Here is a 113,551-nt window from a genome sequence, read left to right on the forward strand (position 1 = left end):
CTCGGTGCTTTCCGGCTTCTTCGGTTTCCCGTTTCGGCCTTCCTGCGTTTCCGACTCTATCAGATCCTTTCGGGCCTGATTCCCAGTCAGCGGGGTTTGTCTTCGCGGCTGTTGGGCCGTTCCGACGCTCAAACTCTAGCGGATTTCCCCGGCGGCTCATAATCGAGCCATTCGAAATGAATTTCGGCATGCCGAAATTCGTCCCGGCTGGGAGATCGTGCTGAGTAGAGGTGCCGCTTCGAGCGGCGGGAGTGGCTGTCGCAGAACCGTTCCGGCCCCGTGACAACTCGGAGAACACTACGGATACGGCGGGGGCGTGTCAACCCCCACCCGGTGGACCCCTGGTGCTCCCTGGGGGGCGCCGCCTCAGTCCAGGTCGGTGAGCCGGCCGCCCGCGTCCGGCTGGGTGTGCTCGACCCTGCGGAGGAGGCGGATCAGCATGTCGCCGAGGCCGGCGCGCTCCTCGACCGTGAGGTCCTGGAGGAGCTCCTCCTCGAAGCCCGTCGCCATGCGCATCGCCTCGAGCCACTTCGAGCGGCCCTCGTCCGTCAGCTCCACGATCACCCGGACGCGGTTGCTCTCGTCGCGGTCGCGGGTCACGAGCCCCTCGCCCGCCATGCGGTCGATGCGGTGGGTCATGGCGGCCGGGGTCAGGCCGAGGCGCTTGGCCAGCTCGCCCGGTCCGAGGCGGTAGGGGGCGCCGGCGAGCACGAGGGTCTTGAGGACCTCCCACTCCGCGTTGCTGATGCCGAGATCGGCCACCTGGCGGCCGTACGCCACGTTCATACGGCGGTTCAGCCTGCCGAGCGCGGAGACGACCTTCTCGACCTGGGGGTCCAGGTCGCGGTACTCGCGCTGGTAGGCCGCGATCTGCTCGTCGAGGGTCGGCTCCTGCAGGGGCTGCGGGCCGGACTGCTCGGGTGTGTCGGACATGCGGGGAGTATCCCACGCTCCCCGTTGGCGTTGAAGTCCTTCCATGTGTATTGTTAAGGATCTAATTTTAGTGTTGAAGTCTTGAGGGTTCAGACCTACACCTCTGAACCCCTGATCGAGGTGGGTGAACGGTGACCAAGGCGATGGGTGCAGCGATGCGGCGGATCCAGGCGGGCAGCGCGCTGAGCGCGTTCGGACTGGGCTTCACCGTCCCGTACCTCTATGTGTACGTCGCGCAGGTGCGGGATCTGGGCGCGACCACGGCGGGCGTCGTGCTCGCCGTCTTCGCCATGGCCGCACTCGTCGTCCTGCCCTTCAGCGGACGCGCCATCGACCGGCGGGGCCCCCTCCCCGTCCTTCTCGTCGCCGCCGTCCTCGCGTCGCTCGGCGCCCTGGGCATGGGGCTTTCGAGCAGCGTGCCCGCCGCGGTCGCCTCGGCCGCGCTGCTCGGTGCCGGTACGGCCGTGATGCAGCCGGCGCTCGCCACGATGATCGTCTGGTGCTCCGACCCGACCACCCGGACCCGGTCCTTCGCGATGCAGTTCTTCCTGCAGAACCTCGGGCTCGGTGTCGGCGGTCTGATCGGCGGCCAGCTGGTCGACCCGAGCCGGCCGGGCAGCTTCCTTCTTCTCTTCTCGATCGAAGCGGCGATGTTCCTCGTGCTCGGCGGCATCGTGATGACCGTCAAGATGCCCGGCTCGCCCGCCCTGCAGGACACCCGTCCTGCCGACGCGCGGAAGGGCGGCATCCGGGCGCTGCTCGGGCACAAGGCCATGGTGCAGCTGTGCGTCCTGGGCTTCGTCCTCTTCTTCGCCTGCTACGGACAGTTCGAGTCGGGTCTCGCGGCGTACGGCACCGAGGCCGCCGGGATCGAGCCGTCGACGCTCGGTATGGCGCTGGCCGCCAACACGGCCGTCATCGTCATCGCCCAGTTCGTGGTGCTGAGGTTCGTCGAGCGCCGGCGCCGCAGCCGCGTGATCGCGGCCGTCGGTCTGATCTGGGCCGTGGCGTGGGTGATCGCCGGGTACGCGGGGCTCGGGAACGGCAGCCAGGCGATGGCGACCGCCGCGTTCATCTCCACGTACGCGCTCTTCGGGCTCGGCGAGGCGATGCTCTCGCCGACCGTGGCGCCGCTGGTGGCGGACCTCGCGCCCGAGTCGATGGTCGGTCAGTACAACTCGGCGTTCGCGCTGGTCAAGCAGCTCGCGCTGGCCGTCGGCCCGGCCGTGGGCGGGCCCATGGGCGCCGCGCTGCACGGGCCGTACATCGTGACCTTCGTGCTCTTCTCCCTCGGCATCACCTACCTGGCCCTGCGGCTCGGCAGGCAGCTCACGCCGGTGCAGGACCAGCCGTCCCTCGCCACCAGGACCTCGCGGGTCGTCGCTCGGCACCAGCCGGAGAAGGCGAGCGTCCCCGCCTAGGCTCCGCCTAGTCGGGCAGGGCGAACTCGCACCAGACCGCCTTGCCGCCTCCCGGCGTGCGGCGGCTGCCCCAGGACGAGGCGATCGTCGCGATGATCGAGATCCCGCGACCCGCCTCGTCCTCCGTCTCCGCCCTGCGGCGGCGCGGCAGATGGTCGTCGCCGTCCGTGACCTCGATGATCAGTCGCCGGTCGGTGCGGCGCAGTCGAAGGCGCATGGGCGGGGTGCCGTGCTTCAGGGAGTTCGCCACCAGTTCGCTGGTGGCGAGGACGCCGAGGTCGCGCAGCTCGACCGGGAAGCGCCAGCTGGCGAGGACTCCCGAGGCGAAGGCACGCGCGCGTGGAGCCGCCTCGACCCCGCCGAGCAGCTCCAGGGCCGCGTTGTGGAAGAGCTCCGCGTCCGCTCCCTTGCGGGAGGGGTGCTGGACCACGAGGACGGCGACGTCGTCGTCGTGCTCGGCGGTGACGCCGAGCGAGCGCAGCAGCCGGTCGCAGACGACCTGCGGGGTGCCGAGGGCGCCGGACAGCGCGCGCTCCAGGGCGGCGACGCCCTCGTCGATGTCCTCGCGGCGCCGCTCGACCAGACCGTCGGTGTACAGGACGGCGGTGGAGCCCGGGGGCAGGGCGATCGCGCCGGAGGTGTGCAGCCAGCCGCCGGTGCCCAGCGGGGGTCCGGTGGGGTCCTCGGCGCGGCGAACCGATCCGTCCTCGTCCCTGACGAGGATCGGGAGGTGGCCGGCGGAGGCGTAGACGAGCTTGCCCTCGTTGGGGTCGTGGACCGCGTAGACGCAGGTGGCGATCTGGCTCGCGTCGATCTCGGCGGCGAGGCCGTCGAGCAGCTGGAGCACCTCGTGCGGAGGCAGGTCGAGCCGGGCGTAGGCCCGGACGGCCGTGCGGAGCTGGCCCATGACGGCGGCGGCGCGCACGCCTCGGCCCATCACGTCACCGATGACGAGCGCCGTGCGTCCGGCGCCCAGGGTGATGACGTCGTACCAGTCGCCGCCGACGGCCGCGTCGGTGCCGCCGGGCTGGTAGGTGGCGGCGATCCGCAGGTCGTCGGGCTGCTCCAGCTCCTGCGGGAGCAGGGAGCGCTGGAGGGTGACGGCGGTCTCGCGGTGCCGGCGCTCGCTGGCGCGCAGCCGCTCGGCGGCCTCGGCGTGGTCGGTCACGTCGGCGGCGTGGACGAGGACGCCGCCGCCCTCGAAGCGCGGGGAGTCCACCGGAAGGCAGGTGACCGTGTACGAGCCGCCGTCCTGGGTCTTGCGGGACTTGACCGTCCGGGGCTTTCCGCTGCGCAGGACCTGGTCCATGAGCGGCAGCAGGCCGAGGTCCTCGGCCTCGGGGCAGGCCTCGGCGACCGTGGCCCCGGCGGGGCGGGGGCCGAAGGCGGCGGCGTAGGCGTCGTTGACGTACGCGATGCGGTGCTCGGGGCCGTGCGCGAGCGCGACCAGGCCGGGGAGGCGGCCGATCATCTCCCGTACGGAGAAGTCCTCAAGGATGGGGACGTCGTCGGGGAGGGGCTCAGGCTGCTGCTCGTACTCACCGCGGGCCGCGGGCACGGAGCCTTCGGTCCCCCGCGCCGCCGTGCGGCGCTGCGTGCCGGGGAGTCGGGCGCTCCAACGGGTGAAGTTCACGGATCTGTATGCCTCGATGGTTTGTTGGCCGTGCTGAGTCACTCTGTGCAGGTGTGAGCCCACCTATGGTCACACGTCCAGTGTGACCGACCGCACTGACATCGGTGTCAGCCCGGCTCGGGCCCGTTCTTGGGGCCGTTCTTGGGGGGCGGGGGTGCGGCGGCGAGTTCGAACTCGGCGCGCGGGTGTTCGAGCGAGCCGAGCGAGACGATCTCCCGCTTGAACAGGCCGGAGAGGGTCCATTCGGCCAGCACGCGGGCCTTTCTGTTGAAGGTCGGGACGCGGCTGAGGTGGTAGGCGCGGTGCATGAACCAGGCGGGGTAGCCCTTGAGTTTGCGTCCGTAGACGTGGGCCACGCCCTTGTGGAGGCCGAGGGAGGCGACCGAGCCCGCGTACTTGTGGGCGTACTCCTTGAGCGGCTGTCCGCGCAGGGAGGCGGCGACGTTCTCGGCGAGCACCTTGGTCTGGCGTACGGCGTGCTGCGCGTTCGGCGCGCACTCCTTGCCCGGCTCGTCCGCCGTGATGTCGGGGACGGCCGCGGCGTCTCCTGCCGCCCAGGCGTGTTCGACGCCCTCGACGGTCAGACGGGCGGTGCACTTGAGCCGGCCGCGTCCGTCGAGCGGCAGGTCGGTGGCGGCGAGGACCGGCGCGGGCTTCACGCCGGCGGTCCAGACGACCGTACGGGTCGGAAAGCGGCTGCCGTCGCTGAGGACGGCGACCCGGTCCTCGCAGGACTCGAGCCGGGTCTCCAGACGTACGTCGATGTTGCGGCCGCGCAGCTCGCGGATCGCGTACTTGCCCATCTTCTCGCCGACCTCGGGCAGGATCCGGCCCGCGGCCTCGACGAGGACCCACTTCAGGTCCTCCGGCTTGATGTTGTGGTAGTACCGCGCCGTGTAGCGGGCCATGTCCTCAAGCTCGGCGAGCGCCTCCACGCCCGCGTAGCCGCCGCCGACGAAGACGAAGGTGAGGGCGGCGTCGCGCAGGCCGGGGTCGCGCGTCGAGGAGGCGATGTCCATCTGCTCGATGACGTGGTTGCGCAGGCCGATGGCCTCCTCGACGGTCTTGAAGCCGATGCCGAAGTCGGCGAGGCCGGGGACCGGGAGGGTGCGGGAGATCGAGCCGGGCGCGATGATCAGCTCGTCGTAGGTGAGCTGGTCGTTCCCCGTGCCCTCCTCCTCGGTGGCGAGGGTGGAGAGCGTCGCGGTCCGCTTGGCGTGGTCGACGGCGTGGACCTCGCCGATGACGATCCGGCACTTGTCGAGGACGCGGCGGAGCGGGACGACGACATGGCGCGGGGAGATCGAACCGGCGGCGGCCTCGGGCAGGAACGGCTGGTACGTCATGTACGGCTCGGGCGTGACCACCACGATCTCGACGGAACCGCTTCTGAGCTCGGCCTTGAGCTGCCGCTGCAGGCGCAGCGCGGTGTACATCCCGACGTAGCCACCGCCGACAACGAGAATGCGCGCAGGTTCGGTCACTGTCCCATGACGCAACGCCGTCCGGGGTTTGTCCACAGCCTCGACAAATTGTGTGACCGGAGGTGCGCGGGGGCGCGGGGTGGCGCGCACCGGGGGTACAGGGGGAAGTGCGCAGGTCAGAGTGGGCGTGGGGGGTGGCGCGTGAGAGCGGAATCGGGAGAGTTCAGGCCCTTGCTCCGATCGGGGGGCGCACCGTACGGAACTCCCCCTTCTGAATTGACCTCGTCTCAACTATGTTCGTACCTCGTCGGGGTATCGGCTCGCGGCGCGCAGACCAGAGCGCCGCACAAGTGGGTCGACCCCGTGTCAGGGCGGGGAGTCTCCGGGGGGAGACATCATGAGCGGGGGAACGCTTATGCACATGCAGGATTCGCGGTGGCAGGCCGTCGTCGGCACGACGGACGGCTCGTTCGACGGACGTAGTGCAGGTGTGAGCACGGGTACGGGTACGGGCACAGGTATGGCTGCGGGCACGGGTGCGGTTTCGGGCCCGGGTGCCGGCGGGATGTCCGCCGCGGGCATCGGGTCGACGGCGATCGGCCGGTCGGCGCCGCTGCGCGTGGACGCCCAGCGCAATCTGGAGCACGTGCTGCGCGCGGCGCGCGAGGTGTTCGGCGAACTCGGCTACGGAGCGCCGATGGAGGACGTGGCCCGGCGTGCCCGGGTCGGCGTCGGCACGGTGTACCGCCGCTTCCCGAGCAAGGACGTGCTGGTCCGACGCATAGCCGAGGAGGAGACCTCCCGGCTGACCGAGCAGGCCCGCACCGCCCTCGGGCAGGAGGACGAGCCGTGGTCGGCGCTCTCCCGGTTCCTGCGGACCTCGGTGGCCTCGGGTGCGGGGCGTCTGCTTCCGCCGCAGATACTGCGGGTGGGCGTGGACACGGACGAGCTGCTGCTGCCGGCGCAGACCTCCGAGGACGAGGCCCGGGTGCCGCACCAGCGGGGCTTCGCGGACCAGTCCGAGGCGCGGGTCGTCGCGTCGCGCGCGGTGTCGGGGGCCGAGCAGGACCACGCCGGTGCGGCGGAGCTCTTGGAGGTCGTCGGACGCCTGGTGGACCGGGCCCGTGAGGCGGGCGAGCTGCGGACGGACGTGACTGTGGCCGATGTCCTGCTCGTCATAGCCACGGCGGCGCCCGCGCTGCCGGACGCGGCCCAGCAGGCGGCGGCTTCGGCCCGGCTCCTGGACATCCTTCTCGAGGGCCTCCGCTCGCGATAGCGGGATGAGCGGCGCCGGTTCGGGTTGTTCGGTTCCACTGGTCCGGGCGGACCGTCGAGCATCGCACGAACGGGTGAGCGGTTACGCCCGGATACAGGAAGTCGCCCCGGACGAGTGGTAAGTGGACGCGGAGGTTCAGCGGGTCGGCGCTCTGTGGCACTCTTGGCCGGTGTTCGGGTCTGAGCGTGCATACGGGGGCTTCCGCGATGAGCGGTGACGGTCGGGACGAGCCGCTGGACAACGGCGGTGGCACGGAGACCGGGGGCCCTCCCCCACGGCAGGTGCCGAGCCAGGGTGGCCCCGGAGGATCCTCGGGCGGCCCCAAGAGCCAGGCTTCGGGCGCTGCTTCGGGTTCGGGCGGTTCCGTGGGTGGGACGCCGGGGGAGCCCGGTGAGCCGGTGGTGCCGCAGCAGCGCGAGGGCAAGGCCGCGCGGTCGGCCGCCGACGAAGGGGACGAGCCCGACACCGTCCTGCCGCCTCCGGTCGAACTGCCGCCCTCCGACGCCGACCTCGTCCAGCTGATGCGGGGCGGTGACGACAGCGCGTACGAAGAGCTGTTCCGCCGCCACTCCGACGCCGTCCGCCGCTACGCCAGGACCTGCTGCCGGGACGCGCACACCGCCGACGACCTGACGGCGGAGGTGTTCGCCCGCACGCTCCAGGCGGTGCGGGGCGGGGCGGGCCCCGAGCAGGCGGTACGGGCCTATCTGCTGACCACGGTCCGACGGGTCGCCGCGAACTGGACGCGTACGCAGAAGCGCGAGCACCTGGTCGAGGACTTCGCCGTGTTCGCGGCGCAGGCCGCCCGCTCCTCCGAGGTCTCCGACCAGGACACCCTGGACCTCGGCGCCGACGTCCTGGCCATGCACGAGGCCGAACAGTCCCTGGCCATGCAGGCGTTCCGGTCGCTGCCCGAGCGGTGGCAGGCCGTGCTCTGGCACACCACCGTCGAGGAGGAGTCGCCCAGCGAGGTCGCGCCGCTGTTCGGGCTGACCGCCAACGCCACCGCCGTGCTCGCCAGCAGGGCCCGCGAGGGCCTCAAGCAGGCCTACCTCCAGGCGCACGTGAGCCAGTCCCTGACAGCGGGCGGCGACTGCGCCCGCTACGCCGACCGGCTCGGCGCCTACGCGCGCGGCGGCCTGCGGATGCGGGCCGAGCGCGGGCTGCGCAAGCACCTGGAGGAGTGCGCCAAGTGCCGGCTCGCCGCGGGTGAGCTGGAGCATGTGAACGCCGGGATCCCCGCGCTGCTGCCGGTCGCCGTCATCGGCTGGTTCGCCGCCGGGTTCTCGCTCAAGGCCGCGGGTGTCGTGGCAGGCGGGGTCGCGGGCGCCGCGGGCGCCGGTGCGGCCGCCGCCGCGACGGGCGCAGGCTCGTCGAGTACCACCGGAGCCTCCTCCGCCGCGGCGGCCGAAGGGCTCGGCGCGCCCGCGAAGGCGGGCATCGCCGCGGCCGTGGCAGTCGCCGCGACCGCCGGTCTGGTCTGGGCGTTCGCCGGGGACCCCCAGCCGGTCGCGAAGCCCGAACCCACGCCGCCGGCCGTCGCCCCCGTCGTACCGTCCGAACCGGCGCCGGCGCCGAAGCCGACCCCCAAGCCCACGCCGCCGCCGGCCCCGCCGGTCGTCGAGGAGCCCGAGCCGACTCCGACGCCCACCCCGACGCCCACGCCCACGCCGTCGGCGAAGCCGAGCCCCGAGCCCACGCCGCCGCCGAAGCCGAGCCCCACGCCCACCCCGCCGAAGCCGACGCCCACCCCCACGCCGCCGCCCGCCCCACCGGCCGTCTACCAGGTCAACCAGCTGGACTACGGCGTCTTCGGCGACGGTACGAAGCCGGAGGTACGGCTCGGCGAGAGCAGCTGGATGTGGCAGCGCGACGGTCTGTCGATCGGCGGCACGCGGTACGGCCACGGGGTGAGCGTGCACGCGCCGTCCTCGCTCCTGATCGACCTCAACCGGCAGTGCACCAGCTACGACGCGCTCGTCGGCGTCGACGACCTGACCGCGCCGCTCGGCATCGGAGGCGTCCGCTTCTCCGTCTACGGGGACGGCGAGCGGCTCTGGCGCTCGCCGGTCGTCCAGGCGGGCGACCCCGCGATCCCGGTCCACGTCGGGATCGCGGGACGCGGGACGATCCGCCTGGTGGTCGAGGAGACCTCGCCGTGGGGCCGCGTCGCGGTGGCGGACTGGGGACAGTCCCGGATCAGCTGCAGCTGACCGGCACCTGAGATGCGGGGTTCAGGCGGGCGCGTGTGCTGACACGTACGCGTCCACCCGGTCGATCACCTCGTCGATGGTCAGCCCTGTGCCCGCGGCGTACGCGCGGGCGGTGGCGGCCTCGCCGAGTTCCGTGCGGGCCCGGGTCATCAGGGTCTCCGCCTCACGGAGTTCGGGAACCGAGCGGGGGATCGCGCCACGCCAGGTGTCGACGGCGGAGAGGACCTGGACAGCGAGGGAGAACGCGACCGGGGGCGCGCCGCTCAGGCTGAGCGTGGTCGCCACGCACTCCCCCAGCTGGGCCGTGATGAAGTCGGCGCACGCGGCCTCCTTGGTGAGGCGCAGCGCCTCGACCGCCTCGGCGACGGCCGCGGCGCCCCCGCCCTCCTCCGCGTGCAGGCGCGCGGAGAGCCCGGCCACGGCGGCGGTGAAGTGCGGCGGCGGAGTTCCGGTGAGGACCAGGCGGTTCGCGGCGTCCATGTGCTCGCGGGCGGACCGTACGTCGCCACGGTAGAGGGCGAGCACGGCCCTCATGAACCGTACGAACGCCTCCGTGTCGTCGACGTGGTGGAGCGCGGCCTCCGCCTCGGCCTCCGCCAGGCCCTTCTCGGCGGCGTCCACGTCACCGGAGCGGTAGGAGAGTTCGGCGAGCCGGGCGATCAGGAACGGGGGCTCGGCGTGGGCGCCGACCTCGCGCGCGAGGGCGAGAGCCTCCTCGTACGCCTCCGCCGCCTCCGTGTACCGGCCCCGCATCATGTGCGCCTCGCCCGCCGCGCTCGACACCTGCGCCCGCATCCAGCGGTCGCCGACCCGGCGGGAGAGGACGAGCAGTTCGGCCAGGTCCTCGTCCACGCCGTCCAGCTCGCCGGGCATGTCGATGACCAGGTGCGTACGGAACATCAGGCTGACGCCGATCTCCCACTCGCCGCCGTACCGGCGGCAGGTCTCGACGGCGGTGTCGAGCATCTCGCGGATGACGGTGTAGTCCTCCGTGAGGTACGCGGTGAACGGCCACAGGAGCCCGGGGAAGCGGGCCGACTCGGGCCCGGGCCGCTCGCTGAAGGCGCGGCGCACGCGTGCCACCAGCGCGCTTCCCTCGGGGTCGGCGCGGAGGTCGGCGGCCGTGCGGTTCTCCACGACGAGGAAGAAGGACAGCATGCGCAGCCGCATGCGGGGCCAGTGGCGGGGGTCCTCGGGATCGTCCGGGTCCTCGCCGAGGCGGAGCGCGCGCTCGGTCCAGGCCAGGCCCTCGACGCGGTAGTTGCGGAGCCACCAGAACCAGCCCATGGCCAGGACGAGGCGGTGGGCGGCGGCCTCGTCGGGGGCCGTGACGGTCGTGCGGTGGAGGGCCGCGCGGATGTTGTCGAGGTCGGTCTCGATCCGCCGGATCCAGGGGAGCTGCTCGCCCGAGCGGAGGAGGGGTTCGGCGCGCTCGGCGAGGGCCGTGAAGTGCGCGGTGTGGGCGGCAGATGCGGCGGCGAGGACGTCGGGGCGCTCGGCGGCGCGTTCGACGGCGTACTCGTGGATGGTCTCCAGGAGCCGGTAGCGCATCTCGCCCTCGTCGGTGGGGGTGGCGACGACGAGGGACTTGTCGACGAGCGCGCCGAGCGGGTCGGCGGCGTTCGGCACGAGGGCCTCGGCGGCGGCCAGGTCCCAGCCGCCCGCGAAGACGGAGAGCCTGCGGAGCAGGGTGCGTTCGTCGGCGTCGAGGAGGTCCCACGACCAGTCGACGACGGCGCGGAGGGTCTGCTGGCGGGGCAGGACGGTCCGGCTGCCGGAGGTGAGGAGACGGAAGCGGTCGTCGAGCCGGTCGGCGATCTGGCGGGGGGTGAGCAGGCGCAGCCGGGCGGCGGCCAGTTCGATGGCGAGGGGGAGGCCGTCGAGGCGGCGGCAGATCTCGTCGACGGCCTCGCCGTCTCGGTCGGGATTGGTGTCGGGGTTGGGGTTGGGGTCGGTTGCGGGATCGGCCAGGGCGAAGTCGGGGCGTACGGCGCGGGCGCGTTCGGCGAAGAGGCGGTGGGCCGGGTCGGGCGGCAGGGGCTCGACGGGGCGGACCGTTTCTCCCGGGACGCCGAGGGGCTCGCGGCTGGTGGCGAGGACGCGCAGCCGGGGGCAGCGGGTGAGGAGGGTCTCGGCGAGGGCGGCGGCCGCGTCGATGACGTGCTCGCAGTTGTCGAGGACGAGGAGGAGGGAGCGGGGCGCGAGGTGCTCGACGAGCCGGTGGGTGGGGTCGTCCTGGGGGGTCTGGCCCTCGCGGGTGATCAGGTTGGTCTCGCGGAGCCGGAGCGCGGAGAGCACGGCGCCGGGTACGGCGGCGGGGTCGTCGAGCGGCGCGAGCTCGACGATCCAGGCGCCGTCGGGGGGTGCGGGGGTGGTCGGGGGCGTGTCGGGGGCGGTCGGGCCGGAGTGCCTCTGCGCGGCAGCGGTCGGGGCGGCAGCGGTCGGGGCGGCAGCGGTCGGCGCGCGTGCCGCGAGGGCGGCTTCCTCGGCCAGGCGGGTCTTGCCGGAGCCGCCGGGGCCCGTGAGCGTGACGAGGCGGGAGTGGGTGAGGTCGGCGCGGAGGGCGGCGAGTTCGGGTTCGCGGCCGACGAAGGAGGTGAGGCGGGGCCGGATGTTCCCGGTCTCGCGGGACTGCGGGGGCGGTGTCGGCCGGAGGAGTTCGCGGTGGAGCGCGGTGAGTTCGGCGCCCGGGTCGGTGCCGAGCCCCTCGGCGAGCGCGCGGCGGGCGTCCTCGTACGCGGCGAGGGCGTCGGCCTGCCGGCCCTCGGCCCGTAGGGCGCGGACGAGTTGGGCGCGGAAGCCTTCGTCGTACGGGTACGCGTCGGTGAGTTCGGACAGCTCCGGTACGAGTCCCTCGACGGCGCCGCGCCTGAGGTCGGCCTCGACGCGCTGCCGTCGGGCGGCGAGCCGCTGCGCCTCGGGTCGCACGCGCGCGTGGTCGGGCAGATCGGCGAGCGCCGGGCCGCGGAAGAGGGCGAGGGCGGTACGGAGGAGGCCGGCCGCGCTCGCGGGGTCGTCGGCGTCGAGGAGGGCGCGGGCGTCGCGGACGTGGCGCTCGAAGACGTACAGGTCGATGTCGTCGGGCCCCGCGACGAGGCGGTAGCCGGGGCCGGGCGTGGACTCGACGGCCTCCCGCCCGACGACCCGGCGCAACCGCCCGACGAGGGCCTGGAGGGCGGCGGGGGCGTCCTGCGGGGGCACGTCGCCGTACACGTCCTCGACGAGCTCGGAGACGGTCCCGACCCGCCCACCGCGCAGCGCGAGCGCGGCGAGCAGCGCCCTGAGCCGGGCACCGCCCAGGGGAAGGGGCGTTCCGTCGGGGTCGAGCGCGAGGGTGGAACCGAGGATCAGATACCGCACGCGGGCCATTGTCGCCGGGGGAGGCGCGGGGCGCCTCGGGGTTTACCCGGGCGCGGCGCGAGGCGGCACCCGAACCGGCCGATCGCAGCCGTCCCCGCCCTCACGCCGGCAGCGACCTCCGTGTCGCCGGGATCAGTGGGGCCACCACCGCCGTGCGTTGTCGGGGGGCCGCCGTGCCCGTCCAGCAGGTGCCTCGGCGGGCCAGGAGGCGGCGGAGCCAGAGTTCGGTGGAGACGAGGTCGGCGAGGCCGTCCAGGGGGATCGGGTCGCCGTCGGCCGCCGCGTGGAGGGCCTTGCGGACCACGCGGGCCTCGATCAGGCCCGCGTCGGCGAGGAGCGGGGCGTCGAAGAGGGACAGGAGGTGGGGGAGCGCGGCGCGCAGGCCCGCGCGGACGGCGGCGGCCGGGACCGCGGGGTTCGGCGCGCCCCAGCCCGGTGGCAGGTCGTGCACGCCCGCGCCCGCGAGGACCGTGCGCAGGACGGACGCCCGGGCGCCCGGCTGGACCCGGAGCGATTCGGGGAGGTCGCGGCAGGCCCGTACCACCTGGTTGTCCAGGAACGGCGCGTGCAGCCGCTGGCCGCGGATCTCGGCCGCCTGTTCCAGGACCCGATGGTCGGCCGCCGCGCGGGCGAGGGCCGCACGCGCGCGTGCCTCCCCGGGCCGCTGCACCGACGTCGGCAGCGTCGCCGCCCGGGTCAGGCGAACCGATACTTCAGCCAGCGCCTCCCCCGTCAGCCAGCGCGCCGCCGGTCCCGGGCGCGACCAGGTCAGGGCGGAGAGCGACGCCTCCACCGGGCCGTAGGCCCCCGGGCCAGGACGGTTCGCGTCGAGGAGCAGCGTCGCCGCCGCCTCCAGACCCGACCGGTACGGGGTACGGGCGAGCCGGCGCGCCGCCCGGTAGACCGTCAGCGGGACGAGCAGCGAACCCGCCGACGTCCCGGCGGCCCTGGCGAGCGCCGTCATCGGACGGACGAGGGATCTGCGCCGGCGGTCCATCAGCAGGTCGGCGAGGCGCGCCGGGTGCGCGTCGAGGACCTGACGGGCCCCCAGGCCCGTGAAGTGGTCCGCGCTGCCGCCGGCGAGCCGCCGCCGGTGCCGGTCGGCGACGACCAGCGAAGGGCCGGGCTCGTCCGTCAGCGGCCCCTCCAGGTCCGCGTACGGCAGCGCCTCCTCGCCCGCCGCCACGACCACGTGGTGCAGCCGCGGGTTCGCCGCGATCGCCCGGGCCCGCTCCAGCTCCTCCTCCCGGTCCGGACCTCCGCCGGTCGCCAGGTCGTTGAAGGTGACGGCAAGGAGCCGCTCCCCCGCGCCCGTTCCGTGGCCGAGGATCGTCCCGGGCACTCCCGGAAGGCCTGCCGCGAGGAGCGCGAGCGTGCCGGACGCGCTGCCGCCGGACAGGTCGGAACCGATGCCGGGCGCAGGGCCGCCGCCCCGGGCCGCCCTTCGCTCGGCGGGCCCCATGCCGGGCACGGGGCCCGGGTCGGGAAGGGGCGCCTCCGGCGCGTGCCGGGGCGCGGTGAGCCGGGCCCGTACGGCCTCGACCAGCGCGTCCCGTACGCCTTCCACCGCCCGCCGCGGCTCGACCTCGGCCGCCGCGACGGCGAGCGAGGCCACCGCTTCGTACCCGGCGATCTCGCGCGAGCCCTCTCGCAGAATCAGCGCGTGCCCGGGCGGGATCCGCTTCACCCCTTCGTACGGTGTCGAGTCGCGCAGCGCCTCCGGGGTCTCGGGACAGGCGAGCAGCGCGGCCAGGTGGCCGATGTCGAGCTGGGCCTCGATGAGGTCCGCGAGGGGCAGGGCGGCCGTCGCGTACGCCGTGCCTCCCTGCCACGGGGCGTGGAACACCGGCCGTGCCCCCGCCAGGTCGCCGGTCACGGTGACGCGGCGGCCGACCCGTACGACCGCCGTGTAGCTGCCCGCCCAGGCGGTGAGATGGCGCAGCGCGCCCCCGCGCGCGGTGAGCAGCCCGACCCTCAGCTCCTCGTCGCTCGCGGCGCAACACCCCAGGACGGCAAGGCGGGTGTGCGCGTCGATGCTGATCACGCGGACCTCGTCGGGGCGCCAGTCGCCGACCGCCCACAGCGGATCGGGGTCGCCCCACAGCAGTTGCGCGCCCACCGGCTGCACCGTGCGCGCCTCGGTCGCCGGGTCCCCCACGACGCCGGCCGTGTCGGTGAAGCCGGCGGTCCCGGCCATCCCGGCCATCCCGGCAGCCCCGGCAGCCCCAGCAGCACCGGCGCTACCGGCCGTAACCTTCGGGCCGAAGCTCGCGGCGACACTGCTCCAGCCCACCAGCCATCGCATCGGCGCCTCCACGTCGGTTCGGTGGAGGAACATGCTGCCACGACAACAGCGCACGGAGGGGGCTCCGGGGTCGCGCGCGCGAATGCGAATGCGCCCCTGGCATGGGCCAGTTGTCAGCGGTTCAACAACCGTCGTCATTCGGCCAATCTCATTGGCGCGGACCCGGCGCCTCGGGCCACAGGCGGTCCGTCGGCACTCCGTCGGCGGCCCGTCGACCGTCCGTCGGCAGTCCGGGAGGCGCTCTTCGCCTCCCGGAGCCGTCCGCCGCCCGCGGGGAATGGGGCGGCGGTATCCCCCAGCCCACCGGTCCACAGCCGAGTGGGCCGACCCACGCAGGACTCATGGAAGCGCTCCCCCGCCGACCGGGCGAGAGCGCACGGCCGGGCGCACGGCCACACGACCGGGGCACGCGCCTCGACGCGCCCCTCGGGCACTCCGGAGGCGCCCCGCAGGTGCCCCGCCGAACCTCCCGCGGGCGCCGGACGGCGCCGGACCCGCCGACGCCGCTACGCCATCTGTCGGCCATCCGTCTGTTCCCACAACAATCCCGCCATACGGAACTCCGCCCCTTAACGGTCGGGATGCGGCGAACTACGCTGTGTTTACGAATGCCGCACGCCTATGCCCGGCGTCGTGGCGGCCGTCTGTGTTGTCGAGGGGTGGCGTCATGTCCAGGGAGCAACGCGGGCCGAACGAAAAGCTCGGCACGGTTCTCGCCCTCGCGGGAATCAGCAACGCCGGTCTCGCCCGGCGCGTCAACGACCTCGGCGCGCAGCGCGGTCTGACGCTTCGTTACGACAAGACGTCGGTGGCCCGGTGGGTGTCGAAGGGCATGGTGCCCCAGGGCGCGGCCCCGCACCTGATCGCGGCCGCGATCGGCCAGAAGCTCGGCCGGCCCGTGCCGCTGCACGAGATCGGGCTCGCGGACGCCGACCCGGCGCCCGAGGTGGGGCTCGCCTTCCCGCGCGACGTGGGCGAGGCGGTCCGCTCGGCCACCGAGCTCTACCGGCTCGACCTCGCCGGCCGCCGGGCCGGAGGCGGCGGGATCTGGCAGTCGCTGGCCGGTTCCTTCGCGGTCAGCGCGTACGCGACCCCCGCCTCCCGCTGGCTGATAACGCCCGCCGACTCCTCCGTGGAGCGCCTGGTGGAGGGGTTCGAAGCACCGGCGGCCGCCGACGGACCCGAGACCGGCCCCCACGCGCGCGTGGGGCACAGCGACGTCGCCAAGCTCCGGGAGGCCGCGGAGGACGCGCGCCGCTGGGACTCCAAGTACGGCGGCGGCGACTGGCGTTCCTCGATGGTCCCGGAGTGCTTACGCGTCGACGCCGCACCGCTGCTCCTCGGCTCGTACTCGGACGAGGTCGGCCGCGCGCTCTTCGGCGCGACCGCCGAGCTGACCCGGCTGGCCGGCTGGATGGCCTTCGACACCGGCCAGCAGGAGGCCGCCCAGCGCTACTACATCCAGGCGCTGCGGCTCTCCCGCGCCGCCGCCGACGTGCCGCTCGGCGGCTACGTCCTCGCCTCCATGTCGCTCCAGGCCACCTACCGGGGCTTCGCCGACGAGGGCGTGGACCTCGCCCAGGCCGCCCTGGAGCGCAACCGGGGACTCGCCACCGCCCGCACCATGTCCTTCTTCCGGCTCGTCGAGGCCCGCGCCCACGCGAAGGCCAACGACGGCACGGCCGCGGCGGCCGCGCTCAAGGCGGCCGAGGGGTGGCTGGAGCGCTCGCGGGAGGGCGACGCCGACCCTTCGTGGCTGGGCTTCTACTCGTACGACCGGTTCTGCGCGGACGCCGCCGAGTGCTACCGGGACCTGAAGGCGCCCCGCCAGGTGCGCCGCTTCACCGAGCAGGCGCTGTCCCGGCCGACGGAGGAGTACGTCCGCTCGCACGGCCTGCGGCTCGTGGTGTCGGCGGTCGCGGAGCTGGAGTCGGGCAATCTGGACGCGGCGTGCGCGGCCGGCACGCGCGCGGTGGAGGTGGCGGGCCGGATCTCCTCCGCCCGCACCACCGAGTACGTACGGGACCTCCTGCACCGGCTCGAACCGTACGGGGACGAGCCGAGGGTCATGGAGCTGCGGGAGCGGGCCAGGCCGCTCCTGATGGCCCCGGCATGAGCGCGGCATGACCCTGGGATGAGCTCGACGTGACACGTGTCCCAGGGGGTTTAGCCGCTCTGTCAGTGGGCCAGTGCACTATCGGGGTGGGAGGTGGTGCAGGTGTCCACGCACGACGTCGACTGCGACGTGCTCGTGATCGGCGGCGGAATCGTCGGTCTGTCGACGGCGTACGCCCTGACGCGCGCCGTTCCCGGCACCCGCGTCACCGTCCTGGAGAAGGAGCACGGCCCGGCCCGCCACCAGACCGGGCGGAACAGCGGGGTGATCCACAGCGGGATCTACTACCGTCCTGGCTCCCTGAAGGCACGGTTCGCGGTCGCGGGCGCGGCCGAGATGGTCAAGTTCTGCGCCGAGTACGGACTGCCCCACGAGGTCACCGGCAAACTGATCGTCGCCACCGGACGCGACGAGCTGCCCCGGCTCCACGCGCTCGTGCAGCGCGGCCGGGAGAACGGCATCCCGGTGCGGGAGCTGGGGCCCGCGCAGATCGCCGAGTACGAACCGAACGTGCGGGGCCTCGCCGCGATCCACGTCGGCACGACGGGGATCTGCGACTACGGAGCGGTGGCGGCGCAGCTCGCCGAGGCCTCCGGGGCGCGCATCCTGTACGGCTCCGAGGTCACCGCCGTCGACCGGCGGCCCTGGGGCGTCGCCGTCCGCACGGCGGCCGGGACGGTGGTGCGGGGGCGGGTCCTGGTGAACTGCGCGGGGCTGCAGTGCGACCGGGTGGCGCGGCTCGCGGGCGACGAGCCCGGCATGCGGATCGTGCCCTTCCGTGGCGAGTACTACGAGCTGGCGGACCCCTCCCTGATCCGGGGCCTGGTCTATCCGGTCCCTGACCCGGCCTTCCCGTTCCTGGGCGTCCATCTGACCCGGGGCGTCGACGGCGGCGTCCACGTCGGACCGAACGCGGTGCCGGCGCTCGCGCGGGAGGGGTACGACTGGTCGGTCGTCCGGCCCGGCGACCTGGTGGGGACGCTGGCGTGGCCGGGGTCCTGGCAGATCGCCCGGGAGCACTGGCGGTACGGAGCGGGGGAGCTGCGCCGCTCGCTGTCGAAGCGGGCCTTCACGGCGGCGGTGCGGCGCCTGCTGCCGTCCGTGGAGGAAACGGATCTGCGCCGGGCTCCGGCGGGGGTCCGGGCGCAGGCGGTGCTGCGGGACGGGACGCTGGTGGACGACTTCCTGATCCGCGAGGCGCCCCGGACGGTCCACGTCCTGAACGCACCGTCGCCGGCGGCGACGGCGTCGCTGCCGATCGGCCGCGAGGTGGCGTCCCGGGCGCTGGCCCTGCTGTAGCCCAGCGGTCGGGATCGTAGAATTGGGCGCATTGTGTCTGAGTCTCGCGAAGCCGCCACCCACCCCGAGCCCGTCTTCCAGCGGGGCAGCCAGAGGTTTGCCCCCGGTGAGGGGCCGCTGCCCGATCCCGCCGGATCGCACCACGAGCGGCGGATCCGCAGCTTCCAGCCGCGCCGCAGCCGCGTCACCACGGGGCAGGCCGAGGCGATGCTCAAGCGCTGGCCCGACTGGGGCCTCGACATCGACGGCAAGCGGGTCCTGGACCTGAAGGAGATGTTCGGCGGCCTGCCCGTCGTCCTGGAGATCGGCTTCGGCATGGGCGAGGCCACGGCCCAGATGGCCGCCGCCGACCCCGGCACCGGCATCCTCGCCGTGGACGTCCACACCCCCGGCCAGGGCAACCTCCTCGGTCTCGCCGACCGGGGCGGCCTGGAGAACGTCCGGGTCGCCAACGGCGACGCGATCATCCTGCTCCGCGAGATGCTCGGCGCCGACGCCCTCGACGGCTGCCGCGTCTACTTCCCGGACCCCTGGCCGAAGAAGCGCCACCACAAGCGGCGCCTCATCCAGCCCGAGTTCCTCACGCTGCTCGCGACCCGGATGAAGCCGGGCGCCGTCCTGCACTGCGCCACGGACTGGGAGGAGTACGCCGAGCAGATGCTCGAAGTCCTCTCCGCCCACCCCGACTTCGAGAACACCCGGCCCGAGGGCGGCTACGCGCCCCGCCCGGACTTCCGCCCCCTCACCCGCTTCGAGGGGCAGGGCCTGGACAAGGGGCATGTCGTGCACGACCTGCTTTTCCACAGGAAGTAGCTCTGCCGGTTCTGCTTTTCCACAGGAATGGGCAGATGTCGGAGAACTCCGTCGCGGGTGTCAGTCGTCCTCGTTAGGGTCGCTCACGTGTCGAACCACGTTCCCGTCCCCACTCGGGACACCGAGGAGCCGGCCTTCACGGCCGTTCCGGACCGCGCCCAGTGGCGCTACAGGCCTCGTCGCGCCTTCTGGCGCAGCAAGGTGGTCCGGGCCGTCGCCGTGATCACCGTGCTCGCGCTCTGCGCACTGGTGATCCTCGCGATCGTACGGGAGCAGACCGGCACCGAGGGCTTCCTCGTCGGCCTCGGCCTGGCCGTCCTGCCCGTCCCGCTGCTGATGGCCGCCTTCCGCTGGCTGGACCGGGTCGAGCCGGGTCCCTGGAAGAACCTGATCTTCGCCTTCGCCTGGGGGGCCTGCGCGGCGACGCTCGTCGCGATCCTCGCCAACTCCTTCGCGGTCCGCTGGATCGCGACCGCCACGGCCGACCCCGCCTCCGCCGAGTCCTGGGGCGCCACGGTCGTCGCCCCTGTCGTGGAGGAGAGCGCCAAGGCCGCGGCGATCCTGCTGATCTTCCTCTTCCGCAGACGGCACTTCACCGGCCTCGTCGACGGGGTCGTCGTCGCCGGCTTCACCGCCACCGGCTTCGCCTTCACCGAGAACATCCTCTATCTCGGCAACGCCTTCGGCGAGGACCAGGACCTCGGCTCCGGCGGCCTCGGCTCCATGACCGCGGGCACCTTCTTCGTACGGATCGTGATGTCGCCGTTCGCGCATCCGCTCTTCACGGTCTTCACCGGCCTCGGCTTCGCCTTCGCCGCCCTCGCCACCTCCCGGCGGAAGTTCCTGAGACTGCGCCGGACGCTGCTGCCGATCGCCGGGCTGCTCCTCGCCATGCTCATGCACGCCCTGTGGAACGGCTCGGCGACGATCCTCGGGCCACTGGGCTTCATCCTGGTCTACGGCATGTTCATGGTGCCCGCCTTCGGCCTGCTGACCTGGCTCGCGATATGGAGCAGGCAGCGCGAGCTGCGCACGATATCCGGGCAGCTCCCGGCGTACGCGGCGGCCGGCTGGCTCTCGCCCGCCGAACCGCTCGCGCTCTCCTCGATGCGAGCCCGCTCCCTTGCCCGCGACTTCGCCCGCCGTACGTACGGCCCGCCGGCCGCCACCGCCGTCGGCGAGTACGAGGCGTTCGCGACGACCCTCGCCTTCCTGCGCCACCGCGCCCAGCGCGGCGCGCCGGACCCGGACTTCATGGCGCGCGAGCAGGAGCTGCTCCACCACCTCTGGCAGCGCAAGCCCGTCGCCTCGCCCGCCCTCACGTACGCGGCGCGGGCGACGGGGCGGGTGTGGGCGCCGCCGCAGTACCTCGACTACGGCGGCTACAACCCGTACCGGAGCTAAGGGCTCCCTTTAGGGACGGCCCGTCATCCCAGGCTTCGGGGGCCTACGCCTCCGAGGCCTCCGTCAGGAGCGTCAGTTCCGCCGGGGTCAGGCGGAGGTCGGCCACGGCGACGAGCGCCGGGAGCTGGTCGACGGTACGGGCCGAGGCGATCGGGGCGACGACGGTCGCGCGGGAGGCGAGCCAGGCCAGGGCCACAGTGGCGACCTCGGCCTCGTGCGCCTCGGCCACCGTGTCGAGCGCGGCGAGGATCCGCCGGCCCCGCTCGGTCTCGGCGTGCTCGGCGGCGCCCTCGGCGCGGACGCTGTCGACGGTCTTCCCTGCGCGGTACTTGCCCGTGAGGAAGCCGGACGCCAGCGCGAAGTACGGGACGGCGGCGAGCCCGGCCCGCTCGGTGGTGGCCAGGAGCTCACCCTCGTACGTGTCGCGCGAGAGCAGGTTGTAGTGCGGCTGCAGGGCCACGTAGCGGGCGAGGCCCTCGGCCTCGGCGAAGTCCAGGGAGGCCTGGAGCCGTTCGGCCGAGATGTTGGAGGCGGCGACGGCGCGCACCTTGCCGTCCTTCACCAGCTGGTCGAGCGCGGTGACGATCTCCTCGACCGGGACGGTCGGGTCGTCGAAGTGCGTGTAGTACAGGTCGATGTAGTCGGTGCCGAGGCGGCGCAGCGACTCCTCGACGCCGGCCTTGATCGTGGTCGGGGCGAGCCCCTTGTACTGGGGGTGGGCGCCGACCTTCGTGGCGACGACGACCTCGGAGCGGTTGCCCCGGGTGGCCAGCCACTTGCCGATCAACGTCTCGGACTCGCCGCCCTGATTGCCCTCGGCCCAGGCGGAGTACATGTCGGCGGTGTCGACGAAGTTGCCGCCGGCGGCGGTGTAGGCGTCGAGGACGGCGAAGGACTGCTCCTGGTCGGCGGACCAGCCGAAGACGTTGCCGCCCAGCGCGAGGGGGAAGACGTGCAGATCGGAATTGCCCAGCGGGCGAAGAGAGGTCATGGGACGTTACAACGACTGCCCCGGACACGGGTATTCCGGCAGCCCTGACGTCCGGGGGGTGCCGTCAGGGCTGCCGGAGTCGTGAGGCCGAGTACGCGCGGGCCGGCGTCAGACCGTGAGGCCGGGGACGCGCGGGCCGGCGTCGGACCGTGAGGCCGGGGACGCGCCCTGGCGTCAGGCTGTGAGGTCGCGTCCCCGCGTCGGACCGAGAGGCGGGGACGCGTACGCGTCAGACCGAGAGGCCCTTGCTGCCCAGCCAGGCCGCCGGGTCGATGCCCGCGCCGCCCGGGGTGTGGACCTCCAGGTGCAGGTGCGGGCCGGTGACGTTGCCGGTCGCGCCCACGCGCCCGATCGTGTCGCCGGTGCCCACGGACTGGCCGACGCTCGCCGTCATCGAGGACAGGTGGGCGTACCAGACCTCCGTACCGTCCTCCAGCTCCAGGACGATCCGGTAGCCGTACGAGCCGGACCAGCCCGCCGACTTGATCGTGCCGCCGTGCACCGCCTTGACCGGCGTGCCGGTGGGCGCCGCGAAGTCGAGGCCGGTGTGCTGGCCGGAGGACCACATGGAGCCGGACTGGCCGTACGTGGAGGTGATCGTGTACGAGGACGTGGGCAGCGAGTAGCTCGCGGCGAGCTTCGCCAGGCGCTCCGCCTCGGCCTTCGCCGCCGCCTCCTCCTCGGCCTTCTTCTTCGCCGCGGCCGCTTCCTTCTCGGCCTGGTCCGCCTTGGCCGCCGCCTCGACGGCGGCCTTCTCCGCGGCCGCCTTCTCCGCCGCGGCCTTCTCGGCTGCGTCGGCGGAGGCCTGCTGCTGCTCGGCCTGCTGGAGGATGCGGGCGCGCAGCGCCTCGCCGGCGTCGGCCGTCGAGGCGGAGGCGGAGGCGGACTCGGCGCCGGAGGTCTTCTCGACGTCGCCGGCCGGCAGGGCGAGGGTGGCCGTGAGCGGCTGCGGGTTGGTCGTACCGGAGTCCGTACCGTCCGCGCCGTCCTCGTCGGAGATGAACTCGCCGACGCCGGGCAGCTCGGAGGCGTCCGGCAGGTCGAGGTCGGGGAGCGATATCGAGACCGGGGGCTTCTCCTTGGCGGTCGCCATGCCGCCCGCGCCGACGGCCGCGATGACGCCGACACCGAGGACGGTGGAGGAGCGGGCGAAGCCGGAGCGCTGCTTCACGACGCGGTGGCGGCCACCCGAACGGGCCTGCTGGCGCAGGGAGTCCTCGGTGGGGTTCCACTCCCCCCACGTCGCCGCGTCGTCGTCCGTCCCGGCGGCACCACGGGCACCGAACGCGTTGAACCCGTCAGAAAGGCCTTCGGGGGCAGGGCTGTTGGACGCCACGGAGGCGCACTCCTTTCCTTCCTTCTCGCCTACCGGGTTAGCTGACGGGTTCGGAGCAGGAAGGTCTCCTACGAGCGGTTCCGCACGAGTGCGAAGGTGCCCGATTCACCCCAAGTAGTGGTTCCCCGGTTCCCTTTCAGGATTCGGCGCGTGCGCACGGTGCCGTCTCTTACGACGGCTGGGACGACCGCGCTGCGTTATCGAACGTTAATAGACACGAGGGCCGGATTCCAAGCCGTTCCGGTTGATCATTTCCGCGATTGAGCTGGTACAGCCCGATTTGACCTCGCTTCAGTACGGACCCCGAACGACACCCCAGAACTGACGGTGCGTCAATTGTTATCGGAGTGGTACCCCTCCACTACGGATGGTCACGGCACTGTCGGCGGCACTGGTCACGGCACCACGGGCATCGTGCGGCGCCGCTCCGGCTGGCCCGCTGCGGGGCGGCTCACGGCCAGCAGCGCCATGTCGTCGGTGGAACCCCCGCCCGTGAACCGGCGGACGTCGTCGACGAGCGCGTCCAGCAGCTCCTCCGGCCCCGGGAAGATCCTCCCTGCGAGCCGCTCGGCCGGTTCGTAGAAGGCCCCGTCCGCGTCGCGCGCCTCGGAGAGCCCGTCGGTGTAGAGGAGCAGCGTGGCGCCCGGCGGGTACGGGACCTCGTCGGCCCGGTCCGGCCAGGCGGCCAACTCGCCCATGCCGAGCGGCAGCGCCGGTTCGGTCGGCTCCAGGAGCGCCAGGCCCCCGTCCGCGTACAGCAGCAGCGGCTCGGGGTGGCCGCGGTTGACCACCCGTACCCGCCCGTCGCCGCGCGGGATCTCGGCCAGTACGGCGGTGGTGAACCCCTCGAAGGCGTCGAGCCCGTCGCGGCGGGTGCCCTCGCGGGCCAGCGCCCGTTCGAGGCGCTGCGCGACGCCTTCGAGGCTCGCCTCCTGCTCCGCCGCCTCCCGGAAGGCGCCGATCACGACGGCGACCGCCTCGACCGCGTCGAGCCCCTTGCCGCGCACGTCACCGACGACGAGCCGGACCCCGTACGGCGTGTCCTGGACGGCGAACAGGTCGCCGCCGATGAACGCGTCCGCCTGCGCGGCCTCGTACCGGGCCGCGACATGGAGCCCGCCGATCCGCTCGGCGGGCGTCGGCAGCACGGCCTTCTGCGCGGTCTCCGCGATCACCCGCGCCGAGGCGAGCCGCTCACCGCTGCGCCGTACGACCCGGTTGATCAGCAGGGCGAGGACGGAGACGGTGAGGACGGTCAGTGTCTCGGTGAGGGCGGGGACCTCGTCGGTGGTGTGGTTGTACACGTGCAGCCCGATGCTGGCGACGACGGCGGCGATGCCGGTGAGCAGTGTCGTCAGCATGGAGAAGAACGGGGCGGCGATGAGCGGCGCGGCGGAGAACATCGGGGAGGCGGTGTACGCGGCGGGAGTGGACAGGTCGAAGACGACACCGCCGAGGATCACAAGAGGCGGCAGCGCGCGGATGAACCGCCGGGCCTGCTCGGCCCGCCCGCGCGGCGCCCGCGACCCGAGCCCGTTGGCCGACCCGTTCGCCGTCCCGTTGGCCGATCCGTTCGCCCGCCCGTTCACCGACCCGTGCGCCGACCCGTTCGTCCGCCCGTTCTTACGCCGGTCCGTCCGCCCGGTCCTGCGCCGGTCCGGCCGCCCGCTCCTGCGCTCGTTCGCCCGCCCGTTCGCCTCTCCCCGAGCGGCTCCCCGCGGTCCCTGCCCCCGCCCCTGCCCCTTCCCCTGGCCCTGCCCCACCTGTGCTCTCCTGCCCGGTCCGTACACGGCACGGCGACGGACGGTACCGCGCCCTCCCCAGGGTGGCGGGAGCCGCGCCGCGTGGCGACCCCCGCTCGGCCAAGTGGGTTACGCGCGCAGTCGGCCGCCCCGCGCCAGGGCACCCACCGCCGCCGCGCAGCCGAGGCCGACCCCGCACAGCACCAGCCACGGCGTCACCGACCACCCGGTCACATCGAGCAGCACGCCCGTCCCCAGGTTCCCGAGGGTGATCCCGATCCCGCAGACGGTGTTGTAGAGCCCGTAGTGCGTGGCCACCCACCGCCCGCCCGCGAGGGCGACGACGGTGTCCATCTCGTACGGGTAGAGCACCGCGTTCCCGACCGCCAGGGCCGCCGAGCACAGGAGCAGGCCCACGACCCCGGGCACGGCGACCGGGAGCAGGAAGGCGGTGCCCATCAGCACAAGGCCGAGGACCAGACACCGCTCCCGGCTCAGTCTCCGCCCGCACCAGGCCGTGATCCGCAGCTGACCCGCAAGCGCCACGAGCGCGGAGACCACGAACAGCGCGGTCGTCACCGCCGTACTGTCCGCCGCGAGCGGCAGCGCCAGATAGACCTGGAAGGACAGGACGTACGAGCCGGTCATCGCCAGCGAGAAGAGCCAGAAGACGCGGTTGGCGAGGACGGTACGGAACTGCCCCCGGCCCGCCGCCTGTTCCGTCCCCGGTTCCGCAGCTGCTTCCGCCCCCGGTTCCGCGGCCCGTCCCTCCGCCGCCGCTTCCGCCGTCTTCTCCCGTACCGGCAGGTGCCACAGCTGCACCAGCGTCAGTACGGCGAACAGCACCGCCGCCACCGTGCACGTCAGCCGGAACGACACCCCCGTCAGCGCCACCCCCACCAGCGGCCCGAGGAGGATCCCGGCCTGGTAGTACGTGTTGAACAGCGCGAACGCCTCCACGCGCCGCCGCTCCCCCGCCTCCGCCGCGAGGTAGGCACGCACCGCCGGGTTGAACAGCGCCCCCGCCAGACCCGTCGCCACCGAGGCGGCGATCAGCACCGGCAGCGACTGGGCGAACGCGAGCGCCCCGAAGCCCACCGTCCGCAGCGCGCAGCCGGCGACGATCAGCGGCTTGAAGCCGAGCCGGTCGGCGAGCGCCCCACCGATCAGGAACATGCCCTGCTGGGAGAGGTTCCGTACGCCGAGGACGAGCCCGACGGCCCAGGCCGCCATGCCGAGCCCGTCCGAGAGGTGCGCGGCGAGGTAGGGCATCAGCATGTAGAAGCCGAGATTGATGGTCAGCTGGTTGAGGAAGAGCAGCCGTACCGCCGGTTCGAAGGTACGGCTCTGCCGCCAGATCCCGCCCTTGGCGGGGGTCGACACCTCGGTGCTCATCGGACCCGCTCCAGGACCCGGCGGGTCCAGCCGTCGACCGTCGCATCGCCCTCGTACGCCGCCGGCTCCTCGCGCACCGGGCCGTCGAGCAGGCCGTGGGCCGCGCAGAACTCGTCGCTGAAGACCGTGTCGAAGTACCGCTGCGGCCCGTCGGGGAAGACGGCCGCGATCCGCGTTCCGCGCGGCCGGGTACGGGCCAGCCACCCCGCCACCAGCGCGACCGCGCCCACGCTCCAGCCGCCGGTGACGAACTGACGCGACGCCAGCCGCCGGGCGGCCCGGACCGCGTCCGCAGGACCGACCCAGTGGATCTCGTCGAAGGCCGCGTGGTCGACGTTGCCGGGGTGGATGGAGGAGCCGAGCCCGCGCATCAGCCGCTCGCCGGCCGGCAGGCCGAAGACGGTGGAGCGGACGCTGTCCACGCCGACCAGCTCCAGGGCGGGGCTGGACGTGGCCCGCAGCGCGCGGGAGATGCCCGCGGAGTGCCCGCCCGTCCCCACCGCGCAGACCAGGACGTCGACCCGGTCGAGCTGCGCGGAGAGCTCGGCGGCGAGCCCCCCGTACGCCTCGGGGTTGTCGGGGTTCCCGTACTGGTTCGGCCACCACGCTCCGTCGAGGCTCACCAGGAGCTCCGCCACCCGGCCCATGCGCGCCTGCTGCCACCCGCCCTGCGGGCTGGGCTCCGCCACGACGTGGACCTTGGCGCCGTGGGCGACGAGCATCCGCTCGACGATCGGTTCGAGACCGGGGTCCGTGACGACATGGACGGGGTGGCCGTGCAGCACTCCGGCGAGCGCGAGGCCGAGGCCGAGGGTGCCGGAGGTCGACTCGACGATCGGCGCGCCGGGCCGCAGCTCACCGCGGCGGCGGGCCTGTTCGACCATGTGGAGAGCGGCGCGGTCCTTGATGCCGCCGAAGTTGAAACCTTCGAGCTTGGCCCAGTAGCCGTCGTCGACCCACAGCACGGGGGTGTTGCCGACGGTCTGCGCGGCGAAGGACAGCGGGATGCCGGACGCGGGTGTTCCGGTGCCGGGCAGGGAGGTGCCGGGAAGAGGTGTACCGGGCAGAGGTGTGCCGGGCAGCTGGGCGCCGGACAGCAGGTTGTTCATCAGGTGTACGTCCTTGAAGTGGTACGCCGAAAGGGAGCCTGGTCGTGTCGTGTCGTTCGACCCGGCTCAGTTCCGGTTCACTCCGAGGGCGATCAGCAGACGACCCGGCTCGGGCCCGGGTCCCGCCCGGTCGCGGACGCAGCGCGCGTGCGGATCGGCGGGGAAGATCTCTTCGTCGGCGAGCAGCACGGCTCCGTCGACGTCGGGCGCCGCAGGCTGCGGGGCCGTCTGGGTGGGCAGATGGGCGTCGAAGGACCACGACTCCCCGGACCGCTCGCAGCCGTGCGGCAGGGCGGGGGCGGAGATGGTGGCCGTCCGGGTCGCGTCGATCGTGCCGGTCGTGCCGGTCGTGGGGAGCACGTGCCCGTGCGACCCGTGGCAGACGCTCACGAGGAGCGCGAGGAGAGCGAGCAGGACGAGGACGGCGGGCGCCCGCCGTCGTACGTCAGTCACTGTCTCGTCACGCATGGTGCGCGTGACCCTACGGTGCGGCTCCGCGCGACCGCAAAGAGGCGGGCCGGGTTTTGGCCGGCGTTTACTTCGGGCAACGCGCCACGCCGGATCCCTTACGGGTCCCGGCGGAACCCCTACGGACCGCGGCGGATCCCCTACAGGTCCGGCGGGTCCCGGCGGGTACCGCTACAGATTCCGCTCCGCGTAGACGGTGATCGCGTCCCGGACGAGAAGGGCGGTGCCCTCGCCGTACTTGTCGTAGTGGGCGGTGAAGCGCGGGTCGTCGACGTACATCCGGCCGAGGCCGGTCACGTACTGCTTCGTGGGCGTCGTCGTGCTCGACAGCCACTCGACGTGGCGCCGGGCGATCGCCTGGACCTCGTCGCTGTCCGCCGCCAGGCCGTCCCGCGCCGCGTCTCCGAAGGCACGGGCGATGTCGGCCTGCCGGTCCATGAAGTCCTGCTTCTCCTCGGCGCTGAGCGAGCGCCACCAGCGGTCGCCCTTCTCGTACGCGTCGCGGCCCCAGCGCCGGCTGACCTCCTCCTCGTACTGCGTGTGATCGAAGCCGTCGAAGACTTCCTCGGCCATGAGCTCTTCCCCTTTCTCGGTCTTGTGGAGAGTGGTCCGCACCGCCGCGATCTGCCGCCCGATCCGCTCCCGCTCCTGTTCGAGCAGGAGGAGATGGGTGCGCAGCGCGGCGGCCGGGTCCCGCTGGCCTTCGAGGACCTCGGCGATGGCGGGCAGCGAGAGCCCCAGCTCGCGCAGCAGCAGAACGCGCTGCAGCCGCACGAGCGCCGCCTGGTCGTAGTACCGGTAACCGTTGGCGCCGATCCGGCTGGGTTCCAGCAGTCCGAGCTCTCCGTAATGCCGGAGGGTGCGGCTGGTGGTGCCCGCCTTCTTGGCGATCTCTTGGATCGACCACTCCATACCGAGAACGCTAAATCTTGACGTTGCGTAAAGGTCAAGCGGAGAAGACGGGAAGCGGAGCGGGTACGACGAAGGCCCGGATCCAGTGACTGGATCCGGGCCTTCGTTGCTACTGAGTAGCGGGGACAGGATTTGAACCTGCGACCTCTGGGTTATGAGCCCAGCGAGCTACCGAGCTGCTCCACCCCGCGTCGGTGAATATGACCTTACGGCATGGGGAGCCGATCCCCTAATCCGTTTCACGGCAGGGATCTCAGCGGCTGCCTCAGCAGCCACAGTCCTCGGAGTCGACCGGGGCGGTGAGCGGGTCCGCGTCCTTCTTCTCGGGGCCCTCCCACGTCTCGTACGGGAAGCCCTCGCGGACCCAGTACTCGAAGCCGCCGAGCATCTCCTTCACCTGGTAGCCGAGCTGGGCGAGGGCGAGCGCGGCGCGGGTGGCGCCGTTGCAGCCGGGGCCCCAGCAGTACGTGACCACGGGGACGGACTTGTCGAGCAGCTGCTCGGCCTGCTCGGCGATGAGCGCGGTCGGCAGGTGGATCGCGCCGGGGACGTGGCCCTGGTCCCAGGACGCGGTCGAGCGGGAGTCCAGGACCACGAAGCCCGGGTCGCCGTCGGCGGCGATGGCGCTCGCGACGTCGGAGACGTCGGCGTGGAAGGCGAGGCTGGCGGAGAAGTAGGCGGCAGCGGCCTGCGGGGAGGCGGGCGGGGTACGAAGTACGGCGTTGACCTGCGCGGTTGTCGTCATACATGAAAATCTACGGTTGAAGATCACGGCGCTGAAGTGGCAAATCCCGGAGGAGAGACGCCTCCGCCGGGGAATTCCGGGCGTTGGGCGGGGGACGACAGGGGATCTCACGCAGCGGACGCTTCCGGGGGTTCCGGGTGGTGGAGCTGTCACGTTTCAGGCGCGCCCTCCGTCATGGGGACGGACGGCGGAATCGATGAGTTCGATGAGTCCGATGAGTTCGAGGACGTCGATCACTTCGATCACTTCGATGACTTCGACGGGTTCGACGAGGGAGACGCACCGATGGACGACAAAGACCTCCTGGCCTCACGCTTCGAGGCCGACCGCACCCACCTCAAGGCGGTCGCCTACCGGATGCTCGGCTCGCTGAGCGAGGCCGAGGACGCCGTCCAGGAGGCGTGGTTCAAGCTCAGCCGTTCCGACACCAGTGACGTACGGAACCTCAGCGGCTGGCTGACCACCGTCGTGGGTCGTGTCTGCCTGGACATGCTGCGCTCGCGCGCCTCACGCCGCGAGGACCCGCTGGAGTACTACGTTCCCGATCCTCTGGTGCGCGGCGCGGACGGCACGACCGACCCCGAGGAGGAGGCGCTGCTGACCGACTCGGTCGGCCTGGCGCTGCTCGTGGTCCTGGACACGCTGGGCCCGGCCGAGCGGCTCGCCTTCGTCCTGCACGACATGTTCGCGGTGTCCTTCGACGAGATCGCCCCGATCGTGGACCGCACCCCGGCCGCGACGCGCCAGCTCGCCAGCCGGGCCCGCCGTCGCGTCCAGGGGGCGACGCCCGGCCCCGCGCCCGACATCACCCGCCAGCGCGAGGTGGTCGACGCCTTCATGGCGGCCTCGCAGGGCGGTGACTTCGAGGGCCTGCTCGCGGTCCTCGACCCGGACGTGCTCCTGCGGGCGGACGGCGGCAAGGCGCTCGCGGCGGCCTCGAAGCTCGTGCGCGGCGCCGAGGCGGTCATCAGCCAGGCGCTCACCTTCGCCCGCTTCCGCCGCGACTACCGGGAGGTGCTGGTCAACGGCGCGCCGGGCATCGTCTCGTACGTGGACGGCGGCCGGGCGGCCGGCCTCATGGCCTTCACGATCGTCGGCGACCGCATCACGCAGATCGACATCATCGCGGACCCGGAGCGGCTGGCGACGCTGGGGATCTGAGGGGGGTTCGGGGGCGCGGCGGGGCGGCGGGACGGCCCTGCCCGAGCTCGGGCAGGGCCGGGCAGGGCTCGGGCAGGGCTCGGGCAGGGCTCGGGCAGGGCTCGGGCAGGGCTCGGGCGCGGCCGGGACCTCGCGCGGGCCCCGGCCTGCTCTGGGCCCGAGCCCGAGCCCGGTCCGGGTCCGGTCCCGGTGCAGGTCCGGCGCGAGGTGTGACGCCGCGTCAGCACCGGCCGCGTGCCGACGTGACGCCCCCTACACCTCAGCTGCCAGACCCAGCGCGGTCAGCGCGGCCGTACCGGCGGGCGTGTGGTCGCCGCCCGACAGGAGCAGGGTGCGGGCCGACTGGTAGCGGCAGCCCGCCGCGTCGAACGCGGCGGCGGTCGCGAGCAGTCGCGGGGTGTCGCCGTCGAGCAGCGCCTCCGTCCGGTCGAGGTGGGCGGTGGCGACCGGGTTGCCCGCGACCGTCGTACGGGCCGCGGCGAGCCGGGGGCGGGCGTCCGGGTGCCCGGCGAGCGCCGAGGCCTCGGCGCGGAGCGTCACGTACCAGTGCAGCCAGACCCAGGAGACCCACTTCCACACCCGCTCCGGTTCCGGCTCGACCCGCTCCAGGGCCGCGTGCGGGTCGCCCCGGTGCAGCAGGACCAGGGCGTCGAGGACGGCGCCGTAGCCATGGCGGTACTCGTCCCCCGTACCCGCCCGGTCGACGATCGCGAGCCAGTTCGCCCGGGCGTCGTCGTCGCCGCGCAGGCCGTGGACCAGAGCGACCGACGCGGCGGCGGGGCCGAGGGAGAAGGAGCGGCGGCGGCCGCTCTGCTCCCACGCGTCCAGGAACCGCACGCTGCCGGTGAGGACGTCGTCACCGTGGCCGGCGAACGCGTCCGCGACCAGGAGCCAGGACATGGCGTGGTGGCCCACCTCGGCCAGGAGCGGGTGGTGGGCGAGCTGCGCGCCCCACCGCCGTGCGGCCGGGAGGTCGCCGACGCCGAGGGCCGTTCCGGCGGCCATGGCGAGGGCGTCCATCAATTCGTGCGTACGGGCGGGGGTGCCGGCCGGGGTACGGGCGGGAGTACGGGTGCCCTCGTCCAGGATCTCGATGCGGCAGCGGGCGGCGGCGGCCGCGGCGAAGGATTCCCCCGCCCAGCACTGGGCGCCGGAGAGCGCGTCGAGGGCGGCGGACTCCGCGACCGGGTCGCCCGTGCGGCGCGCGAGCCCGACGGCCCGCTCGGCGCGGGCGACCGTCTCCGTCGCCGTGTTGTCGGTGTCTCCCTGGACCGCGCCGAACGCGTCCGCGATCACCGCCGCCTCGGCGAGCGCGACGGCCGCCTCGGCGGCCGGGTCGTCACCGGCCAGCTCCCGCGCCGCCTTGAGCAGGACCGTCACGTCCTCGACGGACGGTACAAGGGTGAACTCGCTGGAGAAGCGGTACGCGACGGTGGCGGCGGCCGCCAGGTCCCGACCGGCCCCGGCGGTGTCCCCGGCCCGGCGGGCGGCCTCCGCGGCGGCGCGGTGAAGGCGCAACATGTCGTCCCCGAGCCTGCGACACCCGGCGACGGCAGCGGCCAGCCGCAGGGCCCCGGCCTCGGTGTCGGCGGGGCGAGCCGGGCCGGCGGGGCGAACCGTGTCCGCGGGGCGAACCGTGTCCGTACCGTCGGGCGCCCCCGCCCCGCCCGCCAGCGCAGCCGCCTCCTCGTACCGTTGCTGGGACTCGCCCAGCAGGTTGCGGGTGAAGGCCGACCCCGCCAGGGCGAGGGCGAGACGGTGGGCGTCCGTGCGGCGGTCCGGGTGGGCGGCGGACCAGGTGAGGGCGGCCCGGAGGTCGTCCGCCACGGCGTCGAACCGGGCACGCCAGTCGGCACATTCACCACCCCGCCCCGCCGAGGCCGCCCGGCCCGCCACGTCCGCCCGGCCCACCAGGTCCGCCCGGCCCATCGAGGCCGCCCGGCCCATCGAGGCCGCCTGGCCCACCAAGGCCGCCCCGTCAGCCAAGTCCGTCCGCTCCGCCGAGTCCGTCCGCTCCGCGAGCTCCGACGCGCGGGCCAGGCACCAGCCCACGTGCCGCGTACGGACGGCGGTCAGCTCGTCGGCGTCGGCGAGGCGCTCCGTCCCGTACTGGCGGATCGTCTCCAGCGCCTGGTATCGCGTACCCGTCTCGGACGGTGTCACCGTGAGCAGGCTCTGCTCGGCGAGCCGGGCGAGCCCGTCGGCGACGGCGGCCGGATCCAGCGGGGCGAACCCGGCCACCTCGGCCGCGGCCTCGGCCGTGAACGGCACGACGAAGACCGACACCCGGCGCAACAGCGCCCGGTCCACCGGCTCCAACAGCTCATGGCTCCAGTCGAGGACCGCCCGCACCGAGCGGTGCCGGTCGGTGGCGCGGGGGCCGCCCGCGAGGATGCGCAGCTGGTCGGAGAGGCCGGCCATGAGGCCGTCGAGGCCGAGCGAGGCGCAGCGGGCCGCCGCCAGTTCGATCGCGAGCGCCATGCCGTCGAGCCGTTCGCAGAGGGCCACGACCCGTTCCCGTACCGCCGGATCCGTCAGCAGCCCCACCACGCGCCCCGCGCCGACAGCCCCCGCCCGGTCGAGGAACAGGGCCACCGCGTCCGAATCGTCGGCGCCGGCACGGGACAACGGCGGTACGGAGAAGGCACGTTCGAAGGGCACCATCAGCCGGGCCCGGCTCGTGACGAGGACCCGCACCCGGGGGCAGGCCGTCAACAGCCGTTCCAGGAAGGGCGCGACCCCGCCGTCCCGTACCTGCTCGCAGTTGTCCAGGACGAGCAGAGCCTGACGGTCCGCCAGGGCGGCGAGCACCGCCTCGTCGATGCCGCCGCAGAGCTGCTCGCCCACCCCGAGGGCCGCGGCGACCGCCGCGCCCACGCGCTCCGGATCGGTGACCGGGACCAGGTCGACGAACCACACGCCGTCGGCGAACTCGTCGGCGACGTCCGCCGCGACCGCGAGCGCGAGCCGCGTCTTGCCCACACCGCCCGGGCCGACGGCGGTCACCTGGCGGTGCGCCTTCACCGCCTCGGCCAGCTCCCCGCGCTCGCGCAGTCGGCCGATGAAGGCGGTCAGCGGGGCCGGAAGCGGGGCGGGGGCGGAGCGGGAGGGCCGGTCGTCGGCGCGGGCGCGTTCGGCCGCGTGCCGGGAGAGCGCGCGCCGGTCAGGCACCTCCAGCTTGCGCAGCATCGAGGAGACGTGGGACTCGACGGTGCGTACGGAGATGAACAGCCGGGCGGCGATCTCCGCGTTGCTGAGGTACTCCCCGAGCAGCGCGAGGACGTCGGCTTCCCGGGCGGATATCAGGGGCTTGGACACCGGCCCATTATCGGTGGCACGTCGGTGGCCGTTCCGTGTTCGGCACGGATGCGTCCGATCCCCGTGCGGGCGGAAGCTGTGACCACGGCGAGCAACGAGCCACCCCGACACCCCACTTCAGGAGCACCCATGTCCGAGAACGCGACCCCGCCCCGCTCCCGCGCCGAGCGCCGCCGCGACACCGAGCACCGGCTCGCCCACGACGTGGACCTCTGGGTGGCGAGCGCCTCGGCGGACGGCGCACCGTACCTGGTGCCGCTCTCCTTCGACTGGGACGGCGAGGACCTGCTCGCCGCCACCCTGGCGGACAGTCCGACCGGCCGGAACCTGACCGCGAACGGGACCGTACGGCTGGCGCTCGGCGGCACCCGCGACGTCACCATGATCGACGGCGATGTCGAGGTCCTCGCGCTCGACGCGCTCCCCCGGAAACGGGGTGACCGCTTCGCCGCCCGCACCGGCTTCGACCCGCGCAGGTCCGACACCGCGTCGGGCAACGCGTCGGACAACGGGTCGGGCAACGGGTCGGGCAACGCGTCGGCGGCTTCCCCCTACCGCTGGTTCCGCATCACCCCACGCCGCGTCCAGGCCTGGCGCGAGGCCGACGAGATCCAGGGCCGCGAGCTGATGCGCGACGGCCACTGGCTGACCGACTGAGCGGCTCTGTGAACCGGCTACCGCAGGAAGGGATTGCGTCCCACGTCCGACGGCACCTGCTCGCGCACCGGGGTGCTGTCCGGGCCGGGTACGCGCATGCCGGGGATCGGGACGTCCCGGACCCGGTGCAGGAGGACCGCCCCGTCCTCGCTCCGTACCTGCTCGTACCCGTGGTCGAGCAGCAGCGCGATCCGCTGCCGCTGTTCGGTGAGGGAGGCGAAGGGGAAGGTCCGGTCGTTCACGCGGAGCAGGACCCAGTCCGCCCCGCGCGGTGTCGCGTCGACGAGGACCACGTGCGTACGGGCCGTCAGGCGCGGGGCCACGGTGTTGTCCGCCTCCACCGTCGCGCCGTCCGGGACGAGCTCCGCGGCCGCGGCGAGCGCGCGCTTGTCCGGGCGGGGCTGCCAGGACCCCGGGTTGAACGGCAGGCCGAGACCGGCGACGAGGGCCGCCGCCGTACTCAGCGTGATCGCGGCGACGGACAGCCGGGCGCCCCACGCCCGCCACACGGGACGCTCCCGGCGGTGCAGGCGCGCGAGGGTCTCCAGGGCGGCGGTCAGCAGGATCGGCCAGAGGAAGGCGTCGTAGTGGTTGACCACCGGCCAGTGGTTCGGGTTGTCGGACAGCATGCGCTCCGCGAGCAGCGGTACGGCGAGCAGCAGCGTCGGTGACCCGACCGGCAGGAACGCGAGCGTCCCCAGGAGCCACGCGAGGATCACGACCTTGACGAACGGCGTGAACGCGACCGCCGGCAGCACCCACGGCTCGGTCAGTACGGTCAGTAGGGCCTCACCGCCGTCCGCCCCGAGCCGGCCGTAGCTCCAGTAGTAGCCGGGCGGGCTGCCCATGGCCGGCAGGAACCAGCCGACCACCAGGGCGACGACCAGCGGTCCGCCCAGGAGGAGGGCGATGCCCACCGCCCGGCCGGTCGCCTGCCGGGTCCGGTGGGCGCGCACGGCGAGGACGAGACCGAACGCCCCGACCACCAGACCCATGTCCTCCTTCACCAGACACAGCGCCGCCGCCCACAGGGCCGCGCCCCCGTAGCGGCGCGCCAGACCCCGCTCCAGCATCAGGAGCGTGAGCGGTACGGCGAAGGCGACCTCGTGGAAGCCGGTGTACGAGGAGTTCAGGAGCGGCCAGCCCGTCGCGTACACGAGCCCGCTCACGTCGGCCGCCCGCCGGGCGACGGCGGGGGCGGCCTCGGCGAAGCAGTGCCGCGCGATCCGGCGGATCACCGGCACGCCCGCCGCGAACAGCACGGCCTGGGCGAGGATCAGCGAGCGCGGATCGTCCCAGACCCAGTAGAGCGGGGCCAGCAGGGCCAGGAGCGGGGTGAAGTGGTCGCCCAGGAGCGTGAAGTCCGGCGGGAACTCATGGTGGACGCTCTTGATCGGCGACCGGGGCGGATCGAAGTGCGCGTACGCCCGCACCGCCTGGTCGAAGATCCCGAGATCGAATCCGGTCACCCGCAGCGCCGTCCAAGACTGCAGCCCCAGCGCGAAGCAGACGAGGAAACAGACGAACACGGTGCCGCCCCCACGCACCCGAGCCGAGCCGAGCACCCGAGCCCAGCCACGCACCCGAGCCGAACCACGCACCCGAGCCCAGCCCCGCACCCGAGCCGAGCCACGTACCCGAGCCGAGCCGGGCGCCCCGGCCTCCGACACTTCCCCGGCCTTGCGCGGCTCCGGAAGGACGTCGGAGGCCTGGAGGTCCGCGACCTGCTCGGGCTCGCGTATCGGTGGGGCGCTCATGCCCCGAAAACTACGTGCCGCCCTGTCCACCTGCCAACGACGAAGCTCTCCCGACCGGTGCAACCGGTTCGCGCGGCACCGCGGCGGAACCCGCGCATGACGGCTCGGCGATACGGCCGGAGGCGACGCAGCGGCCCACACCTGTGAGACACGAGGAAGCACCACATGAGCACGACCGTGCCCGGATCGGCCCAGGATCCGTCTCCCGCTTCCGGCCCGCCGCACCGAAGCCGCCGCCGCAAGGCCCTTGCCGTCGACGTACTCGTCACCGTGGCCGCCGCCCTGGAGTTGCTCACGCTCCACGGCCAACTCGACACCACGGCCGCGTTCGTGTGCCCGCCCGCGCTGTTCGCCCTCATGCTGCGGCGAAGGTTCCCCGTGGTGGTGCTTCTGGCCACCATCCCATCGGCTGACGGGCCGTCCGCTCACGCATCGCTCACGCACGGGCCAGGAAACGACTGAGCGCCCCACCCGGCCGAAACCAGGTGGGGCGCTCAGCGCCAGGTCGGAGGGGGTTCCCCCGCCCGCGAGCGGTAGGCCATGTCGGACTCGAACCGACAACCAACGGATTAAAAGTTCGAATCCGAACGTGATGCCGGGTGATGACCGGTGACGTTCCTTCTCATTCCCGCAGGTCAGCGGGCCCGCTCCCCGCCGCTCCGTGCCGTTCTGTGTCGGCTCATTACGACGCGTCCGTGACCACTCGCGTGACCACGTGACCACCTCCGACACGCAGCGGCGCCGCCCGGTGTGCAACCACCGAACGGCGCCTTGATCCGAACCCCTTCGCATCAAGGAGTCCTGACCCATGACCGACCGTACAACCCTCACCCCGGACCAGACCGCATTCCTTCTGGCCCCCATCCACCCGTCCCGGATCGGCAGGGACGGCAAGGGGTTCGCCCACGTCGAGGCGTGGGACATCCGCCGGACGCTCCTGCGCGTGTTCGGGTTCGGTGGCTTCTCCACCGAACTCCAGGACATGACGCTGGTCCGCGAGACCGAGCACAAGCCGGACAACCCGAACAACAAGTCCAGGTGGACCGTCATCTACCGCGCCACGGTCGTGCTGACCGTCAAGGTCGACGGCCAGGAACTCGCCCGCTACCACGGGGTCGCCATGGGTGACGCCACGAATCAGCCGAGCCTCGCAGACGCACACGACCTGGCCATGAAGACGGCCGACTCACAGGCGTTCAAGCGGGCGGCCGTGAACCTCGGTGACCAGTTCGGCCTGTCGCTGTACGACGACGGGTCAACAGACGCGGTCGTGAACCGCAGCCTGGGCCACCCTGAGCCCCCGGCCGTCACGAAGCGCACCTCCGAGCAGGCGGCGGCCGTGGAGCCCCCTCAGGACAAGCTGGCTGCGCTCGCCCAGGGCGCGGTGGGATCGGCACAGGCCGCCACCGATCTGGAGATGGTGCGGGCCCTCTACCGCGAGGCGTCCGACAAGGGATTGCTCGGGATCACGGTCACCGTTCCCGGCGCCGGTCAAATGCCGTTGGCCCACGTCCTCTCCTTCCACGGCGAGCGCCTGACCCCCAAGGCGGTGGCGTCGTAATGGGGCTCCGCGACCGCGCACGCAGCGCGTTGTACGGCGCCATGACGAACACCGACGGCTCCCCCGCGTCCGCCCGCCGCGCCAGTCAGGCCGCCTCGGTCATCGCTGACACGGCGGCCGATCACAGCACCGTCACCGCCTACGTCGTGGCTGGCCTGGGCGCTGCCGCCGTAGCTGCTGAGGGCGCGCTGACCAACTACGTGTACCCGCCTGGCGACTACGCCACGTTCCGCGACGAGAAGAAGGACGGAAAGCAGTGAAGAGCATCAACTCCTCGCGGGCCCTGGCCATTGCTGCCGGACTCGTCATCATCGCCCTGACGGGCGCCGCGTTCTGGCTGTCCTACGCGCACCTGGCCGAGGTCGCCTTGGCCCACGGCCTGGGCACCGCCCGGGAGCGGGCGTGGGCCTGGCCCGCGACCCTGGACCTGTTCATCGTGGCGGGCGAGCTGCTCATGCTGCGGGCCGCACTGTCCAAGCGCGTGGACGGGTGGGCCATCGGCCTGACCACGGTCGGCTCCGTCGGGTCCATCGTCCTGAACGTGGCCGGTGTGACCGGAACGCGCGATCCGGGCGCCGTGCCGCTCCTGGACTACGTGGTGGCGGCCGTGCCGCCCACGGCCGCTCTGCTGGCGTTCGGCGCCCTCATGCGCCAGGTCCACCAGGCGCTCGCCGGTCGCGACATCGAGCCCGAGGTAACCACCACGACGACCATCGACCGGGCCGACACGGAGCCGCTCCCGCTGGTCACTCACCCGGTCATCGCCCTGCCCGCCGCGTCACTGATGTGGGATGAGTGGGCGACCAGCAAGGTGACCACTGCGGTACCTGCTGAGGCCCACCGCCAGGTGGTCACTGAGGTTGTGACGCGTACCCCGGCTGACCTGCGCCGGGAGGCCCGAAGGCTCCACCGCCAGGTGGTCACCTCGGGCGGGCGCGGGGTGACCATCGAGCGACTTCGGGACGAGTTCGGCATTTCCCGCCGGGAGGCGGCCGACCTTCGCCGCCAGGTGGTCACCGAGGGGGCGTCATGAGCGACATCGAGAAGGCCGCCCGGGATGCCGTGGAAGCCGCACACAACTCCGAACAGCTCGCCCTGATCGCCGCTGTACTCCAGGCGCAGCAACTCACCCAGCACCAGGGGTGCCAGCACCCACCGGCCCCGGTGCAGTCGGGCGGCAACGGCAAGTGGCTCGCGGCCGGTGTCGCCGCCCCGTTCCTCCTCGTCACTCTCGCCATCTCTGTCATGGCGTTCGCCATCTCGGCCGTGGCCCTGACCATCTGCGTTCTCGTTCTCCGTGGCCTGTGGGCCGACTACCAGAAGGGCAAGAAGCCGTGACCAGCGACGACTACCCGAAGCTCACGGCGGGTGAGCACACCCGGATCGCGTACTACGTCGCCCGAATGGCGAAGCGCTGCCTGGCGGGCGAGAACGCCGACCGCAGCGACCTGGAGCGGAAGGTCAACCGGATCATCGACGGCGCCCGTAAGCGCGCCGAGAAGAACGCCAAGTAGCCACTCCCCAGGGGCGGCCGGTACCTGCTGGGTCGGCCGCCCCCGACTGTGCCCCACGCGGGGAGACAGGACGCTGAGATGACCGTCGTAGAGCTGTTCAAGAACCAGCCGGACTCAACCCCCAAGCCCGCGCCCCGTGCCCGCCACAGGCTGCGGATCGTCGTCACGCACGACCGCACCCGCGCCGCCGGGCGCGCCGCTGTCCGCCACACGCTGTACCTGGCCGGGGGAACGCGCATCGTGGCGAAGCGGGCGTGGGACGGGCGCACGGCGGCCCGGTACGAGCGGATGATGCGCGCTGCGGAGGCCGCCGGGAACATCGACCTGGCGGCCGACTGGGAGGCCCGGGGAGCAGCGTTCCGGGCGGCCCGGCACACGCGGCGCATGGACCTTCTCACCGCCCCGCAGCGGGCCGCCAAGGCGGCCGGTGTCGGCGTCCTTGCCGGGGAGGCCGGGCTACTCGTCCTCGGGGGCGTGATGGCCTACTCGACGGGTGACGTGGCCGACGTCCTCGCCCCGACGCTGTTCGTCATGGACGTTCTTCACTGGGCGGTGGTCATCGCGTCCGTCGTGTGGGGGCCGCTGGTCACCGTGGGTCCGTGGCTGGCGCTCGCCGGTCTGTGGGCGGTAGGCCGACGCCAGCACACAGCGCCGCAGTGGGCCCTCCCCGCACGGGAGCGGACCGGCGAGGGCGAGCCGGTCACCCCGTCCATCGTGGTCAAGGCGCTGCGGGACCTCGGGGTCTCGGCCCTGACCAAGGCAATCAAGGAGATGGGCGACGCGGGAGCGTCGATGCTCGGGCCCATCACCCTGGCCGGGTGCGGTGTCGAGGTGGACGTCACGCTCCCCATCGGATCGTCCACCGAGGAAGTCATGAACCGCCGCCGGAAGCTGGCGGAGAACCTGAACCGGCACGAACACGAGGTGTACGTGAGCGTGGCCCCGGCGGCGCGCACGGTGCGCCTATGGATCGCCGATTCGGGCGCCCTGGACGAGCCGATCGGCCCGTCCCCGCTGGTCCTGGACGAGACCCTGACGGGCGACTACAAGAACGGGCGCGCGCCGTGGGGCGTGGACCTGCGCGGGGACGCAGTCCTGGTCAGCCTCTATCAAAAGCACCTCCTGATCACGGGGCTCTCGAACCAGGGCAAGACCGCCTCACTCAGGGCCCTAGCCCTGTGGCTCGCCCTGGACCCCACCGTGGAGTTCCGCATCGGTGACCTGAAGGGCGTAGGTGACTGGGACATGTTCGACGGGGTCGCCGCCGTTCTCGTCCAGGGCCCGACGGACGAGCACGTGGTGGCCGTGACGGAGATGGTCGAGAGCGTCTTCCAGGAGATGCAACGGCGCCTTCTGGCACCGAAGGGCACGGTGTTCCCGCCCCTGGTCGTCATCGTGGACGAGGCGCAGGTGGCGTACGGCTCCGGGGCCATGGGCCTGGACAAGCGGCCGTACGGCGGCAGCAAGGCCACGAGCCGCTACTTCCAGGCCGTGAAGGGCATCCACGACCAGGGCCGTGCGGTGAACGTGACGATCTGGGAGGGCACGCAGGACCCGACGAACGAGAACCTGCCGAAGCGGTCCCGGGAGGGCAACCACATCCGGGCGGCCCTGGTCCTGGGCACCGAGGCGCAGGCGAAGATGGCGCTGGGTGAGTCGCCCGTGGAGGCCGGTGCCGCACCGCACAAGCTGCGCCAAGGCGTGGACAAGGGGCAGTTGGTCCTGGCCGGAGAGGGAGTGAAGCTGGCCCCGGGGCAGGTGTCCGTCAACGTCCGTACGCACTACGTCGACGACGCCCAGGCGGAGGCCATCGCCGACCGGGCGAAGGCCCTGCGGTCCGGCGTCGCCACGGTGGCGCGCCTGGCCGTGGTCGAGGAGAAGGACGCACTGTCCGACATCGCCTCCGTCCTCGGCAACGTGACCCGGATGCGGACGCAGGAGGTTCTCCAGCGCCTGGCTGAGCGGAACCCGGGTGAGTACCGGGAGTGGACGCCGGGGGATCTGGGCGAGGTCCTGGAGGCTGCGGGCGCACCGGCGTACAAGTCCAACGGCGTGATGGTGGTCTCCCGGGAGCGCGTCGAGACGGCCATCGAGATGCGCGTCCCGGCCGGGGAGGAGAGCGCCCTCGGGTGAGGGAGGCGCCAGGGAGGCGGGGAGAACTCCCTGCCCGCCTCCCCGATACCGTCTCCCCCATCTGACCTGGGCATATGACCGCTTAGGGAGTCGGGGGAGGCAACAGCGCGGGCCCCGGAGAATCGCTCTCCGGGGCCCGTATCGTCCGCCCGTCCATGGTCCGCCGTGACCATGGGCGGGCAGTTCAGGTGAGCGGTCGGGGTGCCCGTCCGCAGTCACTCGGCGGCGGCTTCCCGCAGTCCGGTGAGTCCTTGGGGTGGTAGTAGGCGTTCGGCCGGGCACCGCTCACAGAGAACGGCGTCACCGTCTCGTACGGGCCGGTGATCGGCTTGTCGCAGCGGGCGCAGATCCTCGCGCTGTACACCCCCATCACAGCCCCTCGGGATGGCGTCGGCATGCCCGTGGGAACCAGCGGGTGGACCAGTCCCCTATGCGCAGGCGCCGGGGGCCAAGGTCGACCGCGTTGCCCGGGACGAGGGTGACGCCGCACCACACACAGTCCTGGCCGCGTTGCTGCCGCTGGGTCAGGGTTCCGATACGCGGCAGCACCACGGCCGCTGGCTGTTTCGTCTCTGTGGCCATGACCAGCACGGTAGGAACGGCGGCGGGGTCTCGTCCGGCCGGTTGCGCGGGATTGCGCGGGTCCGTCAGGAGGTTGGCGACGGTTGCGACTGTGCTGCAACCGCTCCTCGCGCGCGGGCGATCAACCGGTGCGCCTGCGCCCCGTACGCGGCTGCGTCGTGAAGCTGGTCCCAGACGCGGGTGTACAGGGCGACATCGTCGGCCGAGTCGTATTGCAGCTCCGTGTTGATCGTCTCGACGATGACGCGCTCCTCGTCGAAGATCCAGAAGCCGTGCTTCGGGGTGAGCGCCATCGGTGCACCGAGGGGGACGATGCCGAGTTCCACGGTGCTCATGCCGATCAGGCCCACCAGTCGGTCCAGTTGGCTGGCCATCACCTCACGCGTGCCCACGAGCGCGTAGAGGGCGCCCTCCCACACGAGGACCCGGAAGAGCTTCCCCGCCTCGTACAACACCTCCTGGCGCCGCATCCGGGCCTGCACGGCGGCCTCGGTGTCCCGTGGCGAGTTCATCAACTCTGCGTTCTGGACCAGGAGGTGGCGGGCGTAGTCCGGCGTCTGGAACAGGCCAGGGATCACGGTGGTCTCGTACCCCCGCATCGTGGCCGTGCGCCGGTACTCGACGACGTACCGATCCTGCACCGGGGCGTGGCCAGCGGCGAGTTGGCGGCGCCAGTGGCGTTGCTGGGACTCCAGGCCTCGGAGTCGGGCGAGTAACTCGGGAGCCGCGTCGGGGTGCCCTGCGGCTTCCGCCCACGCCTGGAGATCCTCGGCAGTGGCGGTCTGCCGTCCGTTCTGGAGACGGGACACCTTCGAGCGCTGCCAGCCGAGGCGCTCGGCGAACTCCTTGCCGTTCAGGCCTGCCTCGGCGCGCAGCTCCGTGAGGCGCGCGCCGAGGGCCTCACGGCCGCTCTGAAAGTCCGTGCTCACACGGACGAACGTACCCGCGCCCACACGTCGGCAGAAGGCACAGCCGCCGCCAGGGCTGCGTCACGGGCGCGGCACGCGGCCAGTACCTCGGCGGGGTCCTCCACGACCTCGACGCCGGTCGTGGTGTCGGTGTCGTCGATGTGCATCCGGACCAGGGTGTGGGAGTCGAACAGCCAGAAGTCCCAGCCCGGAAGCCCGAGCCGATCGGCTTCCGCCCGGGTGATGACGCGGATGTCCTCGCCCGCCTCCACGTTCCCGGCGGCGGCGGCCATGAGGAACCGCTGCCCGTCGGTCGGCGGCTCGTCGATGATCCGGACACGAGCGAACCGGGCGCCCTGCTCGGCCTTCCCCCGCACGTTCACGTTCCACGGGTGGTCCGGCTCGGGCTGCGGGTCGGTGCCCCGCATGAACGCGTGGAAGCGGGCGCCGACCGCATCGGTGGCGTAGCCGCGTCGGGTCTCCAGCCGGAACGCGGTGTGCTGGAAGTCGGCGAACAGGTAAGCGATCTCCTCGAAGGGGATCAGGGTGGGCACGGTCACTCCTTGGGGGCGAAGCGGGTCAGCAGCTCACGGGGGATGACGACGGCGGTCTCCTTGACGCCGAGGTCCCGTAGCTGGGCCAGGTGTTCGGCGTCGATCACGTCGCCCTGGACGACGATGTCTCCCGTCTCGACGACCTCGTACAGGGTGGGGCAGTTGCCGTGCTCGCTGGTCGTTCCGATGAAGCGGAGGGTCACGGTGTGCTCCGTTCTCGATGGCGAGCCACCAGCATGCAGCGCCCGGGACGGTGGCGGGCGGGAGTTGCGCGAGATTGCGCCGCGACACCGGGGGCAGTGAGCGTGCGCGCAATCGAAGCTCCGCAGGCGTCCCGTTCGCGTGAGCACCTCGTGACCACCCAGGCAGTGACCTGCGGCTTTGGGGCTGCCAACGGATATCAAATCCGCTGGATTCCGGGCCTCGGTAGGCAAAGGGAAGACCCGCCACCGTCTCGGGTGGCGGGCCGGAGTCCTACTGCCCGGACTGCACCGGGTGATCCCGCTCGTACGCGTCGCGCTGCTCCTCGGCCCTGCGGGCCGCCCGCTCACCGTCGAGCGCCTCCCGTGCCCGCCAGTACGCCTCATGGAACTGGTCGCCCGTGGGCGGGGGCGTGAACGTGGGCATCACAGGCCCTGCACGATCGCGTTGAAGTCGGCCCGGGTGTCTGCGGACTCCAACACCTTCGCCCTTGCCTTGCGGAGTTCCTGACGGTGCTGCTCGAAGAGGGCCTCCTGCGCCCGGACAGCAGCCTGGTACTCCGCCTCGATCCGTGCCCGCTCAGCCCTCCGAGCCGCCTCCTCCGCCCGCTCGGCGGCCTGACGCTCCTGGTCCACAAGTGCCGCCTCGATGGCCGTCTCCTCGGCAGCGAGCCGAGCCGCTGCCTGCGTAGCACTGGGCGGGTCCATCGGCTTGGCCACTGGCGTGTGGCTACGACGCCCGAGGCTGGCGTCGTACACGAACTTGAACTCCACCTCGGGTCGGAGTACGGATGCGGAGACCACCGGGAAGACACCGAACCCGGCATCGTCACGTCGGAGCGCCTTGACGCCGACCTCCCGCCACAGGGTCAGGTCCCCGAGGTGGGACCAGGCCGTTCCGTCCCCCACATCACTGTCCTTGGCGAGACTGAAGGTCAGCCCGTAGCGGGCAGCAAGTGCACGGAAGGACCGAGTAGGCCGGTCCATCCCGGCGGCAAGGCACGCGAGCCGATCGAGGGTCTCGCCCATGGTCCGCGTGGTGAAGCAAGCGGTGCCGTAGCCGGGCACCATCACGTCCACGCAGGCCAAGCAGACCCACGCCGGGGAGAACCGGAACATCGTTCCTACGAGGCGCCGCTGTTCGTCCCCGAGGCGCCCGCAGACCGGGCACGCATCTGGGCCGTCCGTACGCGTGTTGGACGCGAGCCACGCGTCCTGCTCGCGTCGGCGGGCGGTGACCGGCGACCACGGCCCGGCGTCGGTCTGCTGCTGCCGCTCCAGGACGGCCAGCCTGTCCGTGAGGGCCTTCAACTGGTCGGCGGACACCGAAGGCTCCGGAACGGGTACGGAAGCCTCCACGGGCGTGGCGGGGGCCGCCTCGGGGCGGATACGGCGGTTTCGACGAGACATCACAGGGTCTCCTTGGAGGGGGCGGGGCGAGCGGGAGAGGAGGTGAGAGTGGCCCACATCTGGTCAACCTCGGAGGGCTTGGCCGTGGCCAGCCACCCGGGCCGGTGCGCCTCGATCACCTCGGCCCGGGCCAGGAGAAGGTCGAGATTGCCCTGTATCCGCTCGACGAGCACGCTCATGTCCCCGACGGTCCGGGACACGTCGCCGACCGTTTGGGTCAGGTCGTCGATGGCGGGGGTGATGGCAGCCACGGTCTCGGCTGCAACCGCCTTGGCCAGGGGCTTGAAGATGCGCACGTGTCGTCCCTTCGTCAGTGCGTGGGGGTCAGTTGGCGGGGGTGTCGGAACAGAGCGGGCACAGCGGAGGCAACCCGGGGAGCTTGTGGCGCCCGCTCGTGACGTCCACGAACCAGGCCAGCGTGGCCGCCTCGGGGGCCGTGTCGGGGTGTCGGAGGGGAGGGTGGCCTGCCCATCCACGTGGGCACGCCTGGGCGTGGAGTTCGATGGCGAGCGGCTCACCGCCCATGTCCTCGACCTGGGTAACCAGTTCCAGAACCCGGTCGACTTGGGCACCGGTGGGGCGGTCGTCGGAGCGCTGCTCCAGGCGCGCCAGACGGGCGTTCAGGCGGCTTGCCATGACGGCTGCTCCTGTTCGTTGAGACGGGCTTCCAGGGCCGTGAGACGGGTTTCCAGCTCGGCGTGGTCGGCCAGTAGCGGGAGGGCCCGGAGAATCTCCGAGGCGGCCCGGACGCGGACGGCGGCCGACGAGTCCTCCAGCGACTCGTGGAGGGTGCTCACCGCGTCCCGCACGGCGGCGGTGAGGGCCGATACCGCCTCGGCGAGGATCGCCCGGCGGGCTGCCTCCACCTCGGCCTGGAACTCCGGGGCTTCTCGCCAACGGCGGACCCGCCGACCGTCGACACCGATTTCTCGGCCGACTGCCTCGGTGGACAGGCCTCGGGCGAGCAGGGCCACGGCGGTCGCTTTGTCAGGTTGGTCGATAACGGTCGTCATCGGTCTCTCCTCTCGGGGGTGGGTGTGGTCCTAGCGGTCCTAGGGGCGGTCCTAGCGCTAGGACCAGAGAAACCGCAGGTCAGAGGCGGTGCCGGTCTGGGTGGTCCTAGTGGTCCTAGCGGCGCGCCAATGTTTCTCTCACTGGCGTTAGGGGTGAGGGGTGTCTCCCCCTCCCTCGCGTGAGGGGACTTTCTCGAATCGCTAGGACCGCTAGGACCGCTAGGACCACCTGCGGTTTTGTGCGTTTCACCGCTAGGACCGCGCTAGGACCGCGCTAGGACCACCCATGCCGGGCGGCACCGTTGCCCTACGCATCGTGACCAGCCGGGCACCAGGGGTCCCGCTCTTCTCCGCAGGTGCAGCCAGCAGGGCGGGGCGTGTTCCCGATGGCCACCCCGGAGTAGGCCCACGGCCGGGACCCGTCCGGCAGCCTGTTCCGCGTCCTGCGCAGCGCCGGGACTGCGCTGAACAACTTGGTTCCGAACGTGGCTTCCGTACCGGGATGGTCGCGCCCTGTCTGCGTGCACCAGTCCCGCCATGCGGCGTACAGCGTCTTGATCGCCACCGAGTGCTCGGGGCCCTTGACGCAGCACTCGTCCAGGAAGGCCCGGATGGGCGAGACGGATTCGGCGAGCAGTGCCGCGGCCGTGGCGGACGAGGACGGTTCGACGAACCGTCCCCGCTGCGTCAGGCCGTCGAGTCCTTCCAGTGCCCACGTGAGGATGCTGGGCAGTTCAGCGATCAGGCGCTGTTCCAGGCCCGTGTCCTCCTTACCCAGGAAGGACCGGGTCAGGGTGAGGATGACCAGGCGTGAGGCAACCGCTCCCGAGGCGTCGGCGAAGCTGGGCAGGTCGTTGGACAGGATCATGATCCGGGAGGGCAGACGGCCGGTCCACGGGTCCCGGTACTTCCGGTCCACATCGAGACTGTCTTCACCCGTGATGCTCAGCAGCCGTTCGACAACTTGCTGGGCGCCCGTACGGGGGACACGGGCGTCCCCGATGATCGCCAGGGGCGTCCCGATCAGCGTGGACAGGCCGAAGTTGGTCGCCATGCTGGCCAGGGTCGGGCTGGCCACGTGCCCCTTGCCGATCAGCGCCGTGAGGACGCGCGCGATCGTGCCCTTGCCGGACCGTCGCTCACCGACGAGCAACAGGGCCTTCTGGAGGTCGGTACGCCCGGACAGGACGTACCCGAACCACTGCTGAAGGACTGCGATCGCCTGGTCGTCGTCCGGCCACAGGGACTTGAGGAACTTCAGCCACTCGGTGGGCTCGGGCGCCTGGGCGTTGTAGTCCAGGGGTGACGAGACGAGGTTGAAGAACGCGGGCGTGGAGGCGTGGAGCTCCCGAGTCCGGATGTCCAGGATGCCGTTCCGGCACGCCACGACGTTGCGGTTGCCCGCTCCGCCGAGCCACGCCGGCGCATCCGTGGAGGAGGACAGGTGCGTGACGGCCGCCACCGCTTCCAGAAGGTCCGCCACCTTGCGCCGGTTGGGGGCCCACGGGATCACCTTGGGCTCCCCCTCCTTGTTCACCGTGGTGAAGGTGGCGTGCTCCACCTTCGGGTACAGGTCCGCCTTCATGGCCGCGTCGTCGATCTCCGCCCAGTACGGCCCCTCCCAGCGCATCCACTGCCCCCGCCAGTTCCGCAGGGTCGGGAGCCCGTCGTGGTCCCACGCGGGCAGGAGGGCGCGAGCGACGGCCATCGGGTTGTCCGGGCCGGGAAGCTCTCGGCCTCCCGCCACAGCAGTGGTCGACACCGGGGCGGCGGCCGACCCGTCACCCTCCACGGGGACGGCCTCGGCGGCGAGGTAGCCAGCCGCAAGGTGGTCGTACGCGTCCTTTCCCGCCGCCGCCTCCACCACTTGGTGGGGGATGCTCCGCTTAGCCAGGGATGCCGTGACCTGCCGGGCCCATTCGCGCCCCGGCTCGTCTTTGTCCTGCCATACGGTCACCATCGACGCACCCGTGAGGGAGTCGACGAGCTCGTCTCGCCACTGCTTGGCGCCACCGCTGTTGCAGGTGGCAACGTGCCCTTCCTTGTTCAGCGCGTCGGTGTCCTTCTCCCCCTCCACCACGTGGACGGGGCGGCCCTCCTGCACAGCCTGGAGCACTTCCGGCAACCGGTAGAGCACGTGCCGGATGCCCTTGATCGACCACGTACCGTCTGCGGCTTGCTGGCGGAACTGCTTACCCGGGAGGCGGTGCACGGTGTAGAGCAGCGTGCCGTTCTCGTCGCAGTAGGGGTACTGCCGGGCCAGGGCGCCGTAGTCGACAGAGGCCCAGCCTGGGGCGTCCCGTCGCTCCGCCGCACCCGCCTTCAGGTCGAGAGCGTCCATGACGGCCCGGTAGTCGCAACCGGCGTGGCAGTGAAAGAGCGTCTCGTCCCCGCCGCTCTCTTCCCTGACGGACAGAGAGGCGTTGCGGTCGTCATGGGCGGGGCACTGCCAGTTGTCCCGTCCCGTCTGCCGACACCCCGCCGCCGCAAGCGCGTCGGTGAAGTCGGCGTGGGCGATTCTCACGACGCCTCCCGAACCGACTCGACGGGCCGCAGTTGGTAGCCGGTAAGGCGGTCAGTGACGCAGTTGGTGACCCGAACGCCGTAGTAAGGGGCGCTGCGTCGAGACCCTCCGCCGTGCGTGTGCCTACCACCGCAGAACGGGCAGTCGTCGACGACAAGGCGCCACACATGGTGCTTGGCGCGCTCGGCTCGGCAGTACGCGACTGGCGGCCCGGTCTCGGCGTCTCCCTGTGCTTCCATGGGATGTGGTCCGTTCTTTGCAGGAGCCCCCGGGGGTTCACTGGCCAGTGACCCGGGGCTCCGGTGTTTCTGAGGATGGGCGAGGCCCCTGTCAGGCGTTGGCGCGCCTGGTGGGGGCCGTTCTCATGCGGTGTCAGCGATGCCGAGCAGTGAGAGCAGGTCGGCCCGGGTAACGCGGTACGCGTTGCCGATACGCAGGACCCGGATCGGGTACTCACCGCGCTTGGCCAGGTCATAGCCCTTGGCACGCCCGAGGCTCAGGGCCCGGTTCGCCGTGTCGAGTCCGAAGGAGACGGGGAGGCGGCGAGCATCCTCGGCCGACATGCCCGCACGGCTTGTCTGGGGACGCATGAGGAACTCCTTGTTCCGCAGTGGTCGATTCGTGGGGTCATTTCGACCGTCCACGCACTCACCGTAACGTCCACCCAGCGTGCTTGCAAGGTCGATGCGTCCGGGATACTGTTCCGCTATGGCACAAACTGAGAACTGGAACGCCGTGATCGCTCGCCGCGTCGGTGAGCGCGTCGCGTACTTCCGCAAGCGCGTCGGCGAGAAGGGCATCACCGCCCAGGCTCTCGCCGACCGCTGCGCAGACCTCGGGCACCCGCTGGACCGGACGGTCATCGCCAAGCTTGAGAAGGGCTTGCGACAGTCGGTCACGGTGCCCGATCTGGTCGTCTTGGCCGCCGCGCTCGGAGTATCGCCGACCGCCTTGGCCGTGCCCATCGACCAACAGAAGGACGTGGAGATCCTGCCCGGACAGGAGGTTCCCGCGTATGAGGCGGTGACCTGGTTCGCCGGGGAGCGCTGGCAGGTCTGGGCCTCCAAGGGCATCGGCCCCTCCGAGGACTTCGCCTTGGTCGACATCTACCGAGCCCACGAGCGCCAGGTGGACGAGTGGCGCAGGCAGTCTGAGCAAGTGGCCCGTTGGGTCACTGAGATTGCTCAGGATTCGTCCGCAGAGTCCCGGGTCAAGTGGGCAACCACCATGGTCGACGGCGCCGAGAGGGAGCTACGCCGCGTCCGAGGTGAGCTTGTGCGCCTTGGCGCTCGACTTCCTGATCTGCCGCCAGGACTCCACCACATCGACGAGGACGAGGGGGGTCAGGCGTGAAGGGCTCCACGTACAAGCGCTGCAAGTGCCCCGCCCAGTACGACGGCAAGGGCCGCCGGAAGAACTGCCGCAAGGACCACGGCGCCTGGTACTACGTCGCCGACGTCGGGTTCGGCCCGGACGGCAAGCGCAAGCAGGTCCGCAAGGGTGGGTTCCGGACTTCCGACGATGCCGAGAAGGAGCTGAACAAGCTCCTCAGCCGGGTGAACGAGGGTAGCTACACCCACGACGGAGGTCAGACCGTAGCCGTATGGCTGGGTACGTGGGTGGGGCTGAAGGAGCGCGCTGGCCTACGGCCCTCCACGCTGCGCGCCTACCGCAGCCACATCGACGAGTACCTGGAACCGCAGCTAGGTCGCGTCCGGCTCCAGGATCTGCGCGCCTCGCACGTCGACCAGTTGCTGACCACGCTGGACAACGGGGAACGGAAGGCTGCGACGATCCGGCGCGTCCACGCAACGTTGCGCAGCGCGCTCTCCACCGCCGTGCGACGGCGGCTGATCACTTTCAATGCAGCAAAGGACGTCGACCTGCCTGCGGCCCAGCGCCCGAAGGTGACGCCCTGGGAGCCTGAGGAGCTGGGCCAGTTCCTGGACTCCATCGGCTCCCACCGACTCGGCTCACTGTTCGAGGTGATCGCCGGTACCGGGTTGCGCCGGGGCGAGGCGGTCGGGCTGCGCTGGGACGACGTGGACCTCATGGGCCGCTCCATCGTGGTGCGCCAGCAAGTCGTTCAGGAGTCCGGCCGAAAGAAGAACAAGCTCGCCCCTGCGGAGTGCCCGTACTGCGAGGCCGGTCACCTCGGGATGTCTTTCGGGAAGCCCAAAACGGCATCCGGTGAGAACCGGGTCATTGACTTGGACGAGGTCACCGTGGGCGCGCTCCTCGCCCACGAGCTTCGCCAGCGGGACGAGCGGCAGTCGTGGGGCGAGGCGTACGCGGACCACGGCCTGGTGTTCGCCCGGGAGGACGGGAAGCCGCTGCGCCCGGATGATGTCACCAAGTTGTTCGTCTCCCTGGTCGACGAGGCCGACCTGCGCCGGGTGCGGCTGCACGACCTGCGCCACGGTCAGGCGTCCCTCATGCTGGCGGCCGGGGTCGACATGGCCATCGTGTCCAAGCGATTGGGCCACTCGACGATCACGATCACGTCTGACACCTACTCGCATCTCCTGGGCGGTGTCGGTCGGGACGCTGCGGACCGCGCCTCCGCACTGGTTCCGCGCACCCGTAAGGCCATGCCTGTGACGCCTCCTGACGACGTGTGTGACCACTCGGTGACCACCCCGGCTACGGATTCCGCCGCCGACCACGCCCCGAAAACCGAAGAACCCTCGTCGACGCAGGTCAACGAGGGTTCCGAGGGTGACGCTGTTGGTAGGCCATGTCGGACTCGAACCGACAACCAACGGATTAAAAGTCCGCTGCTCTGCCAATTGAGCTAATGGCCCTTGGCACAACACCCCCGAGCATAGCCGTATCGCTCCCAGGAACCGATCGGGTATCCGACACGGCCCCGTCCCCCGGGGCCCGTGGGCCCCGGGGGCGGGGTGGGTCAGTACAGGGCCTTGAAGCCGTTCCAGCCGCCCGAGCCGATCATGACGCGGCCGGCGTACCCGCCGTTGCCCAGGTTGGTGTAGCGCCAGAGCTTGCCCGTGGTGTCGCGGGCCAGCAGCTCGGCGCGGCCGTCGCCCGTGATGTCTCCGACACTGACGAGGGAGTTGTAGACGCCCCAGCCGCCGCCGACCTTCACACGGGGCGTCAGCCCACCGTTCGCCGTGCCGTAGTAGCGCCACAGCACACCCGCCGCGTCCAGGCCGAGCAGATCGCCCCGCCCGTCACCGTTCAGGTCACCGGCGCCCACGATCTTCTTGTAGAGCTTCCAGTTCGTACCGATCTTCACCCGGGTGCCCAGACGGGCGTCCTCCGTACCCGGGTAGAAGTACAGGTCGCCGGTCGACGCCTGGCGCGCGATCAGATCCTTCCAACCGTCGCCGTTCACATCGCCCGACGACGTCACCACGTCGTACTGGCCCCAGCCCCTGCCGACCAGCGTGTACGCCGAGGAGTCCGAGACGATCGCCCCGCAGCCCGTCCGGTACCCGCGCAGTTCGTCCCCGACCCGCCCGTACACGTCGTTGCAGCCGTCACCGGTCATGTCCCCGACCGGCACCAGAAGCGCGGTGGTCGGGAGCTTCCCGCCCGTGCCGTTGGTCCGTGCGGCCAGACCGCCCGAGCCATTGCCCCGGTAGAGCGACACGAGGCCCGTCGAGTCCATCACCAGCAGGTCGCCGAAGCCGTCGTTCCCGGCGAGGTCCCGCCACGGCAGCACCCGGCCGCCGGTCACGGAGACCACACCCGAGGCGGACAGGTCGAGGCTCTCGCCGTCGGCCGTGTTGGCGGTCAGCGTCCAGGTGAACGTGCCGTCGGTGACCAGCCGGCCCGCGGCGTCCTTGCCGTCCCAGCCGACCGCGATCCGGCCGCGCGTCTCGCCGCCGTCGTACGTACGGACCACCGCGCCGTTCACCTTCCGGCGCAGCGTCAGCTGCCAGTACGACGCCGGCTTCGACAGCGACCAGGCCGCCTTCCAGCCGTCCGTCGCCCTGGCGCTCGTCGGGGTGCTCGCCGCGGTCGCCGTCAGGTCGGAGGTGCGGACGCCGGTCCAGACCGCGTGGATCCGGTTCTCCGCGTCCTTGTACGCCACGGCCCCGCCGAAGCGGTCCACGGTCCAGGTCTCCCGGCGGGCGCCCTGCACGGGGGCGGAGTCCACGAGCGTGCGCGCCGCGGCGGCCGTGCCCGTGTGGAAGTCGATCAGCCGGAGGTACGAGCCCGGGCCCTGGTCCACGACGAAGCCGTCGCCGAGCAGACCACCGCTGTACGAGCCCCTGGGCAGCGCGATCTTCGTGTTCGTGTCCTGGAGGTCGACGACGCCCTGGGCGGAGAACTGGGCGCAGGCCCAGTACAGCCAGCGGCCCGCCACCTGAAGCTCGGTCGCCCGGCAGGTGGCACCCGTCGCGACCGTACCGAGGTCCTTGCCCGTGGCCAGGTCCGTACGGGACACCTGGCCGACCGTGTCCGTACCGGCGAACAGCGTGTCGCCGCGCAGGGCGGCCGCCGTCTGCGGCTGCCGCCGGACGACGGACGGCGCGCCGGGGGCGGCGTCCAGGTCGACGACGAGGGTCTCCTCGCCCGCGACGAGCTCGCCGGGGATGCTCGGGCGCCCGCCCTGGACGACGGCCCACCGGCCGGAGGCGTCGGCGAGACGGGCGCTGCTCTTGCCGGTGGCGGCCCGGGTGGTCTCCTTGGCGGAGCGCCGTCCGACGACCTCCATGCCGCCGACGGATCCGCGGGCCAGGTGGACCGTGCGGCCGTCACCGGAGTCGAACAGCGGGGTCGTGGTCTCCAGCCGCTCCTCGGACCCGACGGAGACGGGCTCGGACTGGCCGGTGTGCAGCGGACCGACCGGCAGGTTCCGCGCGAAGAAGCCCCGGCCGAGCTGGCCGTCCCGCTCCAGGGTGGAGAGCCGGCCCGCGCCGAGGGCGAGCGACTGCACCGCCGTGGCCAGCGGTTCGACGCGGCGCAGCTTCTCCAGGACCGGCGCGCCACCGCCCTTGCCGGGGACGGCCTTCAGGAGGAACCAGTCGGTGGCTGAGGAGCCGCCGACGACGGCCGCGCCGACCCCGCCGACGATCTGGTTGATCTCCGGCTCGGTCTTCTCCAGGAGCGTCTGCGGGACACCGTCGGGAGACAGCGCGACCAGACGCCGCTTCAGCGAGGCGTCCGTGCCCGAGGCCTCGTCGACGGCGAGCACCCAGTCGCCGACCAGGCCGATACGGGCGGAGCTGAGCCCCTCGGGCAGCGCGAACGTCCGCTCGGCGCCGGTCAGGGCCGAGCGCTCCCTGATGTGCACCTGGCGGTTCCGGTCCACCCACGCGATCCGGTCGGCGCTCAGGGCCACCGGCGCGACGAGGATGCTCGCCCCGACGGAGGTCGGCGCCTCGATGACCGTCATCTGCCCGGTCCGCAGGTCGACGACGCCCAGGTCGGTGGGGTTGTACGCGTCGTCCCCGCGGCCGAAGCGGATCACGGCCGCGGTGTCGTCGCCCGCGACGAGCCGCGCCATGTGCAGGTTGGCGTCCTCGGGGAAGCCGGTGACGGGGATCTTGGTCCCCGTCGCGTCCCCGGCGCGCCGCAGGTAGTAGCCGGTGGTCGTCTGCGACGACTCCTCGGACTCGTACTGCTGGAAGAGCAGGGTGTCGCCGAGCAGACCCCGGTAGCTCGCGTCGCGCGGCAGCGTCAGCGGCTGCTCGGTGCCGGTCGCGAGGTCGCGGAGGTACCGGTTGCCGGCACCGCGCTCGACGTACGCGTACCGCCCGCCGACCCCGGTCTCGGCGAACGCCGGATTGCCGGAGCCGTACCCGAGGGACGTGGTCTCGCCGCTCGCGAAGTCGGTCCAGAAGAGCTCGCCGCCGAAGTGCTCGTCGGCGTCCTCGGTCTCGTGCGCGTAGCCCCCGGCGCTGACCGCCTTGACGGCCGCCTGCCGGGGCACGGTCCGCCAGTTGGGCGTGATGTCGAGCTGGTCGCCGGGCGGTACGGCGGCGGGCACGGCCGCCGGCAGCGCGGTGGCCGTCGGGACGGCGGTGGCCGGCGTCGCGCCGATCACCGAGGCGACGAGCGCGGCGGCCACGACGGCCGTACGCGCGCGGTGATCACGCGCGCGTGAAGAGCGTGCCAACGAGGGTCCCTCCCCGGGAATCCTGAAAGATGAGGAAACAGGGCGGAAGCGGGAACGGATTCACCGTGCGCCGGGCCCCCTGGCCGACGCTCCCCACCCATGTCAACAGCGCCGACAGTAACAGCCGCGACCGACACCCGGCAGCCGGGTTGTCGCCCACCGCCCACCCCATTTCGAACCCGTTCAACGAAGCGGGGCCCGTACGGAGAACAACTCCCGTACGAGCCCCGAACGACACGTCACGCGTCACGCGCGTCACGCGTCACACGCGTCACGCAGCACGCCTCACGACAGCGTCTTGTACATCTGCCAGCCGCCGCCGATCTTCACCCGGCCCGCGAGCGTGCCCGCGCCGGTGCCGTTGTACCGCCACAGCGCACCGGCCGTGTCCCGGGCGACCAGGTCCGCCTTGCCGTCGCCGGTGATGTCACCGACGGCCGCGAGCGCGTTGTAGCCCTGCCAGCCGCCGCCGATCTTCACCCGCGGGCCGAACGCGCCCTTGCCGTTGCCGTTGTACCGCCACAGCTCACCGGACGGCGTGCGCGCAAGCAGGTCGCCGGCCTTGTCGCCGTTCAGGTCGCCGACGCCGACGACCGAGTTGTAGATCTGCCAGCCGCCGCCGAGCTTCACACGGCCCTTGAACTTGCCCGTGCCGTCGTCGGCGTACATCCACAGCTCACCGGCCGGCGTGCGCGCCAGCAGGTCGGTGCGGCCGTCGCCGGTCAGATCGCCGGGCGCGGTCAGGACGTTGTAGATGTTCCAGCCCGAACCGAGCACGGCCTTCGGCCCGCCCGGCGCGAAGGCCTTCCCGCAGCCGCCGTCATGACGCGTCAGGACACCCGCGGAGCTCCGCACGAGCAGGTCGTTGCACCGGTCGCCCGACAGGTCCCCGAACGGAACGACCGTCGACGTCGCCGGCCACCCGCTCGCCGAGGGCCCGGTCCCGAGCCCACCGGTCCCGGTGCCCGTCCGCACGGTCAGCGCCCCGGCCGGGGTCAGCCCGAGCAGGTCGCCCTTGCCGTCACCGCTGTAGTCCCGCCACTTGGGGAGCGGCTTGACCGGGGCGGGCGCGGTGGTGGCGGACCGCATCTGGCTGATGAAGTCGCCGGTGGACTGCTCCCACACGGCGACGGGCCGGTTGGCGGCGTCGACGGTGACCAGACCGATGGCGTAGCCGGTGGTGTTGGTGGAGAGCGGTGTCGGGGCGGCGGACCAGGCACCGTTGACCCGCGAGGAGGTCATCAGCTTCCGGTCCCCGTCGCCCTGGGTCCACACGGCGTGGAAGGTGCCGTCCGGGCCGACCGTCAGGTCGAACTGGTCGTCAGGGACGTAGCCCGTGGAGATCGTCTTCATCGCGGACCAGGTGCCGTTGGCGGCCCGCGTGGTGGTCCGCGCGGTGAAGCCGGTGTCCTCGTCGTAGGCGACCCCGAGCAGGGTGACGTCACCCTCCGGGCCGACGGCGACCTTGCGCCAGGCACCGGTCCGGAACCCGTTGGCTGGCTCCGGGGCTCCCCAGGTCAGGCTGCCGGCCGGACGCTGGGCGATCACCTCGGTATGGGGGCCGTCGGACGCCGGGTCGTCCTGCGTCTGCCAGACCAGCGCGGCGTGGCCGCCCCGGCCGATGGACAGCGTGGGGCCGGTGGGGTACTTCCCGGGGGCCGAGACGGTGACCGGCTTGGTCCACGTGCCGCCGGCCGTCCGGTCGACGACCTTGACCTCACCGGTCTTGGGGCCGCCGTGGACGTAGGCCACGGTCGCCGTGCCCTGCGCCGAGTAGATGAGCTCCGGCTCGGAGGAGAGCCCCGCGTCCGCCGTGGGCTCGTCGAGCCGGGTCGGCTCGGACCAGGCCGCGCCCGGGGCGGTGCGGACAGAGGAGTACACCCCTGCCCTCCCCGCCGAGACGCCCACCCAGACGGCGACGAGCTCGCCCGACGGCGAGCCGGCCAGATGACCGCTGTGCACCCAGCCCGGGTAGGTCATGATGTCCGACGCGGCGGACCACGTCGTGGCCCCGGCCGCGAGGGTGGCCATACGGAACACACCGCCGGGCTTCTCGTCGCCCGGCGCACCGTCGTTCGGGTACTCCATCCAGGCCGCCGTGACGGACCCGTCGGCCGAGACCGTGAGGTCGGCCTGAGCTCGCTGGCTGGGCAGCGCGGACAGGACGTGCGTCGCACCCCAGACGGAGCTGCCCGCCGGGCGCACCGCCACGACGAGGTCGTTCTTGCTGTGGTCCTCGGGAATCCGGTACCAGAGGGCGACGATCGCCCCGTCCTTGGCCGTCTTGAGGTCCACGAGGCTGAGGATGGACGTGCCGTCGGTCAGAGGCACGGACGCCGCCCACGGGTCGAGCGTCGCGGCGGCAGCGGCGGCGGGAGCGGCCGGCGCGGCGGTAGCCGACGCGGCCAGCGGTCCGACGCCGGCGAGAAGGGTCGCGGCGGTGACGGCCGCGATGGAATGGCGTAGAAGAGCGCTACGAGGCACTCGGGTCCTCCCCTGAGGCATGCACGAAAGAAGAGGCATGGGGAAGGCAGCGGTGCTCATGCAGAACAGACGTCGCTTCGCGGCCCCCCGGCCGCACCACCCCCATGCGAATGCGCCGATGCTAACAGCCGCCCACCGGGCGTCGAAAGCAAGTTTCGAACCCGTTCAAAGAAGCAGGGCCCGTACGTCACCGAAGTGTCGTACGGGCCCTGCTCAGAGCTTGCTCAGCGTGTTACGCCAGGTCAGCCGTTGCGCTTCCAGCGCGGCTTCTCGTCGCGGCGGCCGAAGGAGGAGCCGCCCGTCGAGCCGGTGCCGCGGTGGTCGCCGCCACGGTGGTCGTCACGACGGCCGTACGGACGGTCGCTGCCGCCCGAGCGGAAGCCGCCCGAGGGGCGGTCGTCGCGACGGTCGCGGTTGAACGGACGGTCGCTGCCGCGGTGGCCGCCGGTGGGGCGGTCGTCGCGACGGAAGCCACCGCCACGGTTGTCGTCACGGCGGTCGTTGTCGCGGCGGAAGCCGCCCGACGAGCGGTCGTCACGGTTGAAGCCGCCCGAGGGACGGTCGTCGCGGCGGAAGCCACCGCCACGGTTGTCGTCACGACGGTCGCCACCCGAGCGGAAGCCGCCCGACGGACGGTCGTTGTCACGACGGAAGCCACCGCCACGGTTGTCATCGCGGTTGAAGCCGCCCGAGGGACGGTCGTCGCGGCGGAAGCCACCACCACGGTTGTCGTCACGACGGTCGCCACCCGAGCGGAAGCCGCCCGACGGACGGTCGTTGTCACGACGGAAGCCACCGCCACGGTTGTCGTCACGACGGTCGTCGCGGCGGAAGCCACCGGACGGACGGTCGTTGTCGCGGCGGAAGCCACCGCGGTCACCGCGGTCGCCACCACGGTCACGGCGCTCGTAGTTGCCCCGCTCGTCGCGGAACGCCGGGGTGCGCTCCTCGCGACGCTCCTGGACCGGCTCGGCGGCGACGACGGCAGCGGCGACCTCGGCCTCGGCGGCCTCCGTCACCTCGGCGATCGCGGCCTCCGGGTCCTCGCCCCGCTCGCGCGCGGAACGGGCGACCAGACGGTCGGCCTCCTCGCGGAGCTCGGCGGCGCGGCGCGTCAGACGCTCCAGCTGCTTGGTGAGGTCGGCGACCTCACGCTCGGCCTGCTTGGCGGCGTTGTTCGCGGAGTCGGCCTGGACCTCGGTGAGCGAACGCGCACCGGTGATCTCGGCGACCTCCGGGTCGAACGCCCCGGCCCCGCCCACGATGTGACGCGAGGCGTCGACGCCCGCGTCTTCCATCAGACGGAAGATCTGACGACGCTGGTGCGGCAGCGCGAGGGAGACCACGACACCCGAGCGGCCGGCACGGGCGGTACGGCCCGAGCGGTGCAGGTAGTCCTTGTGGTCACCGGCCGGGTCCACGTTCAGGACCAGGTCGATGCCGTCGACGTGGATACCGCGGGCGGCGACGTCAGTGGCGACCAGCGCGTTGACGTAGCCGTCCTTGAAGTCGGCGAGGACGCGGGTACGGGCACCCTGCGTCATGCCGCCGTGCAGCGCGTCGGCCTTCACGCCGGCCTCGACGAGCTGCTCGGCGATGCGGTCGGCGCCCAGCTGGGTGCGGACGAAGATGATCGTGCGGCCCTTGCGGGCGGCGATGGCGGCCGTGACCGGCGCCTTGTCCTTCGGCTTCACGACGAGGACGTGGTGGGTCATCGTGGTGACGTTGCCCTGGGCGCTGTCGACCTCGTGGCTGACCGGGTTGTTCAGGTAGCGCTTGACCAGCGTGCCGATCTCGTTCTCCATGGTGGCGGAGAAGAGCATGCGCTGGCCGCCCTCGGGAACCTGGTCGAGCAGCTCGGTGACCTCGGGCAGGAAGCCCAGGTCGGACATCTGGTCGGCCTCGTCGAGGACGGCGACCTGGACGTTCTCCAGGGAGCAGGCGCCACGGTTGATGATGTCGCGCAGTCGGCCCGGGGTGGCGACGAGGATGTCGACGCCGCGCTCCAGGGCGTAGATCTGGTTGCCCATGGACGTACCGCCGCAGACGACCTTGATCTTCAGGCCGAGCACGTCACCGTACGGCTGGAGGGCGTCCGCGACCTGCATCGCGAGCTCACGGGTCGGGGTGAGGATGACCGCGCGGGGCTTCTTCTTCTCGGTGTGACCGCCGGCCAGCTGGGCCAGGGTCGGCAGACCGAAGGAGAGGGTCTTGCCGGAGCCGGTACGGCCGCGGCCGAGGATGTCCTTGCCGGCCAGGGCGTCCGGGATGGTCGCCGCCTGGATCGGGAAGGGGGTGGTGACACCGTTCTGCGCGAGCTTGCGGACGACGCCCTCGGGCAGGCCCAGGTCGGCGAAGGTGATGGTGGGCTCCGAGGCCTCGGCCTCGGCGGCCTCGGGGGCCTCGGTGACGTCGGGGGCCTCGGTCTCGACGATCTCGGTGGCCTCTACGGCCTCGACGATCTCGTCGTTCTCGGGCATGACGGCGTGGTCAGGACTAAAAATGGACATGCGAAATGCGAAACCTTCCGGAGTCTCGGCACGCGCCCGTCAACTCCGTGAAATTCGCAATTCGACCGCCTCAATGCGGTCCAGCCACGGCTAGGGAGAGTACGCGCCACGCGGCGCTCTTCTGTGTCGGCGCCGGGCAATGGGATCAAACGATCTACCACCATACGCACCCTCCCCCACCTATGGCAAACCGGACTCCGTCACACCGGTCCGACCTGCGGTGATGCCTCCGGCTCCACCTGCGCACCCGGCCCGTCCGCCGCCCGCATGGCACCCATGTGGGTGTCCGCTCCCGGGGTCGCGGTCGGCGAGTCGGTCGGCTCCGGCGTCGGCTCCGGAGTGGGGCTCGGACTCGGCTCCACGGTCGGCTCGGGCGTCGGCTCCGGCGGGTCCACCGGCGGCGTGGGCTCCCCGCCCGGCGCGCTCGGCCCGCCGGCGCTGCCGCCCTGCCCGCCGGACCCACCGGGCTCCTGGCCGCCCGGCTTCGGCCTGCCGCCCGAAGCCCCGCCCGCCGGCTCCTCGACCGGGGGCGCCCCGGAGACCGACGGCGAGCCGCTCGGCACCGGAGACTCCGCACCCGCGCCGGCCGCGTCGGGACCGCTCTTGCCCGACGTGTCCCGACCGGTGCCGCCGTGCCGCCCCGAGCCCCCGGCGCCCTCGCCGGAATCGGCCGCATCGCCCTGCTTCCCCGCGGACTTGCTCGGCGCCGGCTTCGCGCCCTCGTCACTCACACTCATGCAGCCGCTCAGACCTGCACAGGCCGCGACCGCCAACGCGGTCGCGGCCCATCTCACGCGGGTGGGCAAATGGCGCACGGAGGGCACCTCCAGGACACAAAGGGCGGGAACAGCGGGCGGAAAAACCGTGTTTCGCTGCCCAACTCCCTTTGCACCACAAGGGACACGCCCCCGGGGCAACCCCGTGCCCCCGACCACCCCCGGCCCGGCCCGTCAGCCCGTCGGCCCGTCAGCCGTAGCCGAGCGCGTGGAGCCGCTCGTCGTCGATGCCGAAATGGTGGGCGATCTCGTGGGCGACGGTGATCTCGGTCTCGGCGACCACGTCCTCCCGCGACTCGCACATCCGCAGCGTCGGCCCCCGGTAGATCGTGATCCGGTCCGGCAGCACCCCCGCGTACCACTCGCCCCGGTCCGTCAGCGGAGTCCCCTCGTACAGCCCGAGCAGCTCAGGATCGTCCGGCGCGGGCTCGTCCTCCACGAACACCGCGACGTTGTCCATCAGCCGCGTCAGCTCCGGCGGGATCCGGTCCAGGGCCTCGGCGACAAGCTCCTCGAACTCCTCACGCGTCATCTCCAGCACCCGGCCATTGTCCCCCCAGGCGAAACCGTTTTGGCGATAGCGGCCGCCATCCCATATGCTTCTCACGTCCCCGACGCGCTGCGAAGCGCGCAGGTGAGCCTCTAGCCCTCATCGTCTAGTGGCCCAGGACGCCGCCCTTTCAAGGCGGTAGCACGGGTTCGAATCCCGTTGGGGGCACGCAACATCCTGTGCGAGACTTGTTCTCGCACACCGCAAGGCTCTGTGGAGCAGTTGGTTAGCTCGCCACCCTGTCAAGGTGGAGGTCGCGGGTTCAAGTCCCGTCAGAGTCGCTGAGGCTGGAAACAGTCTCGTGGCTGGGTAGCTCAGTTGGTACGAGCGATCGCCTGAAAAGCGATAGGTCGCCGGTTCGACCCCGGCCCCAGCCACAGAGAGAAGGCCCCGTTCGAAAGAACGGGGCCTTTTTCGTGTACGGAGACGGGGCACGCCCGGGCGGGCGGGGTACGCGCGTCAGCCCGCGCACCCCGCCCGCCCTAGGCCCCCAGGCCCCCGCCCTCAGGCCTCCCGGCCCCGTCGCCCTCGCCACCCGCGCACCGCGAGCACCACGGCCACCAGGGCGACCACTGCCACGAGCAGCGCCCAGTCCGGCACCGAACGGCCCAAGGACGCCACCCGCTCCTCCACCGCGAACGAGTCGTCCACCGACAGCAGGCCCGGCAGCGCCGTCGTGCCGTCGAAGACCAGGAAGACCGTGCCGAGCACCACGAAGAACAGCCCCGACAGCAGCGAGGTCGTGTGCAGCTCGAAGCGCCCGGCCCGGACGGTCCGGCCCCGCAGCCAGCGGCGCCGGCCCAGCTCGTACCGCTCCCAGAGCAGCGCCAGCAGGAACAGCGGCACCGCCATCCCCAGCGCGTACACCGCGAGGAGCAGCCCGCCGTACGCCGGGCTGCCGCTCAGCGCCGCGACCGTCAGGACGCTGCCGAGGATCGGGCCCGCGCAGAAGCCGGCCAGGCCGTAGACCAGGCCGAGGGCGTAGACGGAGACCGCCGTCGTGGGGCGGATCCGGCCGCTGGCCTCGGCGATCCGGCGCGAGGCGAAGCCCATCCCGAGGATCTGGAGCACGCCGAGCACGATGATCGTCCAGCCGCCGACGGCCACCAGCACGTCCCGGTGGCCGTAGAAGAGCCGCCCGGCGAAGGAACCGGCGGCGCCGAGCGGGACGAGGGTGGTCGCCAGACCCGCGTAGAAGATGCCGGTACGGGCGAGCAGCCGGCTCTTCGAGTCGATCGAGTACGCGAAGAAGGCCGGGAGCAGCAGGGCGCTGCACGGGCTCAGGAGGGCGAGAAGGCCCCCGAGGAACGCGGCCAGATAGCCGATGTCGGCGGTCACTCCCCGGCCCCGCCGTCGGTCTTCCCTGCCTCGCCGTCGGTCTTCCCTGCCTCGCCGTCGGCCTTCCCCGCTCCTCCGTCGGCCCCGCCGTCGGTCTCGCCCGACCCGCCCTTCGGCTTCGCCGTCTTCGCCGTCTTCGCCGTCTTCGCCGCCGCGTCGATCGCCTCCGTGAAGGCCTCCATCGGCTGCGCGCCGGCGATCGGCCGGCCGTTGACCAGGAACGACGGGGTCGAGGTGGCACCCAGCGAGTACGCCTGCTCCTGGTCCTTGCTCACCGCCGCGCGGGCCTCCGCGCCGTCCGTGTCCTTCGCGAACCGCGCGAGGTCGGGGACCCCGGCCTCCCGCGCGAGCGCGTTCAGCCGGTCCTTGCCGAAGCCCTTCTCCTTGGCGCCCTCCGCGTACGCGGCCTTGTGGAACTCCCAGAACCGGCCCTGCTGCCCCGCCGCCCACGACGCACGGGCCGCCGCCTCCGACTCCTCGCCGAAGATCGGAAAGTTCCGCCACTCGATGCGCAGGGTGCCGTTGTCGACGTACTTCTTCACCAGCTCGGGCTCGGTGTCGCGGGCGAACTTCCCGCAGTAGCCGCACTTGAAGTCGGCGTACTCGATGAGCACCACGGGCGCGTCGGCCCGCCCCAGGGCCAGCTTGTCGGAGGCGTCGCGGCGGGCGTAGGCCTCCAGCTCCGGGTAGACGCCGGCGGACGGGTCGGCGGAGACCTCGGCGGCCGAGGAGCCGGACGAGCCCCCGGAGTCGGGCGCGGTCGCGGTGAACGAGACGACGCCGAGCAGCACGGCGGCGAGGGCCACCCCGGAGACGATCATGATCGGCTTGGACTTGGACGTGGACATGCGGAAGCGCTCCTGAACGTGACGGAAGAGAGGACGGACGACGACGGCGGTCGGCCCTCTAGACGCGCAGGATCGACAGCTCCACGGGTGAGGGGGGTACGAGCTCCGGCGGCTCCGGCCCCGGAATCAGCTCGCGTACGGCCTGGTCACAGCCCCAGACCCCGGCCCCGGCCGTCCGCTCGGCCGCCAGCGTGGGCAGCAGCTCGCCGAAACCGTTCGGGCGCGGCGGTGTGGCCGGTCGGCCTGCGCCTTCGACCGCGTGGCTCTGGCCACAGCCCGGCGCCTCGTTCGCGACGGCCACGAGGACCGGCACCCGCTCGGGCGCACTCGCCCCTGCCGCACCCGCCACGCCCGCCATCCCCGTCGAGCCGCACCCCAGCACCCCGAGCACGACGCCCACCAGCGCGGCGAGCGCCGCGAGCGGGCGGGCGGTGCGGGTCATGGGGGTACCTCTCGGATCTTCGGCTCGGACGGCGGATCGGACTGCGGATCGGTCTTCGGTGGGTCTTCGGCTCGGTCTTCGGGCGGTCCTCAGCCCGACGTGCCCGAAATATTACGGGTCGCACCTCGAGGAAATCGGTTCGCCCGTACTCGGCCCGGGGTGCGATCCTGGATTCCGTATGTCTACTTCCTTCGCCGCCCTCCAGACCGTCCTGGCCGAGGTCTCGCTGCGGGACGCCCACCGGCTCGGCCGCCGCCTCGAGGGCGCCCGCCGCATCCGTAAGCCCGAGGCCCGTGAGGCCGTCCTGGACGAGATCGCCGCCGAGGCCGGCAAGGCCAAGGAGCGCGTCGACGGGCGGGCCTCCCGCGTGCCCGCGGTCACGTACCCCGAGCAGCTGCCCGTCTCGCAGAAGAAGGACGCGATCCTGGAGGCGATACGTGACCACCAGGTCGTGATCGTCGCCGGTGAGACGGGCTCCGGCAAGACCACCCAGATCCCCAAGATCTGTCTGGAGCTCGGCCGGGGCGTCCGGGGCATGATCGGCCACACCCAGCCCCGCCGGATCGCGGCCCGCACGGTCGCCGAGCGCGTCGCGGACGAGCTGAAGACCCCGCTGGGCGAGGCCGTCGGCTGGAAGGTCCGCTTCACCGACCAGGTGAACCCCGACGCGACCTTCGTGAAGCTGATGACCGACGGCATCCTGCTCGCCGAGATCCAGACGGACCGCGAGCTGCGCGCCTACGACACGATCATCATCGACGAGGCCCACGAGCGGTCCCTCAACATCGACTTCCTGCTCGGCTATCTGGCCCAGCTGCTGCCCAAGCGCCCCGACCTCAAGGTCGTCATCACCTCCGCGACCATCGACCCCGAGCGCTTCTCCCGCCACTTCGGCGAGGCGCCGATCGTCGAGGTCAGCGGCCGCACCTACCCCGTGGAGGTGCGCTACCGGCCCCTCCTCGAAGAGGACTCCGAAGAGGCCGACCGGGACCAGATCACCGCGATCTGCGACGCCGTCGACGAGCTGCAGGCCGAGGGCCCCGGCGACGTCCTGGTCTTCCTCTCCGGCGAGCGGGAGATCCGCGACACCGCGGACGCGCTGCTGAAGAAGCAGCTGCGCAACACCGAGGTCCTCCCCCTCTACGCCCGGCTCTCCCACGCCGAGCAGCACCGCGTCTTCCAGGCCCACTCCGGCCGCCGGATCGTCCTCGCCACCAACGTGGCCGAGACCTCGCTGACCGTCCCCGGCATCAAGTACGTGATCGATCCGGGCACTGCCCGCATCTCCCGCTACTCCCACCGGACCAAGGTCCAGCGCCTGCCGATCGAGCCGGTCAGCCAGGCCAGCGCCAACCAGCGCAAGGGCCGCTGCGGCCGTACGTCCGACGGCATCTGCATCCGGCTCTACTCCGAGGACGACTTCCTCTCCCGCCCGGAGTTCACGGACGCCGAGATCCTCCGGACGAACCTGGCCTCCGTCATCCTGCAGATGACCGCGGCCGGTCTCGGCGAGATCGAGAAGTTCCCCTTCATCGACCCGCCGGACCACCGCAACATCCGCGACGGCGTGCAGCTCCTCCAGGAGCTCGGCGCGATCGACCCGACGGAGAAGGATCCGAAGAAGCGGCTCACCCAACAGGGCCGGAAGCTCTCCCAGCTGCCCGTCGACCCCCGCCTGGCCCGCATGGTCCTGGAGGCCGACAAGAACGGCTGCGTACGGGAAGTCATGGTGATCGCGGCCGCGCTCTCCATCCAGGACCCGCGCGAGCGCCCCGCCGAGAAGCAGGCGCAGGCCGACCAGCAGCACGCCCGCTTCAAGGACGAGACCAGCGACTTCCTCGCCTACCTCAACCTCTGGCGCTACATCCGCGAGCAGCAGAAGGAGCGCGGTTCCAGCTCCTTCCGCCGGATGTGCAAGCAGGAGTACCTGAACTTCCTGCGCATCCGCGAGTGGCAGGACATCTACACGCAGCTGCGTACGGTCGCCAAGCAGATGGGCATCCATCTCAACGAGGAGGACGCGCCGGAGCAGTCCGTACACACCTCGCTCCTCGCGGGCCTTCTGAGCCACATCGGCATGAAGGACGTGAAGGAAGGCGCCAAGAACGAGTACCTGGGCGCCCGTAGCGCCAAGTTCGCGGTCTTCCCGGGCTCGGCGCTCTTCAAGAAGCCCCCGCGCTTCATCATGTCCGCCGAGCTGGTGGAGACCTCGCGGCTCTGGGCCCGGGTCAACGCGAAGATCGAGCCCGAGTGGATCGAGCCGCTCGCCCAGCACCTGATCAAGAAGACGTACAGCGAGCCGCACTGGGAGAAGGACCAGGCGGCCGTGATGGCGATCGAGAAGGTCACGCTCTACGGCGTGCCGATCGTCACCGACCGCAAGGTGAACTACGGCCGGATCGACCCCGAGGCCTCCCGCGACCTGTTCATCCGCAACGCGCTGGTCGAGGGCGACTGGCGCACGCACCACAAGTTCTTCGCGGACAACCGCAAGCTCCTCACCGAGGTCGAGGAGCTTGAGCACCGTGCCCGCCGCCGGGACATCCTCGTCGACGACGAGACTCTCTTCGACTTCTACGACAAGCGCGTCCCCGAACACGTGGTGTCCGGCGCGCACTTCGACTCGTGGTGGAAGCACAAGCGGCACGAGGAGCCGGAGTTCCTCGACTTCGAGCGCGAGATGCTCATCACCGAGAAGGCCGCCGGGGTCACGAAGGCCGACTATCCGGACTCCTGGCGGCAGGGGCCGCTGAAGTTCCGGGTGACGTACCAGTTCGAGCCGGGCGCTGACGCCGACGGCGTGACCGTGCACATCCCGCTCCAGGTGCTCAACCAGGTCACGGACGAGGGCTTCGACTGGCAGATCCCGGGCCTGCGCGAGGAGATCGTCACGGAGCTCATCCGCTCCCTCCCGAAGCCGATCCGCCGCAACTACGTGCCGGCGCCGAACTTCGCGACGCGCTTCCTGGACAGCGCGGTGCCCCTGCAGGAGCCGCTGACGGTGACGCTCGCGCGCGAGCTGCACCGGATGGTCGGTGTCCCGGTGGCCCCGGAGGACTTCGACCTGTCCCGGATCGCCGAGCATCTGAAGATCACTTTCCGGATCGTCGACGAGCGGCGCCGCAAACTGGCCGAGGACAAGGACCTGGAGGCGCTGAAGCTGAAGCTGCGCCCCAAGGCCCGCCAGGCCATCTCCAAGGCCGCGGCGGCCGCCACGAGCGGTCCTGACGGCTCCGGGCAGTCCCTGGAGCGCACGGGGCTCACCGACTGGACGATCGGCACGCTCACGAAGGTCTTCGAGACCCGGCGGGCCGGCCAGCCGGTCAAGGCGTACCCGGCCCTCGTGGACGCCGGTGACACCGTCTCCGTACGGCTCTTCGACACGGAGGCCGAGCAGGAGCGGGCGATGTGGCAGGGCACGCGGAAGCTCATCCTGCTGAACATCCCGGTGAACCCGGCGAAGTTCGCCTCGGACAAGCTGACCAACCAGCAGAAGCTCGCCCTGTCCCGTAACCCGCACGGCTCCATCCAGGCGCTCTTCGACGACTGCGCGACCGCCGCGGCGGACAAGCTGATCGCCGACCACGGCGGGCCGGTCTGGGACGAGGAGTCCTTCCGGAAGCTGTTCGACAAGGTCCGCGCCGACCTCGTGGACACGACCGTACGGACGGTGGATCAGGTCCAGCAGATCCTGGCCGCCTGGCAGGCCTGTGAGCGCCGCCTGAAGGCGACGAACAGCCTGGCGCTGATCAACAACCTGGCGGACGTGCGCACCCAGCTGGCCTGGCTGATGCCGGCGGGCTTCGTCACGAAGACGGGGCTGAGGCGGCTCCCGGACCTGATGCGCTACCTGGTGGCCGTGGACCGCCGGCTCCAGCAGATGCCGACGGGCGTGCAGCGGGACACCACCCGCATGGAGAAGGTCCACGAGATGCTCGACGAGTACGCCTGGCTGCTCGAACAGCTTCCGAAGGGACGGCCGGTGCCGAAGGAGGTCACCGACATCCGCTGGATGATCGAGGAGCTCCGGGTCAGCTACTTCGCCCACGCGCTGGGCACGGCGCACGCGGTCTCCGACAAGCGGATCGTCAAGGCGATCGACGCGGCGGCCCCGTAGCGGGGGCGTTGCCGTCGGTGAGTTCGACCCGACCGCTGACCTGCTGTACAGTCTTCTTCGCAGCCACTTACGAGGGGCTGCCAGCAAGGACCTGTGGAGCAGTTGGTTAGCTCGCCACCCTGTCAAGGTGGAGGTCGCGGGTTCAAGTCCCGTCAGGTTCGCTCGTCAAGAAGGCCCGCACCGTTCGGTGCGGGCCTTCTTCGTTGCCTCCCGGTGTATTGACGGGGTCGGCCGTACCCCGGTACCCCAGACATCAGGGAAACGGGGGCCCACACCGGAGGTGGTCGCGCATGGCCGCGGCGTCCGCAGCGAGACACGAGATACGGGCGCTGCTGCGCGCCCATCTGGCGGCCGCGTCCCGCCATGGGCACCTCACGCGCCACTGCCCCGTCTGTCACCGCCTCCAGCGGCTCGCCATGGAGGTGGACCGGGCCCCTGAGCAGACCGAGGACGAAAGTCCCACCGGCCCATGACCAACGGCGGGTTGGCGGCCGCCCGGACAGTGGCAGGCTGGTCTTTGGCAAGGCTTCGCCGGTGTGACGGGAGTCACCGAACGAGTTTTACAAACCCCCGCACTTACACCCTCCCTACACCGGCCCCATTTAATATGTGCAATTGCACCGCACATCGGGGGCTGCGAGCCGGCACAAAAAAGATCGCGCTGGACCCGGCGGAGTCCAGCGCGATCGATGACGAAGAGCCTGTTGGGGCAGGCGCCAAGTCGGCAGAGCTTGGGTGGGCGGTCCAGGTTGGGGGACCCGGAAATGCCCGGTCCTACAGGGTGTTGCGCGTACCTCAGGCCTCGCTGCGCTGCTGCGGAATGCCCGCGAGCAGGGCGCGGACCTCAGCCTCGCGGTAGCGGCGGTGTCCACCCAGGGTGCGGATGGACGTGAGCTTTCCTGCCTTCGCCCAACGGGTCACCGTCTTCGGGTCCACGCGGAACATCGTGGCAACCTCGGCGGGGGTCAGCAGCGGCTCGGCATCAGGGGTGCGAGCGGTCATGAGCGGCCTCCTCGGGAGAACCGAACCATCTCGGTTCTTTCCTCTAAATTCTGCACCTTGACCCGCGTTGCCCGAAATGGCAGAAGCGGGCCGAGTCGGTTATAGGACGAACGGCTTGTCCTCGGCACTACAACTACACCATCCGTCCAGCCACGTCGGCCAAACCGATGGAATTGCCCTCGCAGGTGTTCATCAGCGGCGGAAGTCAATGGACCATGCCATAACGGACAGTCACGCCGCTGTGACGATCAGTCACAGAGCGATCAGGAGTCCTCAGACCCCCCATAGAGTGCAATGCTGAGCGTTCCGCCCACAGTTGGACGGAAGGAACCCTCCCCGGACTCCTTGTCCTATTTTGGCACGAGGGAGGGTGATGGACGCAAGGGCGCAGTAAGTGCTATCCGTCACGCTTGAGCCAAAGGCCCGGATCGGGACCTACGTCCCTTCGCCCACTCACCTACGTCCTCGGCGCACATACAAGCCGCTTAATGATCATTTACATCAGGTCGACATGTCCTGTCGATGGTCAGTTGGCAAACTGCAGGTTGCGGATCTCCCGCCAGCGCTCCGCCAGCCGGCCGTACGCCTCGCTCGCGGCGTCCCCGTCACCGTCCCGCAGCGCCGCGATCCCCTCGGCCACATCGGCCGCGGAGCGGTCCGCCGCGAGCCGCTCGGGCGACAGCGCGTGCACCAGACCGCCGTAGTCCAGCTCCACGAGCGCCCGCGGATGGAACTCCTCCAGCCACCGGCCCACCTCGACCAGGCCCTCGGTCAGCGGACCCTCGTCGATCGACTCCCGCAGCGCCCGCAGCGCCCGCGCCAGCCGCCGCCGCGCCTGCACCATCGGCGTCCGGTACCGGAAGACCGTCGCCCCGCCCCGCTCCCGGTCCCCGGGCACGTACTCCCGCTCCTCGTCCGAGAAGAGCGTGAACCAGCGCACCGGCACCTGCCAGACCGCCGTACGGATCCACGGGCGGGCGTCCGGGTTCCGCTCCCGCCAGCGCTCGTGGTCCGCCGCCACCTGGGCGCGCACCACCGGCGGCAGCATCACGTCGAGCACCGGCGCCGGCAGCGCCACCCGCCCCGGATCCGCCTCCCGCGCCCGCCCCAGCTCCTCCAGGGCCAGCCAGCCCCGCATCCGGGTCCGCCACGGGCAGACCACGACCACCCCGTCGACGTACGCGACGAACGCGTCGTCGCTCTCGTGGACCGGCACGGGGACGGGCGGGGTCGGCAGCAAGTCCGCCAGCGAGCGGCGCAGTTCGTCCTGGGCGGTCGGCGTCTCCGCCCGGCGCGCGTACTGCGTCCAGTGCCCCCGCTCCGGCTCCGGGAAGGCCGCCAGGGGTTCGTAGACCCGCAGATAGGAGGCGTACGGGACGAGGACCGAAGAGGCGACCGACATGTCGCGATCCTTCCACGGAGGTACTCCGGGAGGGGGTGATCCTGCGCACTGGGGCGGATCTACGCACGCGTAGGACTTACTCTCTTGCCGAACCGGTCCCGCCACCACCCGCATGGGGGGACCGGCGTAACCGCCGCTTCGTACTTGGGAGTCACCACCGTGACCGATGTGACCGGCGTTCCTGCTGCTGACGTACTGCACACTCTGTTCCACTCGGAGCAGGGTGGCCACGAGCAAGTCGTGCTCTGCCAGGACCGCGCCTCCGGCCTCAAGGCCGTCATCGCCCTCCACTCCACCGCCCTGGGCCCCGCCCTCGGCGGCACCCGGTTCTACCCCTACGCCTCCGAGGCCGACGCCGTCGCCGACGCGCTCAACCTCTCCCGGGGCATGTCGTACAAGAACGCCATGGCCGGCCTCGACCACGGCGGCGGCAAGGCCGTGATCATCGGCGACCCCGAGAAGATCAAGACGGACGAGCTGCTGCTGGCCTACGGCCGCATGGTCGCCTCCCTCGGCGGCCGCTACGTGACGGCCTGCGACGTCGGCACCTACGTCGCCGACATGGACGTCGTGGCCCGCACCAACCGGTGGACCACCGGCCGCTCCCCCGAGAACGGCGGCGCCGGCGACTCCTCGGTCCTCACCGCCTTCGGCGTCTTCCAGGGCATGCGCGCCTCCGCCCAGACCCTCTGGGGCGACCCCACGCTCCGCGACCGCAAGGTCGGCGTCGCCGGCGTCGGCAAGGTCGGCCACTACCTCGTCGAGCACCTCCTGCAGGACGGCGCCGAGGTGTACGTCACCGATGTGCGCGAGGAGTCGGTGCGCCGGATCACCGACAAGTACCCGCAGGTCACCGTCGTCGCGGACACCGACGCCCTGATCCGCGTCGAGGGCCTGGACATCTACGCCCCGTGCGCGCTGGGCGGCGCCCTGAACGACGAGACCGTGCCGGTCCTCACCGCGCGGATCGTCTGCGGCGCGGCCAACAACCAGCTCGCCCACCCGGGCGTCGAGAAGGACCTCGCGGACCGCGGGATCCTCTACGCGCCCGACTACGTGGTCAACGCCGGTGGCGTGATCCAGGTCGCCGACGAGCTGCACGGCTTCGACTTCGACCGGTGCAAGGCGAAGGCCACGAAGATCTTCGACACCACGCTCGAGATCTTCGCTCGTGCGAAGTCGGACGGCATTCCGCCGGCCGCGGCCGCCGACCGGATCGCCGAGCAGCGGATGGCGGACGCCCGCCGCGGCTGAGCCGTGGCCGAGTAGTGGCCGAGTAGTGGCCGAATCTTGAGGGCCGGCCCGCGGAGACGCCCGGAGGGTGCTCTCAGGGGTGAACTTTGTAGGTTCACCCCAATCGAGAGATGACTCACCCCGGTCGGCGGGTCGGCCCTCAAGAAGAGGTTAAAATCGCGATTGACCAGCGAGGACAGGGCGCCTCGATGGTTCTGTACCGGGGCATGTGATGCGTGCGGCGTACCGTATGGCCACGGAAGCAGGTACCGTTGAAGCCCTACGGACCGGTCTCTCTGCCGAGAGCCCGTTCCGAATCATGAACGCGTGTCAAGACTCTGGGGCCGCCGAGCCCCGTCACCGAGGGGGTCGAGCCATGGGGCGCGGCCGGGCAAAGGCCAAGCAGACCAAGGTCGCCCGCCAGCTGAAGTACAGCAGCGGCGGGACTGACCTGTCGCGTCTGGCCAATGAGCTGGGCGCTTCGACTTCGAGTCAGCCGCCGAATGGCGAGCCGTTCGAGGACGACGACGAGGAAGACGACCCGTACGCGCAGTACGCGGATCTCTACAACACGGACGACGAGGACGAGGACGACGAGTCCGGTCCCGACGCGTCGTCCCAGCGTCGCGCTTGACCTCTTAAGAGCGCTGCTCAACACCGAACCCGGTCCGGATACCCGGACCGGGTTTCTGTGCGTTCACAAGGCGCGTCCACGAGGACGCGTCCACGAGGCACGTCCACGGGACGGTGGGTGGGGCGGTGCCCACCCACCGTGCCGGGATCAGACCGCGTAGTCGCCGACGAGCTCCGCGCCCGTCGTGTGCTCGCCGCGCTCGGTGATCTCGCCCGAGACCCAGGCCTCGACGCCCCGGTCCTCCAGCGTCGCCAGGACCACGTCCACGGACTCGGCCGGAACGACGGCCATCATGCCGACGCCCATGTTCAGGGTCTTCTCCAGCTCCAGGCGCTCGACCTGTCCGGCCTTGCCGACCAGGTCGAAGATCGCGCCCGGCGCCCAGGTCGAACGGTCGACGGTCGCGTGCAGACCGTCCGGGATCACCCGCGCCAGGTTGGCGGCCAGGCCACCACCCGTGATGTGGCTGAAGGCGTGCACCTCGGCGGTCCGGGTGACCGCGAGGCAGTCGAGCGAGTAGATCTTCGTCGGCTCCAGGAGCTCCTCGCCCAGGGTCCGGCCGAGCTCCTCGACGCGCTGGTCGAGGCTCAAGCCGGCCCGGTCGAAGAGCACGTGCCGGACGAGCGAGTACCCGTTGGAGTGAAGGCCGGAGGAAGCCATCGCGATGACGGCGTCACCCGTACGGATGCGATCGGGGCCGAGGAGACGGTCCGCCTCCACCACGCCCGTACCGGCACCGGCGACGTCGAAGTCGTCCGGGCCGAGGAGGCCGGGGTGTTCGGCGGTCTCGCCGCCGACGAGGGCGGTGCCGGCGAGGACGCAGCCCTCGGCGATGCCCTTGACGATCGCGGCGACCCGCTCGGGGTGGACCTTGCCGACACAGATGTAGTCGGTCATGAAGAGCGGCTCGGCGCCGCAGACGACGATGTCGTCCATGACCATCGCGACCAGGTCGTGACCGATGGTGTCGTAGACGCCCATCTGCCGCGCGATGTCGACCTTCGTGCCGACACCGTCGGTGGCGGAGGCGAGCAGCGGACGCTCGTAGCGCTTGAGGGCGGAGGCGTCGAAGAGGCCGGCGAAGCCGCCGAGGCCGCCCAGCACCTCGGGGCGCTGGGTCTTCTTCACCCACTCCTTCATGAGCTCGACGGCGCGGTCGCCCGCTTCGATGTCGACGCCCGCGCTCGCGTAGCTGGCACCGGTGGTCTGAGACATGGGTTCAGAGCTTTCGTGTCGTACTGCGGGGTGTGCAGCGGGGTCTTACGGGCGGCGCAGCGCGTCGGCGGCCGCGGTGGCGGCGGGGCCGGCGGCCAGCTCCGTCTCGAGCAGCTGCTTGCCGAGCAGCTCCGGGTCCGGGAGTTCCATCGGGTACTCGCCGTCGAAGCAGGCGCGGCAGAGGTTCGGCTTGTCGATCGTGGTCGCCTCGATCATCCCGTCGATGGAGATGTACGAGAGCGAGTCCGCGCCGAGCGACTTGCCGATCTCGTCGATCGACATGCCGTTGGCGATCAGCTCCGCGCGGGTCGCGAAGTCGATGCCGAAGAAGCAGGGCCACTTCACCGGCGGGGAGGAGATCCGGATGTGGATCTCGGCCGCGCCGGCCTCGCGGAGCATCTTGACCAGGGCGCGCTGGGTGTTGCCGCGGACGATCGAGTCGTCGACGACCACCAGGCGCTTGCCCTTGATGACGTCCTTGAGGGGGTTCAGCTTGAGCCGGATGCCCAGCTGGCGGATGGTCTGGGACGGCTGGATGAAGGTGCGGCCCACGTAGGCGTTCTTCACCAGGCCGGCGCCGAAGGGGATGCCGGAGGCCTCGGCGTAGCCGATCGCGGCCGGCGTGCCGGATTCCGGCGTCGCTATGACCAGGTCGGCCTCGACGGGGGCCTCCTTGGCGAGGCGACGGCCCATCTCGACGCGGGAGAGGTAGACGTTGCGACCGGCGATGTCCGTGTCCGGGCGGGCCAGGTACACGTACTCGAAGACACAGCCCTTGGGCTTCGCTTCTGCGAAGCGCGAGGTGCGGATGCCGTTCTCGTCGATCGCGATCAGCTCGCCCGGCTCGACCTCGCGGACGTAGCTGGCGCCGCAGATGTCGAGGGCGGCGGACTCCGACGCGACGACCCAGCCGCGCTCGAGACGACCGAGGACCAGCGGGCGGATGCCCTGCGGGTCACGGGCCGCGTAGAGCGTGTGCTCGTCCATGAAGACGAGGGAGAAGGCGCCCCGGACCTCGGGGAGGATCTTCGCGGCGCCCTGCTCGATGGTGAGCGGCTTGCCGTCCTCGTCGACCTGCGCGGCGAGGAGCGCCGTGAGCAGGTCGGTGTCGTTGGTGGCCGCGACGCGGGTGGTGCGGCCTTCCTGCTTGGGCAGGTCGGCGACCATCTCGGCCAGCCGGGCCGTGTTCACCAGGTTGCCGTTGTGGCCGAGCGCGATGGAGCCGTGGGCGGTTGCCCGGAACGTCGGCTGCGCGTTCTCCCACACGGAGGCACCGGTGGTCGAGTAGCGGGCGTGACCGACCGCGATATGACCCTGGAGGGAACCGAGAGAGGTCTCGTCGAAGACCTGGGACACCAGGCCCATGTCCTTGAAGACGAGGATCTGGGAGCCGTTGCTGACCGCGATACCCGCGGATTCCTGGCCCCGATGCTGGAGGGCGTAGAGCCCGAAGTACGTGAGCTTTGCGACCTCTTCACCCGGAGCCCAGACACCGAAGACGCCGCAAGCGTCCTGGGGGCCCTTCTCGCCGGGAAGCAGATCGTGATTGAGTCGACCGTCACCACGTGGCACGTTCTCGAGTGTAGGGGAGGTCGACCACTGGTCCGAATTGGGGAATTGCGCGGGGTCCCGGATTGGTGTGATCGTACGAGTTGATCCACAGGCCCTCGTCAGGCCGCCCGTGAAGTGCCCGGGGGCCAAGGGGCAGCAGGGCTCCGAGGGATCGGCGAGGAGGGCGGCGACCCGCGCTACCGACGGGTAGGAACGGGCCCGGAAGGCTCCGGATGTGACGGAGTTCGCAACCGGAGGACCTCCCCCGGGGTGCGGGAAGGGTGCCGGGGGAGACGTCCCAGGGATCGGGACGGGCGTTGACAGGGACGTCCGGGGTCGGCCAGGCTCCACGCCATGCAGCCGCTGCGTGACCGCTCGGTCACCCTCGTGGCGCGCCGACACGTCGACCTGGTCCGTGTCGCCGGCGCGCTCTGTCGCTGCGCCTAAGGCCGGACAGGCCCTAGGTCGCGTCCGGAAAGTCTGGCCTGGCTCGCGACGCCCGGCACGCACGCTCGCCGCGTTGCCGAAATGCCCACGTAGCTCCGCTACGAGAGCATCCCGGCGCCTTGCGATCGCACGCCCCGGACGCCGCGAGCCCCGCCCTTCGGGCGGACGACCATACTTTCCGGACACTCCCTAGCCACGCCGGCTGAGGGCGCTCGTCGCCCTCCCCCCTCCGCCCGCTGAGGGCACCCCTTCCTGACCCCCGCACGCCACGGCCCCCTCCTCGGGGCCGCGCCGCCGCGCGCCCGCATCCCCTTTTCACGCGTACCGCTTCACGCGTACCGCACCTTCCAAGGAGCCTCCATGCCCACGCCCAAGACACCCCTGTCCCGACGCGCCTTCGGAGGGGTCGCCGTCGGGGCCGCCGCCGTCGGGGCGCTCGGCGCCGGAGCCGGGACCGCGCAGGCGGGGACAGCGCAGGCGGAGGAGCGGGAGTTCCGGGCCGCGACCGGCCGGCGCTCCCGGCGGCCGAACATCCTGTTCATCCTCGGCGACGACCTCGGCTGGGCCGACCTCTCCTCGTACGGCTCCCCCCACATCCGTACGCCCCACCTCGACCGGCTCGCCCGCCAGGGCGTGCGCTTCACCGACGCCTACTCCGGCTCCGCGACCTGCTCCCCGACCCGCTTCAGCCTGTACACAGGCCGCTTCCCCGGCCGTACGAAGGGCGGCCTTGCCGAGCCGATCGCCGACAAGTCCGTCGGCCTGGAGCCGACCCACCCCACGCTCGCCTCCCGGCTCCGCGAGGCCGGATACGCCACGGCCCTCATCGGCAAGTGGCACTGCGGCTACCTGCCCGACTACTCCCCCACCCGATCGGGCTGGGACGAGTTCTTCGGCAACTTCGGCGGGGCCCTGGAGTACTACTCCAAGCTGGGCCTCGGCGGCGAGTACGACCTCTACGAGGGCGACGCCGAGTACAAGGACCTGCGCTACTACACCCGGATCCTGACCGAGCGGGCGAGCGAGTACGTGGCCCGCGACCACGAGAAGCCCTGGCTGCTCAACCTCAACTTCACCACCCCCCACTGGCCGTGGATCGCCGACGGCGACACGGAGGCGAGCGCCGAGATCGTCCGGCGGATCAAGGCGGGCGACCGCTCCGCCCTCTGGCACCAGGACGGGGGCTCGATCGAGAAGTACAAGGAGATGGTCGAGGATCTCGACCGCTCGATCGGCAAGGTCCTCGCCGCGCTGAAGCGCTCGGGCCAGGAGGAGGACACGCTCGTCTTCTTCGCCAGCGACAACGGCGGCGAGCGCTTCTCCTACAACTGGCCGCTCGCCGGCAACAAGGGCTCCCTCCAGGAGGGCGGCATCCGCGTGCCGTCCGTCCTGCGCTGGCCCGCCCGGATCGACGGCGGCCAGGTCAGCCACCTGCCGGTCTACACCCCCGACTGGACGGCGACCCTCCTCGAACTGGGCGGCGCCCGCCCCCACCCCGCCTACCCGCTCGACGGGACCAGCCTCGCCGGGCACCTGCTGCGCGGCGAGAAGGTCGCCGAACGCGATCTGTTCTGGCGGGTGCGGGGCGAGCGTGCGCTGCGCCGCGGCGACTGGAAGTACTACCGGGGCAAGAGCGGGCGCGACCAGCTCTTCCACCTGACCGAGGACGCCCGCGAGCAGGCGGACCGTGCCCCGTTCGAGCGGGAGAAGCTCGCCGATCTGCGGGCGGCGTGGGAGCGGACGGACGCGGGACTGCTGCCGTACCAGGGTTAAGGCGTCGGCTTGATCGTCGTCTTCGCGGCGAAGCCCTCGCCGTCGGCGCCCGTGAGCGTCAGGGAGCGGTGACCGAGCTTGTACGAGAGCGGTCCGTCGAGGAGCTCGTACAGCTTGGTCTCCAGCTGCATCTGCGCGCTCGAACAGATCATCCGCGTGGTCGCGACGGGACCGGTGACAGTGAGGGTCGTGGGCGTGACCTTCGCGGTGGCCGTGAACCGGTTGCAGCCCAGGTTGCCGCGGACCTTGCCGTCCTTGTCGATGACGAACGTGGCCTTGCCCTCGCTGCCCTGGGGCAGCGAGGTGGCCGTCCGGCCGGAGAGCAGGGAGTCGACGGTCCAGGTCGTGCCGTCGAGCGGGGCCGGCGGTTCGGAGGTCAGGGCGAGGACGTTCTTGCCGTCGGGCGAGGTGAGGGTGAGCCGGTCGCCGTCGAGCCGGGCCTTCAGCGAACCGGTGAAGGCCTTCTGGAGCACCGCCTCGAACGCTCCCCGCTCGCCGGGGCACGCCATCTCGGTGCCCTGGCCCTGCTTCACGGTGACCGTGTCCCCCTGGACCGCCACCTCGGCACCGAAGCCGTTGCAGCCGCTGTTCCCCGAGGCCTGGCCGTTCGCCGCGATCTCGATGTGGGCGCCGTCGGGCGCCCGGGTCTCCTTGCCGGCCACCGTGACCGTGTCGAAGGACCAGTGGACTCCGGCGACCTGCACGTCGGGCGCGACGGAGCCGGCAGCGGGATCGGAGCCGGACTTCTGGGTGCCGCACGCCGAGAGCACGACGAGCGAGGCCAGGACGGCGGCGGCTGCGGTGGTACGTGTCTTCAGCATGGGGATGGGACGGGCGAACGGTACGGACGGTTCCGTACGGCTCCGGGGAGTCAGCCCATCAGCGGCAGCAGGGCCGCAAGGTCCGCCCGCTCCCCGCTCGCGCCGACCCGTGCCGCGTCCAGCTCCTCCGCCCACCGCGCCCGGCCCGTCGCCAGCCGGATCCAGGTGAGCGGGTCGGTCTCGACGACGTTGGGCGGGGTGCCGCGGGTGTGGCGCGGCCCCTCCACGCACTGCACGACCGCGAAGGGCGGGACCCGCACCTCGACCGCCCCGCCCGGGGCCTTCACCGCGAGCGCGTCGGCGAGCAGCCGCGTACAGGCGGCCAGGGCCTGCCGGTCGTACGGGACGTCCAGGCCGGTCGCCGCGTTGAGGTCGTCGGTGTGGACGACGAGTTCGACGGTCCGGGTCACCAGGAAGTCGGCGAGGCGCATCGCGCCGAACCGCATCAGGACGAGCCGCTCGTCGGAGACGCCCGCGATCCGCTCCTGGTACCGCGCGGCCGTCCGCGCGAAGAGTCCTGCCAGGTCGTCCGTGTCGATCGCCCGGGTGTCCTCGTCGATCCGCGCGGCGGCCGTCGCCGTCGCCCCGGGCCAGTCGAGCAGGGCGAGTTCGCGCTCGGCGGGCTCGGGCTCGTCGAGCGCGCGGGCGACGGCGCCGACCGCCATCGTCAGGTGCGCGGCCAGCTCCCGTACGGTCCACTCCCCCAGCCGGGTCGGCCCGTCGAGCTGCTCCTCCGTGAGCCCCTCCACCGCCTTCCGTACATTCTCGAACTGGGCGAGCACGGCGGCGCGGGTCTTCGCGGAGTCGTACGAACGCGTGCGCTTCTTGGCAGGTGGCATGGGGCCGAGGCTAGCCGCTGCCGTGTGGCGGGGAGGGGGTGCACGGCAGAGACTGGAAGAGGCCTACGAGAGGGGTGGAAGGATCATGACTGAACACCCTGACGCCGCAGTCGTGCGCAAGGGCTACGAGGCGTTCGTCAAAGGAGACATGGACACGGTCGCTTCTCTGATGACGGGTGACTGCACGCACCATTCGCCCGGCGAGAGCCAGATGTCCGGGCACTTCAAGGGCCGCGACAACATCCTGGCCCACTTCGGCAAACTCATGGAGCTGACCGACGGCACCTTCCGCGTGGAGCTGGAGGGCCTCTACCCGGACGGCCGGGGCCACGTCATGGCCGTCCACAAGTGGCACGGCGATCGCGGGGACCGAGGCATCGAGATGAAGGGCGGCCTCTTCGTCACCCTCATCGGCGGCAAGTTCTCCGACGTCGACGAGTGCGTCGAGGACATCGACGAGTCCGACGCCTTCTGGGATCAGGCCGTGTAGGCGGAGTCCCGCCCCGCCACGAACGTCTCGCCGTTCTTCGGTACGCCGACCCCCCGCCAGGTGAACGGCACGCCGCGGGCCGTGTTCAGGTCCGGGCCGTCCATGAGCTGGAAGTGCACGTGCGGTTCGGTGGAGTTGCCGGAGTTGCCGCACCGGGCGAGTTCCTGGCCCGCCGCCACCCGGTCGCCCGCGCGGACGGTGAGCGAGCCGCGCCGGAGGTGCGCGTACATCGCGTACGTACCGTCGCCGAGGTCGAGGACCAGGTGGTTGCCGGTGACGCGGCGCGCGCCGGCGAGGACGCGGACCGCCGACTCGATCAGCAGCAGATAGGCCACGGCGGGCAGCGAGTTGCGGCTGAGGTGGTCGCGTTGGCGGTCCTCGGCGTGCACGACGGTCGCGTCGGCGACCGCGAGCAGCGGGGCGCCGAAGGCGGGGAAGTCCCGGCTCCTGCGGACCACCGGCCAGAGCAGGGCGAAGGACGGGCGGGGCCGCTCCTCGTCCTCCTCGACGATGTCGATGGCGTAGGTCTGGCCGTACTGGTGGGTGCCGTGGCTCGGCGTGCGGTCCGCCGGGCTGTTCAGCGCCGACCAGCGGCCGGTGACGGGCGGGTCCACCTCCACGGCGGCCTTCGGCTGCGCCATGGCGGCCCGCCTGCGGGTCGTGGCGAGCGTGACGCCGACCGCCATGGCGGCGAGCGCGGGCAGCCAGCCCGCCCAGTACGGATAGGGCGGTTCGACGAAGACCGAGGCGACGGCCTGTACGGCGAACAGCAGCCAGAGCATGCGATGGACGATCATCGCGAACACGCGCGCGGACATAACGTTCCCCCTGAACGATCGCGGCTGTGGGATACGACTTACGGACGGGCGGCGGTGAGGACCACCAGGAGCGGGACGACCCGGGCTCCCGGCACCTCGTAGCGGCCCCTTCCCGTGGTGTGGAGCCAGCCCGCGCCGGTCAGTTGGCGCAGGTGGTGGTAGATCTGGCCGGTCGTGCCGATCTCCTCGAGCTCCGCCAGTTCGGCGGCGGTGCGCCGGCCGCCGAGGACCTCCCGCAGCAGCCGGAGCCGTACGGGGTGGCCGAGTGCGGCGAAGGACTCGGCGTTCTCGGCCCAGTCCTCGTCGAGCAACCGCTCGGTGAAGGCGCCGAACTGCCACTCGTACCGCTCCTGGGTCGGCAGTCGGACCGACCCCGTGAACAGCACCGCGCCGTCCTCGCCCTGCGCGCCCGACCCGGCGATCTCCGCCTTGAGCCCTTCCAGGGCCCAGAACGTCCCGTCGCTGATCTCGGGTGCGGGGCGGTCCGCCCGCTCCAGCTCGGCCATGCGCCGTTCCAGCTCGGCGACCCGCTCTTCAAGCTCCATGTTCGTAGATTACGTAATTACGTAATGCCGTGCAAGCGGGTGTCCCGGGAACGGCAGAGCCCCCGCCGGGACCCGAAGGTCCCGACGGGGGCTCCCGTGATGCTCGATCCGTGCCGCGTATCAGGCCAGCAGGGCCGGGATCGTCGCCTCGTGCGCCGTGCGCAGCTCGCTCAGCGCGATGCCGAACTCGCCCTGCACATCGATCTCTTCGCCGTCCACGACACCGATCCGCGTCGCCGGAAGACCCCGCGCGCCGCACATGTCGGTGAAGCGGAGCTCCTCGCTGCGCGGGACGGCCACGACCGCGCGGCCCGCCGACTCGCTGAAGAGGAACGTGAAGGCGTCCAGGCCCTCCGGGACGACGAGGCGCGCGCCCGTGCCGCCGCGCAGGCAGGACTCGACGACCGCCTGGATCAGACCGCCGTCGGACAGGTCGTGCGCCGCGTCGATCATGCCGTCGCGGGAGGCGGAGATCAGGATCTCGCCGAGCAGCTTCTCCCGGTCGAGGTCCACGGCCGGCGGCAGACCGCCGAGGTGCTGGTGGATCACCTCGGACCAGGCCGAGCCGCCGAACTCCTCACGCGTGTCGCCGAGCAGGTAGAGGAGCTGGCCCTCTTCCGCGAAGGCGATCGGCGTACGGCGGTTGACGTCGTCGATCACACCGAGCACGGCCACGACCGGCGTCGGGTGGATGGCGACCTCGCCCGTCTGGTTGTACAGCGAGACGTTGCCACCGGTCACCGGGGTGCCCAGCTGCAGGCAGCCGTCCGCGAGACCACGGGTGGCCTCGGCGAACTGCCACATCACGGCCGGGTCCTCGGGCGAACCGAAGTTGAGGCAGTTGGAGATCGCCAGCGGCTTGGCGCCGGAGGCGGCCACGTTGCGGTACGACTCCGCGAGCGCCAGCTGCGCGCCCGCGTACGGGTCGAGCTTCGCGTACCGGCCGTTGCCGTCGGTCGCCATGGCCACGCCGAGGTTGGTCTCCTCGTCGATCCGGACCATGCCCGCGTCCTCGGGCTGCGCGAGGACGGTGTTGCCCTGCACGAACCGGTCGTACTGGTCCGTGATCCAGGACTTGGACGCCTGGTTCGGGGAGGAGATCAGCTTCAGGACCTGGTCCTTCAGCTCAGCCCCGTTCTGCGGCCGGGGCAGCTTGTTCGCGTCGTCGGCCTGGAGCGCGTCCTGCCACTCGGGGCGCGCGTACGGCCGGTTGTAGACCGGGCCCTCGTGCGCGACCGTGCGCGGCGGGACGTCGACGATCTGCTCGCCGTGCCAGAAGATCTCCAGGCGCTCGCCCTCGGTCACCTCACCGATGACGGTGGCGATGACGTCCCACTTCTCGCAGATCTCCAGGAAGCGGTCGACGTGCTCGGGCTCGACGATCGCGCACATGCGCTCCTGCGACTCGCTCATGAGGATCTCCTCGGGCGAGAGCGTCGCGTCGCGCAGGTGGACCCGGTCGAGCTCGACGCGCATGCCGCCGGAGCCGGCGGAGGCCAGCTCGGACGTCGCACAGGAGAGTCCGGCGCCACCCAGGTCCTGGATGCCCGCGACCAGCTTCTCCTTGAAGATCTCCAGGGTGCACTCGATGAGGAGCTTCTCCTGGAACGGGTCGCCGACCTGGACGGCGGGCCGCTTGGTCGGCTTCGAGTCGTCGAAGGTCTCGGAGGCCAGTACGGACACACCGCCGATGCCGTCGCCGCCGGTACGGGCGCCGTAGAGGATCACCTTGTTGCCGGGCCCGGAGGCCTGGGCGAGGTGGATGTCCTCGTGCTTCATCACGCCGATGCAGCCGGCGTTGACCAGCGGGTTGCCCTGGTAGCACTCGTCGAAGACGACCTCGCCGCCGATGTTCGCCAGGCCCAGGCAGTTGCCGTAGCCGCCGATGCCCGCGACGACGCCGGGGAGGACGCGCTTGGTGTCGGGGTGGTCGGCCGCGCCGAAACGCAGCGGGTCGACGACCGCGACCGGGCGGGCGCCCATGGCGAGGATGTCGCGGACGATGCCGCCGACGCCGGTGGCCGCGCCCTGGTAGGGCTCGATGTAGCTGGGGTGGTTGTGCGACTCGACCTTGAAGGTGACCGCGTAGCCCTGGCCGACGTCCACGACGCCCGCGTTCTCGCCGATGCCGACGAGCATGGCGTCGTTCTCGGGGACCTTCTCGCCGAACTGCTTCAGGTGGACCTTGCTGCTCTTGTACGAGCAGTGCTCGGACCACATGACGGAGTACATGGCGAGCTCGGCGCCCGTGGGACGGCGGCCGAGGATCTCGCGGATGCGCGCGTACTCGTCCTCCTTGAGGCCGAGTTCCTTCCAGGGCTGCTCGCTGTCCGGCGTCTCGGCCGCGTGCTTGACCGTGTCCAGAGTCATCAGGCGTTGACCAGCTTCTTGAGGATCGAGGTGAAGAAACCGAGGCCGTCGGTACGACCCGTACCGATCAGCGGCTCGACGGCGTGCTCGGGGTGCGGCATGAGGCCGACCACGTTGCCCGCGGCGTTGGTGATGCCCGCGATGTCGCGGAGCGAGCCGTTGGGGTTCATGTCCAGGTAGCGGAAAGCCACCCGCCCCTCGGCCTCCAGCTCGTCGAGCACCCGCTCGTCGGCGACGTACCGGCCGTCCATGTTCTTGAGCGGGACCCGGATCTCCTGGCCCTGCTCGTAGTCGGCGGTCCACGCGGTGTCCGCGTTCTCCACCCGCAGCTTCTGGTCGCGGCAGATGAAGTGCAGGTGGTTGTTGCGCAGCATCGCGCCCGGCAGCAGATGGGCCTCGGTGAGGATCTGGAAGCCGTTGCAGATGCCGAGGACGGGCATGCCCGCCTTGGCCTGCTCGATGAGCGGCTCCATGACCGGCGAGAAGCGGGAGATGGCTCCGGCCCGCAGATAGTCGCCGTAGGAGAAGCCACCGGCCAGGACCACGGCGTCGACCTGCTTGAGGTCCTTGTCGCGGTGCCAGAGCGAGACGGGCTCGGCGCCCGCCAGGCGGACGGCGCGCAGCGCGTCCTGGTCGTCGAGCGTTCCGGGGAACGTGACGACGCCGATGCGTGCGGTCACGACGAGGCCCCGGCGGTCTCCGTGGACTCGACCTTGATGGTGAAGTCCTCGATCACGGTGTTGGCGAGGAAGGTTTCGGCCATCTCATGGATGCGGGCGAGGGCGGCCTCGTCGACCGGTCCCTCCACCTCCAGCTCGAAGCGCTTTCCCTGGCGGACGTCGGCGATTCCGTCGAATCCGAGGCGGGGCAGTGCACGCTGCACGGCCTGGCCCTGGGGGTCGAGGATCTCCGGCTTGAGCATGACGTCGACTACGACGCGTGCCACTGGCACTCCCGGTGGTGTGTTGCGTGGGCGGTTCCCTCAGCGTACCTGCCTCCAAATTCTACGCGGGTAGAGGACTGGAGGACCCTACAAAGCCTCCCGGAGATCTCCGAAGATCCCCACGGAAAATTCAAGTGAAATATTGCGCGGCCCATTGCGGCGGGACACGCTGATGCAATTGGCTGGGCTTCACAATGCGACGCCTACCGCTGTACAAAGGAATACAGAGGAAAGCAGCATTGGCCCGGGGCAGCCGAAAAGCCGGTGTCGCCGCACGTCAGAGGCGCTTCACGCCTCGGTACGATCACGGCGCGCCGCAGGAAAGGACCGATATCCGTGGCTCAGCGAGTAGTGGTCAGTCTCTTCGACGACATCGACGGCGGAGAAGCGGCGGAAACGGTTGCGTTCGGCCTGGACGGGAAGACGTACGAGATCGACCTGAATCCCGCCAATGCAAAGAAACTGCGCAAGGCGTTGGCGCCGTACCTCGCGGCCGGCCGGAAGCTGACGGGCAGGGCCGCCACCACCAGGGCAGGCGGCGCACCCGCCTCCGTGGCTTCGTACAAGCACACCGCCCTCGCCCCCGACCCGGCGGCCGTCCGCGCCTGGGCGCAGTCCAACAAGATGGACGTGCCCGCCCGCGGCCGCATCCCCAAGCGGGTCTACGAGGCGTTCCGCGAGGCCAGTTGAGCCGGCGCCCCGACCCCGCGCCGGGAACCGAGTTGCACTCCACCCCCGCCGATCGGCTAGAGTCTGGATCACGCCGAGGGGCAAGGCCGCAAAGCCGAACCTCACGCAGCGTGCGGGTGTAGTTCAGTAGTAGAACATCCCCCTTCCAGGGGGAAGGCGCAGTGTGCAATTCCTGTCACCCGCTCTGCATCGCATTACCAAGCACTCCGGTGCATCAGGTACAGTGGTGCTCGCACCGCCCAGTGAGAGCTGAGCGGCAGCAATGCGGACGTGGCTCAGTTGGTAGAGCATCACCTTGCCAAGGTGAGGGTCGCGAGTTCGAATCTCGTCGTCCGCTCAGTGATCGAAGGCCCGGTTCTCACGAACCGGGCCTTCGTCGTATGCCCAGGATCTTCCACCTGACATTTGTCATGCGCAGTGATGACAGCGCGCACTGCCGGGCGGCCCGCCCGGCCGCGAGCCTTGAACCATGACCGATGTGATCGTGGCGGAGGGCCTCCGCCGGCGCTACTCCGGCGGCTACGAAGCCGTCAACGGAATCTCCTTCGCCGTACCCCGAGGCGAGATCTTCGCCCTGCTCGGCACCAACGGAGCCGGTAAGACCTCCACCGTCGAGCTCCTGGAAGGCCTCGCCGCGCCGAGCGGCGGCACCGTCCAGGTCCTCGGCCACGACCCGTACCGGGAGAGGACCGCCGTCCGGCCCCGGATCGGGGTGATGCTCCAGGAGGGCGGCTTCCCGTCCGACCTGACCGTCGCCGAGACCGTACGGATGTGGGCGGGCTGCACCACCGGCGCCCGCCCGACCGGCGAGGCCCTGGAGGCCGTCGGCCTCGGCTCCCGCGAACGGGTGCGGATCAAGCAGCTCTCCGGCGGCGAACGCCGGCGCCTCGACCTCGCCCTCGCACTCCTCGGCCGCCCCGAGGTCCTCTTCCTCGACGAGCCGACCACCGGCCTCGACGCCGAAGGACGGCGCGACACCTGGGCGCTCGTGCGGGCGCTGCGCGACGAGGGGACGACCGTCGTCCTCACCACGCACTACCTGGAGGAGGCAGAGTCCCTGGCCGACCGGCTCGCGATCATGCACCAGGGGCGGATCGTGCTCTCCGGCACCCCGGCCGAGGTCACCGCCGCCCGGCCCGCCCGCATCCGCTTCACCCTCCCCGAGGGCGTGGAGCCCGGCCGGCTCCCCCTCACCCTCAAGGCCGCCGCGCAGGGCGGCCGCGTGGAGATCCGTACGCACGCGCTGCAGGACGCGCTGGGCGAACTCCTCGACTGGGCCCGCGAGTCCGGCGTACGGCTCGACGCGCTCGACGCCCGCTCGGCCACCCTCGAAGAGGCGTTCCTGGAGATCGCCTCCCGCACCGACGCCCTCGGCCCGGAGCTCGACCTGGACCTGGAGACCGCCCGATGAACGCGACCGCACGCCGGATGACCTCGCTCGGACGGGCCGAACTCACCCTCCTCGGGCGGAACAAGAACAACCTCTTCATCGCCCTCCTGATGCCGCTCCTCATGATCTTCGTGCTGCGGTCCTCGCTCGGGCAGATGAGCCCGGACGAGCTGCCCGGCGGCATGGCGGGCACCACCCTCATCGGCGGCACCGGGATGGTCCTCGTCCTCGTCGTCTACATGGGCCTCGTCTCCGCCCTCGTGGCCCGGCGCGAGGAACTGGTCCTCAAGCGGCTCCGCACGGGAGAGGCCACCGACCTGGAGATCCTCGGCGGCGCCGCACTCCCCTCCGCCGCCATCGCGCTCGTCCAGTGCGCCGTCCTCACCGTCGGCGGCGCCCTCGTCCTCGACGTACCCGCGCCGCGCAGGCCCGACCTGCTCGTCCTCGGGCTGGTCGCCGCGATCCTGCTGCTCGCCGGCCTCGCCGCCGCGACCACCGCCATCACACGGAACGTCGAGAGCGCGGGCCTCACCACCCTGCCGTTCTTCCTGATCTCCGCCATGGGCTCCGGGGTCATGGTGCCCCGCGACGTCCTTCCCGACCTGGCCGCGAGCATCACCCAACTGCTGCCGTTCAGCGGCGTCATGGAGTTCGTCCGGGCCGGCTGGCTCGGCGTGGGCGACACCAAGGACCTGGTGACCGCCGCGCTCACCACGCTGGCCTGGGGCGTCCTCACCGTGTTTGCTGTCCGGAAGTGGTTCCGCTGGGAACCGCGTCGCTAGAAAGAAGGGGGCCGGACGCGTGTCCAGGCTGACGGGGTGGTGGAGCGGGCGCGACAGCGCGGCCAAGGTCGAGCTGTACACCCGCTGGAGCTTCCACTTCTTCATGGTGATCGAGATCGCCGCCATCGGTCTCATACCGATCGCGGACGCCGGGTACAACCCGCTCGGCACCCCCCTCGGCCTCGCGCTGACCCTGCTGGTCTGCGTACACGCCGTACTGAACGCCGTGCTCTCCTCCCGCGCCCTGGACTGGGCCCTGGATCGGCGCGACCGGCCGGTCCGGCTCGCGACCGCGATGACCGTCCTGACGGCGGTCGCTTCGCTGACCGTGATCGCGCTGCGGGCCACGGGAGTGCTCGGCGACCCCGCCGTCGCCGCCGCCGTCGTCACCGGCATGATCACCTTCGCCGTGGGCAGCCTCGTGCTCTGCATCCGCAGGCCCCGCCGCATGCTGTACGTCGTCCCCGTCGCCGCGCTCGCGACCGGCGTCGCCGTCGTGGCGATGGGGCTCCACCCGGGCGAGGCCCTCGGCTACGCCGTCGCGATCACCTTGGGCGGTGGCGGCCTCGCCGCCGCCTGCGGGTTCTCCGGCTGGTTGATGAAGATCGTCTGGGAGCTGGAGCGCTCCCGCGACCTGAAGGCCCGGCTCGCGGTCGCCGAGGAACGGCTCCGCTTCGGCCGCGACCTGCACGACGTCATGGGCCGCAACCTGTCGGTGATCGCCCTCAAGAGCGAACTCGCCGTCCAGCTCGCGCGGCGCGAACGGCCCGAGGCCGTCGACCAGATGATCGAGGTGCAGCGGATCGCGCAGGAGTCCCAGCGCGAGGTACGGGACGTGGTGCGCGGCTACCGGGAGGCCGACCTGCGCGTCGAACTGGAGGGCGCGCGCGGGGTGCTGGGGGCCGCCGGCATCGACTGCGCGATCGACCCGGTGCCCGTGGAACTCCCGGCCGGCGTCCAGTCGGTGCTCGGCTGGGTGGTGCGGGAGACGACGACCAACGTGCTGCGGCACGGCGACGCGCGGACGTGCGCGATCTCGCTGCGGGAGAAGGGCGGTTCGGTGCTGCTGACGGTACGGAACGACGGCGTGAGGGAAGGGGCGGTGATGGAGCGCGGCTCGGGGCTCGCGGGGCTGCGGGAGCGGCTCGCGGCGGTCGACGGGACCCTGGAGGCGGGCCCGGACGGCAACGGTACGTTCCAGGTGACGGCGCTGGTGCCGGTCCCCGCGCAGGGGCGGGGAGCGGAGTCGTGACCGTACGCGTGCTGCTCGCCGACGACGAGCACCTGATCCGGGGCGCGCTCGCCGCGCTGCTCGCCCTGGAGGACGATCTCGTGGTCGTCGCCCAGGCCGCCACAGGACCCGAGGCGCTCGCCATGGCCCGCGCCCACCGGCCCGATGTCGCCGTCCTCGATCTGCAGATGCCGGGCCTCGACGGTGTGAGGGTCGCCACAGCCCTGCGGGACGAACTGCCCGACTGCCGCACCATGATCGTGACCAGTCACGGCCGCCCCGGACACCTCAAGCGGGCGCTCGCGGCCGGCGTGCGGGGCTTCGTGCCGAAGACCGTCAGCGCCCAGCGGCTTGCCGAGCTCATCCGTACCGTGCACGCCGGAAACCGTTACGTGGACCCGGAGTTGGCGGCCGACGCGATCGCCGCCGGGGACTCCCCGCTGACCGCGCGCGAGGCCGAGGTGCTCGAACTCGCGGCGGACGGCGCACCGGTCGCGGAGATCGCCGAGCGGGCCTCGCTCTCGCAGGGAACGGTCCGGAACTACCTCTCCTCGGCCGCCGCGAAGCTCGGTGCCGAGAACCGTCACACGGCGGTGCGTCTCGCACGCGAGAAAGGTTGGGTATAGTTGGCTCCGCGCTACGGCGCATGCGGACGTGGCTCAGTTGGTAGAGCATCACCTTGCCAAGGTGAGGGTCGCGAGTTCGAATCTCGTCGTCCGCTCCATCGAAGAAGCCCCCGGTCCTCTCGGACCGGGGGCTTCTTCGTGTCTCTTTACTTCCAGGTGTTGCCGGTCAGGAGCTCGTACGCCTCGATGTACTTGGCGCGGGTCGCGTCCACGATCTCCTGCGGGAGGGCCGGCGGCGGCTGCTCGCTCGTCCGGTCCCAGCCGGAGGCCGCGGAGGTCAGCCAGTCGCGGACGAACTGCTTGTCGTACGAGGGCTGGGCACGGCCCGGCTGCCACTGGTCGGCCGGCCAGAAGCGGGACGAGTCCGGGGTGAGGACCTCGTCGGCGAGGATCAGCCGCTCACCGTCCGCGGTCGAGGCGAAGCCGAACTCGAACTTGGTGTCCGCGAGGATGATCCCGCGCTCGCGGGCGATGCCCCGGGCCCTGCCGTAGACGGCGAGGGTCGTCTGGCGCAGCAGGGCGGCCGTCTCCGCGCCGACCTGGCGGGCGACCTCCTCGTACGGGACGTTCTCGTCGTGGTCGCCGACGGCGGCCTTGGTGGCCGGGGTGAAGATCGGCGCGGGCAGCTCGGAGCCGTCGCTGAGGCCCTCGGGGAGCGCGAGGCCGCAGACCGTACGGGACTCCTTGTACTCGACCAGGCCGGAGCCGGTCAGATAGCCGCGGGCCACGCACTCGACCGGCACCATCTTCAGGGACTGGCAGACGAGGGTGCGGCCCTCCCAGTCGGCTGGGGCGCCGGCCGGGACGTCGGTGGAGATGACGTGGTTGGGGACGAGGTCGGCGAGCCGGTCGAACCACCACAGGGAGAGCTGGGTGAGCACCCGCCCCTTGTCGGGGATCTCGGTCGGCAGGACCCAGTCGTACGCGGACATGCGGTCACTCGCCACCATCACGAGCTCGCCGGCCTCGTTCTGGTAGAGGTCACGCACCTTGCCCGTGTGGAGGTGGGTCAGGCCCGGGACCTGAACAGGCTCGGGCTTTTCTACGAATCCGGACACGGTTCCTCCGCGTAGGTTGATCCAGGAACGGTTCGATTCTCTCGCACCACGCGGGGTGCGCGACGCGCGACCCCTCGAACGCCCTGGTCAGTCGGGACCGCAGCCGGTCCCGCCCGGCCGGTCCAGTCCGGCCGGTCCAGTCCCTCCAGGCCGGTCAGTCCCGCTCGGCCGGTCAGTCCCGCTTGCAGATGCGGTCGAGGAGGTTCGCGGTGGCGCGCTGGATCCTGGGATCGACATGGCCCGGCCGGTCCAGGGCGGGGGACCAGGCGAAGGTGCCGGAGGCGAAGACCCACGCGCCGGACGGGGCCCGGTAGAGCGAGGTCTCCTGGTGGCGCAGGGCGCCCTCACTGTCCCTGTACGGCGAGTGGGCGAGCAGGATGCGGCCCTCGTGCTCGGGAAGCGCGGTGCGCGGGAAGTAACGGTCGGCCTCGCCCGCGACCAGGCCGGGGATCTCGTCCCCGTCCCCGGCGCCGGTGGCCTCCCAGAGCCAGTGGTCCGCGTTCCGTACGACCAGCGGGTGCGGCTCCGGCACCCTGCCCGCGTACTGGATCCCGAGCAGCTGCTGCTCCGGGCGGTCGATCTCGCGCCAGAGCGCGGGGCGGCCGGGGCCACGGCGCTTGCGGCAGGTGAGGAGGCGGTCGGGGACTCCGGACGGGGAGGGCCCCAGCTCCACCTGCCAGTACATGGTGTTGGCGGAGAGGAAGACGAGGGAGGTGCCCTGCTCGCGGGCGAGTTCGACGGTCCGGCGCATGGGCACGGACCAGTACTCGTCATGACCGGGGAAGACCAGGCCCCGGTAGCGGGTCGGGTCGACGCGGCCGGCGTGCAGGTCGCGGGTCTCGGCGTAGGCGAGGTCGTAGCCGTACCGCTCGGCCCAGCGGATGAAGTCGTACGCGTGGCCCACGTGGAGAGGGAGGCCCGCACCCGCGTAGGGGCGGTCGAAGGAGACGGTGATCGCCGCGTCCTCCTCGCCGAGGAGCCGGCCCTGCTCGTCCCACGCGTGGTAGAGGCTGGCGCCCGTCCTGCCGTCCTCCGGATAGAGGTTGTACGCCTGCCAGGTGATGTCCGGGAGGACGAGGAGGAGGTCGGCCGGGTGGTCGTCCCGGACGGTGAAGGGGATGTGGGAGCGGTAGCCGTCGGCGGTGGTGAGCACGGCGACGTACGCGCCGATCGACCAGTGGGCCGGGATCTGCAGCCGCCAGGACTGCCACCAGTGGTGGCAGGAGACCGTGCGGTCGGCGGTGAGCGGGGCCGGCTGGACGATGCCGGAGAGCCGGGGGCTCGTGGTGATCTTGGTGGCGCCCTCGCCCGCGTAGTGACCGATCCGGTAGATGTCGACCGAGAACTGCTGCGGCGGGTCCACGGTGATGTGGAAATCGATCGCCTCGCCGGGGGCCACGGCCCCGTTGGAGACGAAGCCCTTGATCTGGCTCCGTACGTCGTCGGCGGTGCGCGGGCCTCCGCTGCCGCCGCGGGCCAGGGTCTCGTCGGCGTACCAGGGGACTACCTGGCCCGTGTCGTCGAAATAGTTCTCCGAGCCGCGCAGCCAGGGCAGGGGGCCCTGGCCGAACGGGTCGGTGACGGCGTGGGCGAGCGCACCCGACTCCCACCGCCTGATCTGATCCGCCCCCATGTCGCGCCCCTCCCTCGACTCCCCCGCGCGCCGTCTTCCGTCGTCCGCACATGGAGCTGTCGTGAGCTGTCATGTGCTGCTGTCAGTGCCGGTCTCCAGCACATCACATAACGCACGCACTCCGTCACCGTTCGTCGCGAATTGACGTGAACGGAAGGCGAGCTTCCGGGGCAGTCGGTGTTTCAGACGAGGCGGACGGGCTTCTCGGGGCGTACGCCGGTCTCCGCGAGCCAGGCGTGGAGGGGGTCGGGGTCGCCGTCCTCGACGAGGGCGAGGACGCGGGCGGTCAGGTCCGTGCTCCGCACGCCGTCGACGAGGAGCGCGGGCCCGTCGAGCCAGTCGAGGCCGGGGGCGGCGCCCGCGGTGTCCACGGCGGCGCAGCAGACCATCGCCGTGACGTGGTCGGCGAGCAGATCCCGCCCGGTCCGGGGCGGCTGCAGCGGGAAGAGCGGCAGCGCGTCGCCCCCGACGGCGTCGGTGTGCGGCGCGGGCTTCGGGGCCACGGGCCGCGCGGCCTCCTCACGCGCCACATGGGCGGTGAGGGCGGCTGCAAGGGCGTCGGCGGCGGGGTTCGCGGCGAGGGGGTGCTCGGGGTCGGGGTCTTCGGGGGTGGGGGTGTCGGCGGTGGGGGTGTCGGCGGGGGCTTCGGCCGGGGTGGCCGGGGTGACGGCCTGAGGCACGGGCTTCTGGTGGGCCGACGCGTGGTGGGCCGACAGGTGGGTCAGGACGCGGGTGAGGGTCGGACCGTCCACGGTCTCGGACCCGGGCTGGAGCTCGGGCTCGATCCGGGTCTCGGCCGCGGTCCCGGGCTCGGCGCCGCTGACGGTCCCGCCACCGGTCCCGACTCCCGTACCCGTCGCCGTACCCGTACCCGTACCCGGACCCGTACTCGTCCCGCTCGACAGGCTCGGGCCGGTCGGGAGGACGCCCAGTTCGTCGAGGACGTGGTGGAGGCGGGCCGCGTCGCTGCGCCACTTCCGGTCCACGACCTCCTCCGGGTACTGGCTCCAGTCGACAGGGGACCAGTCCGGGCCGGGCTCGGCCGGGCCGCCGTGGAAGAGCCGGGCGGCGAGCAGCGAGGCGGCCTCGTCCACGGCGCCGGGCTCTTCGAGCAGGTCGCAGGCCGGGCGCTCGCCGAGCCGGGAGGTGAAGCCCTCGGCGAGGCGGTCCCGGCGGGAGAGTTCGGTGAGCGCCGCGACCACGCCCACGTCGAGGCTGGCCGGCCAGCGGCCCATCCGCCACGCGGGCAGCGCGACCCGGGTGAGCAGCCGGTCCCAGCCCGCGTAGGCGAGGCCGACCTGCTCCTGGGCGACGATCCGGATTCCGTAGTCCACAGCCTGAGCACGCTCGGAGCCGGCCACGGCGACACCCCGCTCCATCTCGGCGGCGTGCCCGCGGCACAGGCGCAGCAGGATCCGGGCGACCCACGCGATCCCGCGCGCGCCCAGCCTGCCGACCGGACCGAGCCCGGGGCTGCGGGGAGCGGCGACGGCGGCGTCGAGGCCCTGCACGAAGCGGCGGGCCGCGGCTATGTCGGGGTGCGCCGCCGGGGCCGTACCCGCGACGACGGGGGCGAGGACCGCGCGCAGCTCGCCGACACGCATCCACCACAGGAAGGGCGAGCCTATGACCAGGACCGGCGCGTCGGTGGAGCGCCGGCGGCCGGAGGCGGGCGAGCCGTGCGCCGGATGCGTACGGTCCTCCAGCCAGCTGTCGCAGTCCGGGGTCAGGGCTATCGCGGAGGGCGCGGGGACCCCGAGCCGGTCGGCCAGGTCCCGCACCATCCGGTACAGATCGGGGGCGGCCCGCTCGGAGAGCTCGACCGTCGGCGTGACGGCGGGCCGGGAGCGCGCGATCACCAGGGCGACGGCCGCCGCCGCGAGCAGGACGACCAGCGCGAGCGCGGTGACCACCCAGCGGGCGGTGTCCCAGCCGGGCCCGGTCATGTGACCCGTGACCCCGCCCGCGTAAAGGATCACGGCCGCGGCTGCGGGGAGCAGCGCGACGCCCAGTGCCCTGCCGCGGACGCGGAGCACGCCGAGGGCCCGGGAGCGCGCGGCGCGCGCACCCATCTCCTCGCCGACAACGGAACCGGTACCGGACACGCCGTACATCACCCCCTCCTGCCCTCGTCGGGACTGCCTGTGGCGGTGTTGCTCACTCCCCCACTGTGGCACCCGCCACTGACATCGCAATGCCGGTGGGCCAAGTGCCGGAACGCCTTCGCCGCACCCTAGTTGGGGCTTCGGCGGGCGTCATCCGGATGGCTCAGCCGTCACTCGATGGAATGGCTTTGGGTAAAGGTGATGACGGTTCGGGGCGGTTAGGGGCTCACTCCCCCGCGGCCTTGCGTGCGATGTCCGTACGGTGTTGCGAGCCGTCCAGACGGATGCGGCCGACCGCCTTGTACGCCCTCTCGCGGGCCCGCGCCAGGTCCTTTCCGGTCGCGGTGACGGACAGGACGCGGCCGCCGGCGCTCACGATCGCGTCGCCGTCCCGCCTGGTCCCGGCGTGCAGGACGTACGCGTGCGGGGCATCCTGCGCCGCGACCTCGTCCAGGCCCTCGATCGGGTCACCCGTCCGCGGGGTCGCCGGGTAGTTGTGCGAGGCGATGACGACGGTCACGGCCGCGTCCTCGTGCCAGTTCAGCGGCGGCTCGTTGTCGAGGGTGCCGTTGGCGGCGTTCAGCAGGACGCTCGCCAGCGGGGTCCGCAGCCGGGCCAGGACGACCTGGGTCTCCGGGTCGCCGAAGCGGGCGTTGAACTCGATGACCCGTACGCCACGGCTGGTGATCGCGAGACCCGCGTACAGCAGGCCCTGGAACGGGGTGCCGCGGCGGCGCAGCTCGTCGACCGTCGGCTGGAGGACGGTGTCCATGACCTCGTCGACCAGCTTGGGGTCGGCCCAGGGCAGCGGGGAGTACGCGCCCATGCCGCCGGTGTTCGGGCCCTCGTCGCCGTCGAGCGCGCGCTTGAAGTCCTGCGCGGGGGTGAGCGGCAGGACGGTCACACCGTCGGTGATCGCGAAGAGGGAGACCTCGGGGCCGTCGAGGTACTCCTCGATGACGACGCGGTCGCAGCCGAGGGCGTGTGCCCGGGCCTCGGCGAGGTCACTGGTGACGACGACGCCCTTGCCGGCGGCGAGACCGTCGTCCTTCACGACGTACGGAGCGCCGAAGGCGTCGAGCGCCTCGTCGATCTCCTCGGCGGTCGTGCAGACGTAGCTGCGGGCGGTCGGGACGCCGGCACCGGCCATGACGTCCTTGGCGAACGCCTTGGAGCCCTCCAGCTGCGCCGCCTGCTCGGACGGGCCGAAGCAGGGGATGCCGGCCGCGCGGACGGCGTCGGCGACGCCCGCGACGAGCGGGGCCTCCGGGCCGACGACGACCAGGTCGGCCTGGAGGCCGGTGGCCAGCCGTGCGACGGCGTCGCCGTCCAGCTGGTCGACGGGGTGCAGCTCGGCGACCTCCGCGATTCCGGCGTTGCCGGGCGCGCAGTGCAGAGCGGTGACGTCGGGATCGAGGGAGAGAGAGCGGCACAGGGCGTGTTCGCGGGCGCCGCCGCCGATGACGAGGACCTTCACGCCAGCCAGGGTAGCCCGCGCGGCCGGATGCCCTTTGTGCGGGCCACCGAGCGAGACGTCCCTACTCGTTCGTGTATTCCTCCACAACCGTCGCTCCGAGCTCGCGCACGATCAGGTCGTGGCCGGAGAGGGCGGAGTCCACGAGGTCCGGGTCGTCCTCCTCGGGCACGTCGTCCTCGGGCGCGACGGGCGGCGGGGCGTGGTGCTGCGGCTGCGCCTGCGGTACGGAGGCGGGCGCGGGTGCCTGCTGGGCGGGCGGGGCGGCCTGCGGCGGCTGCTGGGCCTGCGGCGCCTGCTGCGCGGGGGCCCACTGCTGCTGCGGGGGCGCGGCGGCCGGGGCGGAGGCCTGCGCGGGGCGGCCGCCGCCGAAGCCGGTCGCGGCGGGCGGCGGGTTGGCACCGCCCGAGGGGTCGATGATCGCCTCGATCTTCCACTGCACGTTGAACTGCTCGGCCAGGACCTGGCGCAGGACCTCCTCGCTGCCGCTGCTGGCGAAGTTGTCGCGCGCGCCGGCGTTGAGGAAGCCGAGCTGGAGGGTGGTGCCGTCGAACCCGGCGACCTGGGCGTTCTGGCTGAGCAGGATCCACGTGAAGCGGCGCCGGTTCTTGACGGCGTCGAGGATGGACGGCCACATGTTCCGCACCTGGGCGGCGCCTTGGGCCATGTCCCCGGAGGGCGCGGGGCCGGCTGCCGCCGGGGCCGGCTGGACGGGCGCGGCCGGGGCGGGGGCCGGGGCCGCGGGCGCCGAGGCGCCGGGCCAGGCGCCGGGGGCGGGAGCACCGGGGGTCGCGGCACCGGGCCAGGCACCGGGGCGGGGGGCTTCGGCGGGGGCTTGCTGGGAGGGTGCGGGTGCCGCCGGGGCCGGGGCTTGCTGGACGGGGGCGGGTGCGGGGGCGGCCGGGGCCTGCTGAACGGGTGCGGGTGCGGGGGCGGCCGGGGCCGGGGCCTGCTGAACGGGTGCGGCCGGGGGCGGGGGCGGCGGGGCCATCGGCGTATGGGCGTCGGGCCCGGGCACGTACCCCATGGCGGGCGCGGGCGAGCCGCCCGTGAAGACGGCGGCGGGGGCGGGGGCGGCCGCGGCGCCGCGCTCGAGCCGGTCGATGCGGGCCTGGAGCGACCGCTCGTCGTCGAAGGCGGCGGGCAGCAGCACGCGCGCGCAGATCAGCTCCAGCTGGAGCCGGGGCGAGGTGGCGCCGCGCATCTCGGTGAGCCCCGCGTTGACGAGGTCGGCCGCGCGGCTGAGCTCGGCAGCGCCGAACACGGATGCCTGCGCCTGCATGCGCTCCACGACGTCGACCGGGGCGTCGATGAGCCCCTTCTCGGCGGCGTCCGGCACGGCGGCGAGGATCACGAGGTCGCGCAGCCGCTCCAGCAGGTCGGCGACGAACCGCCGGGGGTCGTTGCCGCCCTCGATGACCCGGTCGACGACCTCGAAGGCGGCGGCGCCGTCACCGGAGGCGAAGGAGTCCACGACGGAGTCGAGCAGGGACCCGTCCGTATAGCCGAGAAGAGAGGTCGCCATGGCGTATGTCACACCGTCGGCGGCTGCACCGGCGAGCAGCTGGTCCATCACGGACATCGAGTCACGCACGGAACCGGCGCCGGCCCGCACGACGAGCGGCAGCACGCCGTCCTCGACGGGGATGCCCTCGCGCCCGCAGACCTCGCCCAGGTACTCCCGCAGGGTGCCGGGGGGCACGAGCCGGAAGGGGTAGTGGTGCGTCCGGGACCGAATGGTCCCGATGACCTTCTCCGGCTCGGTCGTGGCAAAAATGAACTTGAGGTGCTCCGGCGGCTCCTCGACCACCTTCAGCAGGGCGTTGAAGCCCGCCGAGGTGACCATGTGCGCCTCGTCGATGATGTAGATCTTGTACCGGCTGGACGCGGGCCCGAAGAAGGCCTTCTCCCGCAGGTCACGGGCGTCGTCCACACCACCGTGGGACGCGGCGTCGATCTCGATGACGTCGATCGACCCCGGCCCGTTCCGCGCCAGGTCACGGCAGGACTGGCACTCGCCGCAGGGTGTGGGAGTGGGACCCTGCTCACAGTTCAGACAGCGCGCCAGGATGCGCGCACTGGTCGTCTTGCCACAGCCCCGGGGTCCGCTGAACAGGTACGCGTGATTGACCCGGTTGTTCCGCAGGGCCTGCTGCAACGGGTCGGTGACATGCTCCTGCCCGATGACCTCGGCGAAGGACTCGGGGCGGTAGCGGCGGTACAGCGCGAGAGACGACACGTATACGAGGTTATAGGCGCCCACCGACAACCCGGGCACTCCAGCAGCACGAGAGCATCGCCCGGGAACGCAGGAGCCCGGGGCCCCAGGCCTCCGGGAGCAGGAGCCCGGGAACGCAAGCGCCCCCCACGCACCCGCCAGAGCCGACCTACCCTTGCTGCCTTCCGGCCCTGGGGGAGTTCAGTCAGATAGCGCCACGTGAGGGGCTCCGCCAAGGGTACCCGATCCCAGGCCCCTCCCGGTCCCCCGCTTCCGATCACGAGAACCTCTTCTGGATCACGTTCGCGAGCACCCCTCAGCGTCTTGTATTGTTTGCGGCGGAGGATTCGCCTAGTGGCCTAGGGCGCACGCTTGGAAAGCGTGTTGGGGGCAACCCCTCACGAGTTCGAATCTCGTATCCTCCGCCAGTGCCTCACCGGGCACGATGTCGAAGGGCCCCACCGTTCGCGGTGGGGCCCTTCTTCGTGCTGTCTCGTACGTGCACGTACCTACACGTACGTACTCAGCAGACCGACAGGGTCCGTACGTACCCGCCGATGTTCTCGTCGTCCGTGCCGAGGACGGTCTCGGGGGAGTCCGGGAGGCACTCCACCGCCTCGACCTTGTACTGGGGGAAGGTCCCGAGGACGGTCGGGGAGGTGGCGAGGGTGACCCGGACCCTGCCCGCCGAGGAGACCGTCACGCGGCCGGCGTCGGTCACGGCCGAGTCGAAGGGGCCGTCGTCGCCCGCGTCCGACGCCGAGCTGACGAGGATGCGGCCCTCCTCGGTCACCGAGATGTCGGAGATGTGGCGCGTCCCGCCGTCGACCGGGTACGGCGCCCCGTAGGGCCGGCGCGTGACGGCGCCGAACAGCGGCTGGCCCCACGCGGCGAAGGTGAGCGGCGCCGCGTACAGGGTGGCGGGGCGGTCCGGGCCCGCTCCCCGGTCCGCCCAGAGTGCGGCGAGCTTCCCGTTCTGTGCGACGAGCGCGAAGCTCTCGAAGTCGTCGCCCTCGCCGATCGCGGGGAGCGGCGCGTACTCGACGACCGTCGCCGTGGAGCCGTCGACCTTGAGGCGGTGGACGATGCCTCGGGCCGCGAGCGCGACGTACTCCCCCGGCGCCCCGGGGATCGCCTCGATCGCCTCCAGGTCCACCGGCTCCGCGCCCACCCAGGTGAGCGGGGAGACGCTGTCGGAACCGTCCCGGTGCGTGATCCGGGAGAGCCGCTGCTGCCCGGTCCGCTTGTTGTCGTGGACAGCCAGCAGGTTCACCCCGCTCCTGTCCGCCGTACGGCCCTCGTACGCGAGCCCGCTGACGCCGCTCCGGGCGTCGCCGCCGACCTTCTGCCATGCGCCGTCCGCGCCGGCCGGGCCACTGCCGAGCACCGTCAACAGGGTCGCCGCCGCCACCGCGAGTGCGGCCGTGCGCCGCCGTACCGTAGGGAGTTCCACCGGGTCGCCCACCTTCTGTCCGCTCAGACGCGAGGTCACGCGCCGGACGTCAGGTTATGGATCATGGTGGGCGCCCGCGGGTGGCGCTTAGCCCGTTCGCCGGAGCGCGAAGGCGCACTCGCCGGGCGCACGCACGGCGCCCCCACCCTGGCCCTGGCCCTGGCCCTGGTCCTGACCCTGACCCTGGCCCTGACCCTGGTCCTGACCCTGGTCCTGGTCCTGGTCCTGGACTACACCGGGCAGGGGCTGTACTCGAGGCTCAGTTCGCGGTCGACGGCGTAACTGGTGCGCATCGAGGCGTCGGTGACCTTCTCCCAGGAGCCGTACTTGGCGTAGAGCTGGTCCGCCGTCGGGCCGAGGGGGTTGCCGTACTTGGCGATGTTGCGCTCCTCCAGGATCCGGACCTCCTCGGGGGTCATGCCCGCACGGGTGATCTCCTTGGCCTGGTTGCGCATGTCGACCAGTTCGCGCGCGATCTCCTCCTCGGAGGCGCCGGCCTTGCGCATGTTGGCCTCCGTACGGTGCATGTCCTCCAGGAGATCGTGGTAGCGGATCCGGGTCCGCTGGGCCTCGACCTTCTCGTCCATCGGCAGGACGCGGATCCGGCAGACGACCGGGTCCGGACTGGGGCAGGGGTCGTCGGCGGCGACGGGCCGGGCGAGCGGGGCGGTGATGATCGAGCCGCACGCCTCCGCCGCTGTGGAGACGGCGGAGCCTGCGGTGCCCAGCAGTGCGACGGCGGCCACGAAAGGGACCAGGGCGCGGCGCGGGAAGGGGAGGGAGAGGGATCGGGGGAGGGATCGGGGGGAAGGGAGGCGCATGGGCGCCACCTTGGCGAGGGCGGCGCGCGGGTTCACGCCGCCACACCGGTGATCACTCCTACGGGGCGAGACGCAGAGCGAGTCCGTCGAGGACGACGTCCAGGCCGTACGAGAACTTGGAGTCGCGGATCTCGACCGGGTCGAGGGCCAGGGACTCCTGGTAGGACTCGTTCAGGTGGGCGTGGTCGGACGCGGCCTGCTGGGCAGCGGGGGCGAGGCGGGCGATGAAGTCGGCCTCCGTCTCGCCGGAGCGCGCGACCGTCGTGAGCCAGGCCGCCTCCGTCGTACTCATGCCGATGACGTACGCCAGGAGCGTCTCGATCGCCCGACTCGGCTCGGGGAAGCCGACGTTGGTGAAGAGGGACGCCAACCGCTCCGAGTACGCCATGAGGTTGGGGCCCAGGTAGGCGAGGCCCGCCTGGCCGAGGACCGAGGCCAGCCAGGGGTGGCGCAGGGCCGACGCGCGGAACGAGCCGGCGGCCTCGGTCGCGGCGGCGCGCCAGTCGGGGCTGTCGGCGGGCGGTACGGAGATCTCGCCGAAGACCTCGTCGACGGCGAGCTCCATCAGCTCGTCCTTGGTGGCGACGTGCCGGTAGAGGGAGGTGGCGCCGGCGTTCAGTCGGGCGCCGAGCTTGCGCATGCTGAGCGCCTCGATGCCGTCGGCGTCCAGCATGACGATCGCCTCGCGGACGATCGCGGCGCGGCTGAGCGCGGGCTGATCGGCGGCGGCCGCCTGCCGGGCCCATACGGACGGGATCGGGTTGCTCGGGTTCGGGCTCGGCTTCGGGCTCGGCTTCGGGCTCGGCTTCTCGGCCATGGGGACGCCTCCTGTCGATGCGGTGTGGTGCGGGGTGGGGCACATGGCGCTGCGTACAGCGTGCGCATTCAGCGTACAGGAGCGAGGTCTTGCGCACGGTGTACGCGTCTGCGTACAGTGTTCGCATCGAAGGAACACCGTGCGTAGCCGAGAAGAACAAGAGGAACTCCCATGGAAACCGTCCGCAATCCACGCCGTTGGTGGATCCTCGTCGTGCTGTGCCTCAGCACGCTGGTCCTGGTCGTCGACAGCATGGCGCTCACCGTCGCGGTCCCGTCGATGACCGCGGACATCGGCGCGAGCGCCACGGACATCCAGTGGATCCTCGACTCCTACATCCTGGTCTTCGCCGGCCTGCTGCTGACCTCCGGAAGCCTCGGCGACCGGTTCGGGCGGCGGAAGGTCATGGTCATCGGCCTGCTGCTCTTCGGACTCGCGTCACTGGCCGCGACCTTCTGCGACGACCCCGGTGAGGTCATCGCCGTACGCATCGCGATGGGTGTCGGCGGCGCGCTGATCATGCCCTCGACGCTGTCGATCCTCATCACCGTCTTCGACGAGGACGAGCGCGGCAAGGCGATGGCCGCGTGGGGTTCGGTGTCGATGCTCGGCCTGGTCGGCAGCCCGGTGCTCGGCGGCGTACTGATCGACCACTTCTCCTGGCAGTCCATCTTCCTCATCAACGTGCCGGTCGTGATCCTGGCCGTCATCGCCGCGCTCACCCTCATGCCGGAGTCCAAGGGCCCCTGGCAGAAGGCGGACCCGCTCGGCGCGGTCCTGTCGGCGGTCGGTATGACCGCGCTGATCTGGTGGATCATCGAGATCCCGCAGCACGGCGCGTTCGAGGGCCGGGGTCTCATCACGCTGGTGGTCGCGGTCGTCGCCCTGGGCGGGTTCGTGGTCTGGGAGAACGTCACCGCGTCGCCGATGGTCCCGCTGGTCCTCTTCAAGCACCGCAACTTCAGTGGCGGTTCGCTGTCCCTCACTCTGGTGCAGATCGGCAACGGCGGCCTGCTGCTCGTCCTCACCCAGTACCTGCAGTTCGTGCTCGGCTACTCCCCGGTCAAGGCGGGCCTCGCCTTCGTCCCGCTCGCCGTCGCCGCCCTGCTCGGCAACGCCGCCGGCGCCGGACTGGCCGCCAAGGTCGGCTACCGGGTGCTGGTCCTGAGCGGCATGCTCGTGATGGCCGCCTCGTTCGCCCTCCTGACGACCGTCGACGCGACCTCCGGCTTCACGGTCCCCGCGATCGGACTCGGCCTCCTCGGCCTGGGTGCGGGTATCGCGATGCCGGCGGCGGTCGGCGCGCTGATGGGCACGATCCCGGAGGAGCAGGCGGGCGTGGGTTCGGCCCTGAACGACACGATCCAGCAGGCGGGCACCGCACTCGGCATCGCGATCCTCGGCTCGCTCCTCTCCAGCCGCTTCGCCTCGGAGATGCCCTCCGACGCCCCGGACCAGGCCAAGCACTCCATCGGCGGCGCGCTGGCGGCGGCGGGCGGCGACAGCACCCTGGCGAACGCGGCCCGCGAGGCCTTCACCTCGTCCATGTCGACGACCTTCACGATCAGCGCGATCGGGGTCCTGGCGGCGGCGATCCTGGCGGCGGTGGTGATGCGCGACGCGAAGCCGAGCGCGCCGGCGCCGACGTCGACCGCGACCCCTCAGCCCGAGGAGCAGCCCGCCTCGACGCCGGAGCTGGTCGCCTGACGGGACCTGAGCAGCACCTCAGACTGCACACGGTGGAAGGCCCTGACCGGGGAACCGGTCAGGGCCTTCGGCGTTGCCCGGCCGCGCCGATGGTCCCACTGGTGTGGTGATTTCACCGGTTCGAGGGGTCCGGACCGGCAGAGACGTTCCGCCCGCGCATGCGCTCAGTGATCACTGGAACACTTTCCGCTACGCCCAGTCGGGGTGCTCTCAAGCTGGAGGAAACGTGCGGAAGTTGGCGACGGTTGCGGTGGCGGCGGGGTTGTTCCTGGGTGGGGCGGGGGTGGCGGTGGCGGATGGCTGGCACCAGATCCCGAACCTGGTGACCAAGGGTGCCGCGTTCGATTCTGCGGCCTACACGTGGGAGCCCAAGGGCCGGAACCACGGCGGTTTCCGCTTCAAGGGGCTGCTGGCAGACCGAGATGGCAACGACGGGCACAACGTCTCAGTGGAGGTCAGGGTCAACGGCTACGGCTGGAACACGTTCAAGGGCGTGCAGAACAAGAAGGTGGCCCTGGACAAGGTGGTCTACGACGGTGCCGCGCAGCTCACAACTGACGCGTGGATCCGCCTGTGCCGCGACCGCGGCTCCCTGCGACCCGACAACTGCTCCCAAACCGAGCACTACAGCCGGGGATAGCGGCTTCCCTTCGCTCGATTCCGGGAGGCCGCCTCCACGGCCTCCCGGAAACAAAGGAGCTAGCTCGACATGCACGAAATTCTCCGCGCCGAGGGCGTGGACCTCTTCTATGGCACGCAGAAGGCCGTCAGTGATGTGAACTTCTGTCTGATGCGCGGGGAGGTAGCAGCCATCATGGGAAGCAGCGGGTCAGGAAAGTCGTCGCTGTTGTACTCGCTAGCTGGCGTCCTGGCACCGAAACGTGGCACCGTCTCGTTGGATGGCATCGCCTTCTCGACGCTCACCGACGAGGAATTGAGCACATTGCGACGTGAACGGTTCGGATTCGTCTTCCAATATGGGGAGCTACTGCCCGAGCTGACAGTCGAGGAAAACACCGCGCTTCCCTTGCGGCTCGCCGGCCGGCGCAGGGCACCAGCACACACAGCAGCCGGTGAAGTACTCGGGCGATTGGGGATGACCGAGTACTTGCACCGCAGGACATCTCAGTTGTCCGGTGGGCAAAGCCAGCGGGTGGCCGTCGCTCGGGCGCTCGTGCACGAGCCGGATGTCGTGTTCGCCGACGAACCGACCGGGGCCCTCGACAGCGTCAACGCCTCGGCCGTACTGAAGGAGTTCCTACGGCTCGCCCGGGATCAGAACACCGCCGTCGTTATCGTCACGCACGACGCGTCGGTGGCCGCGCACGCTGACACCCAGTACAGGATGACCGACGGCGTGCTGACGCGCCAGGAGGCAGCATGAATGCCTTCGGCCTTGGAATGCGACTGCTCTGGCGCGGCGGATCCCGGGGCCGAACCCGCTTCCTGTTGATGACCTTGGGCTGCTCGCTAGGGGTTGCCTGCCTGACCGCCGTTCTCACGATCCCTACAATCCTTGCTCGGCACGACGCACGGACCGCCCCCCGTGAGCCAGTATCAGCAGGAGTAGAGGACAGCGGGCCTGGTACTGGAATTTCCTTCGCTACGCGAGAGGATTCCTTTGGGTCCGAGCGTCTCCGTCGCGTGTTTGTCGCCGGCCGTGTCTCCGGGGCAACACCAGTTCCGCCTGGCATCGATCGTCTCCCTGCCGCTGGCGAAGTGATCCTCTCGCCCCGATTGCGTGAAGTTGTAGGGGATCATCCTGGGCTGTCTGGACTGCTGCCGGGCAAAGCAACCGGCACTATTGGTCCCGACGGGTTGATCGGACCCGACGATCTGTATGCATACATCGGTCTTACTGCCCCCCAGCTCGCCAACGCTCAGCCGCTACATCATTTCGGGTCGGAACACCCCGTGTTCAACGCGGTGGACGAGTCCACGCTCGACATTCTGCGATTCACTCTCACCTGCGTGGCGCTGTTGCCCCTGGGGGTCTTCCTATCGGTATGTGCTCGGCTGTCCGCCGAGTCCCGGGCACGCAGGCTGGCTGCGCTACGTCTCGTAGGGCTGAGCGTCAAAGACACGCTGCGGGTCAACGCCAGTGAGACCGTGGCCGCAGCCTTCCTCGGGGTGCTGCTCGGCGTTGGCGGATACCTCGTCGTCAACGAGATCATGGCGCGGATCGGCTTGCCTGGACTCCACTGGTACCCGGTTGACGGACGGCCCGAGGCAACGACGCTCATCACCTGCTTGATTCTGTGTCCGGCTCTCGCCTGGCTCGTCGGTCGACACAGTGCGCGGGAGGCTGCGCGCACCCCACTCAACGTCCGCCGTACCGCCGAGCACAAACCACCGAAGGTGCACGGCATGCTCCTGCTGGTCCCCGGCCTCGGTGTCATCGGCGGCTATTGCGTACTCAGCGTCCTGGGGAAAGACCCGTCTGGGGGCTCAGCTAACACCCTCCTCGTCCCCGCTGCCGTTCTGCTGACAGGGACAGGGTTGGTCTTCGGACTTCCGCCGATCACCATGTGGCTCGCCCGCCGACTCGCCCGCAATGCACGGTCACTTCCGCTTGCGCTCGCAATGCGTCGTGCCGAAATCGAACCAGGCGCCTCGCTCCGCGTAGTGACCGGGCTCGTCCTGTTGATCTTCGCCACGTCTCTGACTCAAGGGGTACTCATCGAGCTCGATCAGGTCAGCCGCCGCACAGCGCCGGTGCAGGAGTACCGCGTGGCTGTGGACGAACTCACCCGCGAGCAGTACGACAGGATGACCCGGGTGGATGGCACGCGGGCACACGCCGTCACCCTCTCCTCCTTGACGCGCATGGACGACGGCCCTCTCACGCCCAGTGTGGACGGCGTCGTCGCCACGTGCGCCCAAGTCGCGAGCTTCGTCGAAGCCTCACGCGGCTGCATCGATGGGAAGGTGCTCCGTCTACACGACCTGGCCAGCTCCGCAAGCGATGACACAGTGCCTGGTCGCGCCTTCCCTTTCGCCCTCAAAAGTGGGCGGAAGCTCAGTCTGACGGTGCCACACGATCAGCTGACCCTCCGCGCCTATCAACCTTCAGCCTTCTCCTCGACCGATCTACTCATCCCCCCGTCCCTCGTCGGTGTAGACGAACTGCCGCCGAATTCCTCCCTCACGCTCGTGAGCAGCTCAGATCCCCAGACCGTCCGTACCGTCCTCGACGGCATCGGGGCCATCGCCCCCACGGCCGAAGTCAGGCCCGTCGGGATCGTCGTCGAGTCGCTCGCGCAGTTGACCGTCATCCGGAGTCTCCTCGCGGCTGGGATGGTGCTCGGGCTTGTGATCAGTGTGGCTGCGTTCGTCGTTTCTGTTGCCGATCGGGCCATGGAGCGGCGGGGGCAGGTGGCTGCTCTGGTGTTGCTCGGGGCTCGGGCGGGGACCTTGCGGGTGGTGCAGTGTGTGCAGGTTGTCGTGCCGCTCGCCGTCGGGTTGGGGGCCGCCGTGGTCACCGGGTGGCTGGCCGAGTCGAGTTATCTGATCACCGGGGGTGGGGCCGTGCACTGGGACTGGAGTGGGTTGCCCCTGCTGCTCGCCTGTTGTCTCGGCGTGCTGCTCGCCGCCGGGGTCTCCGCGCTGCCCCTCGTGCGCCGGCATGTCGACCCCGAGCACATCCGGCGCGACTAGCGTCCCCGGTCCGCGTAGCAGGAGCCTCCTCCTCGCGGGCCCGTGCGCAGGGCGCCTCAGGCCGCCAGGGCGTGGGCCATGCGGCGCTCGACCCGGGACCTCAGGGCCCACGTACCCGCCGCCGCCAGTACGCCGCCGACCAGGGCCGTTGCCCACAGGAGCGTCGGGCCGAAGCCGGTGTACAGGGTGACGCCGAGCGTCAGCGCGCCGAAACGGGCCAGGCCCCACGTCCAGCTGAAGGCGCCCTGGTAGCGGCCGCGGGCGTGGGCCGGGGCGAGGTTCGCGACGATCGCGGCCGCGATGCCCGCGACGACCACCTCGCCCAGGGACCACACGACCACCGACACCGTGAAGCCGACCACCCCGTCCGCCAGGCCCGTCAGTGCCACGCCCACCGCGATCAGGACGCTGCCCGCGCACTGGACCGCGAGTTGGGGCAGCTTGGCCAGCCGGGCCGTGACGAAGGGCTGGAGCGCGACCACCATGATCGCGTTGACCGCCGCCATCGCCCCGTACACCGCCGGGGACAGGCCGCTGTCATGGATGGCGAGGGGCAGAGCCACCTCCGTGAGGGAGTAGACGAACAGCTGGATGCCGAGGAGCGGGAGCAGCGCGAGCGCCAGGCGGTCGCGGAAGACCACCCCGTAGCCCATGCCGCCGTCCGAAGGCGAAGACGAAGACGAAGGTGAAGACGAAGGTGAAGTGGAAGGCGTCTGTGTCTTCTTCGGGCGCTCCTCGTTCAGCCTCGTCGCCACGATCGTCGCGTAGATCAGCATCGTCCCCGCGTCCACCGCGAACAGCAGCCAGTACCCGTGCGCCGCCAGGAACCCGCCCAGCACGCCCGCCACCGCCGTACCGATGTTCACGCCCCAGCCGAACAGCGCGTACGCCCGCTGCCTGCGTTCCGCGTCGACCGCGTCGGCCATCAGCGCGTACGCCGCCGGGCCGACCATCGCGCCCGTCGCGCTGATCAGCAGCGCGGCCGCCGCCATCGTCCACACGCCCGGCGCCACGAACAGCGCGCCGTGCGCCGCGGCCGCGCCGAGCAGGCCGATCAGCATCGTCGGGCGGCGGCCGATGCGGTCGGCGAGGACGCCGCCGAGCGCCGGGCCGAGGAGGTTGCCCGCGCCGAGGGCGCCGAGGACGTACGAGGTGTCCGTCCCCGTGACCCCGCGTGCGGCGAGGAAGAAGACGAGGAAGGGCGTGACCAGGTAGCCGAGGCGGTTGACGATCGTCCCGGCGAAGAGGGTCCAGACGGTGGGCGGGAGGCCGCGGAAGGAGGAGAACATGTGAGGAGACTGGACCTCGCCCACCCCTGCAGCCATTGATTAAGCTCAGGCTGAATCCAATGGCCGTATGTCCACTACAGGCAGGGTGGAATTTTGGAATCCGGACTCAGTTTCTCCGCCGCCGACCTCGCCCAGACCCGGTTCGCGGTCTCCCCCATGTGGGAGGTCGTCACCAGTTTCCGGCTGCTCCGCGAGCCCACCGATCCGCCCCTGCACCGGAGTTGGGCCGCGCAGGTACGGCCCCGGCTCAGCGGTGCCGGGCTCGACAACGGCTGGCTGGCCGCGCTGATCCCCGGCCACGGCTTCCTCGCCGACTTCCTCAACCCGACCCCCACCACCCCCTTCCCCACCCTCGCCTCCGAACTCGCCGCCATCCGCGCCACCCCGCCCGCGCAGGTGCTCCAGGACATCGGCATCCTCACGAGGAAGGAACCGGCGGGCGGCGATCGCATCTCCCCCTCCGCCTCCGCCGGTCGTTCCCGGCTGCGGCTGCTGCGCGAAGCGCCCGAGGTCGCCCTGGAGAAGGTCACCGACGAGATCGAGACCTACTGGGAGATCGCCCTCGCCCCCTACTGGGCCCGGATCCGCCGGCTCCTCGAAGCCGACGTCTTCCACCGCGCCCGGCAGGTCGCCGAGCACGGTTCGGCGCGCGTCCTCGGCGAACTGCACGAGACCGTACGGTGGGACGACGGCACCCTGCACCTGGTGCGGCGGCACTGCGCGCTGACCCGGGAGGAGGCCGGCTCGGGGCTGCTGCTCGTCCCCTCGGCCTTCGCCTGGCCCCGCGTCCTCACCCGCTCCGTCGCCCCCGACCCGCCCCAACTCGCCTACCCGGCGCGGGGGATCGGCTCCCTCTGGGAACCCCGTACCAGCTCCGCCACCGAGGCGGTCGCCGCCGTCATCGGGCGCTCGCGCACCCTGCTCCTCGCCGAGCTCGACACCCCGACCTCCACCACCCAACTCGCCGCCCACTGCGGCCTGTCCGCCGCCGGCGTCTCCCAGCACCTCACCGCCCTGCGCAACGCCGGCCTCGTCACCGCGCACCGCGCCGGCCGCTCCGTCCTGTACGCCCGCACCTCGGTCGCGGACGCCCTGCTCACGCCGGCGGGCGAGACCGTGTAGAGGCGGGCCTTCTCCTGCTCACCCGTACGCAACCACCGACTTCTTGTACGTACTTGAGGGACGACCGGACCGGCACGAGGGTGAGAGGAACGCATCCTGGTACGTACGTGAGATGGGGCAGGCACTGGCCCGACGCGGGCACGTGACGGGGCCGCGTCAGCTGATTGCCCCTCCCCCGGGCCTTGCTGCTCCATGCTTTCCGTATGGGGAACAAGGTGCACCACCGCCGTATCGAGGCGGACGAGCGCAGGGCCCGGCTGGGCGTACGTCATCGGCTGGCCGGGGCGGCGCGGGCGGCGAGTGCCGAGGAGGTGGCCGGGGCGCTCGTGGCGTTGCACGCGACCGACCCGGCGAGCGTGTTCCTCGCCGTCGGGGCGCGGCTGGGCGGGCAGCCGGGCATCGCGGGGCCGGTGGCGGGGCTTGAGCGGGCCCTGTACGAGGACCGGACGCTGACCCGGATGCACGGCATGCGGCACACGCTCTTCGTCTTCCCGACCGCCCTCGTCCCCACCGTGCACGCCTCGACCACCCGCGACGTCGCCACCCGCGAACGCGCCACGCTGCTCAAGGACCTGGCCAAGGGCAGCGAGTACGACGGGGCCTGGCTCGCCGAGACCGAGCGGCAGGTCCTGGCCGAGCTCGCGGTACGGGGTGAGGCCACCGGGTCCGAGTTGGGCGAGGCCGTGCCACGGCTGCGCGCGCAGTACGTGTACGGGGTCGGCACCCGTCAGGAAGGGCCGCAGTCGCTCTCCAGCCGGCTGCTGCGAGTGCTCGGCATGGAGGGCCGGATCGCGCGCGGGCGTCCGCAGGGCGCATGGACCTCCAGCCGCTTCCGATGGGCGCCGACGCCCGAACAGCCCGATCCCTCGGACGAGTTCGCCCACGCCGATCTCGTACGGCAGTGGCTCGCGGCCTGTGGTCCGGCGACCGAGGCGGACCTGAAGTGGTGGACCGGGTGGAAGGTCACCGACGTACGGAAGGCGCTCGCGGCCATCGGTGCGGAGCCTGTGGAGCTGGCGGAGGGTACGGGGCACGTCCTCCCGGACGACCTCGATCCCGTCCCCGTAGGGGACGCCGACCTCGAACCCTGGGCGGCGCTGCTGCCCGCCCTCGACCCGACGGCGATGGGGTGGCAGTACCGCGACTGGTACACCGACCCCGCGCACAAGGCCGCGCTCTTCGACCGCAGCGGCAACATCGGCCCGACGGTGTGGTGGAACGGCCGCGTCGTCGGCGGCTGGGCCCAGCGCCCTGACGGGGAGATCGCCCTCCGGTTCCTGAGCGACGACGGCGGATCGGAGGCCAGGGCCGCCGTCGAGGCGGAGGCGGCGCGGCTGAGCGGGTGGGTGGGGGACGTGCGGGTCACGCCGCGTTTCCGTACGCCGCTGGAGCGGGAGCTCTCGGGAGGGTGAGAGGCGGGCGAGCCGATCGCCTCCGCTTGGGGGAGTGGATCGCCTGGGGGGGGGAACTGGGGGGGGAAGGTGAGGGCCGGGAGTGGATCGCCTCGGCGGAAGGTGAGGGCCGGGGAGTGGATCACCTCGGCGGAAGGTGAGGGCCGGGGAGTGGATCACCTCGGCGGAAGGTGCGGGCCGGGGAGCGCTCGCCCCGGGAGGGTGACGACCGGGGTTCCTGCCAGGGGCCTCCGGGGCCCCCGCCGCGCCCCCTCCTGGTTCCCCCGGGTGGAATCCCGAAGAAATTCGTACGCGCCCCCGGCGAGGTGTCGAGAATCGGAAGCCCGCTCCGACGTCCCCTGTGAAAGGCCGAACGAAAGACAGGCACCACGCACAGCCACACCGAAGGAGCACGTCATGAAGTACCTCGTCATGGTGCAGGGATCCCAGGCCGACTACAACACCATGGCCGGCAAGGAACCCGGTCAGGGGCCCGCCTGGAGTGAGAAGGACCTGCAGGCGATGTTCGAGCACATGGGGTCCATCAACAACGACCTCGCCGAGTCGGGCGAGCTGGTCGACGCGCAAGGGCTCGTCGAGCCCCGGCTGACCCGGCACGTGAGCGTCGACAAGGCCGGGCAGCCGGTCATCACCGACGGGCCGTACAGCGAGACGAAGGAGCTGCTCGCCGGCTACTGGGTGCTCGACTGCGCGAGCCTGGAACGGGTCACCGAGATCGCGGCGCGCGTCGCCCGCTGCCCGCAGCCGGCCGGGGCGCCGGAGTACCCGGTGGTGATCCGCCAGATCGACGAGCGGTCCGAGTCCGAGCTGTTCAGCGAGTGAGCGCGAACCGGGAGTGAGTCGGGATTGAGCCGCGAGTGAGCCGGGAGTGAGCGAGGCGGAGACCGTCGAGGACCTGCTGCGCCGTCACGCGCCGCAGGTCCTCGGCGCGCTCGTACGCCGGTACGGGCACTTCGACGCCGCCGAGGACGCCGTGCAGGAGGCCCTGGTGGCCGCCGCCCGGCAGTGGCCCGAGTCCGGTACGCCCGCCAACCCGCGCGGCTGGCTCATCCGGGTGGCCTCGCGGCGGCTCACGGACCAGCTGCGGGCGGACGAGGCGAGGGCCCGGCGGGAGGAGACGGCCGCGCGCCTCGAACCCCGCGAGGCCAGGGCGGCGCCGTCCGACGACGACACGCTGACGCTGCTCTTCCTCTGCTGCGACCCCTCACTCGCGCCCGCCGGCCGCATCGCGTTGACGCTGCGCGCGGTCGGCGGCCTGACCACGGCGGAGATCGCGCGCGCCCATCTCGTACCGGAGGCGACGATCGCCCAGCGGATCAGCCGGGCGAAGGCGAAGCTGCGGGACCACCGGTTCCGGCCGCCCGGTCCCGACGACCGGGACGCCCGGCTCGCCGCCGTCCTCCAGGTGCTGTACCTGATCTTCAACGAGGGGTACACCGCGACCTCAGGTCCCGCGCTCCACCGCGCCGACCTGGCCCGCGAGGCGATCCGGCTGACCCGCGCCGTACGCCGACTGCTCCCGAACGAGGCCAGGGTGACCGGTCTGCTCGCCCTGATGCTGCTCACGGAGGCCCGCAGCGCCGCCCGCACCGGCCCGCACGGCGAGCTGATCCCGCTCGACGAGCAGGACCGGACGCTCTGGGACCGGGCCGCGATCGACGAAGGCACGGCGCTGGTGGAGGAGGCCCTGACCGAGGGCCCGCCGGGCCCGTACCAGCTCCAGGCGGCCATCGCCGCGCTGCACGACGAGGCCCGCAGGAACGAGGACACGGACTGGCCGCAGATCCTCGCCCTGTACGACGTCCTGGTCGCCGACTGGCCCCACCCGATGGCCGAACTCGGCCGGGTTGTCGCCGTCGCGATGGTCCACGGCCCGGATGCGGGCCTCGCCGAACTCACGGCCCTGGAACCCCGTCTGAAGGACCACCACCGCCTGTCCGCGGTCCGCGCCCACCTCCTGGAACGCACCGGCGACCGCGCCGCGGCCCGCGAGGCCTACTACGAGGCGGCCCGCCTCACCCTCAGCCTCCCGGAACGCCACTACCTGCGCATAAAGGCCGCCCGGCTGGCCGATTGAGCCCGGTCGAGTTCCTTCGGAGTTCCTTCGGTGTTCCTTCGGTCGAGCTCGGTCAGTGGACGTGCGATCTGCCTCGCTTCGTAATCGTGCGTCCGATGTTCACATCACCTCCTCATCCTCAGGCTCCGGACGCTACGGTTCCTCTGGGGCGTACACATCCAGAACCATCTTTCTTCGCGAGCGTCCGCCACCTCCCACGGCGGCAGCCGCGTGTCCGGGGGGACACATGCACGAGATGTCCAAGGGCGCCAATGTCGGCCTGGTTGCCCTGAGCGAGGACGCGAGCTCCGTCTTCGTGGGCCTGAGTTGGAGCAGCGCTGCCGGGGACGGGGACGCAGACGTGTCCGTCCTGCTCCTCGACGGCAGCGGCAAGGTGCGCGGCGATGGCGACTTCTACTTCTACAACCACCCCGCGGCCGATGACGGCAGCGTTCAGCTCCTCGGAAAGACGCCGACCGAGAACGGCAGCGAGGACCGAATCGGACTGGACCTCACCGCCGTACCCGAGGACGTCACGAACATCGTCATCGCCGCGAGTCAGTACGGCTCCGCCACCTTCGGAGACCTCGACGATCTACGGATGACCGTCTCCGACCGCTCGGGCGAGGCTCTGCTCGGCTTCTCCATCGAGGACGCCACGGTGGAGACCGCGTTCATCTTCGGCGAGCTCTACCGGCGCAACGACGAGTGGAAGTTCCGAGCCGTCGGTCAGGGCTACGAGACGGGACTGGCCGGCCTCGCCACCGACTTCGGCATCGACGTCGTCGAGGACGACGACGTCGATGCCGAGGTCACCTCGCCCGACGGCTCCGTGCCCGCGGGCACGGCCCCCAAGGGGACCGACGCAACGTCTCCGATCCCAGCGAGCGCTTCGGACGTTCGACCTGATGTCGCGGTTCCGGCTCAGGCCGACCGCGGCGATCCCATGCTGAAGTCCGCTGTGGCCGCACCCGCCGCACCCGCGGCACCCACGGCGCCCGACCGCCGCCGGGGCCCGCGGACGGCGAAGAAGAAGGTCACGCTCTCCCGGGCACCGAGGAAGTCCCTCGCGGAGAACGACTCCTGGAAGCCCGCACGCCTCTTCCCCGTCCCGTCGCACAAGAGCGACCGGGAACGGGAGGTGCGTGCGACGTCCGTACTTCTCTCTGTGATGGCCGAGATTCCCGAGTTCGGGCGTCGGCTGACCGCCGCGTTCGGCGCCCCAGCCGGGCGAATGCAGACGTTCACAGAGGTCTCGCTCCCCCACGGCGACAGCCCGAAGCGCCCGGACGGCGTGGTCAGGGTCGAGCGCGCGGGCAAGCTGTGGACGGCACTGGTCGAGACGAAGACCAACGGCAATCCGCTGAAGGCTGAACAGGTCCAGAACTACATGGACATCGCCGCTCGGCGGGGCTACGAAGCCGTCATCACGCTCGCCAACGACGTGGCGCTGGAAGGCAGCCCGCTGGTCGACGTCAAGGTCGACGGGCGCCGCAAGCACAAGGTCGCGCTCTGGCACCTCTCCTGGGCCGAGGTGGCTCACCAGGCCCAGATGCTCATCCGGCACGAAGGAGTGGGCAACGCGGCCCACGCCTGGCTGTTGGAGGAACTGCTCCACTACCTCCAGCACGAGAACTCGGGTTGTCACGGATTTCAGAATATGGGTCCCTCCTGGGTTCCCGTGCGCAATGCGATCGACACCGAGACGCTCTGCCAGGGGGATCAGCGCGCGGTCGAGGTCGTCGAGAGCTGGGAACGGTTGATCCGTCAGGTCTGCCTGCGGCTCGGCGGTGAACTCGGGCAGAAGGCCCTGCCGGTCCAGCGCGCCAAGCGCGGCACGGACCCGAAGTCCCGTCGGACCGCGCTCGCGGACCGCTTGTGCGAGGAAGGCCGACTGTCGGCGGAGGTGCGGATCGACGGCGCGGACAGCATCCTCTCGATCGCCGCCGATCTCCGTACGGGCAAGCTACGCACATCCGTGGAGGTGTCGGCCCCCGGCAGCGGCTACCCCCTCACGGTGGCCAAGCGACTCGTCCGCGTACTGTCGGAGGCTCCTGCCGACCTCCATGTGGAAACCCTCGTCGAAGGCGGGAACGGACCACGCGGCACGCTGGAGAAGTTGCGCCCCGAGCCCGGCGATCTGCTGCCCAAGGACGGCGGCACGATCGCGGGTTTCCGCCTCTCCCTCTTCAAGGGGATGGGGAGCAGCCGTGGCACCACGGAGTCGGGCTTCATCCGCAGCGTCGACGACGCGGTCGACCGCTTCTACGGCTCGGTCGTCACGCATCTCGGCCAGTTCGAGCGCCGCGCGCCTCGGCAACGGTCAGACACGGATGCGCCCGCGGCCGGCTGAACCGAGCCGCGCGACACCTGAACGCGCGCGTGCCCCCGGGGTGATCCCCGGGGGCACGTGTCGTCCCGCGTAGAGGCGGTGGCGGCTGTGGATCAGGTCGTCGCGAGGCCCTTGAGACGCTTCGCGATCCTGGTGAGGCGTTCGCCCTGGTAGCGGGCGGCCTGGAGGACGTTCTCCTCCGGGGCGCCGTTGGCGCCGGCGTGCGAGGCGCCGTAGGGGTTGCCGCCCGCCGCG

Annotated in this window: 94 protein-coding genes, 10 tRNA genes, 1 other RNA gene, 1 pseudogene and 1 riboswitch (1 of these 107 cut by a window edge); of the genes and pseudogenes, 48 read left to right on the plus strand and 58 right to left on the minus strand. The window is 71.6% G+C overall.

Features of this window, described 5'->3' with window-relative positions; genetic code table 11:
* Window positions 1–366 precede the first annotated feature (366 nt).
* Window positions 367–933, minus strand: coding sequence for a MarR family winged helix-turn-helix transcriptional regulator (locus tag ACGFYP_RS07280; protein ID WP_393487548.1), 567 nt, complete (start codon window positions 931–933; stop codon window positions 367–369).
* A gap of 131 nt (window positions 934–1,064) precedes the next feature.
* Between ACGFYP_RS07280 and ACGFYP_RS07285 the strand changes: the two genes are divergently transcribed.
* Window positions 1,065–2,354, plus strand: coding sequence for an MFS transporter (locus ACGFYP_RS07285; RefSeq protein WP_393487552.1), 1,290 nt, complete (start codon window positions 1,065–1,067; stop codon window positions 2,352–2,354).
* Between the two features lie 7 nt (window positions 2,355–2,361).
* Here ACGFYP_RS07285 and ACGFYP_RS07290 read toward each other — a convergent pair whose 3' ends face one another.
* Both ACGFYP_RS07290 and ACGFYP_RS07295 read right to left on the minus strand, forming a co-directional pair.
* Window positions 2,362–3,987, minus strand: coding sequence for a SpoIIE family protein phosphatase (locus ACGFYP_RS07290; RefSeq protein WP_393487556.1), 1,626 nt, complete (start codon window positions 3,985–3,987; stop codon window positions 2,362–2,364).
* Between the two features lie 107 nt (window positions 3,988–4,094).
* Complete coding sequence (locus ACGFYP_RS07295) at window positions 4,095–5,471, minus strand: NAD(P)/FAD-dependent oxidoreductase (RefSeq protein WP_361958152.1); 1,377 nt, start codon at window positions 5,469–5,471, stop codon at window positions 4,095–4,097.
* 355 nt (window positions 5,472–5,826) lie between these two features.
* Between ACGFYP_RS07295 and ACGFYP_RS07300 the strand changes: the two genes are divergently transcribed.
* Window positions 5,827–6,687, plus strand: coding sequence for a TetR/AcrR family transcriptional regulator (locus tag ACGFYP_RS07300; protein ID WP_393487560.1), 861 nt, complete (start codon window positions 5,827–5,829; stop codon window positions 6,685–6,687).
* Between the two features lie 206 nt (window positions 6,688–6,893).
* The gene (locus ACGFYP_RS07305) at window positions 6,894–8,900 is read left to right on the plus strand and encodes a sigma-70 family RNA polymerase sigma factor (RefSeq protein ID WP_393487562.1); all 2,007 of its coding nucleotides are present in this window, start codon (window positions 6,894–6,896) and stop codon (window positions 8,898–8,900) included.
* 21 nt (window positions 8,901–8,921) lie between these two features.
* On the opposite strand, the gene ACGFYP_RS07310 is transcribed toward ACGFYP_RS07305, so the two are convergent.
* Window positions 8,922–12,260 (minus strand): ATP-binding protein, encoded by a 3,339-nt coding sequence (locus ACGFYP_RS07310; protein ID WP_393487564.1) that lies wholly within the window; start codon window positions 12,258–12,260, stop codon window positions 8,922–8,924.
* A gap of 100 nt (window positions 12,261–12,360) precedes the next feature.
* On the minus strand, window positions 12,361–14,565 hold the full coding sequence (locus tag ACGFYP_RS07315; RefSeq protein ID WP_393489078.1) for an asparagine synthase-related protein: 2,205 nt from the start codon (window positions 14,563–14,565) through the stop codon (window positions 12,361–12,363).
* Window positions 14,566–15,232: 667 nt separating this feature from the next.
* Here ACGFYP_RS07315 and ACGFYP_RS07320 point away from each other — a divergent pair.
* The 4 genes from ACGFYP_RS07320 (at window position 15,233) to ACGFYP_RS07335 (ending at window position 20,197) form a co-directional block, all read left to right on the plus strand.
* Window positions 15,233–16,681, plus strand: coding sequence for an MFS transporter (locus ACGFYP_RS07320; RefSeq protein WP_393487566.1), 1,449 nt, complete (start codon window positions 15,233–15,235; stop codon window positions 16,679–16,681).
* A 102-nt stretch (window positions 16,682–16,783) separates the two neighbouring features.
* Window positions 16,784–17,980: an L-2-hydroxyglutarate oxidase gene (gene lhgO, locus ACGFYP_RS07325; protein ID WP_393487569.1), complete on the plus strand. Its 1,197-nt coding sequence runs from the start codon at window positions 16,784–16,786 to the stop codon at window positions 17,978–17,980.
* A gap of 33 nt (window positions 17,981–18,013) precedes the next feature.
* On the plus strand, window positions 18,014–18,793 hold the full coding sequence (gene trmB / locus ACGFYP_RS07330; RefSeq protein ID WP_393487572.1) for a tRNA (guanosine(46)-N7)-methyltransferase TrmB: 780 nt from the start codon (window positions 18,014–18,016) through the stop codon (window positions 18,791–18,793).
* A gap of 27 nt (window positions 18,794–18,820) precedes the next feature.
* Window positions 18,821–20,197 carry a PrsW family intramembrane metalloprotease gene (locus ACGFYP_RS07335; protein WP_393487575.1) on the plus strand — a complete coding sequence of 459 codons (1,377 nt, stop codon included), beginning with the start codon at window positions 18,821–18,823 and terminating at the stop codon, window positions 20,195–20,197.
* A gap of 43 nt (window positions 20,198–20,240) precedes the next feature.
* On the opposite strand, the gene ACGFYP_RS07340 is transcribed toward ACGFYP_RS07335, so the two are convergent.
* From ACGFYP_RS07340 to ACGFYP_RS07380, 9 genes are all read right to left on the minus strand, one after another.
* The gene (locus ACGFYP_RS07340) at window positions 20,241–21,188 is read right to left on the minus strand and encodes an aldo/keto reductase (protein ID WP_393487578.1); all 948 of its coding nucleotides are present in this window, start codon (window positions 21,186–21,188) and stop codon (window positions 20,241–20,243) included.
* A 229-nt stretch (window positions 21,189–21,417) separates the two neighbouring features.
* Entirely contained in the window at window positions 21,418–22,524 is a 1,107-nt protein-coding gene (locus ACGFYP_RS07345; RefSeq protein ID WP_393487580.1) for a M23 family metallopeptidase, read from the minus strand.
* A gap of 11 nt (window positions 22,525–22,535) precedes the next feature.
* Window positions 22,536–22,683: riboswitch (cyclic di-AMP (ydaO/yuaA leader) on the minus strand.
* Window positions 22,684–22,919: 236 nt separating this feature from the next.
* On the minus strand, window positions 22,920–24,113 hold the full coding sequence (locus ACGFYP_RS07350) for a PP2C family protein-serine/threonine phosphatase (RefSeq protein ID WP_393487583.1): 1,194 nt from the start codon (window positions 24,111–24,113) through the stop codon (window positions 22,920–22,922).
* A 282-nt stretch (window positions 24,114–24,395) separates the two neighbouring features.
* The gene (locus ACGFYP_RS07355; protein WP_393487585.1) at window positions 24,396–25,661 is read right to left on the minus strand and encodes an MFS transporter; all 1,266 of its coding nucleotides are present in this window, start codon (window positions 25,659–25,661) and stop codon (window positions 24,396–24,398) included.
* Window positions 25,658–26,770, minus strand: coding sequence for a PLP-dependent cysteine synthase family protein (locus ACGFYP_RS07360; RefSeq protein ID WP_393487588.1), 1,113 nt, complete (start codon window positions 26,768–26,770; stop codon window positions 25,658–25,660). The genes ACGFYP_RS07355 and ACGFYP_RS07360 overlap by 4 nt, the downstream gene beginning before the upstream one ends.
* A 66-nt stretch (window positions 26,771–26,836) precedes the next feature.
* Complete coding sequence (locus ACGFYP_RS07365) at window positions 26,837–27,238, minus strand: hypothetical protein (protein WP_393487591.1); 402 nt, start codon at window positions 27,236–27,238, stop codon at window positions 26,837–26,839.
* Between the two features lie 171 nt (window positions 27,239–27,409).
* On the minus strand, window positions 27,410–28,150 hold the full coding sequence (locus ACGFYP_RS07370) for a TipAS antibiotic-recognition domain-containing protein (protein ID WP_393487594.1): 741 nt from the start codon (window positions 28,148–28,150) through the stop codon (window positions 27,410–27,412).
* Window positions 28,151–28,267: 117 nt separating this feature from the next.
* Window positions 28,268–28,341 (minus strand) — tRNA-Met (locus tag ACGFYP_RS07375).
* A 74-nt stretch (window positions 28,342–28,415) separates the two neighbouring features.
* Window positions 28,416–28,895, minus strand: a complete 480-nt coding sequence (locus tag ACGFYP_RS07380) for a rhodanese-like domain-containing protein (RefSeq protein ID WP_361958105.1) — start codon at window positions 28,893–28,895, stop codon at window positions 28,416–28,418.
* A gap of 285 nt (window positions 28,896–29,180) precedes the next feature.
* Here ACGFYP_RS07380 and sigJ point away from each other — a divergent pair, with 285 nt between their 5' ends.
* Window positions 29,181–30,056, plus strand: a complete 876-nt coding sequence (gene sigJ / locus ACGFYP_RS07385; RefSeq protein ID WP_393487599.1) for an RNA polymerase sigma factor SigJ — start codon at window positions 29,181–29,183, stop codon at window positions 30,054–30,056.
* A 252-nt stretch (window positions 30,057–30,308) separates the two neighbouring features.
* Here the strand turns inward: sigJ and ACGFYP_RS07390 are convergent, their stop codons facing one another.
* On the minus strand, window positions 30,309–33,374 hold the full coding sequence (locus tag ACGFYP_RS07390; protein ID WP_393487603.1) for an ATP-binding protein: 3,066 nt from the start codon (window positions 33,372–33,374) through the stop codon (window positions 30,309–30,311).
* Between the two features lie 129 nt (window positions 33,375–33,503).
* On the opposite strand from ACGFYP_RS07390, the gene ACGFYP_RS07395 reads away from it, so the two are divergent.
* Window positions 33,504–34,031: a pyridoxamine 5'-phosphate oxidase family protein gene (locus tag ACGFYP_RS07395; protein ID WP_393487606.1), complete on the plus strand. Its 528-nt coding sequence runs from the start codon at window positions 33,504–33,506 to the stop codon at window positions 34,029–34,031.
* Between the two features lie 17 nt (window positions 34,032–34,048).
* Here the strand turns inward: ACGFYP_RS07395 and ACGFYP_RS07400 are convergent, their stop codons facing one another.
* Complete coding sequence (locus ACGFYP_RS07400) at window positions 34,049–35,788, minus strand: DUF2079 domain-containing protein (protein ID WP_393487609.1); 1,740 nt, start codon at window positions 35,786–35,788, stop codon at window positions 34,049–34,051.
* Window positions 35,789–35,953: 165 nt separating this feature from the next.
* Here ACGFYP_RS07400 and ACGFYP_RS07405 point away from each other — a divergent pair, with 165 nt between their 5' ends.
* The 7 genes from ACGFYP_RS07405 to ACGFYP_RS07435 all read left to right on the plus strand — a co-directional run bounded on the left by ACGFYP_RS07405 (window position 35,954) and on the right by ACGFYP_RS07435 (window position 40,996).
* Window positions 35,954–36,250 carry a hypothetical protein gene (locus ACGFYP_RS07405; RefSeq protein ID WP_393487611.1) on the plus strand — a complete coding sequence of 99 codons (297 nt, stop codon included), beginning with the start codon at window positions 35,954–35,956 and terminating at the stop codon, window positions 36,248–36,250.
* A 346-nt stretch (window positions 36,251–36,596) separates the two neighbouring features.
* Entirely contained in the window at window positions 36,597–37,349 is a 753-nt protein-coding gene (locus ACGFYP_RS07410) for a Rad52/Rad22 family DNA repair protein (RefSeq protein ID WP_393487614.1), read from the plus strand.
* A gap of 41 nt (window positions 37,350–37,390) precedes the next feature.
* A complete protein-coding gene (locus ACGFYP_RS07415; RefSeq protein ID WP_393487616.1) occupies window positions 37,391–37,609 on the plus strand; it encodes a hypothetical protein in 219 nt (72 codons plus the stop codon).
* On the plus strand, window positions 37,606–38,382 hold the full coding sequence (locus ACGFYP_RS07420) for a DUF2637 domain-containing protein (RefSeq protein ID WP_393487619.1): 777 nt from the start codon (window positions 37,606–37,608) through the stop codon (window positions 38,380–38,382). The genes ACGFYP_RS07415 and ACGFYP_RS07420 overlap by 4 nt, the downstream gene beginning before the upstream one ends.
* Window positions 38,379–38,687, plus strand: coding sequence for a hypothetical protein (locus ACGFYP_RS07425; RefSeq protein WP_393487622.1), 309 nt, complete (start codon window positions 38,379–38,381; stop codon window positions 38,685–38,687). The genes ACGFYP_RS07420 and ACGFYP_RS07425 overlap by 4 nt, the downstream gene beginning before the upstream one ends.
* Window positions 38,684–38,863: a DUF6257 family protein gene (locus ACGFYP_RS07430; RefSeq protein ID WP_393487627.1), complete on the plus strand. Its 180-nt coding sequence runs from the start codon at window positions 38,684–38,686 to the stop codon at window positions 38,861–38,863. Before ACGFYP_RS07425 ends, ACGFYP_RS07430 begins: the two co-directional genes overlap by 4 nt.
* Before the next feature lie 78 nt (window positions 38,864–38,941).
* Window positions 38,942–40,996 carry an ATP-binding protein gene (locus ACGFYP_RS07435; protein ID WP_393487629.1) on the plus strand — a complete coding sequence of 685 codons (2,055 nt, stop codon included), beginning with the start codon at window positions 38,942–38,944 and terminating at the stop codon, window positions 40,994–40,996.
* A gap of 184 nt (window positions 40,997–41,180) precedes the next feature.
* Here the strand turns inward: ACGFYP_RS07435 and ACGFYP_RS07440 are convergent, their stop codons facing one another.
* From ACGFYP_RS07440 to ACGFYP_RS07490, 11 genes are all read right to left on the minus strand, one after another.
* Window positions 41,181–41,366: a hypothetical protein gene (locus ACGFYP_RS07440; RefSeq protein ID WP_393487634.1), complete on the minus strand. Its 186-nt coding sequence runs from the start codon at window positions 41,364–41,366 to the stop codon at window positions 41,181–41,183.
* A gap of 277 nt (window positions 41,367–41,643) precedes the next feature.
* Window positions 41,644–42,507, minus strand: a complete 864-nt coding sequence (locus ACGFYP_RS07445) for a helix-turn-helix domain-containing protein (protein WP_393487636.1) — start codon at window positions 42,505–42,507, stop codon at window positions 41,644–41,646.
* Complete coding sequence (locus ACGFYP_RS07450; RefSeq protein ID WP_393487638.1) at window positions 42,504–43,040, minus strand: DUF6879 family protein; 537 nt, start codon at window positions 43,038–43,040, stop codon at window positions 42,504–42,506. Before ACGFYP_RS07450 ends, ACGFYP_RS07445 begins: the two co-directional genes overlap by 4 nt.
* A 2-nt stretch (window positions 43,041–43,042) precedes the next feature.
* A complete protein-coding gene (locus tag ACGFYP_RS07455) occupies window positions 43,043–43,243 on the minus strand; it encodes a hypothetical protein (protein WP_393487640.1) in 201 nt (66 codons plus the stop codon).
* Window positions 43,244–43,514: 271 nt separating this feature from the next.
* Complete coding sequence (locus ACGFYP_RS07460) at window positions 43,515–43,667, minus strand: hypothetical protein (RefSeq protein WP_393487642.1); 153 nt, start codon at window positions 43,665–43,667, stop codon at window positions 43,515–43,517.
* Complete coding sequence (locus ACGFYP_RS07465; protein WP_393487644.1) at window positions 43,667–44,650, minus strand: hypothetical protein; 984 nt, start codon at window positions 44,648–44,650, stop codon at window positions 43,667–43,669. Before ACGFYP_RS07465 ends, ACGFYP_RS07460 begins: the two co-directional genes overlap by 1 nt.
* Complete coding sequence (locus tag ACGFYP_RS07470; protein WP_393487646.1) at window positions 44,650–44,946, minus strand: hypothetical protein; 297 nt, start codon at window positions 44,944–44,946, stop codon at window positions 44,650–44,652. The genes ACGFYP_RS07465 and ACGFYP_RS07470 overlap by 1 nt, the downstream gene beginning before the upstream one ends.
* A gap of 28 nt (window positions 44,947–44,974) precedes the next feature.
* On the minus strand, window positions 44,975–45,286 hold the full coding sequence (locus ACGFYP_RS07475) for a hypothetical protein (protein ID WP_393487648.1): 312 nt from the start codon (window positions 45,284–45,286) through the stop codon (window positions 44,975–44,977).
* Window positions 45,271–45,663, minus strand: coding sequence for a hypothetical protein (locus ACGFYP_RS07480; protein ID WP_393487651.1), 393 nt, complete (start codon window positions 45,661–45,663; stop codon window positions 45,271–45,273). Before ACGFYP_RS07480 ends, ACGFYP_RS07475 begins: the two co-directional genes overlap by 16 nt.
* 307 nt (window positions 45,664–45,970) lie before the next feature.
* Window positions 45,971–48,187 carry a phage/plasmid primase, P4 family gene (locus ACGFYP_RS07485; protein ID WP_393487653.1) on the minus strand — a complete coding sequence of 739 codons (2,217 nt, stop codon included), beginning with the start codon at window positions 48,185–48,187 and terminating at the stop codon, window positions 45,971–45,973.
* A 362-nt stretch (window positions 48,188–48,549) separates the two neighbouring features.
* A complete protein-coding gene (locus tag ACGFYP_RS07490) occupies window positions 48,550–48,777 on the minus strand; it encodes a hypothetical protein (RefSeq protein ID WP_393487656.1) in 228 nt (75 codons plus the stop codon).
* A gap of 118 nt (window positions 48,778–48,895) precedes the next feature.
* Here ACGFYP_RS07490 and ACGFYP_RS07495 point away from each other — a divergent pair, with 118 nt between their 5' ends.
* Entirely contained in the window at window positions 48,896–49,540 is a 645-nt protein-coding gene (locus tag ACGFYP_RS07495; RefSeq protein ID WP_393487658.1) for a helix-turn-helix domain-containing protein, read from the plus strand.
* Window positions 49,537–50,652: pseudogene (locus tag ACGFYP_RS07500) on the plus strand (tyrosine-type recombinase/integrase); the annotation flags it as partial. The gene ACGFYP_RS07495 and the pseudogene ACGFYP_RS07500, both read left to right, overlap by 4 nt.
* A gap of 263 nt (window positions 50,653–50,915) precedes the next feature.
* On the opposite strand, the gene ACGFYP_RS07505 reads toward ACGFYP_RS07500, so the two are convergent.
* The 6 genes from ACGFYP_RS07505 to ACGFYP_RS07530 all read right to left on the minus strand — a co-directional run bounded on the left by ACGFYP_RS07505 (window position 50,916) and on the right by ACGFYP_RS07530 (window position 60,586).
* Window positions 50,916–50,991 (minus strand) — tRNA-Lys (locus tag ACGFYP_RS07505).
* Window positions 50,992–51,095: 104 nt separating this feature from the next.
* Window positions 51,096–54,275 (minus strand): FG-GAP-like repeat-containing protein, encoded by a 3,180-nt coding sequence (locus ACGFYP_RS07510; protein ID WP_393487660.1) that lies wholly within the window; start codon window positions 54,273–54,275, stop codon window positions 51,096–51,098.
* Between the two features lie 285 nt (window positions 54,276–54,560).
* Complete coding sequence (locus tag ACGFYP_RS07515; protein WP_393487662.1) at window positions 54,561–56,759, minus strand: FG-GAP repeat domain-containing protein; 2,199 nt, start codon at window positions 56,757–56,759, stop codon at window positions 54,561–54,563.
* A gap of 242 nt (window positions 56,760–57,001) precedes the next feature.
* Window positions 57,002–59,269 carry a DEAD/DEAH box helicase gene (locus tag ACGFYP_RS07520; protein WP_393487666.1) on the minus strand — a complete coding sequence of 756 codons (2,268 nt, stop codon included), beginning with the start codon at window positions 59,267–59,269 and terminating at the stop codon, window positions 57,002–57,004.
* Window positions 59,270–59,469: 200 nt separating this feature from the next.
* Window positions 59,470–60,006: a hypothetical protein gene (locus ACGFYP_RS07525; protein ID WP_393487669.1), complete on the minus strand. Its 537-nt coding sequence runs from the start codon at window positions 60,004–60,006 to the stop codon at window positions 59,470–59,472.
* Window positions 60,007–60,235: 229 nt separating this feature from the next.
* Window positions 60,236–60,586: a metallopeptidase family protein gene (locus tag ACGFYP_RS07530; RefSeq protein ID WP_393487672.1), complete on the minus strand. Its 351-nt coding sequence runs from the start codon at window positions 60,584–60,586 to the stop codon at window positions 60,236–60,238.
* A gap of 104 nt (window positions 60,587–60,690) precedes the next feature.
* On the opposite strand from ACGFYP_RS07530, the gene ACGFYP_RS07535 reads away from it, so the two are divergent.
* The 3 genes from ACGFYP_RS07535 to ACGFYP_RS07545 all read left to right on the plus strand — a co-directional run bounded on the left by ACGFYP_RS07535 (window position 60,691) and on the right by ACGFYP_RS07545 (window position 60,972).
* Window positions 60,691–60,763, plus strand: a tRNA-Glu gene (locus ACGFYP_RS07535).
* 39 nt (window positions 60,764–60,802) lie between these two features.
* A tRNA-Asp gene (locus ACGFYP_RS07540) sits at window positions 60,803–60,876 on the plus strand.
* Between the two features lie 22 nt (window positions 60,877–60,898).
* Window positions 60,899–60,972, plus strand: a tRNA-Phe gene (locus tag ACGFYP_RS07545).
* 127 nt (window positions 60,973–61,099) lie between these two features.
* Here the strand turns inward: ACGFYP_RS07545 and ACGFYP_RS07550 are convergent.
* From ACGFYP_RS07550 to ACGFYP_RS07560, 3 genes are read right to left on the minus strand one after another with little or no spacing between them, the layout of a single operon-like run.
* Complete coding sequence (locus ACGFYP_RS07550; RefSeq protein ID WP_393487674.1) at window positions 61,100–61,933, minus strand: cytochrome c biogenesis CcdA family protein; 834 nt, start codon at window positions 61,931–61,933, stop codon at window positions 61,100–61,102.
* Entirely contained in the window at window positions 61,930–62,781 is an 852-nt protein-coding gene (locus tag ACGFYP_RS07555; protein ID WP_393487676.1) for a DsbA family protein, read from the minus strand. Before ACGFYP_RS07555 ends, ACGFYP_RS07550 begins: the two co-directional genes overlap by 4 nt.
* A 58-nt stretch (window positions 62,782–62,839) precedes the next feature.
* Window positions 62,840–63,223 carry a hypothetical protein gene (locus ACGFYP_RS07560; RefSeq protein WP_393487679.1) on the minus strand — a complete coding sequence of 128 codons (384 nt, stop codon included), beginning with the start codon at window positions 63,221–63,223 and terminating at the stop codon, window positions 62,840–62,842.
* A gap of 178 nt (window positions 63,224–63,401) precedes the next feature.
* Here ACGFYP_RS07560 and hrpA point away from each other — a divergent pair, with 178 nt between their 5' ends.
* The 3 genes from hrpA to ACGFYP_RS07575 all read left to right on the plus strand — a co-directional run bounded on the left by hrpA (window position 63,402) and on the right by ACGFYP_RS07575 (window position 67,813).
* Window positions 63,402–67,340 (plus strand): ATP-dependent RNA helicase HrpA, encoded by a 3,939-nt coding sequence (hrpA, locus tag ACGFYP_RS07565; protein WP_393487681.1) that lies wholly within the window; start codon window positions 63,402–63,404, stop codon window positions 67,338–67,340.
* A gap of 87 nt (window positions 67,341–67,427) precedes the next feature.
* A tRNA-Asp gene (locus tag ACGFYP_RS07570) sits at window positions 67,428–67,501 on the plus strand.
* A 129-nt stretch (window positions 67,502–67,630) separates the two neighbouring features.
* Window positions 67,631–67,813, plus strand: a complete 183-nt coding sequence (locus ACGFYP_RS07575) for a DUF6274 family protein (protein WP_361958036.1) — start codon at window positions 67,631–67,633, stop codon at window positions 67,811–67,813.
* Window positions 67,814–68,135: 322 nt separating this feature from the next.
* On the opposite strand, the gene bldC is transcribed toward ACGFYP_RS07575, so the two are convergent.
* Both bldC and ACGFYP_RS07585 read right to left on the minus strand, forming a co-directional pair.
* Window positions 68,136–68,342, minus strand: a complete 207-nt coding sequence (gene bldC / locus ACGFYP_RS07580; protein WP_003949541.1) for a developmental transcriptional regulator BldC — start codon at window positions 68,340–68,342, stop codon at window positions 68,136–68,138.
* Window positions 68,343–68,868: 526 nt separating this feature from the next.
* Window positions 68,869–69,744 carry a hypothetical protein gene (locus ACGFYP_RS07585; protein ID WP_361958033.1) on the minus strand — a complete coding sequence of 292 codons (876 nt, stop codon included), beginning with the start codon at window positions 69,742–69,744 and terminating at the stop codon, window positions 68,869–68,871.
* Window positions 69,745–69,903: 159 nt separating this feature from the next.
* Here ACGFYP_RS07585 and ACGFYP_RS07590 point away from each other — a divergent pair, with 159 nt between their 5' ends.
* Complete coding sequence (locus tag ACGFYP_RS07590; RefSeq protein ID WP_393487686.1) at window positions 69,904–70,998, plus strand: Leu/Phe/Val dehydrogenase; 1,095 nt, start codon at window positions 69,904–69,906, stop codon at window positions 70,996–70,998.
* A 355-nt stretch (window positions 70,999–71,353) separates the two neighbouring features.
* The gene (locus ACGFYP_RS07595; protein ID WP_352189724.1) at window positions 71,354–71,611 is read left to right on the plus strand and encodes a DUF3073 domain-containing protein; all 258 of its coding nucleotides are present in this window, start codon (window positions 71,354–71,356) and stop codon (window positions 71,609–71,611) included.
* 147 nt (window positions 71,612–71,758) lie between these two features.
* Here the strand turns inward: ACGFYP_RS07595 and purM are convergent, their stop codons facing one another.
* Window positions 71,759–72,826: a phosphoribosylformylglycinamidine cyclo-ligase gene (gene purM, locus ACGFYP_RS07600; protein WP_393487690.1), complete on the minus strand. Its 1,068-nt coding sequence runs from the start codon at window positions 72,824–72,826 to the stop codon at window positions 71,759–71,761.
* A gap of 45 nt (window positions 72,827–72,871) precedes the next feature.
* The gene (purF, locus tag ACGFYP_RS07605; protein ID WP_315894737.1) at window positions 72,872–74,398 is read right to left on the minus strand and encodes an amidophosphoribosyltransferase; all 1,527 of its coding nucleotides are present in this window, start codon (window positions 74,396–74,398) and stop codon (window positions 72,872–72,874) included.
* 333 nt (window positions 74,399–74,731) lie between these two features.
* Here purF and ACGFYP_RS07610 point away from each other — a divergent pair, with 333 nt between their 5' ends.
* Window positions 74,732–74,824 carry a putative leader peptide gene (locus ACGFYP_RS07610; protein ID WP_361849886.1) on the plus strand — a complete coding sequence of 31 codons (93 nt, stop codon included), beginning with the start codon at window positions 74,732–74,734 and terminating at the stop codon, window positions 74,822–74,824.
* Between the two features lie 360 nt (window positions 74,825–75,184).
* Window positions 75,185–76,597, plus strand: a complete 1,413-nt coding sequence (locus tag ACGFYP_RS07615; RefSeq protein WP_393487695.1) for a sulfatase — start codon at window positions 75,185–75,187, stop codon at window positions 76,595–76,597.
* Here ACGFYP_RS07615 and ACGFYP_RS07620 read toward each other — a convergent pair.
* Window positions 76,594–77,418, minus strand: coding sequence for an META domain-containing protein (locus ACGFYP_RS07620; RefSeq protein WP_393487697.1), 825 nt, complete (start codon window positions 77,416–77,418; stop codon window positions 76,594–76,596). The two genes, ACGFYP_RS07615 and ACGFYP_RS07620, sit on opposite strands and share 4 nt — an antisense overlap.
* Before the next feature lie 50 nt (window positions 77,419–77,468).
* Window positions 77,469–78,257 carry a sterol carrier family protein gene (locus ACGFYP_RS07625; protein ID WP_393487699.1) on the minus strand — a complete coding sequence of 263 codons (789 nt, stop codon included), beginning with the start codon at window positions 78,255–78,257 and terminating at the stop codon, window positions 77,469–77,471.
* Between the two features lie 85 nt (window positions 78,258–78,342).
* Between ACGFYP_RS07625 and ACGFYP_RS07630 the strand changes: the two genes are divergently transcribed.
* Window positions 78,343–78,747 (plus strand): nuclear transport factor 2 family protein, encoded by a 405-nt coding sequence (locus tag ACGFYP_RS07630; protein WP_393487702.1) that lies wholly within the window; start codon window positions 78,343–78,345, stop codon window positions 78,745–78,747.
* Here the strand turns inward: ACGFYP_RS07630 and ACGFYP_RS07635 are convergent.
* The 5 genes from ACGFYP_RS07635 to purS form a co-directional block, all read right to left on the minus strand.
* Window positions 78,735–79,565 carry a M23 family metallopeptidase gene (locus tag ACGFYP_RS07635; RefSeq protein ID WP_393487706.1) on the minus strand — a complete coding sequence of 277 codons (831 nt, stop codon included), beginning with the start codon at window positions 79,563–79,565 and terminating at the stop codon, window positions 78,735–78,737. The two genes, ACGFYP_RS07630 and ACGFYP_RS07635, sit on opposite strands and share 13 nt — an antisense overlap.
* Window positions 79,566–79,603: 38 nt before the next feature.
* Window positions 79,604–80,110: a helix-turn-helix domain-containing protein gene (locus ACGFYP_RS07640; RefSeq protein ID WP_361958010.1), complete on the minus strand. Its 507-nt coding sequence runs from the start codon at window positions 80,108–80,110 to the stop codon at window positions 79,604–79,606.
* 120 nt (window positions 80,111–80,230) lie between these two features.
* Entirely contained in the window at window positions 80,231–82,480 is a 2,250-nt protein-coding gene (purL, locus tag ACGFYP_RS07645) for a phosphoribosylformylglycinamidine synthase subunit PurL (protein ID WP_393487708.1), read from the minus strand.
* Window positions 82,480–83,160, minus strand: a complete 681-nt coding sequence (gene purQ, locus ACGFYP_RS07650) for a phosphoribosylformylglycinamidine synthase subunit PurQ (protein ID WP_393487711.1) — start codon at window positions 83,158–83,160, stop codon at window positions 82,480–82,482. Before purQ ends, purL begins: the two co-directional genes overlap by 1 nt.
* Complete coding sequence (gene purS, locus ACGFYP_RS07655; protein ID WP_361958004.1) at window positions 83,157–83,426, minus strand: phosphoribosylformylglycinamidine synthase subunit PurS; 270 nt, start codon at window positions 83,424–83,426, stop codon at window positions 83,157–83,159. The genes purQ and purS overlap by 4 nt, the downstream gene beginning before the upstream one ends.
* Window positions 83,427–83,759: 333 nt before the next feature.
* Here purS and ACGFYP_RS07660 point away from each other — a divergent pair, with 333 nt between their 5' ends.
* From ACGFYP_RS07660 to ACGFYP_RS07695, 8 genes are all read left to right on the plus strand, one after another.
* Entirely contained in the window at window positions 83,760–84,113 is a 354-nt protein-coding gene (locus tag ACGFYP_RS07660) for an Lsr2 family protein (protein WP_393487714.1), read from the plus strand.
* 112 nt (window positions 84,114–84,225) lie between these two features.
* Window positions 84,226–84,297 (plus strand) — tRNA-Gly (locus tag ACGFYP_RS07665).
* An 80-nt stretch (window positions 84,298–84,377) separates the two neighbouring features.
* Window positions 84,378–84,450, plus strand: a tRNA-Gly gene (locus ACGFYP_RS07670).
* 132 nt (window positions 84,451–84,582) lie between these two features.
* Entirely contained in the window at window positions 84,583–85,524 is a 942-nt protein-coding gene (locus ACGFYP_RS07675; RefSeq protein ID WP_393487716.1) for an ABC transporter ATP-binding protein, read from the plus strand.
* Window positions 85,521–86,285, plus strand: coding sequence for an ABC transporter permease (locus ACGFYP_RS07680; RefSeq protein ID WP_393487718.1), 765 nt, complete (start codon window positions 85,521–85,523; stop codon window positions 86,283–86,285). Before ACGFYP_RS07675 ends, ACGFYP_RS07680 begins: the two co-directional genes overlap by 4 nt.
* A gap of 19 nt (window positions 86,286–86,304) precedes the next feature.
* Window positions 86,305–87,537, plus strand: coding sequence for a sensor histidine kinase (locus ACGFYP_RS07685; protein ID WP_393487721.1), 1,233 nt, complete (start codon window positions 86,305–86,307; stop codon window positions 87,535–87,537).
* Window positions 87,534–88,142: a response regulator transcription factor gene (locus tag ACGFYP_RS07690; RefSeq protein WP_361957989.1), complete on the plus strand. Its 609-nt coding sequence runs from the start codon at window positions 87,534–87,536 to the stop codon at window positions 88,140–88,142. The genes ACGFYP_RS07685 and ACGFYP_RS07690 overlap by 4 nt, the downstream gene beginning before the upstream one ends.
* A 22-nt stretch (window positions 88,143–88,164) precedes the next feature.
* A tRNA-Gly gene (locus ACGFYP_RS07695) sits at window positions 88,165–88,240 on the plus strand.
* A 48-nt stretch (window positions 88,241–88,288) separates the two neighbouring features.
* On the opposite strand, the gene ACGFYP_RS07700 is transcribed toward ACGFYP_RS07695, so the two are convergent.
* The 6 genes from ACGFYP_RS07700 to ffs form a co-directional block, all read right to left on the minus strand.
* Window positions 88,289–89,200 (minus strand): phosphoribosylaminoimidazolesuccinocarboxamide synthase, encoded by a 912-nt coding sequence (locus ACGFYP_RS07700; RefSeq protein ID WP_393487724.1) that lies wholly within the window; start codon window positions 89,198–89,200, stop codon window positions 88,289–88,291.
* Window positions 89,201–89,372: 172 nt separating this feature from the next.
* Window positions 89,373–90,833 (minus strand): N,N-dimethylformamidase beta subunit family domain-containing protein, encoded by a 1,461-nt coding sequence (locus ACGFYP_RS07705; RefSeq protein ID WP_393487728.1) that lies wholly within the window; start codon window positions 90,831–90,833, stop codon window positions 89,373–89,375.
* Between the two features lie 182 nt (window positions 90,834–91,015).
* Window positions 91,016–92,947, minus strand: a complete 1,932-nt coding sequence (locus tag ACGFYP_RS07710) for a hypothetical protein (protein ID WP_393487731.1) — start codon at window positions 92,945–92,947, stop codon at window positions 91,016–91,018.
* Window positions 92,948–93,164: 217 nt separating this feature from the next.
* Window positions 93,165–94,415: a phosphoribosylamine--glycine ligase gene (purD, locus tag ACGFYP_RS07715; protein WP_393487734.1), complete on the minus strand. Its 1,251-nt coding sequence runs from the start codon at window positions 94,413–94,415 to the stop codon at window positions 93,165–93,167.
* A 61-nt stretch (window positions 94,416–94,476) separates the two neighbouring features.
* Window positions 94,477–96,651: a DNA polymerase III subunit gamma and tau gene (locus tag ACGFYP_RS07720; protein ID WP_393487736.1), complete on the minus strand. Its 2,175-nt coding sequence runs from the start codon at window positions 96,649–96,651 to the stop codon at window positions 94,477–94,479.
* A 112-nt stretch (window positions 96,652–96,763) separates the two neighbouring features.
* Window positions 96,764–96,862, minus strand: an RNA gene (gene ffs, locus ACGFYP_RS07725) — signal recognition particle sRNA small type.
* Between the two features lie 108 nt (window positions 96,863–96,970).
* Here ffs and ACGFYP_RS07730 point away from each other — a divergent pair.
* A tRNA-Ser gene (locus tag ACGFYP_RS07730) sits at window positions 96,971–97,058 on the plus strand.
* A 95-nt stretch (window positions 97,059–97,153) separates the two neighbouring features.
* On the opposite strand, the gene ACGFYP_RS07735 is transcribed toward ACGFYP_RS07730, so the two are convergent.
* Window positions 97,154–98,083, minus strand: a complete 930-nt coding sequence (locus tag ACGFYP_RS07735; RefSeq protein ID WP_393487739.1) for a hypothetical protein — start codon at window positions 98,081–98,083, stop codon at window positions 97,154–97,156.
* Window positions 98,084–98,146: 63 nt separating this feature from the next.
* On the opposite strand from ACGFYP_RS07735, the gene ACGFYP_RS07740 reads away from it, so the two are divergent.
* Window positions 98,147–98,365 carry a hypothetical protein gene (locus ACGFYP_RS07740; protein ID WP_393487741.1) on the plus strand — a complete coding sequence of 73 codons (219 nt, stop codon included), beginning with the start codon at window positions 98,147–98,149 and terminating at the stop codon, window positions 98,363–98,365.
* On the opposite strand, the gene ACGFYP_RS07745 is transcribed toward ACGFYP_RS07740, so the two are convergent.
* Both ACGFYP_RS07745 and ACGFYP_RS07750 read right to left on the minus strand, forming a co-directional pair.
* Entirely contained in the window at window positions 98,314–98,904 is a 591-nt protein-coding gene (locus ACGFYP_RS07745; protein WP_393487743.1) for a hypothetical protein, read from the minus strand. The genes ACGFYP_RS07740 and ACGFYP_RS07745 overlap by 52 nt on opposite strands.
* A 58-nt stretch (window positions 98,905–98,962) precedes the next feature.
* On the minus strand, window positions 98,963–99,721 hold the full coding sequence (locus ACGFYP_RS07750) for a TetR/AcrR family transcriptional regulator (protein ID WP_393487747.1): 759 nt from the start codon (window positions 99,719–99,721) through the stop codon (window positions 98,963–98,965).
* A 171-nt stretch (window positions 99,722–99,892) separates the two neighbouring features.
* On the opposite strand from ACGFYP_RS07750, the gene ACGFYP_RS07755 reads away from it, so the two are divergent.
* The 4 genes from ACGFYP_RS07755 (at window position 99,893) to ACGFYP_RS07770 (ending at window position 105,085) form a co-directional block, all read left to right on the plus strand.
* On the plus strand, window positions 99,893–101,428 hold the full coding sequence (locus ACGFYP_RS07755) for an MFS transporter (RefSeq protein WP_393487749.1): 1,536 nt from the start codon (window positions 99,893–99,895) through the stop codon (window positions 101,426–101,428).
* 226 nt (window positions 101,429–101,654) lie between these two features.
* Entirely contained in the window at window positions 101,655–102,068 is a 414-nt protein-coding gene (locus ACGFYP_RS07760; RefSeq protein WP_393487752.1) for a hypothetical protein, read from the plus strand.
* Window positions 102,069–102,137: 69 nt separating this feature from the next.
* Complete coding sequence (locus tag ACGFYP_RS07765) at window positions 102,138–102,812, plus strand: ABC transporter ATP-binding protein (protein WP_393487754.1); 675 nt, start codon at window positions 102,138–102,140, stop codon at window positions 102,810–102,812.
* Window positions 102,809–105,085: an FtsX-like permease family protein gene (locus ACGFYP_RS07770; RefSeq protein ID WP_393487757.1), complete on the plus strand. Its 2,277-nt coding sequence runs from the start codon at window positions 102,809–102,811 to the stop codon at window positions 105,083–105,085. The genes ACGFYP_RS07765 and ACGFYP_RS07770 overlap by 4 nt, the downstream gene beginning before the upstream one ends.
* A 56-nt stretch (window positions 105,086–105,141) precedes the next feature.
* Here the strand turns inward: ACGFYP_RS07770 and ACGFYP_RS07775 are convergent, their stop codons facing one another.
* A complete protein-coding gene (locus tag ACGFYP_RS07775) occupies window positions 105,142–106,374 on the minus strand; it encodes an MFS transporter (protein WP_393487759.1) in 1,233 nt (410 codons plus the stop codon).
* Window positions 106,375–106,467: 93 nt separating this feature from the next.
* On the opposite strand from ACGFYP_RS07775, the gene ACGFYP_RS07780 reads away from it, so the two are divergent.
* The 5 genes from ACGFYP_RS07780 (at window position 106,468) to ACGFYP_RS07800 (ending at window position 113,317) form a co-directional block, all read left to right on the plus strand.
* Complete coding sequence (locus ACGFYP_RS07780) at window positions 106,468–107,496, plus strand: DUF5937 family protein (RefSeq protein WP_393487762.1); 1,029 nt, start codon at window positions 106,468–106,470, stop codon at window positions 107,494–107,496.
* A gap of 203 nt (window positions 107,497–107,699) precedes the next feature.
* Entirely contained in the window at window positions 107,700–108,908 is a 1,209-nt protein-coding gene (locus ACGFYP_RS07785) for a winged helix DNA-binding domain-containing protein (RefSeq protein WP_393487765.1), read from the plus strand.
* A gap of 396 nt (window positions 108,909–109,304) precedes the next feature.
* Window positions 109,305–109,730, plus strand: coding sequence for a YciI family protein (locus ACGFYP_RS07790; RefSeq protein ID WP_393487767.1), 426 nt, complete (start codon window positions 109,305–109,307; stop codon window positions 109,728–109,730).
* A 46-nt stretch (window positions 109,731–109,776) separates the two neighbouring features.
* Window positions 109,777–110,985, plus strand: coding sequence for an RNA polymerase sigma factor (locus tag ACGFYP_RS07795; RefSeq protein ID WP_393487769.1), 1,209 nt, complete (start codon window positions 109,777–109,779; stop codon window positions 110,983–110,985).
* A 226-nt stretch (window positions 110,986–111,211) separates the two neighbouring features.
* Entirely contained in the window at window positions 111,212–113,317 is a 2,106-nt protein-coding gene (locus ACGFYP_RS07800; RefSeq protein WP_393487771.1) for a TerD family protein, read from the plus strand.
* Window positions 113,318–113,409: 92 nt separating this feature from the next.
* On the opposite strand, the gene wrbA is transcribed toward ACGFYP_RS07800, so the two are convergent.
* Window positions 113,410–113,551, minus strand: partial view of an NAD(P)H:quinone oxidoreductase gene (gene wrbA, locus ACGFYP_RS07805; RefSeq protein ID WP_393487775.1) — the 3' portion only. The gene runs 467 nt beyond the window's last position; the window shows 142 of its 609 coding nt (coding positions 468–609); the start codon falls outside the window, past its right edge; its stop codon occupies window positions 113,410–113,412.

The sequence above is a fragment of the Streptomyces sp. NPDC048370 genome, from assembly GCF_043200825.1.
Taxonomy (GTDB): Bacteria; Actinomycetota; Actinomycetes; order Streptomycetales; family Streptomycetaceae; genus Streptomyces.

What these genes read in the sequence shown, in the direction of transcription:
- ACGFYP_RS07520 (WP_393487666.1), bottom strand. Translation starts at nt 59,269, where the DNA reads ATGTCCATTTTTAGTCCTGACCACGCCGTCATGCCCGAGAACGACGAG.
- ACGFYP_RS07280 (WP_393487548.1), bottom strand. Translation starts at nt 933, where the DNA reads ATGTCCGACACACCCGAGCAGTCCGGCCCGCAGCCCCTGCAGGAGCCG.
- ACGFYP_RS07395 (WP_393487606.1), top strand. Translation starts at nt 33,504, where the DNA reads ATGTCCGAGAACGCGACCCCGCCCCGCTCCCGCGCCGAGCGCCGCCGC.
- ACGFYP_RS07630 (WP_393487702.1), top strand. Translation starts at nt 78,343, where the DNA reads ATGACTGAACACCCTGACGCCGCAGTCGTGCGCAAGGGCTACGAGGCG.
- ACGFYP_RS07320 (WP_393487566.1), top strand. Translation starts at nt 15,233, where the DNA reads ATGTCCAGGGAGCAACGCGGGCCGAACGAAAAGCTCGGCACGGTTCTC.
- ACGFYP_RS07680 (WP_393487718.1), top strand. Translation starts at nt 85,521, where the DNA reads ATGAACGCGACCGCACGCCGGATGACCTCGCTCGGACGGGCCGAACTC.
- ACGFYP_RS07750 (WP_393487747.1), bottom strand. Translation starts at nt 99,721, where the DNA reads ATGGCCGAGAAGCCGAGCCCGAAGCCGAGCCCGAAGCCGAGCCCGAAC.
- ACGFYP_RS07380 (WP_361958105.1), bottom strand. Translation starts at nt 28,895, where the DNA reads ATGACGACAACCGCGCAGGTCAACGCCGTACTTCGTACCCCGCCCGCC.
- sigJ (WP_393487599.1), top strand. Translation starts at nt 29,181, where the DNA reads ATGGACGACAAAGACCTCCTGGCCTCACGCTTCGAGGCCGACCGCACC.
- ACGFYP_RS07425 (WP_393487622.1), top strand. Translation starts at nt 38,379, where the DNA reads ATGAGCGACATCGAGAAGGCCGCCCGGGATGCCGTGGAAGCCGCACAC.
- ACGFYP_RS07560 (WP_393487679.1), bottom strand. Translation starts at nt 63,223, where the DNA reads ATGACCCGCACCGCCCGCCCGCTCGCGGCGCTCGCCGCGCTGGTGGGC.
- ACGFYP_RS07415 (WP_393487616.1), top strand. Translation starts at nt 37,391, where the DNA reads ATGACGAACACCGACGGCTCCCCCGCGTCCGCCCGCCGCGCCAGTCAG.
- ACGFYP_RS07775 (WP_393487759.1), bottom strand. Translation starts at nt 106,374, where the DNA reads ATGTTCTCCTCCTTCCGCGGCCTCCCGCCCACCGTCTGGACCCTCTTC.
- ACGFYP_RS07785 (WP_393487765.1), top strand. Translation starts at nt 107,700, where the DNA reads ATGGGGAACAAGGTGCACCACCGCCGTATCGAGGCGGACGAGCGCAGG.
- ACGFYP_RS07575 (WP_361958036.1), top strand. Translation starts at nt 67,631, where the DNA reads ATGGCCGCGGCGTCCGCAGCGAGACACGAGATACGGGCGCTGCTGCGC.
- purM (WP_393487690.1), bottom strand. Translation starts at nt 72,826, where the DNA reads ATGTCTCAGACCACCGGTGCCAGCTACGCGAGCGCGGGCGTCGACATC.
- ACGFYP_RS07340 (WP_393487578.1), bottom strand. Translation starts at nt 21,188, where the DNA reads ATGACCTCTCTTCGCCCGCTGGGCAATTCCGATCTGCACGTCTTCCCC.
- ACGFYP_RS07770 (WP_393487757.1), top strand. Translation starts at nt 102,809, where the DNA reads ATGAATGCCTTCGGCCTTGGAATGCGACTGCTCTGGCGCGGCGGATCC.
- ACGFYP_RS07620 (WP_393487697.1), bottom strand. Translation starts at nt 77,418, where the DNA reads ATGCTGAAGACACGTACCACCGCAGCCGCCGCCGTCCTGGCCTCGCTC.
- ACGFYP_RS07480 (WP_393487651.1), bottom strand. Translation starts at nt 45,663, where the DNA reads ATGACGACCGTTATCGACCAACCTGACAAAGCGACCGCCGTGGCCCTG.
- ACGFYP_RS07595 (WP_352189724.1), top strand. Translation starts at nt 71,354, where the DNA reads ATGGGGCGCGGCCGGGCAAAGGCCAAGCAGACCAAGGTCGCCCGCCAG.
- ACGFYP_RS07585 (WP_361958033.1), bottom strand. Translation starts at nt 69,744, where the DNA reads ATGTCGGTCGCCTCTTCGGTCCTCGTCCCGTACGCCTCCTATCTGCGG.
- ACGFYP_RS07625 (WP_393487699.1), bottom strand. Translation starts at nt 78,257, where the DNA reads ATGCCACCTGCCAAGAAGCGCACGCGTTCGTACGACTCCGCGAAGACC.
- ACGFYP_RS07305 (WP_393487562.1), top strand. Translation starts at nt 6,894, where the DNA reads ATGAGCGGTGACGGTCGGGACGAGCCGCTGGACAACGGCGGTGGCACG.
- ACGFYP_RS07475 (WP_393487648.1), bottom strand. Translation starts at nt 45,286, where the DNA reads ATGGCAAGCCGCCTGAACGCCCGTCTGGCGCGCCTGGAGCAGCGCTCC.
- ACGFYP_RS07740 (WP_393487741.1), top strand. Translation starts at nt 98,147, where the DNA reads ATGGTGGGCGCCCGCGGGTGGCGCTTAGCCCGTTCGCCGGAGCGCGAA.
- ACGFYP_RS07495 (WP_393487658.1), top strand. Translation starts at nt 48,896, where the DNA reads ATGGCACAAACTGAGAACTGGAACGCCGTGATCGCTCGCCGCGTCGGT.
- ACGFYP_RS07615 (WP_393487695.1), top strand. Translation starts at nt 75,185, where the DNA reads ATGCCCACGCCCAAGACACCCCTGTCCCGACGCGCCTTCGGAGGGGTC.
- hrpA (WP_393487681.1), top strand. Translation starts at nt 63,402, where the DNA reads ATGTCTACTTCCTTCGCCGCCCTCCAGACCGTCCTGGCCGAGGTCTCG.
- ACGFYP_RS07300 (WP_393487560.1), top strand. Translation starts at nt 5,827, where the DNA reads ATGCACATGCAGGATTCGCGGTGGCAGGCCGTCGTCGGCACGACGGAC.
- ACGFYP_RS07710 (WP_393487731.1), bottom strand. Translation starts at nt 92,947, where the DNA reads ATGTACGGCGTGTCCGGTACCGGTTCCGTTGTCGGCGAGGAGATGGGT.
- ACGFYP_RS07635 (WP_393487706.1), bottom strand. Translation starts at nt 79,565, where the DNA reads ATGTCCGCGCGCGTGTTCGCGATGATCGTCCATCGCATGCTCTGGCTG.
- ACGFYP_RS07745 (WP_393487743.1), bottom strand. Translation starts at nt 98,904, where the DNA reads ATGCGCCTCCCTTCCCCCCGATCCCTCCCCCGATCCCTCTCCCTCCCC.
- ACGFYP_RS07640 (WP_361958010.1), bottom strand. Translation starts at nt 80,110, where the DNA reads ATGGAGCTTGAAGAGCGGGTCGCCGAGCTGGAACGGCGCATGGCCGAG.
- ACGFYP_RS07790 (WP_393487767.1), top strand. Translation starts at nt 109,305, where the DNA reads ATGAAGTACCTCGTCATGGTGCAGGGATCCCAGGCCGACTACAACACC.
- bldC (WP_003949541.1), bottom strand. Translation starts at nt 68,342, where the DNA reads ATGACCGCTCGCACCCCTGATGCCGAGCCGCTGCTGACCCCCGCCGAG.
- ACGFYP_RS07525 (WP_393487669.1), bottom strand. Translation starts at nt 60,006, where the DNA reads ATGAGTGTGAGTGACGAGGGCGCGAAGCCGGCGCCGAGCAAGTCCGCG.
- ACGFYP_RS07315 (WP_393489078.1), bottom strand. Translation starts at nt 14,565, where the DNA reads ATGCGATGGCTGGTGGGCTGGAGCAGTGTCGCCGCGAGCTTCGGCCCG.
- ACGFYP_RS07440 (WP_393487634.1), bottom strand. Translation starts at nt 41,366, where the DNA reads ATGGGGGTGTACAGCGCGAGGATCTGCGCCCGCTGCGACAAGCCGATC.
- ACGFYP_RS07610 (WP_361849886.1), top strand. Translation starts at nt 74,732, where the DNA reads ATGCAGCCGCTGCGTGACCGCTCGGTCACCCTCGTGGCGCGCCGACAC.
- ACGFYP_RS07370 (WP_393487594.1), bottom strand. Translation starts at nt 28,150, where the DNA reads ATGGAGTGGTCGATCCAAGAGATCGCCAAGAAGGCGGGCACCACCAGC.
- ACGFYP_RS07335 (WP_393487575.1), top strand. Translation starts at nt 18,821, where the DNA reads ATGGGCAGATGTCGGAGAACTCCGTCGCGGGTGTCAGTCGTCCTCGTT.
- ACGFYP_RS07705 (WP_393487728.1), bottom strand. Translation starts at nt 90,833, where the DNA reads ATGGGGGCGGATCAGATCAGGCGGTGGGAGTCGGGTGCGCTCGCCCAC.
- ACGFYP_RS07465 (WP_393487644.1), bottom strand. Translation starts at nt 44,650, where the DNA reads ATGTCTCGTCGAAACCGCCGTATCCGCCCCGAGGCGGCCCCCGCCACG.
- ACGFYP_RS07755 (WP_393487749.1), top strand. Translation starts at nt 99,893, where the DNA reads ATGGAAACCGTCCGCAATCCACGCCGTTGGTGGATCCTCGTCGTGCTG.
- ACGFYP_RS07365 (WP_393487591.1), bottom strand. Translation starts at nt 27,238, where the DNA reads ATGCGTGACGAGACAGTGACTGACGTACGACGGCGGGCGCCCGCCGTC.
- ACGFYP_RS07460 (WP_393487642.1), bottom strand. Translation starts at nt 43,667, where the DNA reads ATGCCCACGTTCACGCCCCCGCCCACGGGCGACCAGTTCCATGAGGCG.
- ACGFYP_RS07435 (WP_393487629.1), top strand. Translation starts at nt 38,942, where the DNA reads ATGACCGTCGTAGAGCTGTTCAAGAACCAGCCGGACTCAACCCCCAAG.
- ACGFYP_RS07405 (WP_393487611.1), top strand. Translation starts at nt 35,954, where the DNA reads ATGAGCACGACCGTGCCCGGATCGGCCCAGGATCCGTCTCCCGCTTCC.
- ACGFYP_RS07490 (WP_393487656.1), bottom strand. Translation starts at nt 48,777, where the DNA reads ATGCGTCCCCAGACAAGCCGTGCGGGCATGTCGGCCGAGGATGCTCGC.
- ACGFYP_RS07765 (WP_393487754.1), top strand. Translation starts at nt 102,138, where the DNA reads ATGCACGAAATTCTCCGCGCCGAGGGCGTGGACCTCTTCTATGGCACG.
- ACGFYP_RS07675 (WP_393487716.1), top strand. Translation starts at nt 84,583, where the DNA reads ATGACCGATGTGATCGTGGCGGAGGGCCTCCGCCGGCGCTACTCCGGC.
- ACGFYP_RS07410 (WP_393487614.1), top strand. Translation starts at nt 36,597, where the DNA reads ATGACCGACCGTACAACCCTCACCCCGGACCAGACCGCATTCCTTCTG.
- ACGFYP_RS07400 (WP_393487609.1), bottom strand. Translation starts at nt 35,788, where the DNA reads ATGAGCGCCCCACCGATACGCGAGCCCGAGCAGGTCGCGGACCTCCAG.
- ACGFYP_RS07800 (WP_393487771.1), top strand. Translation starts at nt 111,212, where the DNA reads ATGCACGAGATGTCCAAGGGCGCCAATGTCGGCCTGGTTGCCCTGAGC.
- ACGFYP_RS07360 (WP_393487588.1), bottom strand. Translation starts at nt 26,770, where the DNA reads ATGAACAACCTGCTGTCCGGCGCCCAGCTGCCCGGCACACCTCTGCCC.
- ACGFYP_RS07555 (WP_393487676.1), bottom strand. Translation starts at nt 62,781, where the DNA reads ATGTCCACGTCCAAGTCCAAGCCGATCATGATCGTCTCCGGGGTGGCC.
- purL (WP_393487708.1), bottom strand. Translation starts at nt 82,480, where the DNA reads ATGACTCTGGACACGGTCAAGCACGCGGCCGAGACGCCGGACAGCGAG.
- ACGFYP_RS07355 (WP_393487585.1), bottom strand. Translation starts at nt 25,661, where the DNA reads ATGAGCACCGAGGTGTCGACCCCCGCCAAGGGCGGGATCTGGCGGCAG.